80 protein-coding genes and 2 pseudogenes are annotated in these 87578 nt (G+C 71.9%); 40 read left to right on the top strand and 42 right to left on the bottom strand.

What is annotated here, in order from left to right; genetic code table 11:
* Positions 1–201: 201 nt before the first annotated feature.
* The 7 genes from ACZ60X_RS23335 to ACZ60X_RS23305 form a co-directional block, all read right to left on the bottom strand.
* Positions 202–579, bottom strand: coding sequence for a hypothetical protein (locus ACZ60X_RS23335; protein ID WP_469601563.1), 378 nt, complete (start codon positions 577–579; stop codon positions 202–204).
* A 4-nt stretch (positions 580–583) separates the two neighbouring features.
* Positions 584–1951, bottom strand: a complete 1368-nt coding sequence (locus ACZ60X_RS23330; RefSeq protein ID WP_469601560.1) for a hypothetical protein — start codon at positions 1949–1951, stop codon at positions 584–586.
* A gap of 424 nt (positions 1952–2375) precedes the next feature.
* The gene (locus tag ACZ60X_RS23325) at positions 2376–2516 is read right to left on the bottom strand and encodes a hypothetical protein (protein WP_469601557.1); all 141 of its coding nucleotides are present in this window, start codon (positions 2514–2516) and stop codon (positions 2376–2378) included.
* A gap of 293 nt (positions 2517–2809) precedes the next feature.
* A complete protein-coding gene (locus ACZ60X_RS23320) occupies positions 2810–3112 on the bottom strand; it encodes a hypothetical protein (RefSeq protein WP_469601554.1) in 303 nt (100 codons plus the stop codon).
* On the bottom strand, positions 3109–3840 hold the full coding sequence (locus ACZ60X_RS23315; RefSeq protein WP_469601551.1) for a GntR family transcriptional regulator: 732 nt from the start codon (positions 3838–3840) through the stop codon (positions 3109–3111). The genes ACZ60X_RS23320 and ACZ60X_RS23315 overlap by 4 nt, the downstream gene beginning before the upstream one ends.
* 8 nt (positions 3841–3848) lie before the next feature.
* On the bottom strand, positions 3849–4073 hold the full coding sequence (locus tag ACZ60X_RS23310; protein WP_469601548.1) for a hypothetical protein: 225 nt from the start codon (positions 4071–4073) through the stop codon (positions 3849–3851).
* A gap of 516 nt (positions 4074–4589) precedes the next feature.
* Complete coding sequence (locus ACZ60X_RS23305; RefSeq protein ID WP_469601546.1) at positions 4590–4874, bottom strand: hypothetical protein; 285 nt, start codon at positions 4872–4874, stop codon at positions 4590–4592.
* 78 nt (positions 4875–4952) lie between these two features.
* On the opposite strand from ACZ60X_RS23305, the gene ACZ60X_RS23300 reads away from it, so the two are divergent.
* From ACZ60X_RS23300 to ACZ60X_RS23290, 3 genes are all read left to right on the top strand, one after another.
* Complete coding sequence (locus tag ACZ60X_RS23300; RefSeq protein ID WP_469601543.1) at positions 4953–5708, top strand: GntR family transcriptional regulator; 756 nt, start codon at positions 4953–4955, stop codon at positions 5706–5708.
* Between the two features lie 689 nt (positions 5709–6397).
* Positions 6398–7357, top strand: a complete 960-nt coding sequence (locus ACZ60X_RS23295) for a D-2-hydroxyacid dehydrogenase family protein (protein WP_469601540.1) — start codon at positions 6398–6400, stop codon at positions 7355–7357.
* Between the two features lie 5 nt (positions 7358–7362).
* Positions 7363–7800, top strand: coding sequence for a chaplin (locus ACZ60X_RS23290; protein WP_469601538.1), 438 nt, complete (start codon positions 7363–7365; stop codon positions 7798–7800).
* Positions 7801–8240: 440 nt separating this feature from the next.
* Here the strand turns inward: ACZ60X_RS23290 and ACZ60X_RS23285 are convergent, their stop codons facing one another.
* The 5 genes from ACZ60X_RS23285 to ACZ60X_RS23265 all read right to left on the bottom strand — a co-directional run bounded on the left by ACZ60X_RS23285 (position 8241) and on the right by ACZ60X_RS23265 (position 11626).
* On the bottom strand, positions 8241–8768 hold the full coding sequence (locus tag ACZ60X_RS23285; RefSeq protein WP_469601536.1) for a tyrosinase family oxidase copper chaperone: 528 nt from the start codon (positions 8766–8768) through the stop codon (positions 8241–8243).
* 150 nt (positions 8769–8918) lie between these two features.
* Complete coding sequence (locus tag ACZ60X_RS23280; RefSeq protein WP_469601533.1) at positions 8919–9440, bottom strand: hypothetical protein; 522 nt, start codon at positions 9438–9440, stop codon at positions 8919–8921.
* Between the two features lie 171 nt (positions 9441–9611).
* A complete protein-coding gene (locus tag ACZ60X_RS23275; RefSeq protein WP_469601531.1) occupies positions 9612–10103 on the bottom strand; it encodes a DUF5949 family protein in 492 nt (163 codons plus the stop codon).
* Positions 10104–10292: 189 nt separating this feature from the next.
* The gene (locus ACZ60X_RS23270; protein ID WP_469601529.1) at positions 10293–10583 is read right to left on the bottom strand and encodes a hypothetical protein; all 291 of its coding nucleotides are present in this window, start codon (positions 10581–10583) and stop codon (positions 10293–10295) included.
* A 158-nt stretch (positions 10584–10741) separates the two neighbouring features.
* Positions 10742–11626, bottom strand: coding sequence for a hypothetical protein (locus tag ACZ60X_RS23265; RefSeq protein ID WP_469601526.1), 885 nt, complete (start codon positions 11624–11626; stop codon positions 10742–10744).
* A 354-nt stretch (positions 11627–11980) separates the two neighbouring features.
* Here ACZ60X_RS23265 and ACZ60X_RS23260 point away from each other — a divergent pair, with 354 nt between their 5' ends.
* From ACZ60X_RS23260 to ACZ60X_RS23220, 9 genes are all read left to right on the top strand, one after another.
* Positions 11981–12310, top strand: coding sequence for a hypothetical protein (locus ACZ60X_RS23260; protein ID WP_469601523.1), 330 nt, complete (start codon positions 11981–11983; stop codon positions 12308–12310).
* Positions 12311–12383: 73 nt separating this feature from the next.
* On the top strand, positions 12384–13559 hold the full coding sequence (locus tag ACZ60X_RS23255; RefSeq protein ID WP_469601521.1) for a glycosyltransferase: 1176 nt from the start codon (positions 12384–12386) through the stop codon (positions 13557–13559).
* Positions 13556–15088, top strand: a complete 1533-nt coding sequence (locus ACZ60X_RS23250; RefSeq protein WP_469601518.1) for a sugar transferase — start codon at positions 13556–13558, stop codon at positions 15086–15088. The genes ACZ60X_RS23255 and ACZ60X_RS23250 overlap by 4 nt, the downstream gene beginning before the upstream one ends.
* 8 nt (positions 15089–15096) lie before the next feature.
* Positions 15097–16524, top strand: coding sequence for an O-antigen ligase family protein (locus ACZ60X_RS23245; protein WP_469601516.1), 1428 nt, complete (start codon positions 15097–15099; stop codon positions 16522–16524).
* Positions 16525–16633: 109 nt separating this feature from the next.
* On the top strand, positions 16634–18439 hold the full coding sequence (murJ, locus tag ACZ60X_RS23240) for a murein biosynthesis integral membrane protein MurJ (protein WP_469601512.1): 1806 nt from the start codon (positions 16634–16636) through the stop codon (positions 18437–18439).
* 55 nt (positions 18440–18494) lie between these two features.
* Complete coding sequence (locus tag ACZ60X_RS23235; RefSeq protein ID WP_469601613.1) at positions 18495–19187, top strand: polysaccharide deacetylase family protein; 693 nt, start codon at positions 18495–18497, stop codon at positions 19185–19187.
* Positions 19184–20449 carry a glycosyltransferase gene (locus ACZ60X_RS23230; RefSeq protein WP_469601509.1) on the top strand — a complete coding sequence of 422 codons (1266 nt, stop codon included), beginning with the start codon at positions 19184–19186 and terminating at the stop codon, positions 20447–20449. Before ACZ60X_RS23235 ends, ACZ60X_RS23230 begins: the two co-directional genes overlap by 4 nt.
* Positions 20446–21090 (top strand): YveK family protein, encoded by a 645-nt coding sequence (locus ACZ60X_RS23225; RefSeq protein WP_469601507.1) that lies wholly within the window; start codon positions 20446–20448, stop codon positions 21088–21090. The genes ACZ60X_RS23230 and ACZ60X_RS23225 overlap by 4 nt, the downstream gene beginning before the upstream one ends.
* 56 nt (positions 21091–21146) lie before the next feature.
* Positions 21147–22238: a GNAT family N-acetyltransferase gene (locus tag ACZ60X_RS23220; RefSeq protein WP_469601611.1), complete on the top strand. Its 1092-nt coding sequence runs from the start codon at positions 21147–21149 to the stop codon at positions 22236–22238.
* Here ACZ60X_RS23220 and ACZ60X_RS23215 read toward each other — a convergent pair.
* Positions 22235–23599 carry a glycoside hydrolase family 26 protein gene (locus ACZ60X_RS23215; protein WP_469601504.1) on the bottom strand — a complete coding sequence of 455 codons (1365 nt, stop codon included), beginning with the start codon at positions 23597–23599 and terminating at the stop codon, positions 22235–22237. The genes ACZ60X_RS23220 and ACZ60X_RS23215 overlap by 4 nt on opposite strands.
* 199 nt (positions 23600–23798) lie before the next feature.
* Here ACZ60X_RS23215 and ACZ60X_RS23210 point away from each other — a divergent pair, with 199 nt between their 5' ends.
* From ACZ60X_RS23210 to ACZ60X_RS23200, 3 genes are all read left to right on the top strand, one after another.
* A complete protein-coding gene (locus ACZ60X_RS23210) occupies positions 23799–25154 on the top strand; it encodes a carboxylate--amine ligase (protein ID WP_469601502.1) in 1356 nt (451 codons plus the stop codon).
* On the top strand, positions 25154–26407 hold the full coding sequence (locus ACZ60X_RS23205) for an FAD-dependent oxidoreductase (protein ID WP_469601499.1): 1254 nt from the start codon (positions 25154–25156) through the stop codon (positions 26405–26407). The genes ACZ60X_RS23210 and ACZ60X_RS23205 overlap by 1 nt, the downstream gene beginning before the upstream one ends.
* A gap of 588 nt (positions 26408–26995) precedes the next feature.
* Entirely contained in the window at positions 26996–27508 is a 513-nt protein-coding gene (locus tag ACZ60X_RS23200) for a hypothetical protein (protein ID WP_469601496.1), read from the top strand.
* 84 nt (positions 27509–27592) lie between these two features.
* Here ACZ60X_RS23200 and ACZ60X_RS23195 read toward each other — a convergent pair whose 3' ends face one another.
* Positions 27593–28465 carry a beta-1,6-N-acetylglucosaminyltransferase gene (locus ACZ60X_RS23195; protein WP_469601494.1) on the bottom strand — a complete coding sequence of 291 codons (873 nt, stop codon included), beginning with the start codon at positions 28463–28465 and terminating at the stop codon, positions 27593–27595.
* 334 nt (positions 28466–28799) lie between these two features.
* Between ACZ60X_RS23195 and ACZ60X_RS23190 the strand changes: the two genes are divergently transcribed.
* From ACZ60X_RS23190 to ACZ60X_RS23180, 3 genes are read left to right on the top strand one after another with little or no spacing between them, the layout of a single operon-like run.
* Positions 28800–30164 (top strand): sugar transferase, encoded by a 1365-nt coding sequence (locus ACZ60X_RS23190; RefSeq protein WP_469601609.1) that lies wholly within the window; start codon positions 28800–28802, stop codon positions 30162–30164.
* 50 nt (positions 30165–30214) lie between these two features.
* Complete coding sequence (locus ACZ60X_RS23185) at positions 30215–30799, top strand: LbetaH domain-containing protein (RefSeq protein WP_469601491.1); 585 nt, start codon at positions 30215–30217, stop codon at positions 30797–30799.
* On the top strand, positions 30796–31923 hold the full coding sequence (locus ACZ60X_RS23180; protein WP_469601488.1) for a glycosyltransferase: 1128 nt from the start codon (positions 30796–30798) through the stop codon (positions 31921–31923). The genes ACZ60X_RS23185 and ACZ60X_RS23180 overlap by 4 nt, the downstream gene beginning before the upstream one ends.
* Positions 31924–31966: 43 nt before the next feature.
* On the opposite strand, the gene ACZ60X_RS23175 is transcribed toward ACZ60X_RS23180, so the two are convergent.
* A complete protein-coding gene (locus ACZ60X_RS23175; protein WP_469601486.1) occupies positions 31967–33166 on the bottom strand; it encodes a glycosyltransferase family 4 protein in 1200 nt (399 codons plus the stop codon).
* Between the two features lie 28 nt (positions 33167–33194).
* Entirely contained in the window at positions 33195–34175 is a 981-nt protein-coding gene (locus tag ACZ60X_RS23170; protein WP_469601485.1) for an NAD-dependent epimerase/dehydratase family protein, read from the bottom strand.
* A gap of 119 nt (positions 34176–34294) precedes the next feature.
* On the opposite strand from ACZ60X_RS23170, the gene ACZ60X_RS23165 reads away from it, so the two are divergent.
* The 5 genes from ACZ60X_RS23165 (at position 34295) to ACZ60X_RS23145 (ending at position 41055) form a co-directional block, all read left to right on the top strand.
* Positions 34295–35842: a hypothetical protein gene (locus tag ACZ60X_RS23165; RefSeq protein ID WP_469601482.1), complete on the top strand. Its 1548-nt coding sequence runs from the start codon at positions 34295–34297 to the stop codon at positions 35840–35842.
* A complete protein-coding gene (locus ACZ60X_RS23160; protein WP_469601479.1) occupies positions 35839–37404 on the top strand; it encodes a hypothetical protein in 1566 nt (521 codons plus the stop codon). The genes ACZ60X_RS23165 and ACZ60X_RS23160 overlap by 4 nt, the downstream gene beginning before the upstream one ends.
* Positions 37401–38942, top strand: a complete 1542-nt coding sequence (locus ACZ60X_RS23155; protein ID WP_469601476.1) for a lipopolysaccharide biosynthesis protein — start codon at positions 37401–37403, stop codon at positions 38940–38942. The genes ACZ60X_RS23160 and ACZ60X_RS23155 overlap by 4 nt, the downstream gene beginning before the upstream one ends.
* Positions 38943–39003: 61 nt before the next feature.
* On the top strand, positions 39004–40557 hold the full coding sequence (locus ACZ60X_RS23150; protein ID WP_469601474.1) for a fibronectin type III domain-containing protein: 1554 nt from the start codon (positions 39004–39006) through the stop codon (positions 40555–40557).
* Between the two features lie 3 nt (positions 40558–40560).
* On the top strand, positions 40561–41055 hold the full coding sequence (locus ACZ60X_RS23145; protein ID WP_469601472.1) for an FAD synthase family protein: 495 nt from the start codon (positions 40561–40563) through the stop codon (positions 41053–41055).
* Here ACZ60X_RS23145 and ACZ60X_RS23140 read toward each other — a convergent pair.
* Positions 40951–41676 (bottom strand): CDP-alcohol phosphatidyltransferase family protein, encoded by a 726-nt coding sequence (locus ACZ60X_RS23140; RefSeq protein WP_469601470.1) that lies wholly within the window; start codon positions 41674–41676, stop codon positions 40951–40953. The two genes, ACZ60X_RS23145 and ACZ60X_RS23140, sit on opposite strands and share 105 nt — an antisense overlap.
* A 169-nt stretch (positions 41677–41845) precedes the next feature.
* Here ACZ60X_RS23140 and ACZ60X_RS23135 point away from each other — a divergent pair, with 169 nt between their 5' ends.
* Positions 41846–43066 carry a glycosyl hydrolase family 28-related protein gene (locus ACZ60X_RS23135; RefSeq protein ID WP_469601468.1) on the top strand — a complete coding sequence of 407 codons (1221 nt, stop codon included), beginning with the start codon at positions 41846–41848 and terminating at the stop codon, positions 43064–43066.
* A 41-nt stretch (positions 43067–43107) separates the two neighbouring features.
* Here ACZ60X_RS23135 and ACZ60X_RS23130 read toward each other — a convergent pair whose 3' ends face one another.
* A complete protein-coding gene (locus ACZ60X_RS23130; protein WP_469601465.1) occupies positions 43108–43401 on the bottom strand; it encodes a hypothetical protein in 294 nt (97 codons plus the stop codon).
* A 537-nt stretch (positions 43402–43938) separates the two neighbouring features.
* Here ACZ60X_RS23130 and ACZ60X_RS23125 point away from each other — a divergent pair.
* A complete protein-coding gene (locus ACZ60X_RS23125) occupies positions 43939–45480 on the top strand; it encodes a fibronectin type III domain-containing protein (RefSeq protein WP_469601463.1) in 1542 nt (513 codons plus the stop codon).
* Positions 45481–45489: 9 nt separating this feature from the next.
* Here the strand turns inward: ACZ60X_RS23125 and ACZ60X_RS23120 are convergent, their stop codons facing one another.
* The gene (locus ACZ60X_RS23120; RefSeq protein WP_469601461.1) at positions 45490–46674 is read right to left on the bottom strand and encodes a glycosyltransferase family 4 protein; all 1185 of its coding nucleotides are present in this window, start codon (positions 46672–46674) and stop codon (positions 45490–45492) included.
* A gap of 260 nt (positions 46675–46934) precedes the next feature.
* On the opposite strand from ACZ60X_RS23120, the gene ACZ60X_RS23115 reads away from it, so the two are divergent.
* Positions 46935–47240, top strand: coding sequence for a hypothetical protein (locus ACZ60X_RS23115; protein ID WP_469601459.1), 306 nt, complete (start codon positions 46935–46937; stop codon positions 47238–47240).
* A gap of 365 nt (positions 47241–47605) precedes the next feature.
* Here ACZ60X_RS23115 and ACZ60X_RS23110 read toward each other — a convergent pair whose 3' ends face one another.
* From ACZ60X_RS23110 to iolC, 12 genes are all read right to left on the bottom strand, one after another.
* On the bottom strand, positions 47606–47923 hold the full coding sequence (locus tag ACZ60X_RS23110; RefSeq protein ID WP_469601456.1) for a hypothetical protein: 318 nt from the start codon (positions 47921–47923) through the stop codon (positions 47606–47608).
* 90 nt (positions 47924–48013) lie between these two features.
* Positions 48014–48331, bottom strand: a complete 318-nt coding sequence (locus tag ACZ60X_RS23105; RefSeq protein WP_469601454.1) for a hypothetical protein — start codon at positions 48329–48331, stop codon at positions 48014–48016.
* 65 nt (positions 48332–48396) lie between these two features.
* On the bottom strand, positions 48397–48717 hold the full coding sequence (locus ACZ60X_RS23100) for a hypothetical protein (protein WP_469601452.1): 321 nt from the start codon (positions 48715–48717) through the stop codon (positions 48397–48399).
* 1259 nt (positions 48718–49976) lie between these two features.
* A complete protein-coding gene (locus ACZ60X_RS23095; protein ID WP_469601449.1) occupies positions 49977–50396 on the bottom strand; it encodes a hypothetical protein in 420 nt (139 codons plus the stop codon).
* Positions 50397–50628: 232 nt separating this feature from the next.
* The gene (locus ACZ60X_RS23090; protein WP_469601446.1) at positions 50629–51480 is read right to left on the bottom strand and encodes an ABC transporter permease; all 852 of its coding nucleotides are present in this window, start codon (positions 51478–51480) and stop codon (positions 50629–50631) included.
* Positions 51477–54134, bottom strand: a complete 2658-nt coding sequence (locus tag ACZ60X_RS23085) for an alpha/beta fold hydrolase (protein ID WP_469601444.1) — start codon at positions 54132–54134, stop codon at positions 51477–51479. Before ACZ60X_RS23085 ends, ACZ60X_RS23090 begins: the two co-directional genes overlap by 4 nt.
* A 131-nt stretch (positions 54135–54265) precedes the next feature.
* Positions 54266–55699 (bottom strand): APC family permease, encoded by a 1434-nt coding sequence (locus ACZ60X_RS23080; RefSeq protein ID WP_469601442.1) that lies wholly within the window; start codon positions 55697–55699, stop codon positions 54266–54268.
* A 298-nt stretch (positions 55700–55997) separates the two neighbouring features.
* The gene (mmsA, locus tag ACZ60X_RS23075) at positions 55998–57500 is read right to left on the bottom strand and encodes a CoA-acylating methylmalonate-semialdehyde dehydrogenase (RefSeq protein WP_469601439.1); all 1503 of its coding nucleotides are present in this window, start codon (positions 57498–57500) and stop codon (positions 55998–56000) included.
* Between the two features lie 16 nt (positions 57501–57516).
* Positions 57517–59397 carry a 3D-(3,5/4)-trihydroxycyclohexane-1,2-dione acylhydrolase (decyclizing) gene (iolD, locus tag ACZ60X_RS23070; RefSeq protein WP_469601437.1) on the bottom strand — a complete coding sequence of 627 codons (1881 nt, stop codon included), beginning with the start codon at positions 59395–59397 and terminating at the stop codon, positions 57517–57519.
* Complete coding sequence (iolB, locus tag ACZ60X_RS23065; RefSeq protein WP_469601434.1) at positions 59394–60233, bottom strand: 5-deoxy-glucuronate isomerase; 840 nt, start codon at positions 60231–60233, stop codon at positions 59394–59396. The genes iolD and iolB overlap by 4 nt, the downstream gene beginning before the upstream one ends.
* A gap of 7 nt (positions 60234–60240) precedes the next feature.
* Entirely contained in the window at positions 60241–61119 is an 879-nt protein-coding gene (locus ACZ60X_RS23060; protein WP_469601606.1) for a Cgl0159 family (beta/alpha)8-fold protein, read from the bottom strand.
* Between the two features lie 137 nt (positions 61120–61256).
* A complete protein-coding gene (iolC, locus tag ACZ60X_RS23055) occupies positions 61257–62207 on the bottom strand; it encodes a 5-dehydro-2-deoxygluconokinase (protein WP_469601431.1) in 951 nt (316 codons plus the stop codon).
* A gap of 116 nt (positions 62208–62323) precedes the next feature.
* On the opposite strand from iolC, the gene ACZ60X_RS23050 reads away from it, so the two are divergent.
* From ACZ60X_RS23050 to ACZ60X_RS23040, 3 genes are all read left to right on the top strand, one after another.
* Positions 62324–63250, top strand: a complete 927-nt coding sequence (locus ACZ60X_RS23050) for a sugar phosphate isomerase/epimerase family protein (RefSeq protein ID WP_469601604.1) — start codon at positions 62324–62326, stop codon at positions 63248–63250.
* Between the two features lie 316 nt (positions 63251–63566).
* Positions 63567–63767 carry a helix-turn-helix transcriptional regulator gene (locus tag ACZ60X_RS23045; RefSeq protein WP_469601428.1) on the top strand — a complete coding sequence of 67 codons (201 nt, stop codon included), beginning with the start codon at positions 63567–63569 and terminating at the stop codon, positions 63765–63767.
* Between the two features lie 57 nt (positions 63768–63824).
* Positions 63825–64397 (top strand): GNAT family N-acetyltransferase, encoded by a 573-nt coding sequence (locus tag ACZ60X_RS23040; protein WP_469601425.1) that lies wholly within the window; start codon positions 63825–63827, stop codon positions 64395–64397.
* A gap of 3 nt (positions 64398–64400) precedes the next feature.
* Here the strand turns inward: ACZ60X_RS23040 and ACZ60X_RS23035 are convergent, their stop codons facing one another.
* A complete protein-coding gene (locus ACZ60X_RS23035) occupies positions 64401–65444 on the bottom strand; it encodes a zinc-dependent alcohol dehydrogenase family protein (RefSeq protein WP_469601422.1) in 1044 nt (347 codons plus the stop codon).
* A 157-nt stretch (positions 65445–65601) separates the two neighbouring features.
* Between ACZ60X_RS23035 and ACZ60X_RS23030 the strand changes: the two genes are divergently transcribed.
* The 3 genes from ACZ60X_RS23030 to ACZ60X_RS23020 all read left to right on the top strand — a co-directional run bounded on the left by ACZ60X_RS23030 (position 65602) and on the right by ACZ60X_RS23020 (position 69238).
* Entirely contained in the window at positions 65602–66552 is a 951-nt protein-coding gene (locus ACZ60X_RS23030; protein ID WP_469601420.1) for a PrsW family intramembrane metalloprotease, read from the top strand.
* 110 nt (positions 66553–66662) lie between these two features.
* Positions 66663–66902, top strand: a complete 240-nt coding sequence (locus ACZ60X_RS23025; protein ID WP_469601417.1) for a heavy-metal-associated domain-containing protein — start codon at positions 66663–66665, stop codon at positions 66900–66902.
* Positions 66903–66988: 86 nt separating this feature from the next.
* Positions 66989–69238, top strand: coding sequence for a heavy metal translocating P-type ATPase (locus tag ACZ60X_RS23020; RefSeq protein ID WP_469601413.1), 2250 nt, complete (start codon positions 66989–66991; stop codon positions 69236–69238).
* A gap of 820 nt (positions 69239–70058) precedes the next feature.
* Here the strand turns inward: ACZ60X_RS23020 and ACZ60X_RS23015 are convergent.
* From ACZ60X_RS23015 to ACZ60X_RS23000, 4 genes and pseudogenes are all read right to left on the bottom strand, one after another.
* The gene (locus tag ACZ60X_RS23015) at positions 70059–71348 is read right to left on the bottom strand and encodes a citrate synthase (RefSeq protein WP_469601411.1); all 1290 of its coding nucleotides are present in this window, start codon (positions 71346–71348) and stop codon (positions 70059–70061) included.
* Between the two features lie 215 nt (positions 71349–71563).
* Positions 71564–73828 (bottom strand): SF1B family DNA helicase RecD2, encoded by a 2265-nt coding sequence (gene recD2 / locus ACZ60X_RS23010; RefSeq protein WP_469601409.1) that lies wholly within the window; start codon positions 73826–73828, stop codon positions 71564–71566.
* 34 nt (positions 73829–73862) lie between these two features.
* Positions 73863–74045 carry a DUF397 domain-containing protein gene (locus ACZ60X_RS23005; RefSeq protein ID WP_469601406.1) on the bottom strand — a complete coding sequence of 61 codons (183 nt, stop codon included), beginning with the start codon at positions 74043–74045 and terminating at the stop codon, positions 73863–73865.
* A gap of 7 nt (positions 74046–74052) precedes the next feature.
* Positions 74053–74166: pseudogene (locus ACZ60X_RS23000) on the bottom strand (transcriptional regulator); the annotation flags it as partial.
* Between ACZ60X_RS23000 and ACZ60X_RS22995 the strand changes: the two are divergent.
* The 6 genes and pseudogenes from ACZ60X_RS22995 to rbsD form a co-directional block, all read left to right on the top strand.
* Positions 74166–74783: pseudogene (locus tag ACZ60X_RS22995) on the top strand (hypothetical protein); the annotation flags it as partial. The pseudogenes ACZ60X_RS23000 and ACZ60X_RS22995 overlap by 1 nt on opposite strands.
* Before the next feature lie 382 nt (positions 74784–75165).
* Positions 75166–76209, top strand: a complete 1044-nt coding sequence (locus ACZ60X_RS22990; protein ID WP_469601405.1) for a LacI family DNA-binding transcriptional regulator — start codon at positions 75166–75168, stop codon at positions 76207–76209.
* Positions 76206–77735 carry a sugar ABC transporter ATP-binding protein gene (locus ACZ60X_RS22985; protein ID WP_469601401.1) on the top strand — a complete coding sequence of 510 codons (1530 nt, stop codon included), beginning with the start codon at positions 76206–76208 and terminating at the stop codon, positions 77733–77735. The genes ACZ60X_RS22990 and ACZ60X_RS22985 overlap by 4 nt, the downstream gene beginning before the upstream one ends.
* Positions 77725–79674 carry an ABC transporter permease/substrate-binding protein gene (locus tag ACZ60X_RS22980; RefSeq protein WP_469601398.1) on the top strand — a complete coding sequence of 650 codons (1950 nt, stop codon included), beginning with the start codon at positions 77725–77727 and terminating at the stop codon, positions 79672–79674. The genes ACZ60X_RS22985 and ACZ60X_RS22980 overlap by 11 nt, the downstream gene beginning before the upstream one ends.
* 104 nt (positions 79675–79778) lie before the next feature.
* Positions 79779–80681 (top strand): ribokinase, encoded by a 903-nt coding sequence (locus ACZ60X_RS22975; RefSeq protein ID WP_469601395.1) that lies wholly within the window; start codon positions 79779–79781, stop codon positions 80679–80681.
* Positions 80678–81058, top strand: coding sequence for a D-ribose pyranase (gene rbsD / locus ACZ60X_RS22970; protein WP_469601392.1), 381 nt, complete (start codon positions 80678–80680; stop codon positions 81056–81058). The genes ACZ60X_RS22975 and rbsD overlap by 4 nt, the downstream gene beginning before the upstream one ends.
* Positions 81059–81141: 83 nt before the next feature.
* On the opposite strand, the gene ACZ60X_RS22965 is transcribed toward rbsD, so the two are convergent.
* From ACZ60X_RS22965 to ACZ60X_RS22955, 3 genes are all read right to left on the bottom strand, one after another.
* On the bottom strand, positions 81142–81567 hold the full coding sequence (locus ACZ60X_RS22965; RefSeq protein WP_469601390.1) for a nuclear transport factor 2 family protein: 426 nt from the start codon (positions 81565–81567) through the stop codon (positions 81142–81144).
* A gap of 20 nt (positions 81568–81587) precedes the next feature.
* On the bottom strand, positions 81588–81770 hold the full coding sequence (dmpI, locus tag ACZ60X_RS22960; RefSeq protein ID WP_469601387.1) for a 4-oxalocrotonate tautomerase DmpI: 183 nt from the start codon (positions 81768–81770) through the stop codon (positions 81588–81590).
* A gap of 97 nt (positions 81771–81867) precedes the next feature.
* On the bottom strand, positions 81868–82785 hold the full coding sequence (locus ACZ60X_RS22955; protein ID WP_469601385.1) for a LysR family transcriptional regulator: 918 nt from the start codon (positions 82783–82785) through the stop codon (positions 81868–81870).
* On the opposite strand from ACZ60X_RS22955, the gene ACZ60X_RS22950 reads away from it, so the two are divergent.
* Positions 82784–83056, top strand: a complete 273-nt coding sequence (locus ACZ60X_RS22950; RefSeq protein WP_469601383.1) for a DUF397 domain-containing protein — start codon at positions 82784–82786, stop codon at positions 83054–83056. The genes ACZ60X_RS22955 and ACZ60X_RS22950 overlap by 2 nt on opposite strands.
* Positions 83057–83105: 49 nt before the next feature.
* Here ACZ60X_RS22950 and ACZ60X_RS22945 read toward each other — a convergent pair whose 3' ends face one another.
* Genes ACZ60X_RS22945 through ACZ60X_RS22935 form a run of 3 tightly spaced genes read right to left on the bottom strand, consistent with a single transcriptional unit; the run spans position 83106 to position 86235 of the window.
* Positions 83106–83903: a sugar phosphate isomerase/epimerase family protein gene (locus ACZ60X_RS22945; RefSeq protein WP_469601600.1), complete on the bottom strand. Its 798-nt coding sequence runs from the start codon at positions 83901–83903 to the stop codon at positions 83106–83108.
* Positions 83904–83935: 32 nt separating this feature from the next.
* A complete protein-coding gene (locus ACZ60X_RS22940) occupies positions 83936–85087 on the bottom strand; it encodes a dihydrodipicolinate synthase family protein (protein ID WP_469601380.1) in 1152 nt (383 codons plus the stop codon).
* Positions 85084–86235 carry a Gfo/Idh/MocA family protein gene (locus tag ACZ60X_RS22935; RefSeq protein ID WP_469601378.1) on the bottom strand — a complete coding sequence of 384 codons (1152 nt, stop codon included), beginning with the start codon at positions 86233–86235 and terminating at the stop codon, positions 85084–85086. Before ACZ60X_RS22935 ends, ACZ60X_RS22940 begins: the two co-directional genes overlap by 4 nt.
* A 221-nt stretch (positions 86236–86456) precedes the next feature.
* Between ACZ60X_RS22935 and ACZ60X_RS22930 the strand changes: the two genes are divergently transcribed.
* The gene (locus tag ACZ60X_RS22930) at positions 86457–87506 is read left to right on the top strand and encodes a LacI family DNA-binding transcriptional regulator (RefSeq protein ID WP_469601375.1); all 1050 of its coding nucleotides are present in this window, start codon (positions 86457–86459) and stop codon (positions 87504–87506) included.
* Positions 87507–87578 lie beyond the last annotated feature (72 nt).

Here is an 87578-nt window from a genome sequence, read left to right as displayed (position 1 = left end):
ACGCGATCCTCGCAACTACCTCGCCTTTCTGGGCCTCGCCGCCACCCTGTGCTGCTACAAGCGATTGATCCGCCTCACCACATAGGACACGGTCTAAAGTGGTTGTCCAGCGCTCTCAGCGAGTCGATGCCGGCTGAAGCTTCTCAGAGCGCCGAAACTTCAGCCATTTGCAGATCTCTACACGTCAGCTGTCGGAGATCTCTAGAACAGCGCCGTGACGCTCTGTTGGATCGCCGCCACGTCCGCCGCGACTGCGGCCGTCGCCTGAACGCCTGGGGCGATGAAGCCAAGCCATCGCAGGATAATGTTGCGACGAGGTTCGTCGCGTGCGAGTTCCGCGTCGACCCGCTCCGCAGCCTCGACAAGCCCCGCTCCGTCCTCGTACTGCTCCTCGGACCGGCGGAGTTGGTCCAGTAGCAAGCCCACGGCAGTGCGGAGTTCCGCAACGGCCTCCTCACGCTCGGGCGGCGTCGAAAACCCGGTCACCGAGGAGTGGCCCACGGCGACTGTACTCTGCTCGATCCGCAGGTCCCGGCCCGCCTGGATACCGCTGACGTCGCTTGCCCGTTGATCCGACACAGTGTCACCTCTGTTTCACTGGCTGGGGGTTGTTCCATTGGGGGTTGTTCCATTGAGCACCGCTCCCAGCTCGAATGCTGGAACTGGTGACAGAGATGTCGCGTCCCGCGAACAAGCCGGAATTGTAAATGGTCGTCTGCCGCTGAATCAGGTCGCTGGTGTCGATGTTGTGATCTTCCATGAACTCCACCAGCGCATCCAGTACGCGATGTTCGATCGTCTTGGCGTATAGCTCCCGGTCCAGCATCTGGAAATACCGGTAATACAGCTGATCGCTCGCCTCCTCCCTGAGGCTGAACTTCGCACCGTAGTTGAAAGAGCGCAAGCGGATCTTACGCTCCTGGCGGCGCTGCTCATGCCTCTCGAAGAGAGGTGCGAAGAAAACTCTGGCAACCGAGATGGGGGCGCTGACCAGCAGAATCGGGGTACGCAGGCCTGCCTCGCCCACCAACCGGCACCACTGTCGAAACGTCGGGGCGTCCAGCAGCGAGTCCACGGTCCGGTACCGCTCACGCACGGGCGCGAGCAGACAGCTGCTGCCTTCGATGAACGCGATTTCACAGTCGGGCAGCAGTGCGCACCTGAGAAACAGGGTATTGACCAGCTCGCCGCTCCAGCCGGTAACACGGATCGCCAGATAGGGCCGCGCCCTGCCTTTGCCGTCCTCACGCAGCTCACGCAGAAGAGCCGCCGAGACCTGGGCTCCTGGTGGTCCAGCCAGGTTGCGGAGCACTTCGGCGCGCGTACGGTCGTCGATTCCGAGCAGCAAGTCCGCCCCGTTGACCAGGAGCACGTCGGCAATTTTCATCCCGGGCAGACGGAGGGCCCCGACCCGGTTAGCAATATGTCCGTTGAGCTCGTGGACGGTGAACGGAATGACCTGCTTACCCGTCGCTGGACGTGCTGTGTTCAGAGCGAACGACCAAATGCTGTACGGGGCGCCGTGCCCGACAAAGGGTGCAAAGCGCGAGGAGATCACGACGTTGCCGCGGTCACGGAGTTCAATCGCTTCGAGGCGGGCGGCGTCCTGGGGGCTCGGAGGCCGGGGAGCGTTGCCTGGGTCGAAGTTCTCCCGCTTCAGCTGCCGGGAGACGACTCTGTAGTGCACCGAGAGTAGCTCAGCGGCCACTATTACCCAGGCCGCGAGAAGACCCAGGAGTAGAGACACGCCGGAACTGAGCGGCAGAGTGATCAACGCGCTGAGCAGAAGGAGCGCGAGTACGACGTCTCGACGCTCCTGCCGGCTGCGGGCAGCCAAGGCATGTCGCAGAACGCAGCCGAGGTCTACGCCGGGCGAGGAGGCCGCAGCGAGGCGCGGCTCGTTCATGATCCGAGCTACGGCCTTACGGGCGAGCGCGATATCGGTGTACATCGCGGCGCATAGGTACCGACTCACGTCGTAGCGAGTCGGAGGAGGAACAGACGGGCCGTCATGAGGCTGGCCAGCACGTGGGTCGACGGACGGGTTCATCGTTACTGCCTCTGTACCGGAGATGATCCCGCGGCGGCTTCGACGACCACCGCCGACAGAGCGGTGGTTGCGAGCCGCTCAGACGATCTGTGGTCCGATGAATGAACGCACTGTGAGGGATCGGCATCCCTCCCGTCCACAAAGGGGGAAGAGCAATCAGAGCAGGCTCTGACAGCTTGTCTACAGCGACCTATTTTACTCCCCACACGATCGAATGCATCGGGGAAGCAGTCTGGTCACATCTGAAGCGGACTCTGGCCAACCTCGCCAGACGCGCAGTACTGGACGACCACATCGACGACTTCATCACCAAGGCCTGGCTGGACTACAGCCAGTCGTAACCCCAGCAATCGAAGATCTCCAGGCGCTCCCAGATGTGCCGACGGACTTGGCCGACCGCAGTGGGCTCGGCTCGCTTGATGAAGATCAACTGGCTGCAGTCGGGTGTGGAATCGGAGCTGATCACCAAAGGCCTTCGAGGACCTCACGCCCAATGTCCCGGACCGCATTGTCCGTCCAGCCGATAGCTCGGGAAGAGGAGGTCCTCCCCAGGCTGGCGACAGCCGACGGTGGAGCCCGGGCCGTCTCTGGGCCGTACGAGGGTGCCCGACGTCGACCAAAAACGACAGAAGCCCACGGCATCCGACCAGATCAGAGCCGTGGGCTGCGTCAGGCCCGCAGGACAGCGGGACAGGTGGTCAGTAGACCGGCAAGCTAGGCGGCGCTGAGCAGGCTGTAGCCGCCGAATGCGCCGTCCCTTCAGAGGCGATGAGGGTCGCTCACTGTCAGGAGGTGACCGCGGCTGGTTGCAACGCGGAGCACGTCTCGCAATGCCCCGGTCAGTTCCTTGACCAACCGTCGCAGGTCCTCTGGGCCCTGGTCCTGGTCGTCGAGGGTGTCCGAGGCATGCTCCAGCAGCTCGGCTGCCGTTCCCAGTTGTACCGCTTCGATGTTGTCGGCCAGGCGGGACATGTAGCCGCCCCTGTCGTCGGTGTTCAGGTAGCAGGGCTTTCCTTCCGGCCCCGACCACGGGAGGAGTCGTAGTTCGTTCGGTGCCGTCATCCTTGCGTCTGCCTCTCATCGGTCACGTGATGGGTGGTGAAGACCGCGTCGACGCGATCCCCGGGGAACGCCAGAAGGGCGGCCTCGACGACTCGCCCGGCGGTGTCGATCGCAACGCGTGTGATCGCGAGGACTGTCTTGGAGGAGCCGGTCCGGAGAGCCGATGCTTCGTCCGGTGTTGGCGGTCGGGCGCATACCGTCTCTCGGACGGTTGCCGGCGGCGAGCCCAGAATGGCGAGTCGTCGGGCGGACTCCTGCCAGGAGGGTTCGTCATCCAGCGCTTCGGCGGGGACCAGGTCGCGCGGGACGTAGATGCGAGCCAATCCGCGCGGGGACTCTTCCTCGTGACTGACGCAGAAGAACTCAGCGAGTGGACTGCCCGCCGGCACCTTGAGCAACGTCGTCAGGTGGCTGTCTGCCGGAACCGTGGTGGTGCGAACGGTGATACTCAAAGCTGCTTCAGCAGCGGTCCACGGGTCCAGCGTCCCCCATCCGCCGACGTACACGATCTTGCGGAGTGGGCGGCGGACGAAGTTGCCTTTGCCGTGGATCTTCTCGACGAGGCCTTCGCCCTGGAGGACCGCAAGGGCGCTGCGCAGTGTCACCGTGCTGACCTTGTATCGGTTGGCGAGGCAGGCTTCGGACGGTAGGCGTTCGCCGGGTTTGAGGTGGCCGGTTGTGATCTGGTGCCGGAGATCGTCGGCGATGTCATGGTGGCGTGATGGCATGGACCGGGTCACCGCCTTCTCAGCACGCGAACAGCGGCGAGCCGGGATCGCGTGTGTATGGTCAGCAGCTCACCCGACTCGAAGACGAGTTGCTTTGCACCTTGGGCCAGTTGGAAGAGGTCTGTCACCCGGCAGGCGCGGCCGCCGAGTTGGATGACGTCGCCACGCTGCACGGTGGTCGCGGTGACCTCGATGGTGGACACCAGCGCACCGCCGGGTGCCCGGCCGCTCACCGCTCCACCTCCACGGGCGTGGACCAGTCGGACGCCGAGTGACAGAGGCACCCGCACGTCTCGTAGACAACCGGTAGGTCAATCGGTGCGGAGACAGGCGAGGACTCCACACAAGCAAGGTGCGTGCCGATTCGACAGGCGGTCGACCGGTACGGGACGGCCGAGACGTCGGGGACGTGAAGTTGTCGGCGAGGAGGCATCAGCGGACCCCTGCCAGAGCCGACCAGGCTTCAGCCGGCAGATGGGAGGCGACGATCACCGGTCGCGGCCGTACTCGTTCCTCCCAAGCCAGCATGTACGGGCGGACGAGCGCGTTGTCCTCCCCCGCGAGCGGGTGTCGGTGGTTCGCGGTATCGGAAGTCCGACCCAGGATGACCGTCGACCCATCAGCGGACGCAGGGAAGGCGGGGGCGGCCGGCGGCCGGGAGGGCGTTAAGGGGCGGCGGTGCCTGCCCTTGGGGGCGTACCGCGCTCTGGTGAGCGAGACGGCACGGCGGATACGGTTGAGCACGCTACTCAGCTCCTATCGCTGATGGCTGGTCCCCTGACATCGCCCGTCATGGGGACCGCTTTGCGTACGACCGCCCAGAGAGTGCGGCCGTTCAGGCTGGTGGCGACGAGACCGAACCGATCGGCCTCGGCCACCGCTTCCAGGACCTCCCGCCATAAGTCGGCGGAGAGCGAGTCCGGCACCTCCGCTTCGACCGTTGCGTGCCGGTCGTGCTCCTCCACGCGCGCGACGAGCCCGACGGCGGACAGCCGGGCAGCGATGGCCGCCGCGCTAACTCCCGAAGCGGGCACAGGGCAGCCTCCGTCACCGGCGATCACTTTCAGTGAAGCTAGTTAACTAGATTAGAGCTAGTGGACTAGATTTTCCATATGCCTGAGCAGCCGCCCTACCTCCGCATCGCCGACGAACTCCGGCGGCGGATCACGGAGCACGTATGGGAGCCGGGAGACCGCCTGCCGTCCCGCGCGCAGATCGGCCAGGAGTGCGGCGTTGGGGAGAACGTGGTGCGGCGGGCGCAGGAGCTGCTGATTTCACAGGGGGTGCTGGAGGGGCGGGCCGGGTCGGGGACCTACGTCGCCGAGCCCCGGCAGCGAGTGCGGGTCGTCCGGTCTTCAGCGCGGGAGCAGCCCATCGGATCACCGTTTCGCGCGGACATGAAGGCCGTGGGCAGGCAGGGTGATTGGGAGAGCCGGACCGATGCCAAGGTGCCGGCGCCCGCGGAGATCGCGGCGCGGCTCGGCATCGCCGAGGGCGATCTGTGCGTCAGGACGACGTACGAGTTCCTGGCCGACGGCAGGCCCGTGCAGCTGTCCACGAGCTGGGAACCGTACGACCTCACCGCCGGCACCCTCGTCGTCCTCCCCGAGGGAGGGCCGCACGCCGGGGCGGGCGTCGTGAACCGCATGGCCGCCATCGGGATCACTGTCAGCCACGCCGTGGAGCAGCCCGAGCCGAGGCAGGCCACCGCCGAGGAGGCGTCACTCCTCGGCATTCAGAAGGCCGCGCTCGTCACGCACATCCGGCGGACGTACTACAGCGACGAGGGACGGCCCGTGGAGACGGCCGACATCGTGGTGCCCGCCGCGCACTGCGAGATCGTTTACGAGATCCCGATCAATCGCTAGGCAACGTCCCCTCGATCGAGCAAGTCGGCGGAAGTGGGGGCGAGCAGGGATCGCACGCAAGGGTTCACGCCTCGCCATTGTGGCTGCTGGACCCATCTCGCCTGCCATCCGGAAAGATCAGTCCCGGCGAACCGCTGATCAGGCCGAGGGATCCCAGTCCGAGGGCCAGACGCCCAAGGGCTTTGGCCCCGTGCCAGTCGTGCGGCGCCCCGAAGACGACCCAAGCAGCCAACACAAAGCCCGCGATCAGAACAGCCAGTCCACTGATGCGACGTAAGCCATGACTCATAGGCTCATCGTTACTCATGACGGATCGGGGCTCAATCGCCTAACCGGCCCACCCCCATGCTGAACCGGGCCAACAGAGCTGCCGGTGTCCGCGCGGGGCCGGGTGGCCTCCGCGAGCCCGGTGCGCCCTCGTCGAGGCGGTCACCGCCATGGCGTTCCCGCCCGGCGGCAGGCAGGTCCTCGTCCACGGTGAGGCGCGCACAGTCAAGCGGGCGGTGGACGCATCCGTGGGCCGAAGTCCGAGTTCTGGTTGATCAGTTGGACGTGCTGCCGGTTCGTGAGGGCTTTGTCCTCCGCGCGGTCCTGCTGGATGTCACGATCTCGATGCCGCGGCCGCCCTCACCGGCAACCGCGGCATCGAAACGGCACGTTACAGTCAACCAGGGGAAAGGAGACTCGACATGCGACTTCGCTGCGCGGTGCTGGACGACTTCCAGGGTGTGGCCACCACGCTGGCCGACTGGACGGTGCTCGAGGACGAGGTCGAGGTGGTCGCCCTGCGCGAGCATCTCGCGGCCGAGGACGACCTCGCCGCCGCTCTCGCCGACTACGACATCGTCGTCACGCTGCGCGAACGCGTCCCGTTCCCCGGGTCCTTGATCGCCCGGCTGCCCCGGCTGAAACTGCTCATCGCCTCCGGGATGCGCAACAGCGTCATCGACTACGCCGCCGCCGAGAAGCACGGCGTCACGGTGTGCGGGACGCAGAGTTCGGGCATCCCGCCGGCCGAGCTGACCTGGGCGCTGATGCTCGGGCTGGCCCGCGGGATCGTGGCGGAGAACACCGCGCTGCGCTCCGGCGGACCCTGGCAGTCCACCGTCGGTGCCGACCTGGACGGCGCACGGCTCGGCATCCTCGGCCTCGGCCGGATCGGCGGCCGCGTGGCCCGGGTCGGACTCGCCTTCGGCATGCGGGTCAGTGCGTGGAGCCCGCGCCTGACCAAGGAGCGCGCCGCCGAGCACGGGGTCGAACTGGCGGGATCGAAGGAGGAGTTGCTCGCCGACAGCGACTTCGTCTCCGTCCAGGTGCCCGGCGGGGACAGCACCCGCGGCCTGATCGGCGCCGCCGAGCTGGACCTGATGAAGCCGACCGCCTACCTGATCAACACCTCCCGCGCGTCCGTCGTGGACCAGGACGCGCTGCTGGCCGCGCTGCACGAAGGCCGGATCGCGGGGGCCGGCGTCGATGTCTTCGACATCGAACCGCTGCCCGCCGACCACCCGATGCGCACCGCGCCCCGCCTGCTCGCCACGCCCCACCTCGGCTATGTGTCGCGGGTGAACTACACGACGTACTACGGCCAGGCCGTGGAGAACATCCGGGCCTACCTGGCCGGTTCCCCCGTACGCCGGCTGCCCTGAGGCCGATGGCCGCGCCCTCGGCGCCCGCGTCGCCGGGTGTCGCGTCCGGCACCGTCGGCCAGGTCCCGATCGACGTCCCGATCGACGTGTGCCGGAGCACCGTCGACGTCATCGCCCTGCCGGACCCGGCCCTCGGCGACACCTGCGTGAACAACGGCGAGCTGGAACAGCACGGCAACCCCGGCCCCTCAGGCGTACCGGTAGCCCCGGCCCGGGTCCTCCAGCTGGTCCGGGCTCTCGCCCACGGCGGGAGGTTCTCGTGCCGGGCGACGACCCGGCCGTGCTGGTCGTCCGCGGTGCCGGGCGGCTCGGCCGGCAGGTGGCGGTGCGCCCGCTGCCGGCGCCGCCACTGCCGGTGGAGGGAGGCGTGGTGGCCCAGAACACCGGGTCGTTGGCCGACGCCCTGCCCTCAGCCCTCCAGCGGGTTGCGAAGCCCTTGGTGACGGTCGAGTCACCGGGCCGGGCGTCGTGGACGGGATCGTCGAGCGCCCACCGCAGGTCACTCATGGTGGGCAGCTGGGTCGGGGCGCCGGCGCGGCCCATGTCCCGGGTGAGGAACCTGCCGTCGGCGATGCCCTCCGGATGGTCGAGTGCCCCGCCACACACTCGAACGGAACCGAGGTCGTCGTACGGTCCCGGGTCCAGTCCTTGTGCGATCGCCCCCTCCGCGACCGGCACCAGGAAGGACGGTGCCAGGTGCGCGGTGCGTGGGCCCGCCTCGCCGTCGGGGGTGCGGTAGTCGACGTGCATGCGCGCGAACCCGCCGTACTCGCCGCGCCGCTTCAGGCGAGCAGCGTGCTCACGCACCGGCGCCGCTCGCTCCCGGTGAGCGTGCGGACGTCCCTTCGCACGTACGCCATGCCGGCCCCATGTCCCCCGTGTCCTACGCCCGTCCGGCACTCCCCATGTCCCCCGCGCTCGCCGGGTGCGTGTGGCCGGTGCCCGGCGGGCCCGGCGCCATGTCGTCGCGCAGCCGCTGGCCGGGGCCGATCTCGTCCACGGCCGCCCGGGTCGCCTCCAGCGGCGTGGGGTACGACGTGAAGTGGTCGACCATGCTGAGCCAGGTGCCGTCGGCGCGCCGCATCAGGTGCAGCGGGCGACCGTCGACGGTGATCCGCCAGTCGCCCTCGGCCGTCCCGCCCCCCGCGACCGGCACCCGGACGCCCTGGATACGGCGGCCCCGGTAGACCTCGTCGAAAGAGCCGCCGTCAAGGGCCCGGGCCGGGGGCACGGGCCGGAACGCGGCGACGACCGGGGCCGGCGCGAGCGCGGCGACGGAGGCCAGCAGGCCCCGCACCACCTGTCTGCGCGGCGCTCTCGCCATCCCCGCCCCCGCCCCCGCTCTCCCCCGCCGCCCCGCGCCCACTGCCACTTCACCGACACCGACACCGACACCGACACCGACGACCATCGCTCACTCCTCTGGGGTCCGCGTCCGGGATCACACATCCGGGATCAGATATCCGTACCGGCTAACCGGCGCGAGGCGCGCGAGGTCACCGCGGCACGGCCATCCGGTGGGGAGGAGCCGCGACGGGTGGGCCGCCACGGCCCTGCGGACCTACCGGCCCGGCCCGCTGGTGAGGTCCGCGCCCGCGACCGTGCGGACGACCGGGGCGAGGACGGCGACCTCGGGGAGCTTGAGGTGCGGGAGGCCGGCGTCGTCCGGGTCGGGCCGGGTCAGGGGGGCGTCCACGTTCAGGCCGGGTGCGAGCGCGTGCAGGTCGGAGGCGGGGGCGTGGACGCCGACGTGGTCGAAGCCGTCGCCGGGGACGCGCGGCAGGGGCGCGCGGAGGTCGGCACCGGGCAGGGCACCGCGGAAGGGCACCTGGGGCAGCGTGTGGTCGGGCAGCAGGCGGCCGGTGACGTAACGCGGGCCGTCCGGGGCGCCCGGCACCAGCAGCGGCACCGGCAGCTCCAGGCCGGCCTTCGGCACTTCCGTGCCGAGGGACCTGGAGACCCCGTCGAACGGCACGGGGACGGGGACCGCGCCGACCGCGGCGGCGGGGGTGGCTGCGGTACCCACAGCGGCCGCGACGCCCGTGACGACGGCGGCAAGGGTTCCTCGGGTGGTCGGCTTCACGTCAGGTACGGTCCCTTCCAGGATGGGGGAGTTCGACGTCCGTACCGCGTAACGAGCCGGAAAGCCGCTTCTGTTCACCATTCGCCCGACTGCAGTAATAGCCGCAACAGCCCTCATAGCCGTAAGGGCTCTCATAGCTGTCATAGCTGTTCGGCTGAGAGCTGTCGGCGCTCAGCGGCGCACGCTGATGGCCGGAAGGACGATGTGGGCGGCGGCGTTGAGGGTCTCGTCGGCGCCGGCGAAGGCGGCGAGGTCGGCTGCCTCGACGGTCTTGCCGGGCTCGCCCTCGGGCCAGGCGCGGGTGGTGAACACGAGGTAGGCGTAACCACGCTCCTCGACGGCGGCGAGCCACTCCGGCGGCACGTCGGCCTGGGCGACCAGCTGCGGCATCCGTACGACGGCCTGGCCGGCCTCGACCAGCAGGCTGACGGGCAGGCTGGGCCGGCCGTTGCCGTCGATCAGGTCGCCGCCGACCGGCAGCTCATTGCTGGTCAGCAGGTGCTCGACCGCGGCCGCGGTGGTCTCCGGGCCGCCCTCGGCGTCCCCGAGGGAGTACGCCAGCAGATAGGGCATGTCGGCGCCGTCGGGTGCCTCGCCGCTCCAGGCGAGCAGGACGAGCGTGCCGAGGTCGGCGGGGCGGATGTCGCTTGAGGTAGGGGTCATCGCGCGACTTTATCGACGCGTCCGCGCGCCGCCGGGCGGCTTCTCACCCTTCCGGAGCAGTGCCCGGTGGGGCTCCACACGATCGAGGGAAGGGGGCGGAAAAGGCCGAGGGCCGGTGCCGCGGGTGCGGTATCGGCCCTTGTTCTCCGCGTGCCACGCTCTCGGCGCGGGCTGTGGGACGGCGGGGTGTCAGTGCTGCAGGGGCAGGCCGCCGAGCAGCGGGGTGTGCTGGTTCGCCGCGCCGGCCACGCCCTTGACCGTGTGGAGCACGGAGTCCTTGTTCTCGGTGTTGAGCGCGTTCGACTGGTGCTGGAGCGGCATCGCGTCGTGGAGGGTGAGCGGACTCTTGGTGAGCTGGTTGACGGCGCCGTTGAGGCTGGTGGGCGTCACGTCGGTGGTGTTGTAGGCGAACGCGGGCGCGGCGACGCCGGCGAGGGCCACGGAACCGGCAACGACAGCGGCAGCCTTCAGGGACTTCATCGTGTTCCTTTCTTCGGCAACTCACGTCGCCCCAGGGAGTTCTGACGCCGTGCCTAACGAGGCCCGAGCGGGCCGGAAACCCCACGCCGAGAAGACATATGAGATCCCCGAGAACCGATACATCAGGAGATTCCCGAAGAGCCGGGAACGGGAGGGGATCAGCTGGTCGCGGGCAGGCTCGGCAGTGCCGGTGCGGACGGCAGCGAGGGCAGGGAGGTCAGGCTCGGGGCGGGCAGGCCACTGCCGAGGAGGGTGGTCGTCACCAGGTTGACCAGGCCGGACACCACACCCTCGGCGGCCGACGTCACCGAGGACAGGTCGGAGGTAACCGCCTTCACCAGTTTGTCGACGGCGTTCTGCAGGGCGGTCAGCGCCTCGTCGGTGAGGTCGCGGGCCGAGGGCGGCGTGCCGTCGCCGCCGTGCTTCATGGCGGCCGGGACGGCCGGGGCCAACGGCAGCGACTGCGTCGCAGGGGCGGCAGCGGCGGTAGGTGCCGTAGCCGTGGGAGTCGCCGTGGGAGTCGCCGGCAGGCTCGGGACGGCCGGAGTGGTCGGGAGGGTCGGCGCGGTCGGTTTCGCGGAAACCGTCGGGGTCGTGTGAGTCGTGGGAACGGCCGGCTTGACCGCCGTCGCCGGCTTGGCCGCCGTGCTCGGCGCCGTGGGCGCGGCCGGCACCGTGGGCGCACCCGAAGCCGTCGGGAGCGCCGACGAGGAGCTCGTCAGCGGGGCCGGGGCGGTCTTCGCGGCCTCGGCGATGGCCTGCCGGGCCGCCTCGCCGAGCTTCCTGGCCTTCTCGGCGTTCAGCCTGCCCTCGCTCAGCGACGCCTTGAGCAGGTCGACGACCGGCCGGATGACGGAGCCGGTGTTGTCCAGCGCTCTGACCTGTTCGAGCAGCTTCTCCGCGCTCGGTGCGGGAGACCGGGAGATGCTGTGGGCGCCGTCCCCGGCCGAGTCGGCGGCGACGGCCGCCGGGCCGGCGACACCGATCAGGACGGCGGCACAGAGGGTGGTCGACGCAAGGCGTCGTGCGGGCAGACCACGCATGGCGGTGCGTTCCTTTCGGGCAGCATCGGGGAACGTCGGCGACCATCGGGACCCGCCGCCCACCGTCCGTGGACACCGGGTCCCGCCGCCTCCGTCCGTGGACATCGGGACCTGACGCCCACCGTCCGTTCACTGATCACCCACCGCAACCGCTCGCGGTCCGTTCGTGATCCATGCGCGGGACCCGGCGCTGTGTCGGCGCGCCCCGGCGATGGGGTGGTGCCGCCGAAGGAGTGGTGTATCCCCAGCCCTCCCTTCACACTTCCGACACAGTTGTCCTTTTTCTCCGGATTAATACGCATAGCCACTAGAGTTACGGATCTCTCCAGCACATGCGAAAGGGCACCGCCGGTCATGCGCAAGTTCCTGGGTCCCCACGCGGCGCGGCACGCGGTCGGCGAGGACCTCACCGGCCCGGGCGACCGGCTCACACTCCCCATGGGGCTCCGGCGTACGCCCGTCGCACTCGGCGGCTCGGCCCGTCCGGCGGGCGGCGTAGCGGCCCTTGCGGCCGGCCGCCCGGGTGCCGCACCCGCTCGGCGGAGACCCGGCTGCGCCAAGGCGCCCGGCCGCCCTCGCGCCCTGTGCGATCCCGGCCCGGCTCCGCTCGACGGCGGTGACCCGCCGGGCTTCCGCCTCCTTTCCCGGCCGGACGCGCGCGCCGCCGTGGACGCACAGGTGTGAGGCGCGTTCCCTGCCGCTGTCCCGAGCGCCCCCTGCGAGCGAGCACGCCCCCTGTGAGCGAGGTACCCCGCCCATGCACCAGTCAGCACCCGCCCCCCGGACCCGGGTACTGCACCTCGCGCAGCCCGTCGACGGCGGTGTCGCCCGGGTCGTCCTGGACCTGGCGCGCGCCCAGCTCACCGCGGGCCTTGAGGTCACGGTGGCCTGTCCCGGCGGCGAACTCGCTGACTCGGCCCGCCGGTTGGGCGCCGACGTGCGTCACTGGCAGGCGGTCCGCCCCCCCGGGCCGGGCCTGCCGGGCGAGGTACGGCGGCTCGTACGGCTGGTCGACGAGGTACGGCCCGAACTGGTGCACGCGCACAGCGCCAAGGCGGGCCTGGCCGGCCGGCTGGCCGTGCGCGGCCGGATCCCGACCGTGTTCCAGCCGCACGCCTGGTCCTTCGAGGCGGTCGGGGGCGCCGCCGCGGCACTCGCGCTGCGCTGGGAGCGCCGGGCGGCGCGCTGGGCCGACCGGATCGTGTGCGTCAGCGCGGCCGAACGCGAGACAGGGCTGCGCGCCGGTGTCCGCGCGGCCTGCACGGTCGTCCCGAACGGCATCGACACCGAGCGCTTCTCACCGGGGCCCCGCGCCGCACTCCCGCCCGGTCCAGGCCCCGCGGCCCCCGTCGTCGTCTGCGTCGGCCGCCTGTGCCGGCAGAAGGGCCAGGACCTGCTGCTGCGCGCCTGGGACGCCGTACGGGCGGCGCTGCCGCGGGCGCGGCTCGTCCTCGTCGGTGACGGCCCCGACCACGAGGCGTTACGGCGGCTCGCCCATGCTTCCGTGCGGTTCGCCGGGGCGGTGGCGGACCCCGTGCCCTGGTACCGGACCGCCGACCTGGTCGTGCTCCCCTCCCGCTGGGAGGGCATGGCGCTCGCCCCGCTGGAGGCGATGGGCTGCGGCCGGCCGGTCGTGCTCACCGACGTCGACGGCGCCCGCGAGAGCCTGCCGCCCGCCCTCGCCGCCCGCTGTCTGGTCCCGCCGGAGGATCCCGCGGCACTGGCCGGGGCGATCACCGCCCTGCTGTCCGACCCGCCGCTGGGCGCCGCGCTCGGCGACCAGGGGCGGCGGCATGTCCTGGCCACGCACGACGTACGGCACACCGCCGAGCGGATCGCGGCCGTCTACGGCGAACTCCTCGACCGCGAAGTTCTGGACAGGGCAGCACGCCCGCGCGTGCCCTCCGAGTGCAGGGAGTCCATCCAACCGTGACCGCGGAAAGAACCGTTCCCTCCCCCGGGGCACAGCCCTGGGGCCCCGGATTCCCGGCCGTCTCGGTCCTGCCGGCCCGCGCGGCCGGCGGCTTCCGGTTCCCGCTGCGGCGCCCGCCCGCCCGGCCCGCCTCGCCACTCCCCCTGCTCGCCGCCGACCTGCTCGCGGCGCTGGCGGGCGCACTCGCGCCGGCCGAGACCGCGTGCCGCCCGCTGCTGGTCGCCGCGCTGGTCTGCGGCGCCCTGCTGCTGCGCCCGAACACGCCCCGTCTCGTACCCGCCGTACTGGACGAACTGCCCGCGGTCTGCGGGCGGATCGCGGTGACCTGGCTGGGCCTCGCCACGCTGCTCGCCGCGTACGCACCCGAGCGCGCCCTGTCCGCACGCGGCCTGCTGCTCGGCGTGGCCCTGCACACGGCGGCGGCGTGCGCGGGCCGGGGGGCGGTGCACTGGCGGCGCCGGGGCTCGCTGCTGCGCCACCCGCGCGCCGCCCTGGTGATCGGCCCCGCCACGACCGCGCAACGGGTGGCCGCCGCGCTGCTGCGGCACCCGCGCTGCGGCGTACGGCCCGTCGGCGTCGTCGCCGAACGCCCCGCCGGCCAGGGCGGACCCGGCGAGTACGGCGGACAGGGCGAGTACGGCGGACACCGTGCGCACGGCGGGAACGGCGACTTCGGCGGGCATGGCGAGTCCGGCGGAGCCGGTGGGATCGGTGGCGGCCTGCCGGTACTCACCCGGGGTGAGGAGGTGGAACGGGCCCTGATCCAGAACGCGGTGCGGACCGTGCTCACCGTCGACCCCGCCGTGCGCACCGGGAAGGGGCCGCTGCTGCGGGCGCTCGCCGAGTCGGGCTGCACCGTGTGGGAGCTGGACGCGGACTCGCCGTCGTACGAGATGCGCGACCATCTCGCCGGGTTCGCGCTGCGCCGACTCGACCTCGGCTCACGACGGCGCGGCAGCGCCGGCAAGCGGCTGCTGGACGTGGTGGTCTCCGGAGCGCTGCTGGTGCTGGTCAGCCCGGTGCTGCTGGTGTGCGCGGTGGTGCTCCGGGCCACCGACGGGCCCGGCGTGGTCTTCCGGCAGGAACGGATCGGCAAGGACGGGCGCCCCTTCACACTGCTGAAGTTCCGCACCCACCGCCCGGCCGACGAGCACGAGGCGGCCACCCGGTGGAGCGTGGCGGGCGAGCACCGGATGAGCCCCTTCTGCCGGTTCCTGCGCCAGACCTCGCTCGACGAGCTGCTCCAGCTGTGGAACGTCCTGCGCGGCGACATGAGCCTGGTCGGCCCGCGCCCCGAACGGCCGTACTTCGTCACGCAGTTCAGCCAGGCCTACCCGGGCTACGCGGCCCGCCACCGGATGCGCACCGGCATCACCGGGCTCGCCCAGATCCACGGGCTGCGCGGTGACACCTCCATCGAGGACCGGGCCCGCTTCGACAACGCCTACATCGACAACTGGTCGCTGTGGCAGGACATCTGCGTGCTGCTGCGCACCGCGGCCGCGCTCGTGCGTTCGACGGGGAGCTGACCCGACCGATGGCCCCCGCCCCGCCCCTCGTCCGACCCGCGTGCACCGCCCCGGTACCGGCCGTGCGCGCCGTGCGGGCCGCTCGTGCCGTGCGGTCCTTCCTGCCCGTCCTGCCCTTGCCGGCCGTGGTCGCGCTGCTCGCGCTGCCGTCCGACCCCGGCGGCGTCGGCGGCGCGGGCCCCGCCGACGCGCTGTCCGCGTTGGTCGTGGCCTACTGCGCCGTGCGGCTGCTGCGCGCGCGGGGCCGCCCGCTGCCCCGCCGGGCGGCCCTCGTACTGGGCCTGCCGGTGGCCGGGGTCGCGCTCGCCGCGCTGCACGCGGTCTCGCCGGGCGCGGGCGTCGCCGGCCTCGGCCGGTACCTCCAGATCTTCGTCCTCGTCCCCGCCGCCGTGGTCCTGCTCGTCCGTGACCGGCGCGATGTCCGGCTGCTGGCCTGGTCGTTCGTGGGGCTCGCGGTGTGGCAGGGCGCGGTCGGCGTGCACCAGTACGTCACCGGCACCGGCGCGTCCTACCAGGGCGAGGACATCCGCGCGGTCGGCACGTTCGGGCCGTCGGACGTGATGGGCATGGCGACGGTGGTGTCCTTCGGGCTGGTCTGCGCGAGCGCGCTGGCGCTGGGCCGGGGCCCGGTGCGCGTCCGCGTGACGGCCGTGGCCTGCGCCCTGGCGCTGCTGCTGCCACTGGCGGTCTCCTTCAGCCGGGGCGCCTGGATCGCCACCGCCGTCACGCTCACCGCACAGCTGCTCCTGGCCGGAGTGCGCCGGGCACTGAAGGCGGGGGCGGCGGCCGTGGCCGCGTGCGTGGTGCTGGTGGGCGGGTTCGGGGCGGGTACGGCGATGCTCCAGGAGCGGATCGACAGCATCACGCAGGTCACGGACGCGCCCGACCAGTCGGTCACCGACCGGTACACGATGTGGGCGGCGGCGCTCGGCATGTGGCGCGAGCACCCGCTGACCGGTGTGGGCCTGAAGGGCTTTCCCGAGTACCGGGACGGCCACTCCTCCCTCGCGCTGTCCTCCGGCAGCGACGTCGGGGGCGCGGGCGCCGCGTTCCGCCGCCAGCCGCTGCTGTCCCCGCACAACATGTACCTGCTGGTCCTCGGCGAGCAGGGGCTGATCGGCCTGCTGTGCCTCGCGGGCGGCTGGCTGGCCCTGCTGGTGTGCGCCCTGCGCGGCCTGTGGCGGGCCCGGGTGCCCGGCGGACGGGGCCTGGACTGCGCCCTGGCCGCCTGCGGCCTGCTGCTCTGGCAACTGGTCGACTTCGTCTACGCCGACATCGGCGGCCCCTCCACCGTGCTGACGGCGGTCTGCTTCGGCCTGGTCGCCTGGTGGGCCCTGGTCGGCTCCGACGACGCCGGCGGCGACCCCGGCGTGCCGGGTGACCGCGGCGCGTCGGCGCAGCGGGGAGCGGCGACGGGACAGGCGGCGGTGCGATGACGGCGAGAGCGCGGGTGCCCCGCGGGCTGCGGTGCCGGGTGCGGGCGGGGGTGTGGCCGCCGGTGCGGGGCCCGGTGGGGGTACGGCGTCGCGGGTGGGAGCGGATCGGATGACGGGCCCGAGGACAGACGGCGTGCCGGGACCGGAGACCGGCGCGGTCGCGCTGCCGCCGGCCCGGGCGGGCGCACCCGAGACGTGCCCGCCCGCGGCCACCGTCCCGTCCACCCCGCCGGCCCCCTCCTCCGCCTCTGAACCGTGCCGGGGGCCCGGCGCCGGTCAGCTCCCGCCCACCCGCCGCTTTCTGGCCCGGGCCGCGCTCGTCACCGCCTCCCTCTCCGTCGCGGCGGCGCTGCTCGGGCTGGTGCGGGACCAGGCGCTGGCGCGGTTGTTCGGGGCCGGGCGGGACACCGACGCGTTCCTGGTGGCCTGGACGGTGCCGGAGTTCGCGGCCACGCTGCTCATCGAGGACGGGCTGGCCTTCGCGCTGATCCCCGCGTTCAGCAGGGCGCTGGCCCGGCGGGGCCGGAGAGCTCCCGGAGACCCGGTGCGGTCGCTGGTCGCCGGGACGCTGCCCCGGCTGGCGCTGGCGTTCTCGGCGGTGGGCGGGCTGCTCGCACTCGCCGCTCCACAGTTCGTGGCCGCACTCGCGCCGGGCCTGCCCGATCCGGGGCTCGCCGTCGACTGCACCCGGCTCACCGCGACCTGCGTGCTCAGCTTCGGCCTCGCCGGATACGCCAGCGCGGCCCTGCGCGCCCACCGCCGCTTCCTCGCCCCGGCCGCGATCTACATCGCCTACAACCTCGGCATCGTCACGGCGGTGTACGCGCTCGGCGGCCACTGGGGCGTGCGCTCCGCGGCGTTCGGGGTCGCGGCGGGCGGTCTGCTGATGGTGCTGCTTCAACTCCCCTCACTGACACGTGAGTTGCGGCGCGGCGATACGGCGGATCCCGCGCCGGGCCCGGTGTCCGTACACGGCCCCGAACCCGAAACCCGACCCGGACACGGACCCGAAACCCGACCCGGACACGGACCCGAAGCCGACGCCCTGCGCGTGCCCCTGATGGCGACCGTCCTGCTCTTCGCGCTGTGCCGCCAGTCGCAGGTGCTGATCGAGCGGTTCCTCGCCTCCAGCCTGCCCGCCGGGGCGATCTCGCACCTCAACTACGCGCAGAAGGTCGCGCAGATCCCGATGTCACTGTCGCTGATGCTGTGCACGGTCACCTTCCCGGTGGTCGCGCGGGCGCTGGCGGAGGGCGACACCGGGCGGGCCCGGGACCGGGTGGAGCGGGATCTGGCGCTGGCCGCGACCCTGGTGCTGCTCGGCACGGCAGCCGTCGTGGCCACGGCCCCGCAACTGATCCACCTCCTCTTCCAGCGCGGCGCGTTCACCGCCCGGGACACCGCCGCGACCGCCGGCGTGATGCGGGCCTACGCGCTCGGACTGCTCGGCCAGACACTCACCGGTGTCCTGGTCCGCTCCTACTTCTCGGCGGGCCGCGCCACCTGGTACCCGGTCGGCGCGATGGCCGCCGGGATCGCCGTGACGTCCTGGATCGGCGCCGCGTCGGTCGGCCGCTGGGGCGTCACCGGGATCGCCGCCGCCAACGCCGCCGGCATCACCGTCACCGCCGTACTGCTGCTCGCCGGGATGCGGGCCCGCAGCGTGCCGATCCGCACACCGCTCGTGCTGCGAGAGGTGAGCCGGCCACTGGTGGCGGCGGCGGTCGCGGCCCTCGCCGGGGCCCTCGCCGCCCGGCTGCCCGCGTCGCCGCTCGCCGGGCTCCTCGTCGGCGGCGCCACCGTGACCGTCGTGTTCGTCCTGCTCGGCCGGGCCCTGGGCGACCGGGCCTGCGCCGCAGCCGTCCGCACCGTACACACCCAGACCCGAAGGCTCGCCCATGCTCCCCTGCGCTGAGACCGCCGCCACCTCGGTCCGGCACTCCAGACCCGGCCCGGTGCCCTGGATCGCCATGTACCACTCCGTCGGCGACTGCTCCGACGACCCGTACCGCGTCACGGTCACCCCCGGCCGGCTGGAGCGGCAGCTGCGCTGGCTGCGTCGGCGGGGGCTGCGGGGCGTGTCCGTGGCCGAGCTGCTCGCCGCCCGCGCGCGGGGCGAGGGGCGGGGCCTGGTCGGCCTCACCTTCGACGACGGATACGCCGACTTCGTCGTCAACGCCCTTCCGGTCCTTCGCCGTTGGGGATGCACGGCCACCCTGTTCGTGCTGCCCGGCCGGCTCGGCGGTGTCAACGCCTGGGACCCGCTCGGCCCGCGCAAGCCGCTGCTGACCGCGACCGGGATCCGGCGGGCCGCCGCCGCCGGCGTGGAGATCGGCTCGCACGGCCTCACCCACGTGGACCTCACCCGCGCCGACGACGCGCGGCTGCGGGACGAGACCGCCGAAAGCAGGGCGGCGCTGGAGGAGTTGACCGGGAGCGAGGTCAGCGGTTTCTGCTACCCGTACGGCACGGTCGACCGGCGCGCCGTGGAAGCCGTGCGCACGGCCGGGTACGGCTACGCCTGCGCCATCGACCCCGGCCCGCTCAGCGGCCCGCACGTCCTGCCGCGCGTGCACGTCGGGCAGAACGACAGCGCCGTACGGCTGTTCCTGAAGTACCGGCTGCACCGGCTGCGCCGCCGCCCCGTCGAGGGGCTGCGATGAGGGTGCTGCACGTCATCACGGGCCTCGGCGTCGGCGGAGCCGAGCAGCAACTGCGCCTGCTGCTGCGGCACTTGCCGGTCGCCTGCGACGTGGTGACGCTGACCAACCCCGGTCCGGTGGCCGCCGCTCTGGCGGCCGACGGGGTGCGGGTGACCCACCTCGGCATGGCCGGCAACCGCGACCTGACCGCCCTGCCCCGGCTCGCCCGGATCATCCGGCGGGGCCGCTACGACCTCGTGCACACCCATCTGTACCGGGCCTGTCTGTACGGCCGGATCGCCGCCCGGCTGGCCGGGGTCCGCGCGGTCGTCGCCACGGAGCACTCCCTGGGCGAGACGCAGACGGAGGGCAGACCGCTCACGGCGGGGGTGCGCGGGCTGTACCTGCTGGGCGAGCGGCTCGGCCGGACCACCGTCGCCGTCTCCCCCACGGTCGCCGCGCGCCTCACCCGCTGGGGCGTTCCCGCACCGCGCGTCACGGTCGTGCCCAACGGCATCGACCTGGCGCGGTTCGCCCACGACCCCGCGGCCCGGCGGCACACCCGCGACCGACTCGGCCTGGCCCCCGACGCGTTCGTCATCGGCGCCGTCGGCCGTCTCGCCCCCGGCAAACGCTTCGACGTCCTGATCCAGGCCCTCGGTCAACTGCCGTCCGACTGCCGTCTGTTGCTGATCGGCGCCGGTCCGGAGGAATCCGCGCTGCGGCGGGCCGCGCGGGCGGCGGGAGTGGCCGATCGGGTGCTGTTCGCGGGCGAGCGGCCGTACGCCACCGGCGACTCGCCCGTCCCGCACCCGCACCCGCTCGCATCGTCACAGCCACGCCTCCCCGCGCAGTCCGGCCCGGACCTGCCCGCGCTGGCCTCGGCGATGGACGTGCTCGCCGCGCCGTCGCCGGAGGAGGCGTTCGGGCTGGCGGTCGTGGAGGCGCTGGCGGCCGGGCTGCCGGTGCGCTACACCTCCTGCCCGGCCCTGGACGACCTGCCGCCCGAGGCCGCTCCGGGCGCGCTGCGCCTCCCGTGCGACGCCGGTGCCTACGCCCGCGCCCTGGCCGCCGTCCGGGCCGCCGGACCGGCTCCGCGCACGGTGCCCGAGGCCGCCCGCCACTACTGCGTCACCCGCGCCGCCGCCCGGCTCATGGACGTCTACGCCGCGGCGCTCGCACCCCCGCACGTCCCCGCCCCCGCCTTCGCCCCCACGACCGTTCCCATCCCCGTCACCGCCCCCGTCACCGTCCCCGTCGAGCAGGGAGCAGAGCCCTCATGACCGACCACCACCGCCTCGCCCGTCTCGGCCGCCTCCGCGCGCTCCCGCCCTGGTCGCTGGTGGCGGCCGGGGTCCTCACGGGCGGGCTGCTCGGCGGCGCGTACGGCGAGCTGAAGACCCCGCAGTACACGGCGACCAGCTATGTCATCGCCGTGCCCACCGACCGGTCCGACACCGCCTCCGCCCTCGGCTTCGCGCAGGCCTACGGCCGGGTCGCCACCCAGCTCGCGGTGCTCGCCGACGCCCAGATGTGGGCCGGGGTGCCGGTGCGCACCCTGCGCGACGGCGTGCGCGCCGCTACCTCGCCGGACGCCCCGATGGTGTCGATCTCCGCCACCTCCGCCCGCCCGGCCGAGTCCGCCGACATGGCCAACGCGGTGGCCCGCGCGCTCATGCAGCACGCCGACCACGCCAAGGCCGAGACACACGTCGACCTCCTGCAGTTCTCCCGTGCCGTCAAGCCGTCCGCGCCCGCCTCCGCCTCCGCCGAGGTCACCGGGCTGGTCGGGGCGAGCGCGGGCGGGCTGCTCGGCGCGCTGGCGCTGCTCGTACGGCCGCGGCGCCGGCCGGAGGAGGACACCGCGCGCCCGGCCCCGGTGCCCGGACCGGCCGTCGCCGCCGACGCGCACGGCGCCCGGTGACGGCCACGGAAAGTGGGCGCGCCACACCCGCCACGGCGGCCCCCGCCCCCGCTGCCATCCCCCGTCCGGTCACCGAAGTCGTCACCGACGAGGCCGGCTTCGCCGCTCTGGCGCCGGCGTGGGGGCGGCTGTACGAGCGGTGCGCCGCGGCGACCCCGTTCCAGAGCCACGCCTGGCTGCACTCGTGGTGGCTGGCGTACGGCCGCCCGGGCCGGCTGCGGCTGCTGGTGGTGCGCGCGGGCGACGACCTGCTGGCCGCCGCGCCGCTGATGCTCGTTCACCGGCCGCTGCCCGCGCTGGTGCCGCTCGGCGGCGCGATCTCCGACTACGCGGACGTCCTGCTCGACGACGCCGACGACGGTCGCGCGGCGCTCGCGCTCACCACGTCCCTGGCGGACGCCGCCCGCACGGCGCTGATCGACTTCCGCGAGGTGCGCCCCGGCGCGGCGGTCGAGCGGATCTACGGCCGCTGGCCCGGCCCGCACCGCGCCGTGCGGGACTCCCTCTGCCTGGAGCTGCCCGCCGTCCCCATGGCCGAACTGGTGGCCCGGCTGCCGTCGAACAAGGCCCAGCAGCGGGTCCGGGCGAAGCTGCGCAAGCTGGACGCGCTGGGCGTGCGGCGGCGGGCGGTCGGCCCGGAGGAGGTGGACACGGCGCTCGGCCGGCTGCTGGAGCTGCACCGGCTGCAGTGGCAGGGCCGCAGGGTGACGACCGAGCACCTGCGGCCCCGCTTCCACACCCATCTGGTGCGCGCGGTCGGCCCGATGGTCCGCCAGGGCGGCGCGGTGGTCACCGAGTTCCGGATCGACGGCGACGTCGTGGCCGTCGACCTGACCCTGCTCTCGCGCAGCCTCGCCGGCGGATATCTCTACGGCGCCCATCCGGACGTGCGCGCCCGCAAGGCGGACGTGGCCGTGATGCTGCTGGACGCGTGCGCGGAGCAGGTGACCGGGCGCGGCGCGCTGAGCCTGCTGCGCGGCGACGAGCCGTACAAACGCCACTGGCGCCCCGAACCGGTCGCCAACCGGCGTCTGCTGATGGCCCGTCACCGCACGGCCCCGCTGCTGACCGCCGCCCTGTGCGACGCGACGGCCCGGCAGCGGGGCAGGGAGGTGCTGCGCGGATGGCGGGAGCGCGGGCAGGACTAACGGGTCCGCGACCACCAGTCGAAGCGGATGCAGAGCTTCCCGCCGAGCCAGTACTCGACCCAGTCGCCGAGGTCGAGCGGCGAGCAGCCGGCCGGCGGCTCGGTGGACGGGCTCGGCTTCGGCACCGGGACGGGTGTCGGGGTCGGCGTGGGGGTGGGAGTCGGCGTGGGTGTGTCGGGGAGGCCGTACAGGGCGGTGTGGTAGATCCGCGAGGACCTGGGGTTGGCCGCGCACTGCCACACGCCGTGCGGGCAGTAGTCGGTCAGCGTGTTGTAGACCGGCTTGTGCTCGGCGAACCAGGCGAGCATGCGTTTCATGTATTCGGCGTTGTCACCGTTGCGGAAGAGTCCCCATTCCGGGTAGGAAATAGGTTTGCCGTGGGATTTCGCGAAATCCACATGCTGTTGCAGGCCGTAGGGTTCTTTCACCTGTTCATCGAAGGACATCCCTGTCGGCTGATCGTAGGAATCCATACCGATGATGTCGACCGTACGGTCCCCCGGATAGCACTGGGTCCAGGGCACCGCGTCCCGGCCACGGCTCGGCGTGAAATCGAACCGGAACTTCTGCCCCGGCACGGCACGCATGGTGGTGACGATCCTGTTCCAGTACGTCTTCCAGCTCTTCGGGTCCGGTCCGCAGCGATGGGTGTACGTGGTGCCGTTCATCTCCCAGCCGAGCACGATCACCGTGTCCGGCACCTTCAGCTGCACCAGCCGCTCGGCCAGCGCCCTGAAGTGCCCGTCGAACGCGCCGGCCGTGCCCTTCCGCAGCAGCCACCGCACCTGGGCGTCGGAGAGGTGATCCTCGTTGTGCTGCTGCATGGGCACGTTGAGGACGAGCGTGCGGTCGGCCTTGCCGCGCCGCCAGCGCGCCCACACGTCCAGGAAACCGGGCGGACCCTCGATGTCCCGCCAGCGGTCGCCGGGGAGATAGGTGTGGGCGACCTTCAGCTCCGTCCCGCCCAGCCAGTGGCTCAGCTCGGCCATCCGTGCGATCCCGCGCGGCCCCGAGTCGAGGAACGCCCCGAAGGGCGGCACGCCGGGCACCTTGGCGGACGCGGATGCGGATGCGGACACCGATACCGATACCGCCGGCGCCGGAGTCACCGGGGTCGCAGTCACCGGGGTCGCAGTCACCGGTGCCGGGGTCACCGGTGCCGGGGTCACCGCGGTCGACACCGTGCCCGGCACGGCGGGCGGGGTCGGGGTCGGGACCGGTGCCGGGGTCGTCGGGGCCGGCGTGGCCGGTACCGGGCCCGCAGCGTGTCCGGTGCCGACCGCCATGACGGCCGACACGACGGCCGCCACCAGGGCCACGGCCGGCCGCCGGTTCCGGGTCCCGCTCTGTTCCGCGTCCATGCCCGCTCCTTTCTCCACTCGCCTGTTCCACCCGCCCGCGCTCCGGTTCGGGACTTCCGGTCTCCGCGTCCCGCATTCCGCGCTCCGCATTCCCCGTCACTGACACCCAGTCATATCAATATGAGTTCCGCCAGTGCGGTTACGGCTTTCAGGTTGCCCGAACCCCCGCACGGGCGAACGAGGAGAGGGAAGAACACCCGTGTCACTGCTGGACATCCGGGTTCCCGCGGTCCTGCTGCGGATCGACCGGAATCCCTTCCACCACGGCACTCTGGGCGCCGTGCGCTCGCTCGGCAGGGCCGGAGTGGAAGTGCATGTCGTCGCCGACTCCACCCGAAGCCCCGTAGGCACGTCGCGTTTCGTGCGCCGCCTGCATCCCCCACCGCGCCCCGGCGCCTCCCCCGCCGACATCGCCGCCACCCTGCTCCGGGTCTCGGCCCACCTGGCGCGTCCGGCGGTGCTGATCCCGCTGGACGACGCGAGCGCCATCGCGGCCGGCCGGCTGCGCGAGGAGCTGGCGCCCGCCTATCTGCTGCCGCAGCAGCCCGGCGCGCTGCCCGAACGCGTCGCCGACAAGGCCGAGCTGGCCGAACTGTGCGCCGCCGCGGACGTCCCGCACCCGGTGACCCTGGTCCCGGACAGCGCCGAGGACGCGGCGGCGGCCGCGTGGCGGCTGGGGCTGCCGCTGGTGGCCAAGTGGAGCCGGCCCTGGCTGGTGCCGGCCGGCAGCGGGCTGCGCTCGACCGTACTGGTGCGCTCGGCGCGCGAGGCCCGGGAGCTGTTCCTGCGCAGCGCCGAGGCGGGCAGCACGCTGCTGCTCCAGACGTTCCTGCCGCCGGGCCCGGACCGCGACTGGTTCTGCCACGGGTACGCCGACCGCACCGGCGCCGTCCGGGCGGGCGGCCCCGGCCGCAAGCAGCTCGCCTGGCCGCGCGGCGCGGGTCTGACCGCGGTCGGCCAGTGGACGCCCAACCCGCAGATCACGGCGCTGGCCGAGCGGCTCACCCTCGAACTGGGCTACCGGGGAATCTTCGACCTGGACTTCCGCCGCTGCGGCAGCACCGGCCGCTACCACCTGCTGGACTTCAACCCGCGCCCCGGCGCCCAGTTCCGGCTGTTCACCGACAGCGCCGGCCTGGACGTCGTACGCGCGCTGCACCTGGATCTGACCCACCGTCCGCTGCCGGCGGGCAGGCCGCTCGCCGGGCGGCGGTTCGTGGTGGAGAACTACGCCCCGCTGACCGGGCTGCGGCCCGCGCCGGCGGGCCGGGAGCTGGCCTGGCACGCGGCGGACGACCCGGCGCCGGGCCGGGCGATGTGGGCGCTGTGGAGCCGCCACGCCGCCGGCCGCCTCGCGAGCCCGGTCACCAGCCGCCTGCGCCACCTCACCTCCCCCGCACCGACGACCGCACCAGCCACGGCACCGGCTGCGGCACGGGCGCCGGTCCCGGTCGCCGCACCGCGCTTGGTGCACCAGGCGAGCGCCTCCGGCCTCGCCGAGATCACCCACGTCACCGACGACTTCCGTGAGGACGAGAAAGCGAGCGGTTGCTGATGTACGACCTGTTGGTGGTGGGCGCCGGCCCGTACGGGCTGTCCATCGCGTCGCACGCCGCGGCGGCCGGGCTGAGCGTCCGCGTGCTCGGCCGGCCCATGGCGGCCTGGCGCGACCACATGCCCCGCGGCATGTTCCTCAAGTCGGAGCCCTGGGCCTCCAACCTCTCGGATCCCGAAGGCCGCCTGCGGCTCGACGTCTTCTGCGCCTTCCGGGGCATCGCGGCCCGGCACGCCGAGCCGCTCCCGCTGGACGTGTTCGCCGAGTACGGACTGTGGTTCGCGCGCAACGCCGTTCCTCCGGTCGACGAGCGGACCGTGACCCGGCTGTCGCCGTGCGCGGGCGGCTTCGAGGCCGTCACCGAGGACGGTGAGACGCTCACCGCGCGGACCGTCGCGCTGGCCGTGGGCGTGCTGCCGTTCACCGAGATCCCGGGGCCCCTGCGGCACCTGCCCCCGGCGCTGGTCTCGCACAGCAGCCACCACGCCGCCCTCGACCGCTTCCGCGGCCGGGACGTCACCGTCGTCGGCGGTGGCCAGGCCGCCCTGGAGACCGCCGCGCTCCTCGCCGAACAGGGCACCCGGGTACGGGTGCTGGCCCGTGCGGACCGGCTGCGCTGGAACGACGTACCGCCGCCCTGGGAGCGCCCCTGGTGGCGCTCGGCCCGCGCCCCGCACAGCGGCCTCGGGCCCGGCTGGCGCAACTGGTTCTACGCCGAGCGGCCCGGCCTGTACCGGCGGCTGCCGGAGCGGACGCGGACCCGGATCGCGGCGGACGCGCTCGGCCCGGCGGGCGCCTGGTGGGTGCGCGAGCGGGTGGAGCGCCGGGTGGAGGTGCTGCTCGGCCGGGAGATCGTGACGGCCCGTGAGGTGCCGGACGGGGTGCGCCTGCAGCTCGCGGGCCCCGGCGCCGAGGCCCGGTCCCTGCACACCGGGCATGTGATCGCGGCGACCGGATTCCGGGCCACCCGGGACCGGCTGCTGCTGCTCTCCCCCGAGCTGCGGTCGCTGCTGGCGACGGGCGCCGACGGGGCGCCGGAGGTGGGGCCGGAGTTCGAGTCGTCGTACCCCGGACTGTTCCTGGCCGGTCTGATCACGGCCGCGGGCTTCGGCCCGGCGATGCGCTTCGTGCACGGCGCGACGTTCACGGCGGGCACGCTGGTACGCGGGGTACGGCGCCGGTTGCGGGGCGCACCGCCGCAGGTGCCGTCGGCGGCGGCGACCGCGCTTGCCCTTCAGGCGCCGTTGCCGTGACGGACCGCCGGCCGGCCGCGGGTTCGCCCTGGCGCGGGCCGGGTGCCGGGCGGCCGGCTCCGGCACCCGGCGTGCCGCCGGCGGGAAGCGGGCCCGGCCGCGCCGGTACAGGAGCCGTGTGCGGAAGGGCCGGTGGCGTCGTGGCGCGGACTCGCCGCCGCCGTACCCGCAGGTATCCTGCCGGCCTGCGCGGACGCCTCGACGATCAACGACTTGCGGCTGCCGTGCCGCGCGGGCAATCGGGTGAATTCCCCCGGCATTTCACGCATCCGAGTTTCTTGCGGGCTCCATACCTCGTTCACAGTCTGCACGTCGTGGCACGTGTGAACGGGCGGCATATCCGAGCGACATACGCCCCTGCGACGACCGCGCGGAACAACACCCGACGGCCCGCTGCGGAGCATCCCCTTCTCTGGCTCCGGGGGCCGGCTTCCGAATGCTTCCGAGAGGAAAGACAAGAGAGTGCGACAGACCCTGAGCAAGGGATTGGTCGTGGCGGCCGCCACGACAAGCGCCCTGACTCTGTGCGGCTCATGGGCATTCGCGGACTCCGGTCCGCGGGTGGCAGGGGCCGACTCATTCGCTTCGATGTCCGGAAACACGGATCAGTGGGACATCCCGGGTGAGGCGAGCGTCATGCGGGCCACCGAGCACGCGGAAGGCGCGACGCAGATGGTGCGCGGGATGGGAGAGGAGTCCTCGGCCTCGGCTGACACCGCCGACGATTCCCCCGGCCGCGTCCCGTCCACCCACACGGCGAAGCCGAGTCCCCGGTTCTCCTCCGGAGGCTACGGCGACGACGAGCCGAGCCCCCAGCCCTCCTCCGGAAGCTACGGCGACGACGAGCCGAGCCCCCAGCCCTCCTCCGGAAGCTACGGCGAGGAAGAGCCCGCACCGAAGCCGCCCGCGCCACCGGAGCGCCACCAGACCCCGCCGGTTCATCACCCGGACCACCACACTCCGCCGCCGGCACCCAAGCCTCCCGAGCTGGCTCGCACCGGCGCGGAGGGGACCTTCGCAGCCCTGGCCGCCAGCGGGGGCCTGCTGGCCGCCGGAACCGTCCTGTACCGGCGGGGCCGCCGGGCCGCGTCACAGAAGTAGCCAACCGGGTGCCGGACGCCTCGCGTCCGGCACCCGCCGCTTCCCTTCCGTCGCCGTCCCCTTTTCGTCCCGGCGGACATCAGGTCACGTTCGTCTGTCGAGGGCGTCGAGCAGTTCCGCCGACTGCGCTGAGGCGACCTTGCGGACGAAGTACATCCGGGAGGCTTCGATGGACGGGAGATCGGCGAGTGTCCGGGTGCCCTTGAGCATTCGGTCCAGGTAGTGGAAGTTGGTGAAGTCGGAGGTGATGCGGCCGGCCCTCGGCCGGAGTACCGGATCCTCCACCTCGGCCCGCCAGCCGCTGTTCCACAGAAGCGTGTGGAAGAACATCTCGTCCGGTGCGAGCGTCGTGCGGAACAGGTTCTCCCAGCGGGGGTCCTCGGCCTTGCCCAGAAGGTCCGCGACACAGTCGGCGGTCAGCGCCGTCCACTGGCTCCCCGACACCGGCTCGACGTCACCGAACACCGAACGCCTGCGCCGGGGGGTCAACTCCGAGATCCCCCTCCGCAGCATGGCGCGGGCGAGGTAGGCCGGGCCCGGTCCGATGGGGAGAGCGTCGAAACACCACCGCTTGAGGACTCGGCCCTCGGCAGCCGCGCCGTCGAGCAGCGGTGCCGTCCGGCAGTGCTGGCGGAACGGGGCCGTAGCGAGATGGTCGGCGAACTCGGCCACCGGCCGGGCGGGATAGCACTGCCCGGACAGCAGGACGATGTGATCGGACGGTTGCGCGAACTCCAGCGCCGTGCGGTACAGGGCCAGCATCGCGCGGACGACCGAGAAACCTCCCCATCGGACAGCGACCCGGTCGCGGACGCACGTGGTGCGGGGCACTCCCGCGAAGTCGTCACCTCGCGACCGGGCGTCCACGTGGACGACCACGGGGTAAGGCGCCAGCCTCTCGACCAGCCGGGCGAACAGCTCGGGCTCGGTGTGGGCGAGCACGGCGAATACCGGCATCCTTCTCTCCTCCCGGGTCTCGCTGCGATCGCCAGCGCACCGTTCCCCACCCTTTGCCCGAACTATACGCATTCGATCTGTTCGTTGTGATTTGGCGACCCCTGCCGGCCCCGTGTCGCACGGGCTACCACAAAGCGGATCAATGTACGGAAAGACATGGTTTTATGAAGTTTGACTGATATAAGTAGTGGCCGATGAGCGACTGAGGCTACTAAGGAGAGCCATGGGGCGGTCCACCAACGCGATGTCCGGGCAGGCGTCCTTCTCCCCGCCCCGCAAGACCGTTCACCGCGAGGGCACGCGCGCGCGCTGGTACCGCCCGCTCTCCGTCTTCGTGGATCTGGCCGGCGCGGCGCTGCCGGTCGCGGCGGCGATCATCCACGTCCGGGAGCCGCACCCGCTGCGACTGGCGGCTGCCGCCGCCGTGTTGTGGCCGCTGATCGGGCTGGCGGGAAAACGCTACGCGTCCGGGGTCTGGACCGACGGGGTCGGACTGCGGGACGTCCTGAGGGACTGGCTGGTGCTGGTCGGCGCCCTGGCCACGCTCCGCGTGCTGTGCGGGCTGAACAGCGTCCCCGTCGAGGCCTTCACCGCACTCCTGCCCGCGCTGGTCCTCACCGCGACCTGTCAGGGGATGATCCGCCGTCATCTGCGGGCCGCCTGGCGGGACGCCCGCACACTGCGCCGCGTCCTCGTCGTCGGTGAGGGCCCTCTGGTCGACGCCGTGGTCGCGCAGCTCGCCCAGCGCACCGACCACGGATACGTCATCGTCGGCGCCTGTGCGGTGGGCGAGGACCCGGTCTCCTCGGGCGTCGCCGTGTGCGTACGGCTGGCCGGCGAAGCACCCCGGACACCGGAGACGGACGCGGCGGCCGTACTGGGCGCCGTGGACGAACTGGCCGCCGATCTGACCTTCGTGGCGGTGAGCCGCCCCATGTCCGGCGAGCGACTGCGCCGACTGTCCTGGGCGCTGCACGACCGGGGCTGCCCGCTCGTCGTGCTGCCCGGCGTCGTCGACGTCGCCCGACGTCGCCTCCGGGCCACCTCCGCCGCCGGGCTGACGATGCTGCACATCGTCGCGCCGCCCTCGCGCCACGACGTTCCGGCGCTGTTCAAGGCCGTCGTGGACCGAGTGGGTGCGCTGCTGCTGATCGTCCTCCTCTCCCCCCTGCTTCTCCTCGTGGGGCTGTCGGTGCGGCTCGGCTCACCCGGCCCCGCCCTCTACCGGCAGACCCGTGTGGGCCTGCACAACAGGCACTTCTCCATGTTGAAGTTCCGCACGATGGTGGTCGGTGCCGACCGGCTCAAGAGCCAGCTGTCAGAGGTGAACGAGAACGACGGGCACATGTTCAAGATGCGCCGTGACCCACGGGTCACGCCCGTCGGACGCTTCCTGCGCCGGTACTCGCTCGATGAGCTGCCCCAACTGCTCAACGTCCTGCTCGGCCACATGTCACTGGTCGGACCGCGCCCCCCGCTGCCCGAAGAGGTCGACAAGTACAACCTGGTGGAGAGGCGCCGGCTCACCGTCAAACCGGGTCTGACGGGGCTGTGGCAGGTGAGCGGACGGGCGAACCTCTCCTGGAACGAGACGGTCGCGCTCGATCTGCGCTACATCGACAACTGGTCCCTGGCAGGAGACGTCACCGTGATGGCCCGCACCGTGCGCGCGGTACTGAACGGCCAGGGCGCCTACTGATCACACCGCTTGCTCCGGCCGTCGCGGCCCTGCGGGAAAGGCACAGCGTCATGGCACAGCGCACAGTCCGGGCCACGTGGTCGCTGCGCGGCTTCACCGGTGCCGGATACGACAAGGGGCGGCCCCTGCTCGTCCAGGCCGCCTGGTTCGCGGTCCTCCACCTCGTCTTCGTCAAGTGGTGGTTCCCGGCCCGCTGGCGTCCGGTGCTGCTGCGGGCCTTCGGCGCCCGCATCGGAGAGCGGGTGCTGATCCGGCACGGAGTGCGGGTGCACTGGCCGTGGAAGCTGGATGTCGGCGACGACGTGTGGATCGGCGAGTGCGCCTGGATCCTCAACCTCGAACCTGTCACGATCGGCAGCGACGCCTGCGTCTCGCAGAGCGCGCTGCTGTGCACGGGCAGCCATCTCCGCCGTTCCGCCACATTCGAGTTCGACAACGGTCCCATCCGTCTGGAGCCGGGCAGTTGGGTCGCGGCCCGGGCGATCGTACTGCGAGGCGTCACCATCGGCCAGGGCGCCGTGGTCGGCGCCGGCGCCGTGGCGCACCAGGACCTCGCCCCGGGCCTGGTCCTCACGCCCGGCGGTGCTCCGAGGGGGACGTCTCCGTCCGAATCCATGAGAGGAATCAGGCCATGAGAGTGGTCCAGGTCGTCACGCTCGTCAGCGAGGGCGCGGCCTTCGGAGGCCCGCCGAGCGTGGCGGTCACCCAACTCCAGGAGCTGGCCGCACGCGGTCACGACGTGGAGCTGGTGGGGTTGTGGCGGGGCCGGACGCCCGCGCCCCGACGCATCGGCGCCGTCCCGTTCGTCTCCCGCCGTGCCCGGACCGTCGTTCCGGGCCAGGGATATCTCGGTCTCATGCACCCCTTGCTGCTGTGCGATCTCTGGCGTGCCATGGGACGCGCCGACGCCGTTCACCTGCATGCGGGACGGGACCTCGTGTCCCTGGCCGCACTCGTCGTCGCCCGGCTGCGGCGCACCGATTTCGTCGTCCAGACACACGGCATGGTGGAGCCCCGTACCGGCGTCACCGCGCGCGTCTTCGACCGCGTCTACGTCCCCTTGCTCCGGCGAGCACGTTGCTGCCTCGTACTCACCGAGGAGGAGCGGCAGGCCCTGACCGCGGTTCTGAGCCCCAAGGCTCCGCCTCTGATGATGCTGGGCAACGGCATGCCCCCGCCCCGTCAGGTGACGGACGAGCGGCCGCGCGGCGGCCAGCACGTGCTCTTCCTCGCCCGGATCCACCCGCGCAAACGCCCCGAGGCGTTCGTGGAGATGGCCGCCCTTGTCCACAAGGAGATCCCCCAGGCGCGCTTCACCCTCCACGGAACGGACGAGGGATCGCTGCGGCAGGTGAATCAGCTCATCGCCGACCGCGGGCTGACCGGCGTCGTCCATTACGGCGGCGCGCTGGAGCACTCCGCGGCGCTGGAGGCCTATCGCCAGGCCACCGTCTACGTCCTGCCCAGCGTGAACGAGCCGTTCGGCATGACGGTTCTGGAAGCACTGGCCGAAGGAACCCCCGTGGTGTGCACGGACAGCTGCGGCATCGCGGAGGAACTGGCGAGCAGGCAGGCGGCGCTGATCACCGACGACAGCCCGGAAGCCCTGGCCGAGGCGGTGAGCCGGCTGCTGGGCGACGAAGCTCTGCGCCGCCGACTGGCCGACGCCGGGCGCCGGGCGATCAGGGAGGTCTTCTCCATCGGCGCGGTGGTGGACCGGTTGGAGGGCCTCTACCGGGATCGCGCACGACAGAGGTGAGGGTGCCCCCGCCGGGCGCTCAGCGGGGGGGTCGGCCGGGTGCTCAGGGCACCGAGGCGCCGGCCACCGCCTTGAGAATGTCCTCGAAGCGGGAGGCGGACCCCTCCAGGGCGAACTCCCGCTCGGCCAGGACCCGGCTCCGCTTGCCCAGCGACGCGGCGTGTTCCGGGTCGGACAGGACCTCCTGGACCCAGCGGGCGGCGTCCTCCAGCGACGCCTCCGCCGGCGGGAAGACCGCCGAGCCGGCCTGCTGAAGCAGCTGAGCGGCCAGGTTCTCGGCAGGCATCAGGCCGAGCACCGGGCGCCCGGCGCACAGGTACGACAGGGTCTTCGACGGGACCGAGAACATCCCGGCGTCGCCTTCGAGGAGAACGACCAGGACGTCGCCGGTGCCCAGTACCTCGGGCAGCCGCCGGTAGGGCTGGAAGGGCAGCAGCGTCACCTCGACCCCGCGGGCGGCGGCGGCCCGTTCGAGGACGGGCACGGCCGGGCCCTCGTTGACGACCACGAGACGCACGCGCTCGCCCCGCTGCCGCAGACACTCCACCAGCTCCACCAAGAGCACGGGATTGTGCTTCAGGCCCAGCGTGCCGGCGTACAGGAGGGTCTTCACGCCGCTCAGGTTCTGTTCGTCCGACCAGGCATTGGCCCGGGCCACGGGAACGATCTCGTCCAGCGGTGCCCAGTTGGGGATGACGCTCACCTTGCCGGCGGTGCCCCACTGCCGGTGCACCTCGACGAAGGAGTCGGCGATCACCACGATGGCCGAGGCCTGACGTGCCGCCCACTTCTCGCCGGCACCGAAGACCTTCGCGGCGACGCCCATCGCGTCGGCGACCTCCGCGGCGGCGAAGCTCTTGAGCGCGACGGCGGTGACGTCCTGGTGCCACAGCACCCAGGGGACGCGGAGCCGCTTCAGCACTGCCGCGGTCACGACGAGCACGGGAATCGGCATATTGGACAGCAGCGCCACATCGGGCTTCGCACGCCGCACCTGCCGGGTGAGTTCGACGCCCAGCCGGCTCTCCTGGAAGAGCCGGCGCACATAGGCCTGCTTCTTCAGCACCGTGCGGTCTCCGATGGTGACGAAGCGCAGGCCGGGGGCGTCGGACTCGAGATCGCCCTTGCCGCTGCGGTAGGCCGTACAGGTCGAGTGGACCACTGCGTGACCGCGGCGGGCCAGCTCCCGGCTGAGCTGGGCCTGGAAGGGGTGACCGCTGTAGTCGTGGACGAAGATCCGCATCGGCTCGTGGTGTCCTCGCACCGGTGCCTCAGCCCTGGGAACGCTTCACCTGGTCGTAGACCCAGGCGTAGGTCCTCTCCAGGCCGTCCGCCAGCGGGACCGACGGCTCCCAGCCGTAGATCTCGCGGATCAGGGTGTTGTCGGAGTTGCGGCCGCGTACGCCCTGGGGAGCGTCGTACTTGTAGCTGCGTTCGCAGCGGATGCCCGCGATCCGCTCGACCAGGTCGACGAGCTGGTTGATGGTCACCAGCTCCGAGGAGCCGAGGTTGACCGGTACGCCGCTGTCCCCCTCCATGATCATCTGTGTGCCCTTGAGGCAGTCGTCGATGTACATGAAGGAACGCGTCTGCCGGCCGTCGCCCCAGATCTCGATCCGGTGGACGCCGGAGAGCACGGCCTCGGCCACCTTGCGGCACACCGCGGCCGGGGCCTTCTCCCGGCCGCCGGCCCACGTACCGTGCGGGCCGTAGACGTTGTGGTAGCGGGCGACGCGGGTGGCGAAGCCGTAGTCCTCCGCGTAGTGGCGGCACATGCGCTCCGAGAAGAGCTTCTCCCAGCCGTAGCCGTCCTCCGGCTGCGCCGGATAGGCGTCCTCCTCCTTGAGGGCGGTGACCTCGGGTTCGGTCTGCTTGCCGGCGGCGTACACGCAGGCGGAGGAGGAGTAGAAGTACCGCTCCACGCCGGCCTCGCGCGCGGCCTGCACCATGTGGGTGCTGGTGAGCACCGACATCATGCACGCGGCCTTGTTGTTCTCGATGAAGCCCATGCCCCCCATGTCCGCGGCCAGCATGTACACGTACCGAGCGCCCCGGACGCCGTCGCGCGCGCTGTCCAGGAGCGAGAGGTCCGCGGTCAGGTTCTCGGCGCCCCCGTGGACCTGGTACCACTCGCGCCGGGGCTTGACGTCGATGCAACGGACCGTCAATCCCCGGGCCAGCAGGGCGCCCACAAGGTGCCCGCCGATGAATCCCCCGCCACCGGCAACGACGGCGTCGACCTGCTTGTTCATGGACAGCTCCTCGGGTGAAGGGGGATGCGAGGAGTCCAGAATATTGAGGTTTGTCTGATTTGCCCTGCATTGGCGCGCCTGGTGCGGTATGCGGTATAGAGGCAGCTATACATCTGCCGGTGAGGTTTCCGCCGAAGCGCTCGCCGTACTCGCCGCACTCGTCGACCGCAGAAATCCCCGGTGTACCGGTGCGGGACGCCCGTGCCCGCAGTCTGCCCGGGGTCTGCCTCTGGGCCGTGGTGCTGATCGTCATGCTGCCGGTGCTGGTACTCCGGCCGCACCACGGACCTGTGCCGACGGCCCTGCTGCTGCAGGGCGTGGTCGTGGCGCACACCGGGGGCGCCCTCACCCGCGTGCTGACCGCTCCCCGGGTCCGGCTCGTCGCTCTCGGCTTCTGGATGTTCTCCTACATCTGGTTCGGTCTGGCCCCCCTGGCGCAGCTCACCTCGGACAGCTACCCCTGGCCTTACCGGGCCGGCGGGGAAACCTCCTTCGCGGCCGTGGCGGTCGTCGAGCTGGGGCTGCTCGCCTACAGCGCCGGAACGGCCCTCGCCGTCCGAAGGGCGGCCATCCGCGTCACCCGGCCCGGCGCGCTGGAACGGCTGCTCGCCCGCCGCCTCGCGCCCTGGCGCGTCCTGCTGCTGTGCGGACTCGCGCTGGCGCTCGCGGCACTGCTGGTTCCCGGGCAACCGGGCGGAGTCGTCGCCTACTTCACCAGCCGTCAGGCCGTTCACGAAACCGGCGCCCTGAACGACTCCTCGGACTCCTTCCTGCAGCCGCTGCGCAGCTGGTCGCTGTCCGTGCCCGCCTTCTGGGGCCTGTTGGGCCTGCTGCGCCTGCCACGCCTGCCGGGCGGCGACCGCCTGCTGCGCGGCCTGAGATGGCTGCTGCTGCCCCTGCTCGTCGCCGTGAACATCGTCGTCAACAACCCGATCAGCAAACCGAGGTTCTGGGCCGGCACGGTGCTGCTGACCCTGCTGTTCAACGTGGACCGGCTGTGCCGCCCCCGGGCCTCGCGCGCGGTCGCCGGCGCCCTTCTCGCCACGGTGCTCGTCGTCTTCCCCTACAGCGACTACTTCCGCTACGACGACCGGCAGACGGTCGCCGTCGTGTCGATGGCCGAGCAGTTCACCGCCAAGGGCGACTACGACGCCTTCCAGCAGGTGCAGACGGGCCTCGACTACGCGCGGGAAAAAGGGGTTTCCCCCCGGTCCGCACTCGGCCCCCTCCTCTTCATGGTGCCGCGCTCGGTGTGGCCGGACAAACCCGACGACACCGGTATCGCGCTGGCGCGGTACGCGGGTTACGACTTCCTCAACCTGTCGGCGCCCCTGTGGATCGAGAGCTATCTGTGGGCCGGCCCGACCGCCGTGGCCCTCGTGTTCTGCCTGCTGGGCATGGCGGGACGCCGCATGGACGAGGCCCGGGAACGCCTGCGGGACCGCCGCGGCGCCCTGGCGGCTCTGCTGGTCCCCGCCTTCGCCTTCTACCAGTTGATGTTCCTGCGCGGAAGCCTGCTCGGCATCACGGGCCCGATGCTGCTGATGATGACCGTTCCGCTGCTCATCAGCACGTCGACGCGTCGGGTGTCCGAACCCACCGCACCGGCGGCCCTGTCCGCCCCCGCCCCGCACGCCTCACTTCCTCACCCAGGAGGCCACCTGTGACCGGTCCCGTCCCCTTCGACGACCGTTTCGGCGAACCGGACCAGCTCCGTGAGCAACTGCGCCTGCTCCTTCGCCACCGGGTGGCGATGGCGCTGGGAATCACCCTGGGGCTGCTCGGCGGGCTGGCCATGGCGCTGTACGACGCCGGCACCTACAGCTCCACCAGTGACGTTCTGGTCCGCGTCGGCGCCGACCCCTTCGGCACGGTCAGCATGCCCGTCGACAACCAGATCAGTATGAGCACGGAGCAGCAGATCGCCGCCAGCGCGGCCGTCGCCGTCCGAGCGGCGCACGCCCTGGGACAGCCCGACAGCCGGGCAACCGCCCTGCAGGACCATCTCCGGGTCACCAACCCGGCCAAGTCCCAGGTGCTCCGATTCGAGTTCAGCGCGAGTGCCCCCCAGCGCGCGGCCCGCGGCGCCAACGCCTTCGCCGAGGCCTATCTCGCCGACCGCAAGAGCCGCAACGAGGCGGCGCTCCATCGCGCCGTCGACGGCATGAGAACGCAGATCGCCGCGCTGGCCCGGCAGACGGGGAAGAACCCGGACAACAGCGCGGACGCCTCCGCCGCGCAGAGCGAGATCGGCAGCCTGCGCAAGCGCGTGTCCGAGATCAGCTCCCGCGACACCAGCGGTGGCGACATCGTCCGCGAAGGCACGGCGCCCGCCCTGCCCACGGGTCCGGGGACTGGCACGCTGGCCGTCCTCGCTCTGGCCGGCGGTGCCGTCCTGGGCATCCTGCTGGCCTGGCTGTGCTCGGCCCTCGACAGCCGGGTACGGTCGGCCCGCGAGGTCCGGGACGCCCTGGACGCGCCCGTGCTGGGCAGCCTGCCCCACGACCCCCGCGCAGGCGACGCGCTGCTGACCGTCGGCCGCGCGGACGGCGCCCGGGCCCAGGCCTACCGGTCCGTGGCCTTCCGCACCGGGCTCATCGACGGCGGCTGCCTCCTCGTGGTGGCGCCACGGGCCGACGACAGCGCCGGGGCGGTCGCTGCGAACCTGGCCGCGGCCTTCGCGGAGTGCGGACGGGAGGTCGTGCTCGTGGACGCCGACCCCGACGCGCCCGGTCTCGCGGCCCGCCTGCCGCTGGTGCCGGCGGAAGAGCGCACCGGAGCGGAGACCTCCCGGCCCGAGGGGGGCGTCCTTGTCGACGCGGGCTCTGCGGGACGGTTCACCCTCTGCCCCGGTGACGGAACCGGCCGGCCGGCGCACACCGACGTCCCCCAGGCGATGGACCAGGTGGCGTCCGGCACCTGCTCACCCATCACGGTCATCGCCGGCAGGCCCCTGCTGGAGCACCCGCACGCGCTCGTGGCGGCCCAGCACTTCGGCGGTGTCGTGGTGGTCACCGGACGTGACACCCGCCGGGACGACCTCAGGCAGACGGGCGAGCTGATCCGTTGCTCCGGCGCACGACTGCTGGGCGCCGTGGTCGACGCCGGACGCGCGCGGCGCGGTGCCGCCGTGCTCCGCCGTGTGAAACCCCGTTCCCGGACCGCGAGCGTGCTGCCGGGCACCCAGCCTGCGGGACAGCACGACACACTCACGGCTTCCCGAGGATGACGGCGCCCGGGACGGCCACGCCCACCACCGGGGCCACGGCCCGCAGCACGGTCGCCGCCGCCGCACGGGGCGGGGTGTGGGGCGCGGTGGGTTCCGCCACGAACGCCGTGTTCGCCTTCCTGCTGGTCGGCCTGATCACCCGAGCGGCCGGAGCCCAGGGAGCCGGAGCGATCTTCACGGGCGTCGCCGTGTTCACCATCGCCAGCAACGTCTGCAAGCTCGGCGCCGACACCGGGCTCGTCCGCTTCATCCCCGGGGACCTCGCTCTCAACGGCGGCCGGTCGGTGGGCTCCTTGCTGCGCATGGCGGTGCTCCCGGCGGCGGCAGCCGCCACCGCGACCGGCGCGGTGCTCCTGCTGTGCCCCGCGGTGGCCACGACGCTCCTGCCGCATCTGCCCCGCGCCGACGCGGTCGCCCTGATCCGGTTCTTCGGCCTGGTCCTGCCCACCGCCACCGTCAGCCTGCTGCTGCTCGGCGCCACCCAGGGATACGGCACCGTGGTGCCGTTCGTCTCCGTGGAGCAGATCGGCAAGCCCGTGCTCCGGGTCCTGATCGCGGTGCCGGTGGCCTGCTGGGTTCCCCGGATGATGTCCCTGGCGGCGGCCTGGCTGCTGCCGGCGCTGGCCGGTCTCGCAGCCGCATGGCTGGGCCTGCACCGCTGCCGGGCCCACCACCACACCATGACGGCCCCAGGGGGTGCGGAGCCCGTCTCCTGGCGGGCCTTCTGGGCCTTCTCCGCACCCCGCGCGGTCTCCTCCGTCTTCGACATCAGCGCGGTCTGGGTGGGGGTCATCCTGCTGTCGGCACTGGCCACCGACGCCGAGGCGGGCATCTACACCGCCATCGGCCGCGTCGTCACCGCCGGCACCCTCCTCCAGCTCGCCGTCCGCCTGTCCGTCGCACCCCAGCTCAGCCGGCTGCTCGCCGTCGGCGAGGTCAGCGAAGCCCGCCACCTGCACCGCACCTCGACCTGCTGGATCGTCCTCTTCTCCTGGCCCCCGCTCGTTCTCATCGCCGGCTTTCCCCGCACCGTCCTCACCGTCTTCGGACCGGAGTTCACCAAGGGGGCACCCGCCCTGGTCATCCTGTGTGCCGCCGCCGTGGTCAATGTCGCGGTCGGCAACGCGCAGACCGTGCTGCTCATGGCCGGCAAGAGCTCGTGGCATCTGGCCTGCACGGCCGCGGCGTTCGCGGTGCAGCTCACCGTGGGCGTGCTCGCCGTGCCCCGGTGGGGCATCCTCGGCGCGGCCGTCTCCTGGGGCGCGGCCATCGTCGTGGAGAACCTCTCGGCCGCGCTGCTGGTCCGGCTGCGGCTCGGCTTCACCACGGTGGCCGCCGGGTACACGCGCGCCCTCGGTATCGGCCTGGCCGTATCGGTGGTACCGGCGGCCGTGCGCGTCCTCTCGGGTGACACCCCGTCAGGACTCGCGCTCAGTCTGACTTTCGGAATGTCGGCATTTGGTACTTTTTTGTGGCGATATCGCACGCCCCTGGGTGTGAGCGAGCTGGTCCAGGTGCTGCGCCGTCGCCCCGCGTGAGCCGGCACCGTCCGCATCGGCGCGCCCGTCCTGCCCGTCCCCCTTTCCTTTGAGGTGCCCCTTGCGTCAGCTCCGTTCGAAGGCGGTCACGGGCCCGGCTGCCGCTGCCCTCATCTGCACAGGCGCTCTGCTCGGCTCTCCCGCCGCCGCGGCCGGGGGCCACGAACCGGCGACGTTCACCGCGGACCCGCTGGCCACCTGGCAGACGGACGGCATCGTCTGGTCCCTGGCCTACGCCCGCGGTGTCGTCTACGCCGCGGGCTCCTTCGACACGGTCCGTCCGCCCGGTGCCGCGGCGGGCACCCGGGAGGTCCGGCGGCACAACTTCGCCGCGTTCGACGCCGCGACCGGAAGGCTGCTGCCCTGCGCCCTGTCCTTCACCTCCGGTGCCGGCCCGTACGCGGCGGGCACGGTACGGGCCATGAAGCCCTCCCCCGACGGGCGGGTGCTGTACGCGGGCGGCTCCTTCGGCCGCGTCGGGTCCACCGGGGTGGCGAACGCCGTGGCCGTCAACACGGCCGACTGCACCCTGCGCACGGACTTCCGGCCCGCGGTGAACGCAACCGTGCGGGCCATCGAGACCACCGACCGCGGGGTGTACCTCGGCGGTGACTTCGACCAGGTGGACGGCCGGAGCAGGAACCGCGTCGCCGCCCTGACCCCGGGCGGTTCCCTGCTGCCCTTCAAGGCCGGCATCGATCTTCCGGTCCGCGCCCTGTCGGCCGTGCCCTCGCGACGCGAGATCCTGGTGGGAGGTGACTTCGGGTCGGTGGGCGGCCGGCCCGCCCACTCCCTGGCCGCGCTGGACATCACCTCCGGGGCGACGGTCCACACCTATCCCGGCTGGCTGCCGACCGCTTCGGTGGTCAAGTCGATCGCACAGGACGGCTCTCACTTCTACATCGGCGCCGAAGGGACCGGAGGCGGCGTCTTCGACGGACGTATCTCGGCCCGGCTCCGCGACGACACCATGGTGTGGAAGGACACCTGCCTCGGTGCCACCCAGGCCGTCCTGCCCTACAACGGCGTCCTCTACAGCGCCTCCCACGCGCACGACTGCTCGCGGACCCCCGGCGGCTTTCCCGAACGGGGCGTTCGCCACACTCTCCTGGCCCAGTCGGTCACGGACCGGCGCATCCTGCACTGGTTCCCCGACACCGACGGCGGGCTCGGCGAGGGGGTCGGCCCGCGCGCCCTGACCACGGCCCGGGGCATCCTCTGGGTGGGTGGCGAGTTCACCCGGGTCAACGACCAGCCGCAGCAGGGACTCACCCGCTTCGGCACCGCAGCCCCCACGAGCCTGCCGCGGACCCCCGCCCTGACGCTGCTGGCCGCGAACCCGGGAAGGGTCACCCTCGGCTGGCGCGCGTCGTGGGACCGCAACACCGCGGCCTTGACCTACCGGCTCTACCGGGACGGAAAGCTCGTCTCCCGGCAGACCGTCCCCTCCACGTCCTGGGACCTTCCGCAGATGAGCTACACCGACTCCGTGCCCGCCGGTACGCGCCACCGGTACGCCATCGAGGTGACCGCCGCCGGCAACCGCACCTCCCAGAGATCGCCCTCCCTGTCCGTGACGGTGCCCGCACACGCCGGCCCGAGGACCGGAGGCTGACCCGTGGAAGCGACACTCATCGGATACGCGCCCGGCGTCTGGGACCTGTTCCACATCGGACACCTCAACCTCCTGCGCCAGGCACGCCGGCGCTGTGACCGCCTGGTGGCCGGCGTGCTGTCCGACGAACTGGTCGGGCGCCGCAAGGGCAGGCGGCCGGTGATCCCGCTGGCCGAGCGCCTGGAGATCGTCCGCAGCATGCGCCACGTCGACGATGTGGTGGTGGAGACGCACGAAGACAAACTGCAGACCTGGCGGCAGGTCGGATTTCACGTCGTCTTCAAGGGAGACGACTGGAAGGGCACACCCACCTGGGAGAACCTCGAACGCCGCTTCGCGGACGTGGGTGTCGAAGTCGTCTACTTCCCCTACACGGTCGGCACCTCCAGCACACTACTGCGCGGGGCGCTGGAACTGCTGCAGTTCCCGGTACCACTTCACCAAGAAGGCGACAAGGAACAGGACATGGGCCAGCAGCAGCCCGCCGTACACAACTAGGAACGTGGCCGGACTGCCGAGGAACAGAAAGCTGATACAGGTCGTGCCGTAGTCGACCGGGAGGAGCAGCACGGGCCCCAGCAGCGAGGCAGACCCCCTGTCCGTTCCCGCCGCCGCTCCTCCCCCCTTGAGCTTCTGCGTGAGAATGCCGGCGAAATAGATCACCACCGCTGCGGACTGGAACACCACGGGGGCCAGCAGAAGGAGCGGACTGGGCAGAACGAAGAACCGGTAGAACGCCACCAGGACGACGGAGTGCAGCGTGACGATCCTGACGCAGTCCAGCACATGGTCCAGCCATTCGCCCGACAGGCTCGCGGAGCGCTGGATCCGCGCGAGCTGACCGTCTGCCGCGTCCAGGGCGAAGCCCAGGGCAAGGGCCACGCCGACACAGACCGACATCACCGGCGCGGGCCGCAGCAGGGCCACCGCCGCCAGGGCCGGAAAAGTGAACAAGGCACCGAGGAGCGTCAGCTGATCGGGAGTCGCACCGACTCGGAAAGCCAGCGCGGCCACGACACGGCCGGCCGGGCGATTGACGAACCGACTGTAGACCGACACCCCCTTCGCCGGCTTCTGTGCTGTCGAGAGTTGCCTCAGCGTCTCCGCGAACTCGGCCATCACCCTCCTTGGTGACACAACCACTCGAGAAAAGAAGGCAACCATGTCAGAAATGGGTGGCGAGCTCTCGCGCAACCGTCGGCAAATTCTGCGCGGCGGAACGTCGCTGCTGATCGCGGCGGCCCTGCCCGTCGGCAGCGCGTCCGCCAAAAGTGCGTCCCCGGGGCCTATGTCCGCGATCAATGTAACCGATCTCGGTGCCGTCGGCGACGGATACACCGACGACACAGAGGCGTTCGAATCCGCCTATGCGCTCGCCGCCGCCCATGTCCGGGACGGGGTGGGCCGTCTGGCGATCGAGATTCCCGCCGGGGACTTCCTCATCACCCGTCCGCATGCGCTGCTGAACGGAGTAGCCCCGCCACGGCCCGCGAGCGGTCTGCGCTTCACCGGGGTCGGCAAGAACATGACCACCCTGGTCTTCCGTCCGGCCACCGGCCCGGGCTCCTATCTGTGCCGCAATGAGGACAGCTGGTCGAACCTGTCCTTCGAACGCATGCGGTTCCGCTCGGCCACACCGGGCGCGTCCTTCTTCAGCTCCTATTCCACCGGCCAGGCCCAGGACTACCGGTTCTCGGAATGCGAGTGGCTCGGGGAATGGGAGTACGGGCTGGCCCTCGACGGCACGGACACGAACTCGGAAATGCGCTGGGAAGCCTGCACCGTCGCCGGCAGCTACCGGAAGGCGTTTCTGTACTCGGGGCTCACGGGCCGCAAACAGTCCAGCCCCAACGTCCAGGACCAGTTCCTGAACTACTGGTTCACCGACATGAAGGTCGAGTACGAGTGGGGCAACTTCCTGGAGTTCCCCTACGGCGGATCCATCGACTGCCGCGGCGGCTCGTACATCATCACCGGCAAGCGCCCCAAAAGCGCCCCGGAGTACGGCACCACCAGCACCTTCTTCCGCTTCCCGGTCAGCCGGCACCACGACTCGGTACAGCGTTTCCACGCCCAGGACATCCGGTTCGAAGTACGTGACCCGGACGTAAGGATCATCGACTGCGTGTGGAGCAGCGGAACGGTCCACTTCAACGACTGCGACGACACCGGGAACGCCTTCAAGGGCTTCTCCGCCGAAGTCCGCCCGCACCGCTACACGGTGGGCCCACGGGGCCCCCTGATCCGCTACGACTCCTGTCAGCTCGTGGGTCGCCACCAGTACCGGACAACCCACGAGGAGGAGGCCCTGCCGACCGTCGTCCGCTACGACATGTGCCTGCTCCGCAGCCACCCGCGGACCGAGTTCGCCGTCACCGAAGGCACCCGCCCCGCCCGCTTCGTCCGGTTCATCGACTGCATCGACACCGCGCCCACCGGCGACACATCCCTCCCTGCGACGCCCGGCACCCCCGTGGTGTCCCCCGGCCCGCCCCCTCCCCGCCCCTGAGGGGGCCCGGAACGTCCCGGGCCCCCTCACCTGCGTGTTCCTCAGTGGTACTTGGTGGGCTTGACACAGAAGTCGATACGGCTGAGGTTCGCGTACTTGCCGGTCGAGTTGACCGGGGCGTGCAGCGGTCCGCCGGCCGCGATGCCGTCGGGGAAGCCCGTCGAGCTGTCGTACTTGGTCACGATGGAGCCGGCGGTGCCGCCCGTGGCGGTGACCTGCACGACGGAGCGGTGAGCGGACGAGGGGATGTTGAAGCTGAACACCTGTCCCTGGGTGGTGTTGGCGATGGTGATCTGGAAGCTTCCGTCGCCGGGGATCGCCACGGACCCGGTCATGGGATTGGTCACGCTGAGCGCGATCGAGCCCGAGGGGCAGATCGGCGGAGGGGGCGGCGGCGTCATGTGACACCCGCACCCGGAGGTGGGCGGCTTCGTCTGGCACGAAGAACACCCGGAGGTGGGCGGCTTCGTCTGGCACGAAGAACACCCGGAGGTGGGGATGGGCGTCGCCTTGCACGACGTGCACGCCTGCGTTGCTCGGGGGGCGGCATGGGCCGACACCGACACGAAGCCGACAGCGATACCGAATGCCGCGGTCGCGGTCAGGCCGGCGCCGGCGAGCCCCGCTCCCCATCCCAACCGCCGTGACTGCGTCTTTGTTCGGGCAGCTACTCGCATGACGAGCACTCCTCCTCATTGCCTGGGTACCAGAGCTCGGGTACCTGATCTCGCCCGACATTCCCACGAACAGCATGCCGTCGTGGGTTACGACTCCTTTTCCTAGGCCATTCGAGCTTCAGTGAGAGCCTGAAGGGCGGAGCACGCCGTCGCGGCGTCGCGATGTCCGGGAACGGGTCTCTACTTTCGAATTCCATGCGACCAAGTAAAAGCACGGCCAGGACCGTCACCGCGGCTTCCGCGGTGGTCCTCCTCGCGGCCGCTTCGCTCGCCTCCGCTTTCGGCGCGCAGGCGCACGACCTAACAATCCCGCGTGCCGAGAAGGCCCCGCGCGGTGAAACGAAACTGACCGCAGCCCCGTTGGCGACCTGGCAGACGGACGGCATCGTCTGGTCGGTCGAGTACGCACGCGGTGTCGTGTACGTCGGCGGCACCTTCGACAGCGTCCGCCCGCCCGGCGCGAAGCCCGGCCAGAAGCGGGTCGCCCGGAAGAACTTCGCGGCCTTCGACGCGGTGACCGGCAAACTGCTGCCGTGTGCCCACTCCTTCACGGAAGGCGCCGGGACGGTACGGGCGCTGAAGGCGTCGCGCGACGGCAAAGTGCTGTATGTCGGCGGATCGTTCGGCGAGGTCGACGGCGCGGGCGTGGCCAGCGCGGTCGCGCTCAACACGGCCGACTGCTCGCTGCGAAGGGACTTCCGCCCCGCGGTGGCGGCGCCCGTACGGGCCATCGAGACCACCGGCACGACCGTGTACCTGGGTGGCGATTTCACGGTCGTCGACGGCCAGGAGAGAAAACACGTCGCGGCGTTCAGCCGCAGCGGCACCCTGCTGCCGTTCAAGGCGGACATCGACGAGCCGGTCCGGGCCGTCCTGGCCGCGTCCGACCGGGGACAGGTACTCGTCGGCGGAGAGTTCCACAACGTCAACGGCAGGCCGGAGCAGGCACTGGTCTCGCTGAATCCCATGACGGGTTCGACGGTGAAGTCCTTCCCCGGCTGGCTGCCGGAGCGATCCGCGGTGACGTCGCTGACCCGCAACGGCGACCGCTTCTACCTGGGAGCCGAGGGCGAGGGGGCGGGCATCTTCGACGGCCGTATCGCGGGCCGGCTGTCCGACGGCACGATGGTCTGGAAGGACACCTGCCTGGGCGCCACCCAGGATGTCGTCGTGTACAAGGGCGTGCTGTACAGCGCGTCCCACGCCCACTACTGCGGCCTCACCCCCGGGGGCTTCCCCGACGGACCCCGGCGGCATTTCCTGGCTCAGTCGATCGGTGACAAGACCATCCTGCACTGGTTCCCCGACACCGATGACGGTATCGGGGAGGGAGTCGGCCCGCGGACACTCGTGATGGCCGGCGACATCCTCTGGGCGGGCGGTGAGTTCACCATGGTCAACGGCAGACCCCAGCAGGGTCTGACGCGCTTCGGGGGCCGCCCCGGCGACACGGCCCCGGAAGCGGCGCCCCGGCTCACGGGCGGGCGCGCTCGCGCCGGAACGGTCACGCTCACCTGGCGTACCGCATGGGACAGGGACGACGCGGAGTTGACGTACCTGATCTACCGGGACGGTGTTCTCGTGGCCTCGCCGAAGCGGCGGTCGGTCGAATGGGACCGGCCGATCATGACGTACACGGATTCCGTCCCTCCTGGCACACATCACCGCTACACGATCGCCGTCACCGACGGAAGGCACACGACGCCCCGCTCGCAGCCGCTCGACGTGACCGCCTGAGGGCGCCGGTCATGTGGTGATGGACTCTCTGGTCTGGGCAGGTAGCAGGACCGGCGTGGTGACGGTGCCGAGCAGTTCGCGGTACAGGTCGACCACTGCGTCCGCGGTCTGCCGTACGTCGTGGGCGGCGAGCACGTGCGCGCGGCCCTGCGCGCCCAGTGCCGCGCACAGCGGTGCGCGGCACAGCAACGCCGTCAACGCCCGGGCCAGCGTGTCGGGGTCTTCCGGAGGCACCAGGCAGTGCGGCAGATGCCCGGGCGGCAGGCTCTCGCGCGCTCCGTCCACATCGGTGACCAGGACCGGCCGGGCGCACGCCATCGCCTCCAGGGGGACCAGCGCCATACCTTCCCAGCGGGACGGCAGGACCACGACGTCGGCGGCCCGGTACCAGGGGGCGGCGTCGGCCGCCGGGCCGGCGAACTCCACCGACGCGGGCGCCGCGGTGCGCAGCCGGTCCGCGTCCGGACCACCTCCGACCAGCACCAGCCGGGCGGCCGGCACGTGCCGCACGACGGCGGGCCAGGCCCGAAGGAGCACGTCCTGGCCCTTCTGGCGACACAGCCGTCCCACACAGACGACCAACGGGCCCCCTCCGGACCGGGCGATGCTCCCTTCCGGCCGGAATCTGCTGGTGTCGACACCGTTGGGGATCACCTTCCACTGGGCGGTGATGCCATTGCGCTCCCCGGTACGCCGTTCCGCCTCACTCACGCACAGGACACGCGTCGCCCACCGCGCCCCGAACCGCTCCCACCGCAGAGCTGCCCGGGCCATGACGCCGTCCACGGCCTCGAACGACCATGCGTGCGGCTGGAAGACGGTCGGGAGCCGACCGCGCACCGCGAGCCGCACCGCAAGCCCCGCCTTCGCGCTGTGCGCGTGCACCACGTCGGGACGCACCTCGCGCAGGAGCCCCGCCAGCCGCCATACCTCGCCGGGCAGTTCAGGCCCCGGTGAGCGGGTCGCCTCCCAGGGCAGCACCTTGCAGCCCGCCGCGCGCAGTGTGTCCGCCAGCGTGCCGCCTCGCGGGCAGGCCACGGTGACCCGCAGCCCTGCGGCGAGCTGGGCCGTCGCCAGGTCCGTCACGAACCGGGCGACACCGCCCTCGACCGGCTGAGTGACGTGCAGGACGTTCGGCTCGCGGGCGGCGGACCCCGTTGCACGGCGCGGCGGGGAACCGAGGGGAATGCGCATGACCGAGGCTTCCCTTCCGAAGAAACATTTCGAACCCAGCGCACAGTGTGCGAACCCTGACCTCGACATAAGTCCGCCGGATTCACAGAGCACACTAGTCGCTTATCCGTTTTTATCCGCGAAACCGTCCGCTGTGTCGGAGGAGCAACCTCACACCAATAATCCGACTTGGAGTCGGTGGAGTTTCCCGCTGCACATCTGTCTCGTTAGCCCAGCAGAAGTGTGACCCGAGCTCCCGAGCTGCGGACGAAAGGAACACAATGAAGAAGCTGAAGGCTGCGGCCCTCATGATCGGCACCCTGGCCATCGCAGGCGCTGCGGCGCCCGCTGTCGCCGCGGACATGCCGGCGCAGGGCATTCTGGAGGACGGGAAGATGGTCACCCACGCCCTTCCCAACGCAGCCGAGATGCCGACGGGCGCCGTCGCCAACGACGTCAGGACCGCGGCGGAGGGCGTGAAGCGGTCGGGCATCGTCAAGGCACCCGTCTTCGGCGGCACCCTGCCGAACCCCCTCGACGGCAAGCCGCCCGCCCAGCTTCCGGCCAAGCTTCCGGTCGTCAGGTAACGACGTGGCGCACGGCGGATCGCTGCGGTCCATAGGGTGCGGCACCGCTCGCCGGTGATCGCGGCGGCTTTCCCGGTGTTCTGCCGCACCTTGTCGTGATGCCGAGTCCCGCCGAGGCGACAGAGCCGTACGGGCCAGGGGAGATGTCACAGTCTCCTTTGGCCCGTACGGCTCTCTTCACGTCTCGCCCCGGCCGCTACGACTGCCGTGCACCACGTCGTACGGACGCACACCCGCCGAGCGATTCAGGCCGGCTCCGTTTCCCGGAGCCGGCCTTCGGCGTTTTCGGGACGCCAGGGCGCCCACAGAAAGCAGCTGGCGGCCCGCCGAGTCTTCGGGCGGACCGCCAGGAGCTTGAGGACTGCTCAGAACAGCAGGCCCCCCAGGTAGGGCGAGTTCTGCGACTGGTCGACCGTGGCGGTGTTGCAGGCGGCGTAGTGCGAGTTCGGGGCGACGACGCCACCGAGGACGGCACCGTTCGACCACGGCGCGATGCAGCGGCCGTCGACCAGGGAACCGTTGGAAACGACAAGCCCCTGCTGAGGGGAGTTCACGACGACCGGAGACTCCGAGAAGCCGTTGCCGCCGGTGACGACGGTGTTGTTGTCGGCGGCAGCGGTACCGGCGGCAGCCAGCACGATGCCCGCGGCGAGCGCGGAGAGGGCCGTAACCTTGTTACGCATGGGATGCGCCTTTCGGTTGGGGGATGGGTTGGGCGGGAACGTCTGCTGACATCCCCGCCCTGCTCCGGGTGGACTCGGAACGCGAAGGGGTCAGAAGAGCAGGCCGCCCGCGTACGGCGCGTTCTGTGCCTGGTTGACGTTGGCCGTGTTGCACGCGGCGTAGTGGGAGTTCGGCGCGGCGACGCCGCCGAGAACGGCACCGTTGGACCACGGGGCGACGCAGCGCAGGTCGACAAGCGTGCCGTTGGAGACGATGGCGCCCTGCTGGGGGGCGTTCACGACGACCGGGGACGACGAGAAGCCGTTGCCGCCGGTGACAGTCGTGCAGTTGTCGGCTGCGGCGCTGCCGGCGGCTGCCAGGACGACACCTGCGGCGAGGGCGGAGATGGCCGTAACCTTGTTACGCATGAGATGTCCTTTCCGGACTGCGTTTCGGGAGGGTTCACCTGCCCCGAATTACTCGGAGCGGGGGATCAGAAGAGCAGGCCGCCCGCGTACGGAGCGTTCTGCGACTGGTTGACAGCAGCGGTGTCACAGGCGGCGTAGTGCGAGTTCGGCGGAACGACTCCGCCGAGAACGGCACCGTTGGACCACGGCGCGATGCAGCGGCCGTCGACGAGGGCGCCGTTGACGACGACCACACCCTGCTGGGGGGCGTTCACGACGACCGGGGACTCCGAAAAGCCGTCACCGCCAGTGACGTTGGTCGTGTTCGAGTGGGCGGAGGCAACGCCCGCGCTGCCGCAGAGAGCGCTGAGGGCCAGTGCAGTGACGACCGCGAACTTCCTGGTCAACTCGGTTCCTTCCTGGATTCACGGTAACCCGCGCTTACATGGCAAGAAACCGAAATATGTGGCGGAAAGTCACGCGGACACCGGCCATACCGGACGGATTCCATCGGATGGCGGAACGATGCCTTGGCCCGCTTTCCGAGTGCCGCACGGAAGCAGGAGCGGAAGCCGACATGCGTCCGGTCCACTGGTTGGCCTGCGCGTTTCACCTGCGCGGTGTCCGCATCATGACCGGGAACACGAAAGTGCCTTCTGAACCGGAGTGACGAGGCTTGTCCACGGTCTCCGTCAGCCCAGCGGGAAGGCACTTTCCAGGTGTGCGCCAGCGGGTCACGTCCCCGGCTCGTCGTCTCCACCGACGGGCGCGACCGACGGGCGGGGGGTGGTCGGCCATGCGGGGTCCCGGCTGCCGGCCGGTCGCGCCGATGCCACCGGCGTCACGCGCCTTCGGCGATGGCCTGCGCCGACCGCGTCCGCGCGGCACCGGCCACGATCCAGGCCGGATCGCGGCCGGCCTGGCGGTGATGCTCGCCGACGGTGGCGAGGTGATCGCCGGCCCGGCCCTGCTTCGCGATCCGCCCGAGGTCGTCGGCCCCGTCGCCTCCGGCCCAACCGCCTCGCCACTGCCGGCCGGCATCGATCCACTGCGCTCGGCGCCCTGCGGGCGGCGCCGCCCGCGCGCTCGCCCGGTTCCCCCAAGGTATTCGTGGCGCCGATACGTGCCCTGCGCTCGCGCGGGATCCGCGCTTCCGGGCGATCCGGCATCTGCCCGAGCAGGTCTGGCACGCCGCCCTCGCACAAGACGGCTCCCTGCGCGCAGGCGCCGAGGTCGCCGAGCTGACAGGCCTGGTCGACCCCGGCGCCCAGCTGTCCCTGTTCGGCCTGCACCAGGGCACATGCATGACCAGGTCTTCCTCACCGACGACCACTACGGAAAGGGGTTCCTGCGACTGCTGGAGGTCCGCCACCGCGCCCACGCCCGCGTCGAGGACCGGATCCGCCGCGGCAGGACCACCGCGTTCGGCCGCTTCCGCTCCCGCCGTCGAGCCGAAGAAGTTCCGGGCGGGGCTGGGAGGAGTCCAGTGGGCCGGACAGGCGACTGTGCGCTACGCCCCCGAGGCGCCGGGCGTGGGTCGCGCCGGGGTGGCCACCAGGCCGGTCCGTCCGCGGCACTGCGATGCCGGTCTCCGGCTGACGAGAACCGGATCAGAGCGTCAGAATTCCGGCGGCATTCACCGCACCGACTCCTGACGGTTTACGTGTCAGCCCTGGCTGAGCAAGCTACCGAGCCCGGCGCTGGTCGGCCCATTCAGCGGGTGGAGCTGAACGGATCCGGTTCCGAGCGGGTTCTTCACCGGAATTGCGGGCTTCTTGCTGCTGTCGCGCCCCATTCCATCCAGGTAAACGCCGGAAACCCTCGCCGCCTTGTTCTTGCCGGTGACCGTCGCCGACTGGTTCTCGTCGAACGCACTGCCCTTGGTGAGGTTGCCCTGCTTGGCCACCCGCATCACGGTGTCGGCCGCGGGCACGATCGCCGGAGTCACCTCGGTCTGGGACATGAGACCGAGCGGGCCGGTTTCTTGAGCAGGCGCTTTGGCGGTGCCCGTCGCCGCGACGGCGGAGCCACCCACGAGACTTGCACCAATGGCCAACGCCGCAGTTGTGAAAAATGCCTTCTTCATGATCACCTCACTTGGAGTTACCTCTGATCCGACAGACGCAGAACATAGCAGTCCACAGCCCATCAAAAGCGAGGCACTACTCCATACGCATGAAGATTTCCGTAGCGAAGGAGCGCGAATTATCCGGATTCCCCGGAGTGATTCACATCTGGTCGGCGAATCAATTGATCGTATGGTGTGCCAAGCGTGCGGCAGTCGACATTCCGGCGGAAGAGGAAATACGAAGAAGGAATTACGAAACCACGTCCTTGCGGGCGAATCCTCTGAAGGCCAGGGCGAACAGCACCAGGGCGTAGGAGACGGAGAGCGCGGCGCCCTGGATCATGCCGGACCACTCGGCGTGCGGCTGGACGGCGTCGGCCCAGGCGAACTGCCAGTGCGCGGGCAGGAAGTCGCGCCAGTGGCCGAGTGCGGTGACGGCGTCCAGGACGTTGCCGACGATGGTCAGGCCGACCGCGCCGCCGACCGCGCCGAGCGGGGCGTCCGTCTTCGTGGACAGCCAGAACGCCAGCCCGGCGGTGACCAGTTGGGACACGAAGACGTACCCGACGACCAGCACGAGCCGCTGGGCGGCCGTGCCGGTGTCCAGGGCGCCCCCGGTGGGGATCTGCAGCGGGCCCCAGCCGTAGGCCGCCGTGCCGACGGCGAGCGCCACGACCGGGAGCAGGACCATCGCGGCGAGGCTCAGCCCGAGCGCCACCGCGAGCTTGGACCACAGCAGCCGGGCCCGGGGCACGGGCGCGGCCAGCAGATAGCGCAGCGAGGACCAGCTCGCCTCGGAGGCGACCGTGTCCCCGCAGAAGAGGGCGACCGGGATCACCAGCAGGAAGCCCACGGACACGAAGAGGTTGACCGCGGCGAAGTTGGCGCCCGACGCGGTGGCCGTGTCCATCAGGGTCACCTGGCCGTTGCGATCGTGCGGGGTGCCGATCGCGAAGGCGATGACCAGCACGAACGGCAGCAGGAAGAGGATCGCGCCCATGATCAGGGTGCGCCGCCGCTTGAGCTGGCGGACCAGTTCGACCCGCAGGGGCAGGGTGTGCCGGGTCTGATAGCCGGAGGCGACCTCGGTGAGCGTGCTCATGCGGAACCTCCTATCAGGGTCAGGAAGGCGTCTTCGAGGCGGCGGTGCGGACCGACCGAGGCGACGGGCACGTCGAGGCGCACCAGCTCCACGACGAGCCGCTCGGCGGTGCCGCCCGGGTCCAGCCGGACCAGCAGTCCGTCGTCGGTGCGCACCGCGGAGGCGACGCCGGGCAGCGCGGCCACCTTCTCCACGACCGGCTCCTGCACGGGCACCGCGGTGCCGACCAGCAGGGTGTCGCCGGAGCCGATGATGTCCCGCACCGGGCCCGCCTGGACGAGCCGGCCGCGGTCCATCACCACCAGGTGGGTGCAGGACTGCTCGACCTCGGCGAGGAGATGGCTGGAGACGATCACCGTGCGGCCGCCGGCGGCGTAGCGGATCATCACCTCGCGCATCTCGCGGATCTGCGGCGGGTCGAGGCCGTTGGTGGGCTCGTCCAGGATGAGCAGGTCGGGCAGGCCGAGCATGGCCTGGGCGATGGCGAGGCGCTGGCGCATGCCCTGGGAGTACGTGCGCACCGCGCGGGCGAGCGCGTCGCCGAGTCCGGCGATCTCCAGCGCCTCGTCCAGGTGGGCGTCCTGCGGCGGGCGGCCGGTGGCCCGCCAGTACAGCTCCAGGTTCTCCCGGCCGGACAGGTGCGGCAGGAAGCCCGCGCCCTCGACGAAGGCGCCGACCCGCGACAGCACGGGTGCGCCGGGCCGGATCGCGTGGCCGAAGACCCTGATCTCGCCGTCGTCGGGGGTGATCAGGCCCATCAGCATGCGCAGGGTGGTGGTCTTGCCCGCGCCGTTGGGTCCGAGCAGGCCGAGCACCTGGCCGCGCTCCACCCGGAAGGACAGCTCCCGCACGGCGTACCGGTCGGCGGACTTCGCGTACCGCTTGCCGAGGTCCTTGATGACGAGGGGGACGTCGGCCAGGTCCGGGTCGGGGGCGGGGGCGGTGGTGCGGCGGCGGCCGGTGAGCAGCAGGGCGAGCGCGACCGCCGCGCCGGCCGCGGGCAGCCACCACACCCAGGCGGGCAGGGGCGCGGCGGCGGTGGCGACGGCGGGGGCCGTCGGCACGCTCAGGGCGCTCTTGAGGGAGACGGTGTAGGTGGCCGGGGTGGCCGGTGAGGCGTAGCCGAGGTCGGTGGAGGCGAGGACCAGGCGGAGGCGGTGGCCCTTCTGCACCTGGTGGTCGATCGCCGGGAGGGTGACGCGGACGTCCTTGCCCTCCTTGGCACCGGTCACCCGGAAGGGGGCGACGAGCTGGCCGGGGAGCACCTGCTGGGTGCCACCGGGGCCGACGTCGTAGACCTTGCCGAACAGGACGGCGTCGTCGGTGGTGGAGGTGACGTGGACGGTGGCGGTCGGCGCGCCGGTGATCTGCACGTCCCGGGTCAGGGGGGCGGAGTCGAACTTCGCGTACTGGCCGGGGAAGTCCAGAAAGACGCCGATGCCGAGCGCGGACAGCCGGGACAGGCCGCCGGAGCCCGCGCCGCCGAGGCCGGGCACCGCGGAGATGCCGGGCGGGCTGGCGCCGGCCGGGTTGGTGACGTGCTGGGTGCCGCCGGTCAGGGCGACGGCCCGCGGGTGGTCGTGCAGACCGGGGTAGGCGGCGGCGCTCGCGCCGCGCAGCTGGGCCGTGCCGTCGTTCGAGTTGACGCCTCCGGTGCGGGTGATGCGGAAGGCCGGGCCGGTGGCGGCGCTCTTGTCGCCCTTGAGATAGCGGTCGAACCACGCGCGCACTCGCGCCTGGGTCCGGCCGGTCTCCATGTCGCCGCCGTCGTGGCCGCCCGCGATCCAGTCGACGTCCACGGGGGCGCCGTTCGCGCGGATCGCCTTCTGGGCGGCGTCGGCCTGGTCGAGCGTGAACAGGGAGTCGGTCTGGCCCTGCATCAGCAGCGTGGGGACCTTGATGCGGGCGGCGACGGCGGACGGGGAGCGCTCCTGAAGGAGGCCGCGGGCGGCCTGGTCCGGGGTGCCGGACTCGGCGACCCTGTCGTACATCCGGCACAGGTCGGGCTCGAAGCGGGCGCAGCCGCCGCCGTTGTTGAAGAACACCCCGGCCCAGAGCTTCTTGAACACGCCGTTGGGGAAGAGGGCGTCGGCGAGGTTCCAGTACGTGATGGCCGGGGCGATGGCGTCCACGCGGTGGTCGTATCCGGCGGCGAGCAGGGAGATCGCGCCGCCGTAGGAGCCGCCGGCCACGCCCACGCGCGGATCGCCCGGCCTGTCGAGCTGGACCTGGGGTTTCCTCGCCAGCCAGTCGATGAGCCGCGAGACGTCGGCGACCTCGGCCCCGGGGTCGTTCAGCCCGATCTTCCCGGTCGAGTGGCCGAAGCCGCGCGCGGACCAGGTCAGGACCGCGTACCCGTCGCGGGCGAGGTCTTCGGCCTGGCCGCGCACGTCGTCCTTGCTGCCGCCGAAGCCGTGCGCCAGCAGGACGGCCGGGTGGCGGCCGGAGCCGGCCGGGGTGAAGAACGAGGTGTCCAGGCGGGCGCCGCCGGACACGGTCATGACCTGGTCGGTGCGGTGCACGGGGGGCGGTCCGCCGGAGGCGGCGGCCGTCCACGTGCCGGCGCCGGCGAGCACCACGACAGCGGCCGCGGCGGCCGTCAGCCGCCGCGGTCCTTTGAGCAGCCCTCGCACCGAGAGCCGGCGAAGATCCATGCCTCAACGGTACGGGTCCGCAACGACAACCGGTGGCCCCCCCGGGCTGAACCCCGGCCCCTCCCTGGGGAGTACGATCCGCCCGGCCGTACTTCGGGCGCGGTACGAGGGGCCGGGCGTGCCGCCCTGGCTCAGGCCCGCGCGGCGTCCGGGACCGGGGCGCCGTCCGGGGCGTCGGTGTCCTCCGGGACGGACACGAGCCAGCGGGTGTCGCGGCGCGGGCGCAGGTAGAAGGCCCAGTAGAGGGTGGCCACGGCGGTGATGGCGCCGGTCCACAGCAGGTACGACGGCTTCTGCTCGACGAGGATGTAGACGAGGACCGCGATGAGCAGGACCGGCATCGCGGGCCACAGCGGCATCCGCCACGCGGTGCGGGTGCCGTGCGCGCCGCGCCGGGCGAGCAGGGCGGCGATCGCGACCAGCAGGTACAGGCCGGTGACGGCGACGCCGGTGACGCCGTAGAGCGTGTCCAGGTTCACGAAGCAGAGGAAGGCGCCCGGCACGCCGACGACGAGGGTGGCGACCCACGGGGAGCCGAACCGGCCGAGCTTGCCGAGGGCGTTGTTGACCGGGGACGGCCAGGCCTTGTCGCGGGCGGAGGCGAACAGCACGCGGGAGTTCTGGATGACCATGACGATGCCGGCGTTGATGATCGCGAGGGCGACGCACAGGCTGACGAAGGTGCCGACGGCCGAGTTGCTCCAGGCGATGACCATGCTGGAGATGTCGCCGCCGGTCAGGGCCTTCAGGTCGCCGGCGCCGAGGGTGATCGCCACGACCGGGACCAGGATGACGACGCTGGAGATGGCGAGCGTGGCGAGGACCGTGCGGGCGACGGTGCGGCGCGGGTTCTCCAGTTCCTCGGAGAGGTAGATGGCGGTGGAGAAGCCCTGGGTGGCGAAGAGGGCGATGGCGAGCCCGGAGAGGACCATCATGGCCGTCACGGGGTTCACGTGCGCGTGCTCGCCGGCGATCTGCATCGAGCCCAGGCTGGTGACGCCCCGGTGGGAGTGGGTGAAGCCGAGGAGGGCGACGACGCCTGCGGCGATGACTTCCAGGACCAGGAAGACGCCGGTGATCCAGGCGTTGGCCCGCAGGTCCAGCAGGCCCGCGAGGGTGGCCGCGAGCATCACGCCGGCGCCGGTGAGGGACGGGTCGAGGTGGACGACCGGGGCCAGGTAGTCGGCGGTGCCCATCGCGATGACCGGAGGGACGATCATCACGACGAGCAGCGACATCACGAAGGCGAGCCAGCCGGCGAGCCGCCCGGCCAGGGTGGAGACGATCGCGTACTCGCCGCCGGCGCTGGGGATCAGGGTGCCCAGTTCCGAGTAGCAGAAGGCGACGGGGATGCAGAGCAGGGAGCCGATGGCGAGGCACAGGGCCGTCGCGGTGCCCAGGCTGGAGAACAGGTCGGGCACGATCACGAAGAGCGTCGAGGCGGGTGTGACGCACGACAGCGTCAGCAAGGTGCCGCCGACCACGCCGATGGAGCGCTTGAGCTTCTGCGGACTGCCCGACGCGTCCGGGGCGGCTGGCTGGGCAGAACTGAGCGTGTCGGTCATGCGGCGGTTCCGATCGACTCGGGTGACTGAGGGTGGGGGTCGGGAGCGCTATCGCCTCCGGCGGATCGTGGTGCGTTCGTCTCGTCCGCTCCCGGCGCTGCATAGGGAACCCCGACGAAAACCGCCGCGTCAATGGGTGTTCACCTACGGAATCCGCAGCCTTGGAGCGATCGACGACGGAATCAGATATCAACGGTCCACTTACTGCGGCCCTTGCGGCTGTACGAGAATCGCAGCGCCCCGGTGCAAAAAAATAGGGCCGTCCGCATAGCGGACGGCCCTCTTCGGCGCTTCGGGCTCAGTGGTTGCGCGGGAAGCCGAGGTCCACGCCGGCCGGGGCGTCGGCCGGGTCGGGCCAGCGGGTGGTGACGACCTTGCCGCGGGTGTAGAAGTGCGTGCCGTCGTTGCCGTAGATGTGGTGGTCGCCGAAGAGCGAGTCCTTCCAGCCGCCGAAGGAGTGGTAGCCCACCGGCACCGGGATCGGCACGTTCACGCCGACCATGCCCGCCTCGACCTCCAGCTGGAAGCGGCGGGCCGCGCCGCCGTCCCGGGTGAAGATCGCGGTGCCGTTGCCGAAGGGGGAGGCGTTGATGAGCGCCAGGCCCTCCTCGTACGTCTGAGCGCGCAGCACGCACAGCACGGGACCGAAGATCTCGTCCTGGTAGGCCTTGGCGCTGGTCGGCACCTTGTCCAGCAGCGAGATGCCGATCCAGTGGCCGTCCTCGAAGCCCTCGACGGTGTAGCCGGTGCCGTCCAGGACGACCTCGGCGCCCTCCGCAGCCGCGCCGGCGACGTACGACGCCACCTTGTCGCGGTGGGCGGCCGTGATGAGCGGGCCCATCTCGGACGCCGGGTCGTTGCCCGGACCGATCTTGATCTTCTCGGCGCGCTCGCGGATCTTCTCCACCAGCGTGTCGCCGACCGAGCCGACCGCGACGACGGCCGAGATGGCCATGCAGCGCTCGCCCGCGGAGCCGTAGGCCGCGCTCACCGCCGCGTCGGCCGCCGCGTCGAGATCGGCGTCCGGCAGGACCAGCATGTGGTTCTTGGCGCCGCCGAGCGCCTGCACCCGCTTGCCGTTGGCGGAGGCGGTGGTGTGGATGTAGCGGGCGATCGGGGTCGAGCCGACGAACGACACCGCCTTGACGTCCGGGTGCTCCAGCAGACGGTCCACGGCCACCTTGTCGCCGTGCACGACGTTGAAGACGCCGTCCGGCAGGCCCGCCTCGGCCAGCAGTTCGGCGATCTTGACGGCGGCCGACGGGTCCTTCTCGCTCGGCTTGAGCACGAAGGTGTTGCCGCACGCGATGGCGATGGGGAACATCCACATCGGGACCATCGCCGGGAAGTTGAACGGCGTGATGCCCGCGACGACACCGAGCGGCTGCCGGATGGAGGAGACGTCCACCCGGCTCGCGACCTGCGTGGACAGCTCGCCCTTCAGCTGCACGTTGATGCCGCAGGCCAGGTCCACGATCTCCAGGCCGCGCGCGACCTCGCCTAGCGCGTCGGAGTGCACCTTGCCGTGCTCGGCCGTGATCAGCTCCGCGATCACGTCCCGGTTGGCGTCCAGCAGCGCGCGGAAGCGGAAGAGGATGGTGGTGCGCTGGGCCAGCGAGGACTGGCTCCAGGTCGTGAAGGCCTCCTTCGCGGCGGCGACGGCGGCGTCCACCTCCTCCACCGACGCGAACGCGACCTTCGTGGTGACCGCGCCGGTCGCCGGGTCGGTGACCGGCCCGTACGTACCCGACGCGCCTTCGGCGGTCTTGCCGCCGATCCAGTGGTTGACGATCTTCGTCATGCCCTGAGACTCCTTCTCACAGATGGCGGCGTCGGGTCGAGACGTGCCGGTCGTACAGCTCACGGGCCTTGACCGCGGACGCTCGGGTCGCGGTCTCAGCCACAGGAACATCCCACCAGGCCTGCGCCGGAGGCGCGCCCGACACAGTGTCGGCCGTTTCGGTCTCCACGTAGACACATGTGGGAGTGTCGGCGGCCCGGGCCTCGGCGAGCGCCGCGCGCAGCTCCTCGACGGTCTTCGCGCGCAGCACCCGCATGCCCAGGCTGGCCGCGTTGGCGGCGAGGTCGACGGGCAGCGGGGCACCCGTGTACGTGCCTTCCTCGGCCGGGAAGCGGTAGGCGGTGCCGAAGCGCTCGGCGCCCACCGTCTCCGACAGCCCGCCGATCGAGGCGTACCCGTGGTTCTGCACCAGCAGGATCTTGATCGCCACGCCCTCCTGCACGGCCGTCACGATCTCCGTCGGCATCATCAGGTACGTGCCGTCGCCGACCAGGGCCCACACGTTGCGCTCCGGCGCCGCGAGCTTCACGCCGATCGCGGCCGGGATCTCGTAGCCCATGCAGGAGTAGCCGTACTCCAGGTGGTACTGGTCGTACGACCGCGCCCGCCACAGCTTGTGCAGGTCGCCGGGGAGCGAGCCGGCCGCGTTGATGATGATGTCCGACTCGTCCGCCAGGGCGTCCAGGGCGCCGATGACCTGCGGCTGGGTCGGCCGCAGATCGATCTCGTCGGCCTCGAAGCAGGCGTCGACGCGCTGCTCCCAGCGCTCCTTGTCCTCGGTGTACTCGGTGACGTACGAGTCCGCCACCCGGTGCCCGTGCGCCGTCAGGGCCTCGGTCAGCGCGCCCAGGCCGCTGCGGGCGTCCGCGATGAGCGGCAGCCCGGCCAGCTTGTGGCCGTCGAACGGCGCGATGTTGAGGTTGAGGAAGCGGACCTCCGGGTGGGCGAAGAGGGTGCCGGAGGCGGTGGTGAAGTCGGTGTAGCGGGTGCCGACACCGATCACCAGGTCGGCGGTGCGGGCCAGTTCGTCGGCGGTCGCGGTGCCGGTGTGGCCGATGCCGCCGACGTCCTGCGGGTGGTCGTACCGCAGCGAGCCCTTGCCCGCCTGGGTGGAGGCGACCGGTATCCCGGTGGCCGCCGCGAACTGCGCGAGGGCGTCCTCGGCGCGGCTGTGGTGGACCCCGCCGCCCGCGACGACCAGGGGCCGCTTCGCCGCGCGGAGCGCCCGGACCGCCTCGGCCAGTTCGACGGGGTCCGCGCCCGGCCGGCGCACGGTCCACACGCGCGTCGCGAAGAACTCCTCCGGCCAGTCGTAGGCCTCCGCCTGCACGTCCTGCGGCAGGGCGAGGGTGACCGCGCCGGTCTCGACCGGGTCGGCGAGGACCCGCATGGCCTGCAGCGCACTCGGGATCAGGGCTTCCGGGCGGGTCACGCGGTCGAAGTACTTCGACACCGGGCGCAGGGTGTCGTTGACCGACACATCGCCCGCGTACGGCACCTCCAGCTGCTGCAGGACCGGGTCGGCGGGGCGGGTGGCGAAGACGTCGCCGGGGAGGAGGAGGACCGGCAGGTGGTTGATGGTCGCGAGGGCGGCGCCGGTGACCAGGTTGGTCGCGCCGGGGCCGATCGACGTCGTCACCGCGTGCGCGGACAGCCGGTTCGACTGGCGGGCGTAGCCGACCGCCGCGTGCACCATGGACTGCTCGTTGCGGCCCTGGTGGTACGGCATGACGTCGCGGTACTCGATCAGCGCCTGGCCGATCCCGGCGACGTTGCCGTGCCCGAAGATGCCCCAGGTGGCGCCGATCAGCCGGCGGCGCTCGCCGTCGCGCTCGGTGTACTGGGCGGCGAGGAAGCGGACCAGCGCCTGCGCCACGGTCAGCCGGGTCGTGCTCATCGGTACCCCTCTGTGCTCGCTACGTGCTCCGGGTGGAAGCAGATCCGCCACTCCCGGGTCTGCCCCGGGCCCGCCATGACGTTCAGGTAGTACATGTCGTGCCCGGGCTGGGCGATCGACGGGCCGTGCCAGCCGTCGGGGACCAGCACGGTGTCGCCGGAGCGGACCTCGGCGAGGACGTCGCAGCCGCCCTCACGCGAGGGGAACACGCGCTGGTAGCCCAGTCCGTTCGGGCCGTCGATCTCGAAGTAGTAGATCTCCTCCAGCTCGGACTCCTCGCCCGGCCGGTGCTCGTCGTGCTTGTGCGGCGGGTACGAGGACCAGTTGCCGCCGGGAGTGATCACCTCGACGGCGATCAGCCTGTCGCAGTCGAAGGAGTCCGCTGCGGCGAAGCCCCGCACCGTGCGGGCGCAGGTGCCGCTGCCGCGCTGCTCGACGGGGACCTCCGGCGCGGGGCCGTAGCGGGCGGGGAGTCGTCGCTCGCACTTCGCTCCTGCCAGGGCGAAGCGGCCTCCCGCGCCGGAGGCGATCTGGGCCCGGGCGTCCCGGGGAACGTACGCGAAGTCGGAGACGCTCGCGAACACGCTCTCCCGGCCCAGGAGTTGGAACGTGTCGTGCTCAGCTGACACAGACTCGATTTGTACGGTACATCCGCCTTGCAGCGGAAGCACGATCCACTCGCTGTCGCCGGTGGTGAACGTATGCGTATCACCCGGCGCCAGCTCGACCACCCGCAGGCTGCTGTGCGTCCAGCCGGCCAACTCGGGGTCGATGTCGACGGCGTACTGCGCGTTCGCGGTCGTGCCCTTGCGCAGATGCGGTTCGGTGCTGGTCATGCGGCCCTCACAGCAGTCCTACGGCGGTGTCCACGGCGGCGGCCACATCGCCGTCCGCCGGGTACAGCAGTGAGCGGCCGACCACCAGGCCGCGCACGGTGGGGAGTTGGAGCGCGCCGCGCCACTTCTCGTAGGCGGCGACCTGGTCCTCGGGCGAGTCGCCGATGTCACCGCCGAGCAGGACGGCGGGCAGGGTCGAGGTCTCCATCACCCGCGCCATGTCGTCGGGGTCCTCGGTGACGGGCACCTTCAGCCAGGTGTAGGCGGAGGAGCCGCCGAGCCCGGAGGCGATGGCGATGGACCGGGTGACGGCCTCGGCGGACAGGTCGTTGCGCACCCGCCCCTCGGGGGTGCGGCGGCTGATGAACGGCTCCACGAAGACGGGCAGCCGGCGCGCCGCCATCTCGTCGATCGCGCGGGCGGCGGACTCCAGGGTGGTCAGGGAACCGGGGTCATCGTAGTCGACGCGCAGCAGCAGCTTGCCGGCGTCGAAACCGAGCCGCTGGATGTCCTCGGGGCGGTGCCCGGTGAAGCGGTCGTCCAGTTCGAAGCGGGCGCCCTGCAGGCCGCCCCGGTTCATCGAGCCCATGACCACCTTGTGGTCGAGGACGCCGAGCAGCAGCAGGTCGTCCAGGATGTCGGCGGTGGCGAGGACGCCGTCGACGCCGGGGCGGCTCAGCGCCAGGCAGAGCCGCTCCAGCAGGTCGGCGCGGTTGGCCATGGCGAGCTTGCGGTCGCCGACGCCGAGCGCGCCGCGGGCGGGGTGGTCGGCGGCGACGATCATCAGCTTGCCGTCGTCGTCGAGCAGCGGCCTGCGGGCCCGGCGGGCGGCGGCCTCCGCGATCGCCTCGGGGTGCTGGGTGCGGACGCGGACCAGCTCGGACACGTCGACGCGCGGGCGCGGGCCGCACGCGGCGCCTGCGTGGTGGTCCGGGCGGGCGGCCGGGGTGCTGCCGGCGGCGGTGCCGTGGGGGGCGGTGCCCGAGCCGCCCTCGGGGCGCGCGCCCGTGACGCGGCCGGCCCTCATCGCACCGCTCCGGCGGCGAGCACGGCGGCCACCTCGTCCGGGGTGGGCATCGCGGAGGAGCACTCCAGGCGGGAGGCGACGATGGCACCGGCCGCGTTGGCGTGCCGCATGATCGTCTCCAGGTCCCAGCCGGCGAGGAGCCCGTGGCACAGGGAGCCGCCGAAGGCGTCCCCGGCACCGAGGCCGTTGAGGACGGTGACGGGCAGGGGCGGCACCTCCGCCGCGTCGCCGTTCGCGCCGACCGCGAGGACGCCCTTGGGTCCCTGCTTGACGACGGCGATCTCGACGCCGGCCGCCAGTAGCGCCCGCGCCGCCGCGTGCGGTTCGCGCGCGCCCGTGGCGACCTCGACCTCGTCCAGGTTGCCGACGGCGACGGTCGCGTGTCTCAGGGCCTCGGCGTAGAAGGGGCGGGCCGCGTCGGGATCGCTCCAGAACATGGGACGCCAGTCGAGGTCGAAGACCGTCGTACCGGACTTGGCCCGGTGGGCGAGGGCCGCGAGGGTCGCCGTACGGCTCGGCTCCTCGCTCAGGCCGGTGCCGGTCATCCAGAAGATCCGGGCGTCGCGGATCGCGTCGAGATCCAGCTCGTGGGCGTCGATCTCCAGGTCGGGCGCCTTGGGCTGCCGGTAGAAGTAGAGCGGGAAGTCGTCCGGCGGGAAGACCTCGCAGAAGGTGACCGGGGTCGGCAGGCCGGGGACCGGGGTGACCCAGCGGTCGTCGACGCCGAAACCGCGCAGCGCCTCGTGCAGATAGGCGCCGAACGCGTCGTCACCGGTGCGGGTGACCACGGCGGTGTGCCGGCCCAGCCGGGCCGCGGCGACCGCGACGTTCGTCGCAGAACCGCCGAGGAACTTGCCGAAGGACGACACCTGGGCGAGCGGAACCCCGGTCTGCAGTGGATACAGGTCCACCCCGATCCGCCCCATGGTGATCAGGTCGTAAGCCATCGGCTTCCCTTCGTCGCGGCTCTCCCCGGCTTTCTAGCCCTGTCGCCGAGCCCCTGTCAATGTTTTGTCCAGACATTCGGACCAGCTCTTGACACCGCTTTCCGGACGCCGCCACGCTGGCGCCCACGACGTCGTTGTCACCCTCCTCCTCACTTTCCCGGATCCGGATCGGATCGGCGCCCGACTCCTGGGGCGTGTGGTTCCCCGACGACCCGGAGCAGGTGCCCTGGCAGCGCTTCCTCGACGAGGTGGCCGACTCCGGCTACGAGTGGATCGAGCTGGGCCCCTACGGCTACCTCCCGGCCGACCCGGCCGTGCTCACCGAGGAGACCGCCCGGCGCGGGCTGAAGGTGTCGGCCGGCACGGTCTTCACCGGCCTGCACCACGGCACCGACGTCTGGGAGCGCACGTGGTCGCACGTCTCGGACATCGCGGCCCTCACCCAGGCCATGGGCGCCCGCCACCTGGTCGTCATCCCCTCCTTCTGGCGGGACGACAAGACCGGTGAGGCGCTGGAGCCGTCCGAGCTGACGGCCGGACAGTGGCGGAACCTGACCTCCCTGACCGAGCGGCTCGGCCGCCGGATGCGCGAAGAGTACGGGCTGACGATCGTCGTCCACCCGCACGCCGACACCCACGTCGACAGCGAGGAGAACGTCACCCGCTTCCTCGACGGCACCGATTCCGACGCGGTGTCGCTGTGCCTGGACACCGGGCACTACGCGTACTGCGGCGGGGACAGCGTCAAGCTGATCGAGACCTACGGGGAGCGCGTCGGCTATCTGCACCTCAAGCAGGTGGACCCGGAGGTCCTGGCGGACGTACGGGCCAAGGGCACGCCGTTCGGGCCCGCGGTCGCCCAGGGTGTCATGTGCGAACCGCCGCGTGGCGTGCCGGAGTTGGGGCCGGTGCTCGACGCCGCGCAGGGGCTGGGCACGGAGCTGTTCGCGATCGTCGAGCAGGACATGTATCCGTGCGCGCCGGACACGCCGCTGCCGATCGCCCGGCGGACCCGGGCGTTCCTGCGGTCGTGCGGGGCGTAGCCCTCCGGGACGGGGCCGGGCGCCCACCCGTCCGCCGGGTTCCCGTGGCGGTGCGAGCGCCGGTCGCGTGCGTCGGGTCACGCGGTTCCCCGCGCCCCTGACGGGACGCATTTCGGCAGCTCTGTCACAAAGGCACCCCTCGTGTCACATCTGTCACGAGTACGCGGGCTCTCGGTCACACCCGGTCGACAGCCCCTGTCCCCTGCCGCGGGCGCGTCGTTCACCGGACGCAGGCTTGGTGATCGCCAGCGCAGCGCCCGGCTCCCCCGACGGCCTTCCCGGTCGCCGCCGCGGCGTGCGCAGGGAGGTGCGACTCATGACCGACCGAAGGCTCTGGTCCTACAAGGAGATCGCGGCGCACATCAGGGTGCAGCCCGACACCGTACGGTCCTATCGCAAGCACGGGCTGCTGCCCCCGCCCGACCACGTGGAGGGCGGCAAACCCTACTGGTACGTCGACACCGTCCACGCCTGGGTCGCCTCCCGCCCCCGCAACCGGGGCCGCGGCTTCGACTGAGCGGGCGTGAGGAAATTCCCGTGTGCCCCACCGTCCGCGTGGGGCACAGTGCTCTCCATGCCGACCATGGATTTCTCCGTCAAACCCGTTCTGACCGGCGAGCGGACCGTGCTGCGCCCCTTCACGGCGGCCGACGCCGAACCCATGGGGGAGATCATCGCCGACCCCGAGGTCATCCGCTTCACCTTCGATCCGGGCACCGACATCACCCCGGACCGGCTCCGCGCCCATTACGGCGAGCGGGTCGCCGGGCCCGACCGGCTGGACCTCGCCGTCACCGACCCCGCCACCGGCGAGCTGCTCGGCGAGGTCGTCCTGTACGAGGTGGACCGGCACGCCCGCAGCTGCACCTTCCGCACCCTCATCGGCCCGCGCGGCCGGGGCCGGGGCGTCGGCACCGAGGCGACGCGGCTGATCGTCGGCTACGGCTTCGAGCAACTGGGGCTGCACCGCGTCCAGTTGGAGGTGTACGGCCACAACGCGCGGGCCCGGCGGGTCTACGAGAAGGTCGGGTTCGTCGTCGAGGGCGTACGGCGGGAGGCGGCGCTGCGGGACGGCGAGTTCGTGGACGAGGTGGTGATGGCGGTCCTGGACCGGGAGTGGACCGCCCTCGGCGCCACGGGCCGATGACCGTCAGCGCCACGGCTCGATGACCGTCAGGCCCGCGCCCGGTGCCGTGCCCGTCGCGGCCAGGGCCGACGGGACCGCGTCGAGCGGGATGGTGCGCTTCACCAGCAGGTCCGGGCGCAGCACCCCGGAGGCGACCAGCTCCAGCATCCCGGGATAGGCGTGGGCGGCCATGCCGTGGCTGCCGAGGAGTTCCAGCTCCAGGGCCACGGCTCGGGCCAGCGGGACGGGGGTGGTGCCGTCGGCCGAGGGCAGCAGCCCGACCTGGACGTGGCGGCCGCGTCGGCGCAGGCCGTTCACGGAGGCCGCGCAGGTGCCCGGGGAGCCGAGGGCGTCGAGCGAGAGATGGGCGCCCCCGCCGGTCAGTTCGCGGACGGCGGCGGCCGTGTCGGGCACCCCGGCCGCGTCCACGCAGTGCGCCGCCCCGAACGTCCGCGCCAGCTCCAGCGCCCGTGGCGACACGTCCACGGCGACCACGCGCGCCCCCGAGGCCGCCGCCACCATCACGGCCGACAGCCCGACCCCGCCGCAGCCGTGCACCGCGGCCCACTCCCCCGCCGCCACCCGGCCCTGCTGCACGACGGCGCGGAACGCGGTGGCGAAGCGGCAGCCGAGGGCGGCGGCGGTGGCGTACGCCATGCCGTCCGGGATGGCGACGAGATTGACGTCGGCGTGGTCGAGCGCCACGTACTGGGCGAAGGAACCCCAGTGGTGGAAGCCCGGCTGGGTCTGGCGTTCGCAGACCTGCTGGTCGCCCGCCGCGCAGGCCGGGCAGGTGCCGCAGGCGCAGACGAACGGCACGGTGACCCGGTCGCCGGGCCGCCAGCGGGTCACCCGGGAGCCGGCCGACTCGACGACACCGGCGAGTTCGTGTCCGGGCACGTGCGGCAGCCTGACGTCGGGGTCATGGCCCATCCAGCCGTGCCAGTCGCTGCGGCACAGGCCGGTGGCCTCGACCCGGACGACCACGCCGTGCTCCGCGGGTTCGGGGTCGGGCACCTCCCGTATGCCGGCCGGCTCGCCGTACCGCTCGAACACCACCGCTCGCATGCGCGCTCCTTCGGGAAACCTCCGCGCACTCTAGAGGGTCTCCTCGAGCCCGGGGCCGCCCTGGCCGGCGTCACCCGCGCGGCCCATGGGACTGCGGAACACGGCACATCTGCCTACAGTTCGGGTAAATCGCCCAGCAGCAGTCGAGGGGACTCCCGTGACCCACTCCCCGCCGCCCGGCACGCCCAGGGCCCGCATCCCCGGCCCGCAGCAGCCCCCGCCGCCGTACCCCCGTATCCGCACGGGCCTGTGGCGGCACTGCCTGGGCGGCGGGCTCGCCCTGTGGGCGCTGACGGCGTGGGTGACGTACGAGACCCGCGACGCGACGCTGCTGCCGACGCTGATCCTGCTCGGCAGCTTTCTGGTCCCGGTGGCCTTCGTGCTGTGGGCGTACGAACGGCACTGCCGCGACCTGGGCGTCAGCGCGATCCTCGGCTGCTTCCTGACCGGCGGCACGCTCGGCGTGCTCGGCGCCGCGCCGATGGAGTCGTACCTGCTGCACCCCTCCCTCGGCATGTTCCTCGGCGTCGGGCTGATCGAGGAGGCGGCCAAGCTCGGCGCGCTGGTGTTCGTACTGGGCGGCCAGCCGGGGATCCGGGGCACGCGCGCGGGGCTGGTGCTCGGCGCGGCCGTCGGCTTCGGCTTCGCCGCCCTGGAGAGCGCCGGGTACGCCTTCCACGCGGCCGTCTCCACCGGAGGCGCCGGGCTGCGCGCGCTGCTGGAGACCGAGATCCTGCGCGGGGTCCTCGCCCCCTTCGGGCACGGCCTGTGGACCGCGATCACCGGCGCCGCCCTGCTCTCCCGGCGCCGGCTGAGCGGGCGCTTCCGCATCACCACGCCGGCCGCCGGCGCCTGTCTCGGCGTGGCGCTGCTGCACACCCTGTGGGACTCCACACACGGCCTGGCGGTCTGGGCGACGGCCCGGCTGACCGGCGCCGGCCTGGACCGGCTGCTCTTCGCTCAGGCCCGCCTGGTCAGGCCGAGCGCCACCCAGGAGCACCTGTTCACCCTGTTCTCGGTCGGCGGGCTGGCCCTGGTCGCGCTGGCCGGGGTCGGCTGGGTGCGGTCGCTGGCGCGCCGTGACCACGGTTGGAGGAATACCCCCTAGGGGTATAGTGTTCCCCTCATGGGGCTCCCCCGCGGCCCCGGTGGCCCTGCGGCCCCGGTCGCCCTCACGGAGCCCACCGGCCCCGTACGCCTCGACCGAGGAGCAACGACATGACCTCCCACACCGACACCCCGGGTTCCGTCACCACCGTCTACAAGGTGACCGGCATGAGCTGTGGCCACTGCGAGGGTTCCGTCTCCGCCGAGGTCTCCCAGATCCCCGGCGTCAGCTCGGTGAAGGCCGTGGCCTCGACCGGCGAGGTGACCGTCGTCTCCGCCGCCCCGCTGGACGACGAGGCCGTGCGCGCCGCCGTGGACGAGGCCGGCTTCGAGCTGGCCGGCCGCGCCTGAGCAACCCCCTCGATTCCGCCGACCGGGCCGTACCGACCAGCTGATACTGGTTCCGCACGGCCCGGTCCGATGTCTGGAGTCCGGACATGACCAGCACCACCGCACCGCACACGGCCGCGGACGCGGCCCCCTCCGAGGTCGAACTGCTCATCGGCGGGATGACCTGCGCCTCCTGCGCCGCGCGCGTGGAGAGGAAGCTGAACCGGATGGAGGGCGTCAGCGCCACCGTCAACTTCGCCACCGAGAAGGCAAAGGTCTCCTTCGGCGGGGGCGTCCGGGTCGCCGACCTGATCGCCACCGTGGAGCGGACCGGCTACACCGCCGAGGAACCCGCCCCGCCGCAGCCCGAGGCCGCGGCCGAGGACGGCCCGGCCCCCGACGCCGAACTCGGCGCGCTCCGGCAGCGGCTGACCGTCTCGGCGCTGCTCGCGCTGCCCGTCGTCCTGCTCGCGATGGTCCCGGCCCTGCAGTTCGACAACTGGCAGTGGCTCTCGCTCACCCTCGCCGCGCCGGTCGTCGTCTGGGGCGGCCTGCCCTTCCACCGGGCCGCCTGGACCAACCTCCGGCACGGCGCCGCCACCATGGACACGCTCGTGTCGGTCGGCACGCTGGCCGCGTTCGGCTGGTCGCTGTGGGCGCTGTTCTTCGGCGACGCGGGGCTGCCGGGCATGCACGACGCGTTCCGGCTCACCGTCTCGCGGACGGACGGCGCCTCCACGATCTACCTGGAGGTCGCCTCCGGGGTCGTCGCGCTGATCCTGCTCGGCCGCTATCTGGAGGCGCGCTCCAAGCGGCGCGCGGGCGCGGCCCTGAAGGCGCTGATGGAGCTGGGCGCCAAGGACGTGGCCGTGCTGCGGGACGGGCGCGAGGTGCGCGTCCCCGTGTCCTCCCTGGCCGTCGGCGACCGGTTCGTCGTGCGGCCCGGCGAGAAGATCGCCACCGACGGCACGGTGGCCGAGGGCGTCTCCGCGGTGGACGCGTCCATGCTGACCGGCGAGTCGGTGCCGGTGGACATCGGTCCGGGCGACCGGGTCACCGGGGCGACGGTCAACGCGGGCGGTCGGCTGGTCGTCGAGGCCACCCGGGTCGGCGCGGACACCCAGCTCGCTCGGATGGCGCGGCTGGTGGAGGACGCGCAGAACGGCAAGGCTCGGGTGCAGCGGCTCGCCGACCGGGTCTCGGCCGTCTTCGTGCCGGTCGTCATCGGCATCGCGGTCGCCACGTTCGGCGTCTGGCTGGGCGTGAGGGGGGACGCGGTCGCCGCGTTCACCGCCGCCGTCGCCGTGCTGATCATCGCCTGCCCGTGCGCGCTGGGCCTCGCCACGCCGACCGCGCTGATGGTCGGCACCGGCCGCGGCGCCCAGCTCGGCATCCTCATCAAGGGACCGGAGGTGCTGGAGTCCACGCGCCGCGTCGACACGGTCGTCCTCGACAAGACCGGCACCGTCACCACCGGCCGGATGACGCTGCAGTCGGTGTACGCCGCCGAGGGCGAGGACGAGAAGGAACTGCTGCGACTCGCCGGCGCCCTGGAGCACGCCTCGGAGCACCCGGTCGCGCGCGCCGTCGCGGCGGGCGCGCGGGAACGCGCCGGGGCACTGCCGCCGGTGGAGCACTTCGAAAACGTCCCCGGCCGGGGCGTACGCGGGCGCGTGGACGGCCGCGACGTGGCCGTGGGGCGCCTGTACGACGTGCTCCCGGAGGAGCTGGCCCGGGCGGCCCGCGAGGCCGAGGAGCAGGGCCGTACGGCGGTCGTGGCCGGCTGGGACGGGCGGGCCCGCGGGGTCCTCGCCGTCGCCGACGCAGTCAAGGAGACCAGCGCGCAGGCGGTGCGCGAACTGCGTGCCCTCGGGCTGACGCCGGTGCTGCTCACCGGGGACAACCGGACGGTCGCCGAGGCGGTCGCGAAGACGGTCGGCATCGACCCCGCGCACGTGTACGCCGAGGTGCTGCCCGAGGACAAGGTGGAGGTCGTGCGGCGGCTGCGCGGCGAGGGGCGTGCCGTGGCGATGGTGGGCGACGGCGTCAACGACGCGGCGGCGCTGGCCACCGCCGATCTGGGGCTCGCGATGGGCACCGGGACGGACGCGGCGATCGAGGCGAGCGATCTGACGCTGGTGCGCGGCGACCTGCGGGTGGCGGCGGACGCGATACGGCTGTCCCGGCGGACGCTGGCCACGATCAAGGGGAACCTGGTGTGGGCGTTCGGCTACAACGTGGCCGCGTTGCCGCTGGCCGCGGCCGGGCTGCTGAACCCCATGATCGCGGGTGCGGCGATGGCCTTCTCGTCGGTGTTCGTGGTGACGAACAGCCTGCGGCTGCGCCGGTTCCGCTGAAGTCGCCCGTGGCTACCAGCGGTTCGCCGGGATTGTGGGCAGTTGAAGTAAGAGACCCTCTAGAGTCGGGCGCGCGCACCACATAAGCTCTTCACAAGGCTCGCGCATCATCCTTACGCTTGGGTCCCGATCGCCGTATCGGGGCTCTTGCGTACCTAAAGGACATATGCAAGAGACGCAGATCACAGTGATGCGAACGTAACCATCGAAGGGGTTCGAAGGTCTAAGTTGGCGATGTCGGTTCGGCGTCTTGGGGGGCGCTGACCGGCGTCTGGGGATGTCTTGGGGGACTTCCTCGGAGATGCGTTGCCGGGGCACGTGCGCCGGGAAGCTTTGAGCGGCCCTCCCAGCGTGCGTTGTCCCGGCAGATGCACCACACATCACTGGAGCAGGAAGAGTTTTGCTCGTTCTGCTCGCAGACAGCGATTCGGGCGCTGTCTTCTCCGAGCGCCCGGCCGGATCCCGTGGGGGGAATCCGCACCGGGACATGGGAAGGCGCCCTGGTCGTCGGCCCGTGGGGGGACTGGCGGCTCAGGGCGCCTTCCGCTTTTTCACTTGTCAGCCCACTTCATGGGCAGGCCCTGACACCCGGTGCCTCAGCCGGGGAACAGCCCCTCAGGGGCACCACCGGGGCCTCTCACCGGCCCGAAGTCACGCTCGACGACGCCCGTGACTGTGCCGGCACGGGACACCCTCGCACCCCTGGCCGAACCACGAAGCCGCCGCCCGCCGACAGCCCCGGCGCACCCCCGACACCACCGAAGCCGGAGAACGGCCCATCAGGGGCACCACCGGAGCGGCGCCCCTCCACCGGCAGGTGTCAGCGCGCCTCGACCGGCACGAAGTCACGCTCGACGACGCCCGTGTAGATCTGGCGCGGGCGGCCGATGCGGGAGCCCGGCTCCTTGATCATTTCGGTCCACTGGGCGATCCAGCCCGGCAGGCGGCCGAGGGCGAACAGGACCGTGAACATCTCGGTCGGGAAGCCCATGGCGCGGTAGATCAGCCCGGTGTAGAAGTCGACGTTCGGGTAGAGCTTGCGCTCCACGAAGTAGTCGTCGGAGAGGGCGTGCTCCTCCAGCTTCAGGGCGATGTCGAGAAGCTCGTCCTCCTTGCCCAGCGCGGAGAGCACGTCGTGCGCGGCGGCCTTGATGATCTTGGCGCGGGGGTCGAAGTTCTTGTAGACCCGGTGGCCGAAGCCCATCAGGCGGACGCCGTCCTCCTTGTTCTTCACCTTGCGGATGAAGGTGTCGACGTCGGAGCCGGAGTCGCGGATGCCCTCCAGCATCTCCAGCACGGACTGGTTGGCACCGCCGTGCAGCGGGCCCCACAGCGCGCTGATGCCGGCCGAGATCGACGCGAACATGTTGGCCTGCGAGGAGCCGACCAGGCGGACCGTGGAGGTCGAGCAGTTCTGCTCGTGGTCGGCGTGCAGGATCAGCAGCTTGTCCAGCGCGGCGACGACGACCGGGTCCAGCTCGAACTCCTGCGCCGGCACCGAGAAGGTCATGCGCAGGAAGTTCTCGACGTAACCGAGGTCGTTGCGCGGGTAGACGAACGGGTGGCCGATCGACTTCTTGTACGCGTACGCGGCGATCGTCGGGAGCTTCGCGAGCAGCCGGATCGTGGAGAGGTCGCGCTGCTTCTCGTCGAACGGGTTGTGGCTGTCCTGGTAGAAGGTGGACAGCGCCGAGACGACAGACGACAGCATGGCCATCGGGTGGGCGTCACGCGGGAAGCCCTTGTAGAAGTTCTTGACGTCCTCGTGCAGCAGCGTGTGCCGCGTGATCTCGTTCTTGAACGTCGTCAGCTCGTCGACGGTGGGCAGCTCGCCGTTGATCAGCAGGTACGCCACCTCCACGAAGGTGGAGCGCTCGGCCAGCTGCTCGATCGGGTAGCCGCGGTAGCGGAGGATGCCCGCCTCGCCGTCGAGGTAGGTGATGGCGGATTTATAGGCGGCCGTGTTGCCGTAACCGCTGTCCAGAGTCACCAGACCGGTCTGGGCCCGGAGCTTCCCGATGTCGAAGCCCTTGTCGCCGACGGTGCTGTCGACCACCGGGTAGGTGTACTCGCCGTCGCCGTACCGCAGTACTACAGAGTTGTCGCTCACGTCTTCCCTCACCGACGTAGTGCCTCATCTTCGAGGTGCCCTGACTGTCTCTACCATCCCCCATTTGGCTCAGGAGAGTGCACTCGGGGTCGACCGTTGGGCCTATTGGCGGCACTCAGTGCCGCCAACTTGCCCATCCTGCCCGCTTTGAACGGCATCTGGAAGTGCTCTGTGACCTTCGTGACTCATTTGATCGATCATTTTTCACGGACCGGTCACCGACCCGCGCCGAGCCTGAAGTCCAGGGCCGTGCACCGCCGCCCCGCCGACACCGTGCGCACCGCCTGTCCGATCGCCTTGCGCGAACCCACGAGGACGACGAGGCGCTTGGCCCGGGTGACCGCCGTGTAGAGGAGGTTCCGCTGGAGCATCATCCACGCCCCGGTCGTGACGGGAATCACCACGGCGGGATATTCACTCCCCTGCGAGCGGTGAATGGTCACCGCGTACGCGTGCGCCAGTTCGTCCAGTTCGTCGAATTCGTACGGAACCTCCTCGTCCTCGTCGGTCAGCACCGTGAGCTTCTGGTCGACCGGGTCGAGCGAGGTGACGACACCCACGGTGCCGTTGAAGACACCGTTCTTCCCCTTCTCGTAATTGTTACGGATCTGGGTGACCTTGTCGCCGACACGGAAGACCCGCCCGCCGAACCGCTTCTCGGGCAGGTCGGGCCGGCCGGGCGTGATCGCCTGCTGCAGCAGCCCGTTGAGGACCCCGGCCCCGGCCGGTCCCCGGTGCATCGGCGCGAGCACCTGCACGTCCCGCCGCGGGTCGAGCCCGAACCTGGCCGGAATCCGGCGCGCCGCCACGTCCACGGTGAGCCGGCCCGCCTCCTCGGTGTCGTCCTCGACGAACAGGAAGAAGTCCTTCAGCCCGTCGGTCAGCGGGTGCTGACCGGCGTTGATGCGGTGCGCGTTGGTGACGACACCGGACTGCTGGGCCTGCCGGAAGACCCGGGTGAGCCGCACGGCCGGGATCGGACCGCCGTCGGCGAGCAGGTCGCGGAGCACTTCGCCCGCGCCGACGCTCGGCAGCTGGTCGACGTCCCCGACGAAGAGCAGGTGCGCGCCCGGCGGCACGGCCTTGACCAGCTTGTTCGCGAGCAGCAGGTCCAGCATGGAGGCCTCGTCCACGACCACCAGGTCGGCGTCCAGCGGCCGGTCCCGGTCGTAGGCGGCGTCCCCGCCGGGCTTCAGTTCCAGCAGCCGGTGCACGGTGGAGGCCTCGGCGCCGGTCAGCTCGGACAGCCGCTTGGCGGCCCGCCCGGTCGGCGCGGCGAGCAGCACCTTGGCCCGCCTGGCCCGGGCCAGCTCCACGATCGAGCGCACCGTGAAGGACTTGCCGCAGCCGGGCCCGCCGGTGAGCACGGCCACCTTCTCGGTGAGCGCGAGCCTGACGGCGGCCTCCTGCTCGGGGGCGAGGTCGGCGCCGGTCCGCGTTCTCAGCCAGCCCAGGGCCTTGTCCCAGTCGACGTCCCGGAAGCCGGGCATGCGGTCCTGCTCGCTCCGCAGCAGGCGCAGCAGCTGGGCGGACAGGGACAGTTCGGCGCGGTGGAAGGGGACCAGGTAGACGGCCGTCACGGGCTCGGAGGCGTCCCCCTCCGGCCCCGGCACCTTCTCCCGTACGACGCCCGGCTCCTCGCCCTCCTCCCCCGGCTCGGCCAGCTCGGCGAGGCACTCGATGACCAGCCCGGTGTCGACCTGGAGCAGCTTGACCGCGTCGGCGATCAGCCGCTCCTCGGGCAGGAAGCAGTTGCCCTGGTCGGCGGACTGGGACAGGGCGTACTGCAGGCCGGCCTTCACCCGCTCCGGGCTGTCGTGCGGGATGCCGACGGACTGGGCGATCTTGTCGGCGGTCAGGAAGCCGATGCCCCAGACGTCGGCCGCCAGCCGGTAGGGGTGGTTCCTGACGACGGAGATGGACGCGTCGCCGTACTTCTTGTAGATCCGCACGGCGATGGAGGTGGACACCTCGACCGTCTGGAGGAAGAGCATGACCTCCTTGATCGCCTTCTGCTCCTCCCAGGCGTCGGCGATCTTCCTGGTCCGCTTGGGGCCCAGCCCCGGCACCTCGACGAGCCGCTTCGGCTCCTCCTCGATGATCCGCAGGGTGTCCAGCCCGAAGTGCTGGGTGATCCGGTCGGCGAAGACCGGCCCGATCCCCTTGACCAGCCCGGACCCCAGATACCGCCGGATGCCCTGGACGGTGGCCGGCAGGACGGTCGTGTAGTTCTCGACGTGGAACTGCTTGCCGTACTGCGGGTGGGACCCCCACCGCCCCTCCATCCGCAGCGACTCCCCCACCTGGGCGCCGAGCAGCGCGCCGACGACCGTGAGGAGGTCGCCGGCGCCCCTGCCCGTGTCGACGCGGGCGACCGTGTAGCCGTTCTCCTCGTTGGCGTACGTGATCCGTTCCAGCACGCCTTCGAGCACGGCCGTGCGCCGCTCACCGCTCGTGGGGGTCCCCGCCTGTTGAGTCACGCCTCCGACGTTACCGGCGAGCTGTGACAGCGGGTTACCGCTCCGCCTTCTTCACCGCCTCCGGAAAGGCGGCGAAAGCGGGGGTGGGGAAGGTGAGGGGGGTGCCGGTGGGGCTTTTGGAGTCGCGGATGGCGGTGTGGGTGGGGGCGGTGGATATCTCCACACAGTTGTTGCCGTCACCCTCGCCGGAATAGGACGACTTCTGCCAGTTGTCCATGGGTACCTCACAGCTCCTTCGTCATCCGGTGGATGAAGTCACGCGATCGATCCGGTTCGAGCGATGCGGCCTCGATCCTATGGAAGCGTGTTCGATAAGCGTTGAGCTGCGCCTCGGAACCGCTGCGAACCGGTCCTCATCGTCATCACCCAGAGCAGTACGACCGCCAGATGGGCCTCGCGCCCGATCCGGCTCGGATTCCCCGGCTGGGAGTCGCTGATCGTACGCCCCCTGGTGCTGAGCCCGGACAACGTGCCGGTGATCGCGGACGAGAAGCAGGCCGAGAAGGACGTCCCCCTCGCGGTGCTCTCGGCCATGACACACGGCCGCGGACCGCAGGCTCCGGCCATACTGGAATCCCTGGCCGCCGCCCTGCGGACCATCGACCCCGACAGTGCCGCAGTCTTCGTACAGTTCGTCGACTCATGCCTGGCCGACCCCCAGGCGAAGCAGATGTGGAGGGACCTGATGACGGCGATCCAGTACTTCTGGCGCCACCCGCTCGCCGAGCAGGTACGCGAAGAAGGGCGGGAAGAGGGACGAGAAGAGGGACGAGAGCAAGGCAAGGCCGAGGCCAAGGCCGAGATGGTCCTCCGCGTCATGGAGTGGCGCGGCATCCCCGTCCCCGACGCCGTCCGCGACCGGGTCAGCGCCTGCACGGACCTCGGCCAGCTGGAAACCTGGGCCCAACGAGCCGTCCACGCGACGGACGCCAGGGAGCTGTTCGGCACAGAGTGAGCAAGTGACCGTGGGGCCGCCCGCTTCCTCTCAGGGCCGCGCCCCCACAGTCCGGCCCCGGCCGGTGTCACCCCTTGAGCCGGCCGGGGCCCGACAGCGTGAACGCAGCCTGCCCGCACGCTTCTGACCCTTGCTGGAGCGAGGCGTGTCGGCCCGGAGCACGACACTCGTCGAGAAGCGGGCGGCCCCGCGGCCGCCTCGCGGCCGGCCTCCACACCGAGGGCCTCACCCCCGCCCCTCCGCCCCGGTCACGATTGCGTTTCGGCCACCCTCACCCCCTTGCCCGTACGCCGTGTAATCGATTCCAATCCTTCCTGCGGCACGGCGTGGAATCGATTACACGCGCGGCCGTCCAGGAGTCTCACGAGGAGGTGAGCCGGCGTTGGCGAGTATCAAGGACGTCGCCGCCGCGGCCGGGGTGTCCGTGGCCACGGTGTCGCGGGTGCTGAACGACCATCCCTCGGTCAGCGACGACGCGCGCACCCGTGTGCTCGCCGCCGTACGGGAGCTGGGGTACCGGCCGAACGCCGTCGCGCGGTCGCTGCGGACCGACCAGACCCACACGCTCGGGCTCGTCATCAGCGACGTGCTGAACCCCTACTTCACCGAACTGGCCCGCTCGGTCGAAGAGGAGGCCCGGGCGCTCGGGTACAGCGTGATCATCGGCAACGCCGACGAGCGGCCCGAGATCCAGGACCATCACGTGCGCAACCTGCTGGACCGGCGGATCGACGGGCTCCTGATCTCCCCCACCGACGGCGGGTCCCCCCTCATGCTCGACGCCGCCCGCGCGGGGACGCCCATGGTGTTCGTGGACCGGTGGATCCCGGGCGTCGACGTACCGGTCGTACGGGCCGACGGGCGGGCCGCCGTGCGCGACCTCGTCGCCCACCTGCACTCCCTCGGGCACCGGCGGCTCGCGATCATCGCCGGGCCCGCCGCCACCACGACCGGCAGCGAGCGGGTCGAGGCCTTCCGGGAGGCGCTGGCCGAGTACGGGCTGCCCCTGCCCGACGCCCGCATAGGCCAGGGCGACTTCCAGGCCGAGAGCGGGCGGCGGGTCACCGAGGGGTTCCTGGACCTGCCGGAGCCTCCGGACGTCGTCTTCGCCGCCGACAACCTCATGGCGCTCGGCGCCCTGGACGCCGTACGCGCGCGTGGGCTGCGCGTGCCGGACGACATCGCGCTGGCCGCGTTCGACGACATCCCCTGGTTCGTGCACACCGACCCGCCCGTCACCGCGATCGCCCAGCCGACCGGTGAGCTGGGGCGGGCCGCCGTACGGGCCCTCGTCGACCGCATCGAGGGCCGGACCCCCCGGTCCGTCACCCTGCCCGCCCGGCTCGTCGTGCGCCGCTCGTGCGGCGAGCCACCCGCACCGTTCCCGGTGCAGTCCCCCTCCCCAGTGCAAAGGAGCACGTCGTGAGCAACCCGGACGAGTTGCTGCGCATCGAGGGCATACGCAAGACCTTCCCCGGCGTGGTCGCGCTCGACGGCGTCGACTTCGACCTGCGCCGGGGCGAGGTCCATGTGCTGCTCGGTGAGAACGGCGCCGGCAAGAGCACGCTCATCAAGATGCTCTCCGGCGCCTACACGCCCGACGGCGGACGGATTCTCGTCGGCGGCCGCGAGACGCGCGTCCACGGGGCGCAGGACGCCGAGCGGCTCGGGATCGCCACCATCTACCAGGAGTTCAACCTCGTTCCCGATCTGACCGTCGCCGAGAACATCTTCCTCGGGCGGCAGCCGCGGCGCTTCGGGATGATCGACCGGAAGAGGATGGAGGCCGACGCCGAGGCGCTCCTCGCGCGCGTGGGCGTCAACGTGTCGCCACGCGCGCGTGTGCGTGAACTCGGCATCGCCCGGCTGCAGATGGTCGAGATCGCCAAGGCGCTCAGCCTGGACGCGCGCGTGCTCATCATGGACGAGCCGACCGCCGTGCTGACCTCGGAGGAGGTCGACAAGCTCTTCGCCATCGTGCGGCAGCTGCGGGCGGACGGGGTCGGGATCGTCTTCATCACGCACCACCTCGAGGAGATCGCCGCGCTCGGGGACCGGGTCACCGTCATCCGGGACGGCCGGAGTGTCGGGCAGGTGCCCGCCTCGACGCCCGAGGACGAGCTGGTACGGCTCATGGTGGGCCGGTCCATCGAGCAGCAGTACCCCCGGCAGCGGCCCGAGCGCGGCCCGGCGCTGCTGTCCGTCGAGGGGCTCACCCGGGACGGGGTGTTCCACGACGTCGGCTTCGAGGTGCACGCCGGCGAGGTCGTCGGGATCGCGGGGCTCGTCGGGGCCGGGCGGACCGAGGTCGTGCGGGCCGTGTTCGGGGCCGATCCGTACGACGGCGGGGCCGTCACCGTCTCCGGGACGCGGCTCAAGGGGCATGACGTGAACGCCGCGATGGCGGCCGGGATCGGACTCGTGCCCGAGGACCGCAAGGGGCAGGGGCTTGTGCTCGACGCCTCCGTCGAGGAGAACCTCGGGCTCGTCACGATGCGGGCCGCCACCCGGGCCGGGCTCGTCGACCGCAAGGCGCAGCACGGGGCCGCCGAGCGGATCGCCGGGCAGCTGGGCGTGCGGATGGCGGGGCTCGGGCAGCACGTGCGCACGCTGTCCGGCGGCAACCAGCAGAAGGTCGTCATCGGCAAGTGGCTGCTGGCCGACACCAAGGTGCTGATCCTGGACGAGCCGACGCGCGGGATCGACGTCGGCGCCAAGGTCGAGATCTACCAGCTGATCAACGAGCTGACCGCCGCCGGGGCCGCCGTGCTCATGATCTCCAGCGATCTGCCGGAGGTGCTCGGCATGAGCGACCGGGTGCTGGTCATGGCCCAGGGCCGGATCGCCGGTGAGCTTCCCGCCGCCGAGGCGACCCAGGACGCCGTCATGGCGCTCGCCGTCTCCACCCCCACCACCAGCACGACCGACAAGGAGGCCAGCCGTGGCCACTGACACGCTCAAGAGCACGACGGGCGCGAGTGGCGCCCCCGGCGGCCTGCGCCGGCTGCTCCTCGACAACGGCGCGCTCACCGCGCTGATCGTCCTGGTCATCGCCCTGTCGGCGCTGTCCGGTGACTTCCTGACCACCGACAACCTGCTCAACATCGGTGTGCAGGCCGCCGTCACGGCGATCCTCGCGTTCGGTGTGACCTTCGTGATCGTCTCGGCCGGCATCGACCTGTCGGTCGGGTCCGTGGCCGCGCTGTCGGCGACCGTGCTGGCGTGGAGCGCCACGCAGCACGGGGTGCCGGTGCCGCTCGCCCTGCTCCTGGGCCTCGGCACGGGTGTCGTGGCGGGTCTGGTGAACGGCTTCCTCATCGCGTACGGCAAGCTGCCGCCGTTCATCGCGACGCTGGCGATGCTTTCCGTGGGCCGCGGTCTCGCGCTCGTCCTCTCGCAGGGGTCGCCGATCGCCTTCCCGGAGTCGGTCTCGCACCTCGGTGACACCCTCGGCGGCTGGCTGCCGGTGCCGGTGCTGGTCATGGTGGTCATGGGGCTGATCGCGGCCCTGGTGCTCGGGCGGACGTACATCGGCCGCTCGATGTACGCCATCGGCGGCAACGAGGAGGCCGCCCGGCTCTCCGGGCTGCGGGTGTCGCGGCAGAAGCTCGCGATCTACGCCCTGTCCGGCCTGTTCGCGGCCGTCGCCGGCATCGTGCTGGCCTCCCGGCTGTCCTCGGCGCAGCCGCAGGCCGCCTCCGGCTACGAGCTGGACGCGATCGCCGCGGTCGTCATCGGCGGTGCCTCGCTCGCGGGCGGGACCGGCAAGGCGTCCGGCACGCTGATCGGCGCGCTGATCCTCGCGGTGCTGCGCAACGGCCTGAACCTGCTGTCCGTGTCGGCGTTCTGGCAGCAGGTCGTGATCGGTGTCGTCATCGCGCTGGCGGTGCTGCTGGACACCGTGCGCCGCAAGGCGGGGGCGACCCCGGTGACCACGGGCGGGCCCGGCGGCAAGGGCCGGCAGGCGGCGACGTACGCGCTCGCGGCCGTGGTGACCGTGGCGGTCGTCGGCGCGACATCCCTCCTGCACACCGGTTCCTCCTCGTCCGCGAACCCGCGCATGGGCCTGTCGCTGTCCACCCTCAACAACCCCTTCTTCGTGCAGATCCGGGCCGGTGCCCAGGCTGAGGCGAAGAAGCTGGGCGTGGACCTGACCGTCACCGATGCCCAGAACGACGCCTCGCAGCAGGCCAACCAGCTGCAGAACTTCACCAGTTCGGGCCTGGGCGCGATCATCGTCAACCCGGTGGACTCCGACGCGGCGAGCAACTCCGTGAAGGCCGCGGGCAAGGCGAAGATCCCGGTCGTCGCCGTGGACCGCGGGGTCAACAAGGCGGCCGTGGACACGCTGGTGGCCTCGGACAACGTGGCCGGCGGTGAGCTGGCCGCGAAGACGATCGCCGAGAAGCTCGGCGGCAAGGGCAAGATCGTGATCCTCCAGGGCCAGGCGGGTACGTCGGCGGCGCGGGAGCGGGCGCAGGGCTTCGCGAACGGGCTGAAGGCCTACCCCGGCATCCAGGTGCTGGCCGAGCAGCCCGCCGACTTCGACCGCACCAAGGGCCTCGACGTGATGTCGAACCTGCTCCAGGCCCACCCGGACGTGCAGGGCGTCATCGCCGCCAACGACGAGATGGCGCTCGGCGCGATCAAGGCGCTCGGCTCCAAGGCCGGCACGTCGGTCCAGGTGGTCGGCTTCGACGGCACTCCGGACGGGCTGACGGCGGTGAAGAACGGCACGCTGTACGCGTCGGTCGCCCAGCAGCCGAGCCAGCTGGGCCGGATCGCCGTGGACAACGCGCTGCAGGCCGTGCGGGGCAAGAAGGTGGAGCCGACGGTGAAGGTGCCGGTGAAGGTGGTCACGAAGGACAACGTGGCCGGTTTCACGGGCTGACGGAAGACGGTCCGGGGCGGCCGGTCGTTCGCCGGGATGTGGTCCATCCTGGTGGCGGCCGTCCGCCCGGAGGTCATTTCTCAGGGGAGTCAGGGAGTCAACTGATGTACGACTACGACCTGTTGGTCGTGGGTTCGGCCAACGCCGACCTGGTGATCGATGTCGAGCGGCGGCCCGCCGCCGGTGAGACGGTGCTCGGCGGCGACCTGGCCGTGCACCCCGGCGGCAAGGGCGCCAACCAGGCGGTCGCCGCCGCCCGGCTCGGCGCGGGTACGGCCCTGCTGGCGCGGGTCGGCGACGACGGCCACGGCCGGCTGCTGCTGGACTCCCTGCGCTCGGCGGGCGTCGACACGGTCGGCGTGCTGGTGGGCGGAGCGCCGACGGGCGTGGCGCTGATCACCGTCGATCCGTCCGGGGACAACAGCATCGTGGTGTCGCCCGGCGCCAACGCCCGGCTCACCCCGGCGGACATCCGTGCGGCGGGCAGCCTCTTCCACGCCTCGCGGGTGGTCTCGACGCAGTTGGAGATCCCGCTGGAGACGGTCGTGGAGGTCGTACGGCAGCTGCCCGCGGACAGCCGCTTCGTCCTCAACCCCTCGCCGCCGCGTCCGCTGCCCTCTCAGGTGCTGGCGGCCTGCGACCCGCTGATCGTCAACGAGCACGAGGCCCGGGTGATCCTCGGCGACGCGTGCGTGAGCGACGCGCCCGAGGACTGGGCGAAGCTGCTGCTGGCCAAGGGGCCGCGCTCGGTGGTCGTGACCCTGGGCGCCGAGGGCGCGCTGGTGTGCGACGGGTCCGGGGTGACGCGCGTGCCGTCGGTGCGGGTGGACGCGGTGGACACCACGGGGGCGGGCGACGCCTTCACGGCCGCGCTGGCCTGGAAGCTGGGCTCCGGTGCCGAGCCGGCCGAGGCGGCGGGCTACGCGGCCCGGGTCGGCGCGGCGGCGGTGACCCGGCGGGGCGCGCAGGAGTCGTACCCGACGGCGCGGGAGGTCGAGGCGCTGTGAAGAAGGCGGGCATCCTCAACCGTCATCTGGCCGGTGCACTGGCCGAGTTGGGGCACGGGGACGGGGTGCTGGTGTGCGACGCCGGTATGCCGATCCCGGCCGGGCCGCGCGTGGTGGACCTGGCGTTCCGGGCCGGGGTGCCGTCCTTCGCCCAGGTGCTGGACGGTCTGCTGGCCGAGCTGGTGGTGGAGGGCGCGACGGCGGCGCGGGAGCTGCGCGGGCCCAACCGGGCGTTGCTGGACGGCCGCTTCACCGACCTGGAGCTGGTCCCGCACGAGCGGCTGAAGGAGCTGTCGGCGGGGGCCCGGCTGGTGGTCCGCACCGGGGAGGCGCGGCCGTACGCGAACGTGCTGCTGCGATGCGGGGTGTTCTTCTAGGGCCGGGCGCCCGGCGGCCCCGGGCCGGATCGCCCCGGGGCCGCCCGCTCCTGGTGCCCGCGGCCCCCGCGCCGCCGGGCGGTCTACGGGGCGACGAGCGCGCGCTCCCAGTGCTGGGTGTCGGCGTACTCGCGCATGCCGGTGATCTTGCCGTGGCGGACGGTGAAGACGCCGATGTTGTGCTGGTCGTAGGCCCTGCCCGTCCTGCCGGTGGCCCAGGAGTCCCACTCGACCAGCACCTGTTCGCCCTCGCCGAAGACGTTGGTGACCTTCAGGCCGATCTCCCGGTCGGGGTCCAGGTGGGCGAAGGCGGTGGCCAGGAATCCGTTGATCACTCGGTCCCGGCCGCGCCAGGTGCCGGAGATCGGCAGGTCGCCCCCGTACCAGCAGGTGGCGTCCTCCGCCCAGCTGTTCCGGATCGTCTCCTGGTCCCCGGCTGCGAGCGCTTGAAAGTAGCGCAGCACCACGCCCCTGGGGCCTTCGGCCGCGGTGTGTTCGGTGGTGGTCATGACGGCACCGGTCCCTTCGGCTACTTGTCGGCGGTGAGCGTGCCGGCGCTGCCCCAACTGTCGGCCGGGGTCTCGTGGATCCACACCTGGACGGTGTCCGCGGGGATCTTGTAGGCGTCGACGAAGGCGTCCGTGATGCGGGCGACCAGTTCGCGCTTCAGCTCGACGCTGCGCGGGCCCTGCTGGACGGTGACGATGGGCATGTCCGTCTCCTCGGATCGGTTGACCGTGTTTCCTGCTCGACCACCAGTCCACCCGATCCGGGGCGCGCGACCCAGGGCCACTTCGCGCACGCAGCGTTCACGAAGCGCGATCGCTCGCCCCGACCGCACGGCAGGCGTCCAGCAGGGCCGCGAGGCGGGCCGGGGGCGCGTCGCGCCGTACGGCGAGCGCGGTCGGCAGGACCAGGGGGGTGCCGTGCCCCCCGGTGTCGCGCACCGGCAGGAAGGCGACGCGGTCGGTGGCCAGTTGCACGGCGTGCGACGCGTACACCACGCTCCAGCCGGGCGTGCCCGCGCCCAGGGCGGCCAGGGTGTCCTGCAGCGAGCTGTGCGACGGGCCGGGTACGGGCTCGAAACCGGCGTCCCGGCACGCGCCCACGACGAGGTCGACCAGGGGCGGATTGTCGCGCCGCGCCGTCAGGTACAGCGGCAGGCCGGCCAGGTCGGCCAGGTCCACCTCGGCCTGTCGTGCGAGGACGTGCCGGGCACCGAGGACCACCAGCAGCCGGTCCTGCCACACCGGGACCAGCCGGACTCCGTCGGGCCCCTCCTCCACCCCGCGGACGAAGGCGGCGTCCAGCTCACCGCGGGCCACCCGCTCCAGCCGTACCGTCGTGGGGCCCGAGGCGAGTTCCACCCGCAGATAGGGAGCCGGCCCGGTCAGCTTCTCCAGCACCTGGTCCAGCCGGTCCCCCATCCCGGTGCTGGTGCCCACCCGCAGCCGCTCACCCCGGGCGCCGGCGTAGTCGGCCACCGCCGCGCGCGCCCGCTGCTCGGCCGCCAGCACCTCGCGCGCCGCCGGCAGGAACCGCTGCCCGGCCTCCGTCAGCCGCACCCGCCTCGGCGACCGGTCGAAGAGATCGGTGCCCAGTTCCCGCTCCAGCCGCCGCACCTGCTGGCTGACGGCCGACTGTGCGATCAGCAGCCGTTCGGCGGCGCGCGCGAAGTGCAGCTCCTCGGCCACCGCCACGAAATAGCGAAGTTGACGCAGTTCCATGCGCCTAGCTAAGCAATGGCCTCCTCGTCGGCCCGAGCCGGGCGCCCCTGCTCTGCGCGACGCGCCTGACGTCCGTCAGGGACTCACTGAGCCGACGGGCGACGTATCTCAACTCCTCACTGCTCACGCGCTCTGCCCGGAGATCGCGTGCGGCCACCCCGTCGTACCCGTCCGCGACACCAAGAACACCACCGGCCATACCCTGCTCTTCTCGACGGACGGCTGGGCCTCCTTCGTGGCCGCCGTGAAGCAGGGGCGCCTCGCACGCTGAAGAGCGAGAGGCCCGCCCGGACCGACGGCCGGGCGAGCCTCTCGGCCGGCTAGCGGAAAGCGCTGTGGAAGCGCTCCGCCGTCTGGGCCAGCACCTCCCGGCCGTCCCGGGCCCACAGCTCCTCGTTGAAGAGTTCGACCTCGATCGGGCCCGTGTAGCCGGCCGCCTCCACGTGACCTCGCCACTCGCGCATGTCGATCGCGCCGTCCCCGATCTGACCCCGCCCGTTGAGGACGCCCTCGGGCAACGGGGTGATCCAGTCGGCCAGTTGGAAGGTGTGGATACGACCGCCCGCCCCCGCCCGCGCGATCTGCGCGGGCGCCTGGTCGTCCCACCAGATGTGGTACGTGTCGACAGCCACCCCGACCTGGTGCGCGGGGAAGCGCTCGGCCAGGTCCAGCGCCTGGGCCAGGGTCGAGACGACGCAGCGGTCGGCGGCGTACATCGGGTGCAGTGGCTCGATGGCGAGGCGGACCCCGTGCCGTTCGGCGTAGGGCCCGAGTTCGGCCAGGGCGTCGGCGATGCGTTCGCGGGCCGCCCGCAGGTCCCTGCTGCCGGGTGGCAGGCCGCCGGAGACCAGGACGAGGGTGCCGGTGCCCAGCGTCGCCGCCTCCTCGATCGCGCGACGGTTGTCCGCCAGCGCCGCCGCCCGCGGCTCCGGGTCGATCGCCGTGAAGAAGCCGCCCCGGCACAAGGTCGTCACCGTCAGGCCCGCCTCACGGACCAGTTTCGCCGTCGCCTCGACGCCGTACGACCGCACCGGCTCGCGCCACAGGCCGACCTGGCCGATGCCCAACGTGCCGCAGGCGTCGGCCAGTTCCGGCAGGGACAGCTGCTTCACCGTCATCTGGTTGATGCTGAGACGCGACAGGTCGGCGCTCACTGGGCCACTCCGTACAGGGCGAGCAGGTTCTTCATGCGCTCCTCCGCGAGCTTCGGGTCCGGGAAGAGGCCGAGGCCGTCGGCGAGTTCGTAGGCACGGGCGAGGTGAGGCAGGGAGCGGGCCGACTGCAGCCCGCCGACCATCGTGAAGTGCGACTGGTGGCCCGCGAGCCAGGCCAGGAGGACCACGCCCGTCTTGTAGAAGCGGGTCGGGGTCTGGAAGAGGTGGCGGGACAGTTCCACCGTGGGGTCGAGCAGGGCGCGGAAGCCCGCCGTGTCGCCCGTGTCCAGGACCCGTACGGCCTGCGCCGCCAGCGGGCCCAGCGGGTCGAAGACGCCGAGCAGGGCGTGGCTGAAGCCCTGGTCGTCGCCCGCGATCAGCTCGGGGTAGTGGAAGTCGTCGCCGGTGTAGCAGCGCACGCCCTTCGGCAGGCGGCGGCGCAGCTCGACCTCGCGCCGCGCGTCGAGCAGCGACACCTTGATGCCGTCCACCTTGTCCGGGTGCGCGGCGATGACCTCCAGGAACGTCTCGGTCGCCGCGTCCAGGCCGGCCGAGCCCCAGTAGCCCTCCAGCGCCGGGTCGAACATCGGGCCCAGCCAGTGCAGGATCACCGGCTCGGCGGACTGGCGCAGCAGGTGGCCGTAGATCTCCAGGTAGTCCTCGGGACCCCGCGCCGTGGCCGCGAGCGCCCGCGACGCCATCAGGATCGCCTGTGCGCCCGCGTCCTCCACGACGGCGAGCTGTTCCTCGTAGGCCGCGCGGATCTCGGGCAGGCTCCCGCCGGTGATCTGGTCGGTGCCGACCCCGCAGGCGATCCGGCCGCCCACGGCCCTGGCCTCGGCCGCGCTGCGGCGGATCAGCTCGGCCGCGCCCGCCCAGTCCAGGCCCATGCCGCGCTGGGCGGTGTCCATGGCCTCGGCGACACCGAGCCCGTGCGACCACAGGTGGCGGCGGAAGGCGAGGGTGGCGTCCCAGTCGACGGCGGCGGGCGAGTCGGGGGACACGTCGGCGTACGGGTCGGCGACGACGTGCGCGGCCGAGAAGACCGTACGGGACGCGAAGAGGGTGCCCGGCGTCACCGCGAGCGGTTCGGTGCGCGGTTCGTACGTCCGCAACGCGCCCTCGCAGGAGGGAAGCCGGATGGTCACAGCGCGATCTCCGGTACCTCGATGCGGCGGCCCTCGGCGGAGGACCTCAGGCCCAGTTCGGCGAGCTGGACGCCCCGGGCGCCGGCCAGCAGGTCCCAGTGGTACGGCGCGTCGGCGTAGACGTGCCTGAGGAACAGCTCCCACTGGGCCTTGAAGCCGTTGTCGAACTCCCCGTTGTCCGGGACCTCCTGCCACTGGTCGCGGAAGACCTCGGTCGCGGGGATGTCCGGGTTCCAGACCGGCTTGGGGGTGGCGGAGCGGTGCTGCGCCCGGCACTTGCGCAGGCCCGCCACGGCCGAGCCCTCCGTGCCGTCGACCTGGAACTCGACCAGTTCGTCGCGGTTTACGCGGACCGCCCAGGAGGAGTTGATCTGGGCGATCGCGCCGCCCTCCAGCTCGAAGACGCCGTAGGCCGCGTCGTCCGCCGTCGCGTCGTAGGGCTTGCCGTTCTCGTCCCAGCGCTGCGGGATGTGGGTGGTGGCGAGGGCCTGGACGGAGGTCACACGGCCGAACAGCTCGTGCAGGACGTACTCCCAGTGCGGGAACATGTCGACGACGATGCCGCCGCCGTCCTCGGCGCGGTAGTTCCAGGAGGGGCGCTGGGCGGGCTGCCAGTCGCCCTCGAAGACCCAGTAGCCGAACTCGCCCCGGACGGACAGGATCCGGCCGAAGAAGCCGCCGTCGACGAGCCGCTTCAGCTTCAGCAGGCCCGGCAGGAAGATCTTGTCCTGGACGACGCCGTGCTTGACGCCCTTCGCGTGGGCGAGGCGGGCCAGGTCGAGGGCGCCCTCCAGGCCGGTAGCGGTGGGCTTCTCGGTGTAGACGTGCTTCCCGGCCGCGATCGCCTTCTTGATCGCCTCCTCGCGCGCGGAGGTCACCTGGGAGTCGAAGTAGATGTCCACGGACGGGTCGGCCAGCACCGCGTCCACATCGGTCGACACGTGCTCCAGGCCGTGCCGTTCGGCGATCTCCCGCAGCGCGGGTTCGCGGCGGCCGAGCAGGACCGGTTCCGGCCACAGCACGGTGCCGTCGCCCAGGTCGAGGCCGCCCTGTTCGCGCAGGGCGAGGATCGACCGGACGAGGTGCTGGCGGTAGCCCATGCGCCCGGTGACGCCGTTCATGGCGATACGCACCGTCTTGCGTGTCACGTCAGTCCCCTCATGCCAGTGCAGCAAGCGCTTTCTATCACCTCAGAAGCTAGCCTCTGAGCAGTGGTCTGTACAAGACCGTTGTCCGGTCGAGTTGTTCGAGGGGGCGAACAATCCGGCCCGATGGCTTTAGGGTCTGCTGGACGCCCACTCGGAACCGCGAGCCGGACCTGGCTGTCTACGAGGGCGTACGACACGAAGCGCGACCGGAGGACGACGAGATGACGGTGACCCTGGCGGACGTGGCGGCCCGCGCCCAGGTCTCCCCCGCGACGGTGTCGCGCGTACTGAACGGCAACTACCCGGTGGCCGCCTCCACACGCGAACGGGTGCTGCGGGCGGTGGACGAGCTGGACTACGTCCTCAACGGCCCGGCCAGCTCGCTGGCCGCCGCCACGTCCGACCTGGTCGGCATCCTGGTGAACGACATCGCCGACCCCTTCTTCGGGATCATGGCGTCCGCGATCCAGACCGAGATCGGCGGCACGGGCGGGGGCCGGGCGGGCGGTGAGCGGCTGGCGGTCGTGTGCAACACCGGCGGCTCGCCCGAGCGGGAGCTGACGTACCTGACCCTGCTGCAGCGGCAGCGGGCGGCGGCCGTGGTGCTGACGGGCGGCGCGGTGGAGGACGCCCCGCACGCGGCGGCGGTCGCGGCGAAGCTGCGCAAACTGGCGGAGGCGGGGACGCGCGTGGTGCTGTGCGGGCGCCCGCCGGCGTCCGACACCGGGGCCGTCGCCCTCACCTTCGACAACCGCGGGGGCGCGCAGCGGCTGACCGAGCATCTGCTGGGCCTCGGCCACCGCCGGCTCGGCTACATCGCCGGCCCCCAGGAGCGGACCACGACCCGGCACCGGCTGGAGGGGCACCGGGCGGCGCTGGCCGAGGCGGGGGTCGAGGAGGATCCGCGCTGGACGGTGTACGGCCGCTACGACCGCCGGTCCGGGTACGAGGCCACGCTGGAGCTGCTGCGCCGGGATCCGGGGCTGACGGCGATCGTCGCCGCGAACGACTCCGTCGCGCTGGGGGCGTGCGCGGCGCTGCGGGAGTCCGGGCTGCGGATTCCGGCGGACGTGTCGGTGGCCGGTTTCGACGACCTGCCGTTCAGCATCGACGCGGTGCCGTCGCTGACGACGGTGCGGTTGCCGCTGGCGGAGGCGGGGGCCAGGGCCGGGCGCATCGCCATGGGCCGGGAGGAACCGCCGCCGGGAGGCGTGGCCGGCGTGCGGGGCGAGCTGATGGTACGAGAGTCCACCGCCGCACCCCGCACCTGAACACCGGCCCGCCCCGGACAGCCACCCAGACATCGACGCCACGCCGACACCAGCGCGCTCACCGCCGGCCGA

It is taken from the genome of Streptomyces sp. NPDC104106 (assembly GCF_055584345.1).
The sequence above is the reverse complement of the archived record's forward strand: the minus strand, read 5'-3'. Positions and strand labels throughout refer to the sequence as shown.

Bases quoted from the DNA above. Each gene is read 5' to 3' on its own strand.
- ACZ60X_RS23135 (WP_469601468.1), top strand. From the start codon at position 41,846: ATGTCCGCGATCAATGTAACCGATCTCGGTGCCGTCGGCGACGGATAC.
- ACZ60X_RS23230 (WP_469601509.1), top strand. From the start codon at position 19,184: ATGAGGGTGCTGCACGTCATCACGGGCCTCGGCGTCGGCGGAGCCGAG.
- ACZ60X_RS23275 (WP_469601531.1), bottom strand. From the start codon at position 10,103: ATGACCCCTACCTCAAGCGACATCCGCCCCGCCGACCTCGGCACGCTC.
- ACZ60X_RS23255 (WP_469601521.1), top strand. From the start codon at position 12,384: ATGCACCAGTCAGCACCCGCCCCCCGGACCCGGGTACTGCACCTCGCG.
- ACZ60X_RS23045 (WP_469601428.1), top strand. From the start codon at position 63,567: ATGACCGACCGAAGGCTCTGGTCCTACAAGGAGATCGCGGCGCACATC.
- ACZ60X_RS23175 (WP_469601486.1), bottom strand. From the start codon at position 33,166: ATGCGGATCTTCGTCCACGACTACAGCGGTCACCCCTTCCAGGCCCAG.
- ACZ60X_RS23115 (WP_469601459.1), top strand. From the start codon at position 46,935: ATGAAGAAGCTGAAGGCTGCGGCCCTCATGATCGGCACCCTGGCCATC.
- ACZ60X_RS23180 (WP_469601488.1), top strand. From the start codon at position 30,796: ATGAGAGTGGTCCAGGTCGTCACGCTCGTCAGCGAGGGCGCGGCCTTC.
- ACZ60X_RS23235 (WP_469601613.1), top strand. From the start codon at position 18,495: ATGTACCACTCCGTCGGCGACTGCTCCGACGACCCGTACCGCGTCACG.
- ACZ60X_RS23140 (WP_469601470.1), bottom strand. From the start codon at position 41,676: ATGGCCGAGTTCGCGGAGACGCTGAGGCAACTCTCGACAGCACAGAAG.
- ACZ60X_RS23080 (WP_469601442.1), bottom strand. From the start codon at position 55,699: ATGACCGACACGCTCAGTTCTGCCCAGCCAGCCGCCCCGGACGCGTCG.
- ACZ60X_RS22955 (WP_469601385.1), bottom strand. From the start codon at position 82,785: ATGGAACTGCGTCAACTTCGCTATTTCGTGGCGGTGGCCGAGGAGCTG.
- ACZ60X_RS23090 (WP_469601446.1), bottom strand. From the start codon at position 51,480: ATGAGCACGCTCACCGAGGTCGCCTCCGGCTATCAGACCCGGCACACC.
- murJ (WP_469601512.1), top strand. From the start codon at position 16,634: ATGACGGGCCCGAGGACAGACGGCGTGCCGGGACCGGAGACCGGCGCG.
- ACZ60X_RS23290 (WP_469601538.1), top strand. From the start codon at position 7,363: ATGGCCGCGCCCTCGGCGCCCGCGTCGCCGGGTGTCGCGTCCGGCACC.
- ACZ60X_RS23125 (WP_469601463.1), top strand. From the start codon at position 43,939: ATGCGACCAAGTAAAAGCACGGCCAGGACCGTCACCGCGGCTTCCGCG.
- ACZ60X_RS23205 (WP_469601499.1), top strand. From the start codon at position 25,154: ATGTACGACCTGTTGGTGGTGGGCGCCGGCCCGTACGGGCTGTCCATC.
- ACZ60X_RS23025 (WP_469601417.1), top strand. From the start codon at position 66,663: ATGACCTCCCACACCGACACCCCGGGTTCCGTCACCACCGTCTACAAG.
- ACZ60X_RS23035 (WP_469601422.1), bottom strand. From the start codon at position 65,444: ATGCGAGCGGTGGTGTTCGAGCGGTACGGCGAGCCGGCCGGCATACGG.
- ACZ60X_RS23285 (WP_469601536.1), bottom strand. From the start codon at position 8,768: ATGGTCGTCGGTGTCGGTGTCGGTGTCGGTGTCGGTGAAGTGGCAGTG.
- ACZ60X_RS22965 (WP_469601390.1), bottom strand. From the start codon at position 81,567: ATGACCACCACCGAACACACCGCGGCCGAAGGCCCCAGGGGCGTGGTG.
- ACZ60X_RS23260 (WP_469601523.1), top strand. From the start codon at position 11,981: ATGCGCAAGTTCCTGGGTCCCCACGCGGCGCGGCACGCGGTCGGCGAG.
- ACZ60X_RS23270 (WP_469601529.1), bottom strand. From the start codon at position 10,583: ATGAAGTCCCTGAAGGCTGCCGCTGTCGTTGCCGGTTCCGTGGCCCTC.
- ACZ60X_RS23195 (WP_469601494.1), bottom strand. From the start codon at position 28,465: ATGCCGGTATTCGCCGTGCTCGCCCACACCGAGCCCGAGCTGTTCGCC.
- ACZ60X_RS23110 (WP_469601456.1), bottom strand. From the start codon at position 47,923: ATGCGTAACAAGGTTACGGCCCTCTCCGCGCTCGCCGCGGGCATCGTG.
- ACZ60X_RS22950 (WP_469601383.1), top strand. From the start codon at position 82,784: ATGCGCCTAGCTAAGCAATGGCCTCCTCGTCGGCCCGAGCCGGGCGCC.
- ACZ60X_RS23265 (WP_469601526.1), bottom strand. From the start codon at position 11,626: ATGCGTGGTCTGCCCGCACGACGCCTTGCGTCGACCACCCTCTGTGCC.
- ACZ60X_RS23005 (WP_469601406.1), bottom strand. From the start codon at position 74,045: ATGGACAACTGGCAGAAGTCGTCCTATTCCGGCGAGGGTGACGGCAAC.
- ACZ60X_RS23245 (WP_469601516.1), top strand. From the start codon at position 15,097: ATGGCCCCCGCCCCGCCCCTCGTCCGACCCGCGTGCACCGCCCCGGTA.
- ACZ60X_RS23320 (WP_469601554.1), bottom strand. From the start codon at position 3,112: ATGACGGCACCGAACGAACTACGACTCCTCCCGTGGTCGGGGCCGGAA.
- ACZ60X_RS23295 (WP_469601540.1), top strand. From the start codon at position 6,398: ATGCGACTTCGCTGCGCGGTGCTGGACGACTTCCAGGGTGTGGCCACC.
- ACZ60X_RS23185 (WP_469601491.1), top strand. From the start codon at position 30,215: ATGGCACAGCGCACAGTCCGGGCCACGTGGTCGCTGCGCGGCTTCACC.
- iolB (WP_469601434.1), bottom strand. From the start codon at position 60,233: ATGACCAGCACCGAACCGCATCTGCGCAAGGGCACGACCGCGAACGCG.
- ACZ60X_RS22945 (WP_469601600.1), bottom strand. From the start codon at position 83,903: ATGACGGTGAAGCAGCTGTCCCTGCCGGAACTGGCCGACGCCTGCGGC.
- ACZ60X_RS23130 (WP_469601465.1), bottom strand. From the start codon at position 43,401: ATGACCGGGTCCGTGGCGATCCCCGGCGACGGAAGCTTCCAGATCACC.
- ACZ60X_RS23155 (WP_469601476.1), top strand. From the start codon at position 37,401: ATGACGGCGCCCGGGACGGCCACGCCCACCACCGGGGCCACGGCCCGC.
- ACZ60X_RS23330 (WP_469601560.1), bottom strand. From the start codon at position 1,951: ATGTACACCGATATCGCGCTCGCCCGTAAGGCCGTAGCTCGGATCATG.
- ACZ60X_RS23225 (WP_469601507.1), top strand. From the start codon at position 20,446: ATGACCGACCACCACCGCCTCGCCCGTCTCGGCCGCCTCCGCGCGCTC.
- ACZ60X_RS23040 (WP_469601425.1), top strand. From the start codon at position 63,825: ATGCCGACCATGGATTTCTCCGTCAAACCCGTTCTGACCGGCGAGCGG.
- ACZ60X_RS23120 (WP_469601461.1), bottom strand. From the start codon at position 46,674: ATGCGCATTCCCCTCGGTTCCCCGCCGCGCCGTGCAACGGGGTCCGCC.
- iolD (WP_469601437.1), bottom strand. From the start codon at position 59,397: ATGAGCACGACCCGGCTGACCGTGGCGCAGGCGCTGGTCCGCTTCCTC.
- ACZ60X_RS22930 (WP_469601375.1), top strand. From the start codon at position 86,457: ATGACGGTGACCCTGGCGGACGTGGCGGCCCGCGCCCAGGTCTCCCCC.
- ACZ60X_RS23105 (WP_469601454.1), bottom strand. From the start codon at position 48,331: ATGCGTAACAAGGTTACGGCCATCTCCGCCCTCGCCGCAGGTGTCGTC.
- dmpI (WP_469601387.1), bottom strand. From the start codon at position 81,770: ATGCCCATCGTCACCGTCCAGCAGGGCCCGCGCAGCGTCGAGCTGAAG.
- ACZ60X_RS23085 (WP_469601444.1), bottom strand. From the start codon at position 54,134: ATGGATCTTCGCCGGCTCTCGGTGCGAGGGCTGCTCAAAGGACCGCGG.
- ACZ60X_RS23170 (WP_469601485.1), bottom strand. From the start codon at position 34,175: ATGAACAAGCAGGTCGACGCCGTCGTTGCCGGTGGCGGGGGATTCATC.
- ACZ60X_RS23020 (WP_469601413.1), top strand. From the start codon at position 66,989: ATGACCAGCACCACCGCACCGCACACGGCCGCGGACGCGGCCCCCTCC.
- ACZ60X_RS23300 (WP_469601543.1), top strand. From the start codon at position 4,953: ATGCCTGAGCAGCCGCCCTACCTCCGCATCGCCGACGAACTCCGGCGG.
- ACZ60X_RS23215 (WP_469601504.1), bottom strand. From the start codon at position 23,599: ATGGACGCGGAACAGAGCGGGACCCGGAACCGGCGGCCGGCCGTGGCC.
- ACZ60X_RS23200 (WP_469601496.1), top strand. From the start codon at position 26,996: ATGTCCGGAAACACGGATCAGTGGGACATCCCGGGTGAGGCGAGCGTC.
- ACZ60X_RS22975 (WP_469601395.1), top strand. From the start codon at position 79,779: ATGTACGACTACGACCTGTTGGTCGTGGGTTCGGCCAACGCCGACCTG.
- ACZ60X_RS23095 (WP_469601449.1), bottom strand. From the start codon at position 50,396: ATGAAGAAGGCATTTTTCACAACTGCGGCGTTGGCCATTGGTGCAAGT.
- ACZ60X_RS23315 (WP_469601551.1), bottom strand. From the start codon at position 3,840: ATGCCATCACGCCACCATGACATCGCCGACGATCTCCGGCACCAGATC.
- mmsA (WP_469601439.1), bottom strand. From the start codon at position 57,500: ATGACGAAGATCGTCAACCACTGGATCGGCGGCAAGACCGCCGAAGGC.
- iolC (WP_469601431.1), bottom strand. From the start codon at position 62,207: ATGGCTTACGACCTGATCACCATGGGGCGGATCGGGGTGGACCTGTAT.